At 64.3% G+C, this 113310-nt stretch carries 103 protein-coding genes and 1 tRNA gene (1 of these 104 only partly in view); 53 read left to right on the top strand and 51 right to left on the bottom strand.

All coding sequences use genetic code 11. From position 1 onward, the window contains the following. The 3 genes from KUW00_RS16790 to KUW00_RS16780 form a co-directional block, all read right to left on the bottom strand. A protein-coding gene (locus KUW00_RS16790) for an ABC transporter permease (protein ID WP_108449221.1) crosses the window boundary here: on the bottom strand, nt 1-96 show its beginning. Its footprint begins 738 nt before the window's first position; the window shows 96 of its 834 coding nt (coding positions 1-96); the start codon lies at nt 94-96; its stop codon lies beyond the left edge, outside the window. After that, a complete protein-coding gene (locus tag KUW00_RS16785; protein ID WP_222569658.1) occupies nt 93-962 on the bottom strand; it encodes an alkaline phosphatase family protein in 870 nt (289 codons plus the stop codon). The genes KUW00_RS16790 and KUW00_RS16785 overlap by 4 nt, the downstream gene beginning before the upstream one ends. Nucleotides 963-1094: 132 nt before the next feature. Beyond that, a complete protein-coding gene (locus KUW00_RS16780) occupies nt 1095-2171 on the bottom strand; it encodes an ABC transporter substrate-binding protein (RefSeq protein ID WP_315901182.1) in 1077 nt (358 codons plus the stop codon). 317 nt (nt 2172-2488) lie between these two features. Between KUW00_RS16780 and KUW00_RS16775 the strand changes: the two genes are divergently transcribed. After that, nucleotides 2489-3235, top strand: coding sequence for a UTRA domain-containing protein (locus tag KUW00_RS16775; protein WP_231498696.1), 747 nt, complete (start codon nt 2489-2491; stop codon nt 3233-3235). Between the two features lie 37 nt (nt 3236-3272). Here the strand turns inward: KUW00_RS16775 and KUW00_RS16770 are convergent, their stop codons facing one another. After that, the gene (locus KUW00_RS16770) at nt 3273-4175 is read right to left on the bottom strand and encodes a LysR family transcriptional regulator (protein ID WP_108133476.1); all 903 of its coding nucleotides are present in this window, start codon (nt 4173-4175) and stop codon (nt 3273-3275) included. Between the two features lie 219 nt (nt 4176-4394). Here KUW00_RS16770 and KUW00_RS16765 point away from each other — a divergent pair, with 219 nt between their 5' ends. From KUW00_RS16765 to KUW00_RS16725, 9 genes are all read left to right on the top strand, one after another. Beyond that, nucleotides 4395-5408 carry a D-cysteine desulfhydrase gene (locus KUW00_RS16765; protein WP_222569657.1) on the top strand — a complete coding sequence of 338 codons (1014 nt, stop codon included), beginning with the start codon at nt 4395-4397 and terminating at the stop codon, nt 5406-5408. Between the two features lie 69 nt (nt 5409-5477). Beyond that, nucleotides 5478-6794 (top strand): histidinol dehydrogenase, encoded by a 1317-nt coding sequence (gene hisD, locus KUW00_RS16760; protein WP_222569656.1) that lies wholly within the window; start codon nt 5478-5480, stop codon nt 6792-6794. Between the two features lie 22 nt (nt 6795-6816). After that, nucleotides 6817-8049, top strand: a complete 1233-nt coding sequence (locus KUW00_RS16755) for a DegT/DnrJ/EryC1/StrS family aminotransferase (RefSeq protein WP_222569655.1) — start codon at nt 6817-6819, stop codon at nt 8047-8049. 44 nt (nt 8050-8093) lie between these two features. Continuing rightward, nucleotides 8094-9077, top strand: coding sequence for a TRAP transporter substrate-binding protein (locus KUW00_RS16750; protein WP_052704426.1), 984 nt, complete (start codon nt 8094-8096; stop codon nt 9075-9077). An 86-nt stretch (nt 9078-9163) separates the two neighbouring features. Further along, nucleotides 9164-9721 (top strand): TRAP transporter small permease, encoded by a 558-nt coding sequence (locus KUW00_RS16745; protein WP_108133479.1) that lies wholly within the window; start codon nt 9164-9166, stop codon nt 9719-9721. 3 nt (nt 9722-9724) lie between these two features. Further along, entirely contained in the window at nt 9725-11005 is a 1281-nt protein-coding gene (locus KUW00_RS16740; protein ID WP_045993653.1) for a TRAP transporter large permease, read from the top strand. A 45-nt stretch (nt 11006-11050) separates the two neighbouring features. Further along, a complete protein-coding gene (locus KUW00_RS16735; RefSeq protein WP_213231385.1) occupies nt 11051-11791 on the top strand; it encodes an aspartate/glutamate racemase family protein in 741 nt (246 codons plus the stop codon). Nucleotides 11792-11995: 204 nt separating this feature from the next. Next, nucleotides 11996-13048 carry a YeiH family protein gene (locus KUW00_RS16730; protein ID WP_222569654.1) on the top strand — a complete coding sequence of 351 codons (1053 nt, stop codon included), beginning with the start codon at nt 11996-11998 and terminating at the stop codon, nt 13046-13048. A gap of 59 nt (nt 13049-13107) precedes the next feature. Then, nucleotides 13108-14511: a Na+/H+ antiporter NhaC family protein gene (locus KUW00_RS16725; RefSeq protein ID WP_108133481.1), complete on the top strand. Its 1404-nt coding sequence runs from the start codon at nt 13108-13110 to the stop codon at nt 14509-14511. Nucleotides 14512-14615: 104 nt separating this feature from the next. Here KUW00_RS16725 and KUW00_RS16720 read toward each other — a convergent pair whose 3' ends face one another. From KUW00_RS16720 to speB, 10 genes are all read right to left on the bottom strand, one after another. Then, nucleotides 14616-15173: a DUF805 domain-containing protein gene (locus KUW00_RS16720; protein ID WP_108133482.1), complete on the bottom strand. Its 558-nt coding sequence runs from the start codon at nt 15171-15173 to the stop codon at nt 14616-14618. Between the two features lie 69 nt (nt 15174-15242). Beyond that, entirely contained in the window at nt 15243-15809 is a 567-nt protein-coding gene (locus KUW00_RS16715; protein ID WP_222569653.1) for a DUF805 domain-containing protein, read from the bottom strand. Nucleotides 15810-16229: 420 nt separating this feature from the next. Next, nucleotides 16230-17678 carry an aldehyde dehydrogenase family protein gene (locus KUW00_RS16710; RefSeq protein ID WP_222569652.1) on the bottom strand — a complete coding sequence of 483 codons (1449 nt, stop codon included), beginning with the start codon at nt 17676-17678 and terminating at the stop codon, nt 16230-16232. Nucleotides 17679-17755: 77 nt separating this feature from the next. Next, nucleotides 17756-18499: an MBL fold metallo-hydrolase gene (locus KUW00_RS16705; protein WP_108133485.1), complete on the bottom strand. Its 744-nt coding sequence runs from the start codon at nt 18497-18499 to the stop codon at nt 17756-17758. Beyond that, a complete protein-coding gene (locus KUW00_RS16700; RefSeq protein WP_108133486.1) occupies nt 18496-19272 on the bottom strand; it encodes a carbon-nitrogen hydrolase family protein in 777 nt (258 codons plus the stop codon). The genes KUW00_RS16705 and KUW00_RS16700 overlap by 4 nt, the downstream gene beginning before the upstream one ends. Nucleotides 19273-19275: 3 nt before the next feature. Then, complete coding sequence (locus KUW00_RS16695; RefSeq protein WP_222569651.1) at nt 19276-20601, bottom strand: purine-cytosine permease family protein; 1326 nt, start codon at nt 20599-20601, stop codon at nt 19276-19278. A gap of 139 nt (nt 20602-20740) precedes the next feature. After that, entirely contained in the window at nt 20741-22381 is a 1641-nt protein-coding gene (locus tag KUW00_RS16690; protein ID WP_222517091.1) for a 5-guanidino-2-oxopentanoate decarboxylase, read from the bottom strand. After that, nucleotides 22378-23097, bottom strand: coding sequence for an HD domain-containing protein (locus KUW00_RS16685; RefSeq protein ID WP_222569650.1), 720 nt, complete (start codon nt 23095-23097; stop codon nt 22378-22380). The genes KUW00_RS16690 and KUW00_RS16685 overlap by 4 nt, the downstream gene beginning before the upstream one ends. A 13-nt stretch (nt 23098-23110) precedes the next feature. Then, nucleotides 23111-24496 (bottom strand): YjiH family protein, encoded by a 1386-nt coding sequence (locus tag KUW00_RS16680; RefSeq protein WP_083970496.1) that lies wholly within the window; start codon nt 24494-24496, stop codon nt 23111-23113. 92 nt (nt 24497-24588) lie between these two features. Beyond that, a complete protein-coding gene (gene speB, locus KUW00_RS16675) occupies nt 24589-25539 on the bottom strand; it encodes an agmatinase (protein ID WP_045993646.1) in 951 nt (316 codons plus the stop codon). A 231-nt stretch (nt 25540-25770) separates the two neighbouring features. Between speB and KUW00_RS16670 the strand changes: the two genes are divergently transcribed. Then, a complete protein-coding gene (locus KUW00_RS16670) occupies nt 25771-27273 on the top strand; it encodes a sigma-54 interaction domain-containing protein (RefSeq protein ID WP_222517089.1) in 1503 nt (500 codons plus the stop codon). 30 nt (nt 27274-27303) lie between these two features. On the opposite strand, the gene KUW00_RS16665 is transcribed toward KUW00_RS16670, so the two are convergent. Both KUW00_RS16665 and KUW00_RS16660 read right to left on the bottom strand, forming a co-directional pair. Further along, complete coding sequence (locus KUW00_RS16665; protein ID WP_222517088.1) at nt 27304-27819, bottom strand: DUF805 domain-containing protein; 516 nt, start codon at nt 27817-27819, stop codon at nt 27304-27306. A gap of 160 nt (nt 27820-27979) precedes the next feature. Then, nucleotides 27980-28894 (bottom strand): mechanosensitive ion channel family protein, encoded by a 915-nt coding sequence (locus KUW00_RS16660; RefSeq protein WP_108449236.1) that lies wholly within the window; start codon nt 28892-28894, stop codon nt 27980-27982. A 266-nt stretch (nt 28895-29160) separates the two neighbouring features. Between KUW00_RS16660 and KUW00_RS16655 the strand changes: the two genes are divergently transcribed. The 3 genes from KUW00_RS16655 to KUW00_RS16645 are packed head-to-tail and all read left to right on the top strand — an operon-like array spanning nt 29161 to nt 32561. Beyond that, nucleotides 29161-30549 carry a YfcC family protein gene (locus KUW00_RS16655; protein ID WP_045993637.1) on the top strand — a complete coding sequence of 463 codons (1389 nt, stop codon included), beginning with the start codon at nt 29161-29163 and terminating at the stop codon, nt 30547-30549. An 8-nt stretch (nt 30550-30557) separates the two neighbouring features. Next, entirely contained in the window at nt 30558-31259 is a 702-nt protein-coding gene (locus tag KUW00_RS16650) for a DUF1028 domain-containing protein (protein WP_222569649.1), read from the top strand. A 51-nt stretch (nt 31260-31310) separates the two neighbouring features. Continuing rightward, the gene (locus tag KUW00_RS16645) at nt 31311-32561 is read left to right on the top strand and encodes an allantoate amidohydrolase (protein WP_222517086.1); all 1251 of its coding nucleotides are present in this window, start codon (nt 31311-31313) and stop codon (nt 32559-32561) included. Between the two features lie 180 nt (nt 32562-32741). Here the strand turns inward: KUW00_RS16645 and KUW00_RS16640 are convergent, their stop codons facing one another. Continuing rightward, nucleotides 32742-33491 carry a FadR/GntR family transcriptional regulator gene (locus tag KUW00_RS16640; protein ID WP_108133555.1) on the bottom strand — a complete coding sequence of 250 codons (750 nt, stop codon included), beginning with the start codon at nt 33489-33491 and terminating at the stop codon, nt 32742-32744. A gap of 301 nt (nt 33492-33792) precedes the next feature. Between KUW00_RS16640 and KUW00_RS16635 the strand changes: the two genes are divergently transcribed. Then, entirely contained in the window at nt 33793-36045 is a 2253-nt protein-coding gene (locus tag KUW00_RS16635; protein ID WP_222517085.1) for a putative bifunctional diguanylate cyclase/phosphodiesterase, read from the top strand. Between the two features lie 17 nt (nt 36046-36062). Here the strand turns inward: KUW00_RS16635 and KUW00_RS16630 are convergent, their stop codons facing one another. The 4 genes from KUW00_RS16630 to KUW00_RS16615 form a co-directional block, all read right to left on the bottom strand. Then, a complete protein-coding gene (locus KUW00_RS16630) occupies nt 36063-36806 on the bottom strand; it encodes an SDR family oxidoreductase (RefSeq protein ID WP_045993634.1) in 744 nt (247 codons plus the stop codon). An 82-nt stretch (nt 36807-36888) separates the two neighbouring features. Beyond that, on the bottom strand, nt 36889-37851 hold the full coding sequence (locus KUW00_RS16625) for an SMP-30/gluconolactonase/LRE family protein (RefSeq protein ID WP_222569648.1): 963 nt from the start codon (nt 37849-37851) through the stop codon (nt 36889-36891). 88 nt (nt 37852-37939) lie between these two features. After that, entirely contained in the window at nt 37940-39088 is a 1149-nt protein-coding gene (dgoD, locus tag KUW00_RS16620) for a galactonate dehydratase (RefSeq protein ID WP_045993632.1), read from the bottom strand. Between the two features lie 69 nt (nt 39089-39157). Further along, nucleotides 39158-39973 (bottom strand): FadR/GntR family transcriptional regulator, encoded by an 816-nt coding sequence (locus KUW00_RS16615; RefSeq protein ID WP_222517084.1) that lies wholly within the window; start codon nt 39971-39973, stop codon nt 39158-39160. Nucleotides 39974-40256: 283 nt separating this feature from the next. Between KUW00_RS16615 and KUW00_RS16610 the strand changes: the two genes are divergently transcribed. Next, a complete protein-coding gene (locus KUW00_RS16610) occupies nt 40257-41189 on the top strand; it encodes an Rpn family recombination-promoting nuclease/putative transposase (RefSeq protein ID WP_222569647.1) in 933 nt (310 codons plus the stop codon). 72 nt (nt 41190-41261) lie between these two features. Here KUW00_RS16610 and KUW00_RS16605 read toward each other — a convergent pair whose 3' ends face one another. The 21 genes from KUW00_RS16605 to KUW00_RS16505 form a co-directional block, all read right to left on the bottom strand. Beyond that, nucleotides 41262-42077 (bottom strand): hypothetical protein, encoded by an 816-nt coding sequence (locus tag KUW00_RS16605; RefSeq protein ID WP_222569646.1) that lies wholly within the window; start codon nt 42075-42077, stop codon nt 41262-41264. Next, nucleotides 42058-42498, bottom strand: coding sequence for an excinuclease ATPase subunit (locus tag KUW00_RS16600; protein ID WP_108133500.1), 441 nt, complete (start codon nt 42496-42498; stop codon nt 42058-42060). The genes KUW00_RS16605 and KUW00_RS16600 overlap by 20 nt, the downstream gene beginning before the upstream one ends. Before the next feature lie 53 nt (nt 42499-42551). Further along, a complete protein-coding gene (locus KUW00_RS16595; RefSeq protein ID WP_222569645.1) occupies nt 42552-43811 on the bottom strand; it encodes a beta-ketoacyl-ACP synthase in 1260 nt (419 codons plus the stop codon). Then, nucleotides 43811-44536, bottom strand: a complete 726-nt coding sequence (gene fabG / locus KUW00_RS16590; protein ID WP_222569644.1) for a 3-oxoacyl-ACP reductase FabG — start codon at nt 44534-44536, stop codon at nt 43811-43813. Before fabG ends, KUW00_RS16595 begins: the two co-directional genes overlap by 1 nt. Beyond that, nucleotides 44533-45030: a hypothetical protein gene (locus tag KUW00_RS16585; protein WP_222569643.1), complete on the bottom strand. Its 498-nt coding sequence runs from the start codon at nt 45028-45030 to the stop codon at nt 44533-44535. The genes fabG and KUW00_RS16585 overlap by 4 nt, the downstream gene beginning before the upstream one ends. 32 nt (nt 45031-45062) lie before the next feature. Next, nucleotides 45063-46271 (bottom strand): beta-ketoacyl-ACP synthase, encoded by a 1209-nt coding sequence (locus KUW00_RS16580; protein WP_222569642.1) that lies wholly within the window; start codon nt 46269-46271, stop codon nt 45063-45065. Next, on the bottom strand, nt 46256-46795 hold the full coding sequence (locus KUW00_RS16575; RefSeq protein WP_222569641.1) for a DUF3261 domain-containing protein: 540 nt from the start codon (nt 46793-46795) through the stop codon (nt 46256-46258). The genes KUW00_RS16580 and KUW00_RS16575 overlap by 16 nt, the downstream gene beginning before the upstream one ends. A 146-nt stretch (nt 46796-46941) precedes the next feature. After that, nucleotides 46942-48195 carry an NAD(P)/FAD-dependent oxidoreductase gene (locus KUW00_RS16570; protein WP_222569640.1) on the bottom strand — a complete coding sequence of 418 codons (1254 nt, stop codon included), beginning with the start codon at nt 48193-48195 and terminating at the stop codon, nt 46942-46944. Beyond that, the gene (locus KUW00_RS16565) at nt 48179-50533 is read right to left on the bottom strand and encodes an MMPL family transporter (RefSeq protein ID WP_222569639.1); all 2355 of its coding nucleotides are present in this window, start codon (nt 50531-50533) and stop codon (nt 48179-48181) included. The genes KUW00_RS16570 and KUW00_RS16565 overlap by 17 nt, the downstream gene beginning before the upstream one ends. Next, nucleotides 50530-51168 carry a LolA-related protein gene (locus KUW00_RS16560; RefSeq protein WP_222569638.1) on the bottom strand — a complete coding sequence of 213 codons (639 nt, stop codon included), beginning with the start codon at nt 51166-51168 and terminating at the stop codon, nt 50530-50532. Before KUW00_RS16560 ends, KUW00_RS16565 begins: the two co-directional genes overlap by 4 nt. Beyond that, nucleotides 51165-51605, bottom strand: coding sequence for an acyl-CoA thioesterase (locus KUW00_RS16555; protein WP_045993622.1), 441 nt, complete (start codon nt 51603-51605; stop codon nt 51165-51167). Before KUW00_RS16555 ends, KUW00_RS16560 begins: the two co-directional genes overlap by 4 nt. After that, nucleotides 51595-53148, bottom strand: a complete 1554-nt coding sequence (gene hutH, locus KUW00_RS16550) for a histidine ammonia-lyase (protein WP_222569637.1) — start codon at nt 53146-53148, stop codon at nt 51595-51597. Before hutH ends, KUW00_RS16555 begins: the two co-directional genes overlap by 11 nt. Then, nucleotides 53132-54070 (bottom strand): glycosyl transferase, encoded by a 939-nt coding sequence (locus tag KUW00_RS16545; RefSeq protein WP_222569636.1) that lies wholly within the window; start codon nt 54068-54070, stop codon nt 53132-53134. Before KUW00_RS16545 ends, hutH begins: the two co-directional genes overlap by 17 nt. Then, a complete protein-coding gene (locus tag KUW00_RS16540) occupies nt 54067-54807 on the bottom strand; it encodes a glycosyltransferase family 2 protein (RefSeq protein ID WP_213230414.1) in 741 nt (246 codons plus the stop codon). The genes KUW00_RS16545 and KUW00_RS16540 overlap by 4 nt, the downstream gene beginning before the upstream one ends. Continuing rightward, nucleotides 54800-56572 carry an AMP-binding protein gene (locus KUW00_RS16535; protein ID WP_222569635.1) on the bottom strand — a complete coding sequence of 591 codons (1773 nt, stop codon included), beginning with the start codon at nt 56570-56572 and terminating at the stop codon, nt 54800-54802. The genes KUW00_RS16540 and KUW00_RS16535 overlap by 8 nt, the downstream gene beginning before the upstream one ends. Then, nucleotides 56569-57111, bottom strand: coding sequence for a hypothetical protein (locus KUW00_RS16530; RefSeq protein WP_231498698.1), 543 nt, complete (start codon nt 57109-57111; stop codon nt 56569-56571). Before KUW00_RS16530 ends, KUW00_RS16535 begins: the two co-directional genes overlap by 4 nt. A gap of 8 nt (nt 57112-57119) precedes the next feature. Beyond that, entirely contained in the window at nt 57120-57383 is a 264-nt protein-coding gene (locus KUW00_RS16525) for an acyl carrier protein (RefSeq protein ID WP_197037147.1), read from the bottom strand. After that, a complete protein-coding gene (locus KUW00_RS16520; RefSeq protein ID WP_045993617.1) occupies nt 57373-57642 on the bottom strand; it encodes a phosphopantetheine-binding protein in 270 nt (89 codons plus the stop codon). The genes KUW00_RS16525 and KUW00_RS16520 overlap by 11 nt, the downstream gene beginning before the upstream one ends. Then, nucleotides 57614-58402, bottom strand: coding sequence for a lysophospholipid acyltransferase family protein (locus KUW00_RS16515; protein WP_108133510.1), 789 nt, complete (start codon nt 58400-58402; stop codon nt 57614-57616). The genes KUW00_RS16520 and KUW00_RS16515 overlap by 29 nt, the downstream gene beginning before the upstream one ends. Then, nucleotides 58399-59067, bottom strand: a complete 669-nt coding sequence (locus KUW00_RS16510; RefSeq protein ID WP_045993615.1) for a beta-ketoacyl synthase chain length factor — start codon at nt 59065-59067, stop codon at nt 58399-58401. Before KUW00_RS16510 ends, KUW00_RS16515 begins: the two co-directional genes overlap by 4 nt. 488 nt (nt 59068-59555) lie before the next feature. Continuing rightward, a complete protein-coding gene (locus tag KUW00_RS16505) occupies nt 59556-60203 on the bottom strand; it encodes a flagellar biosynthesis protein (protein WP_124805126.1) in 648 nt (215 codons plus the stop codon). A gap of 393 nt (nt 60204-60596) precedes the next feature. On the opposite strand from KUW00_RS16505, the gene katE reads away from it, so the two are divergent. The 7 genes from katE (at nt 60597) to KUW00_RS16470 (ending at nt 69840) form a co-directional block, all read left to right on the top strand. After that, nucleotides 60597-62747 carry a catalase HPII gene (gene katE / locus KUW00_RS16500; protein WP_213230428.1) on the top strand — a complete coding sequence of 717 codons (2151 nt, stop codon included), beginning with the start codon at nt 60597-60599 and terminating at the stop codon, nt 62745-62747. A 451-nt stretch (nt 62748-63198) separates the two neighbouring features. Then, nucleotides 63199-64362: a Fic family protein gene (locus KUW00_RS16495; RefSeq protein WP_222569634.1), complete on the top strand. Its 1164-nt coding sequence runs from the start codon at nt 63199-63201 to the stop codon at nt 64360-64362. Between the two features lie 553 nt (nt 64363-64915). Next, the gene (locus KUW00_RS16490) at nt 64916-65701 is read left to right on the top strand and encodes an IclR family transcriptional regulator (protein WP_213230432.1); all 786 of its coding nucleotides are present in this window, start codon (nt 64916-64918) and stop codon (nt 65699-65701) included. A gap of 228 nt (nt 65702-65929) precedes the next feature. Continuing rightward, nucleotides 65930-66889: a C-terminal binding protein gene (locus KUW00_RS16485; protein WP_222569633.1), complete on the top strand. Its 960-nt coding sequence runs from the start codon at nt 65930-65932 to the stop codon at nt 66887-66889. 95 nt (nt 66890-66984) lie between these two features. Continuing rightward, complete coding sequence (locus KUW00_RS16480) at nt 66985-67968, top strand: DctP family TRAP transporter solute-binding subunit (protein WP_222569632.1); 984 nt, start codon at nt 66985-66987, stop codon at nt 67966-67968. A 92-nt stretch (nt 67969-68060) separates the two neighbouring features. After that, entirely contained in the window at nt 68061-68555 is a 495-nt protein-coding gene (locus KUW00_RS16475; RefSeq protein ID WP_045993609.1) for a TRAP transporter small permease, read from the top strand. Nucleotide 68556: 1 nt separating this feature from the next. Then, complete coding sequence (locus KUW00_RS16470) at nt 68557-69840, top strand: TRAP transporter large permease (RefSeq protein ID WP_222569631.1); 1284 nt, start codon at nt 68557-68559, stop codon at nt 69838-69840. A gap of 77 nt (nt 69841-69917) precedes the next feature. Here KUW00_RS16470 and KUW00_RS16465 read toward each other — a convergent pair whose 3' ends face one another. Then, complete coding sequence (locus tag KUW00_RS16465; RefSeq protein ID WP_213230446.1) at nt 69918-70544, bottom strand: hypothetical protein; 627 nt, start codon at nt 70542-70544, stop codon at nt 69918-69920. Between the two features lie 553 nt (nt 70545-71097). Here KUW00_RS16465 and KUW00_RS16460 point away from each other — a divergent pair. Then, nucleotides 71098-71550, top strand: coding sequence for a helix-turn-helix domain-containing protein (locus KUW00_RS16460; RefSeq protein ID WP_045993606.1), 453 nt, complete (start codon nt 71098-71100; stop codon nt 71548-71550). Continuing rightward, nucleotides 71550-72113, top strand: coding sequence for a PIN domain-containing protein (locus KUW00_RS16455; protein WP_222569630.1), 564 nt, complete (start codon nt 71550-71552; stop codon nt 72111-72113). The genes KUW00_RS16460 and KUW00_RS16455 overlap by 1 nt, the downstream gene beginning before the upstream one ends. 17 nt (nt 72114-72130) lie before the next feature. Here KUW00_RS16455 and KUW00_RS16450 read toward each other — a convergent pair whose 3' ends face one another. The 3 genes from KUW00_RS16450 to ispB all read right to left on the bottom strand — a co-directional run bounded on the left by KUW00_RS16450 (nt 72131) and on the right by ispB (nt 74700). After that, nucleotides 72131-73309: a hypothetical protein gene (locus tag KUW00_RS16450; protein ID WP_222569629.1), complete on the bottom strand. Its 1179-nt coding sequence runs from the start codon at nt 73307-73309 to the stop codon at nt 72131-72133. Between the two features lie 186 nt (nt 73310-73495). Next, nucleotides 73496-73572 (bottom strand) — tRNA-Pro (locus tag KUW00_RS16445). A gap of 129 nt (nt 73573-73701) precedes the next feature. Next, nucleotides 73702-74700 (bottom strand): octaprenyl diphosphate synthase, encoded by a 999-nt coding sequence (gene ispB, locus KUW00_RS16440; RefSeq protein WP_045994438.1) that lies wholly within the window; start codon nt 74698-74700, stop codon nt 73702-73704. Nucleotides 74701-74987: 287 nt separating this feature from the next. Between ispB and rplU the strand changes: the two genes are divergently transcribed. From rplU to KUW00_RS16355, 17 genes are all read left to right on the top strand, one after another. Then, nucleotides 74988-75299 carry a 50S ribosomal protein L21 gene (rplU, locus tag KUW00_RS16435; RefSeq protein ID WP_045994439.1) on the top strand — a complete coding sequence of 104 codons (312 nt, stop codon included), beginning with the start codon at nt 74988-74990 and terminating at the stop codon, nt 75297-75299. A 62-nt stretch (nt 75300-75361) separates the two neighbouring features. Further along, on the top strand, nt 75362-75619 hold the full coding sequence (gene rpmA / locus KUW00_RS16430) for a 50S ribosomal protein L27 (RefSeq protein ID WP_045994440.1): 258 nt from the start codon (nt 75362-75364) through the stop codon (nt 75617-75619). Nucleotides 75620-75742: 123 nt separating this feature from the next. Then, complete coding sequence (gene cgtA, locus KUW00_RS16425; RefSeq protein WP_108133520.1) at nt 75743-76930, top strand: Obg family GTPase CgtA; 1188 nt, start codon at nt 75743-75745, stop codon at nt 76928-76930. Between the two features lie 59 nt (nt 76931-76989). Continuing rightward, entirely contained in the window at nt 76990-78132 is a 1143-nt protein-coding gene (gene proB, locus KUW00_RS16420) for a glutamate 5-kinase (RefSeq protein WP_108133521.1), read from the top strand. 207 nt (nt 78133-78339) lie between these two features. Continuing rightward, complete coding sequence (locus KUW00_RS16415; protein WP_045994443.1) at nt 78340-79113, top strand: SDR family NAD(P)-dependent oxidoreductase; 774 nt, start codon at nt 78340-78342, stop codon at nt 79111-79113. Between the two features lie 343 nt (nt 79114-79456). Beyond that, nucleotides 79457-79723 carry a 30S ribosomal protein S20 gene (gene rpsT, locus KUW00_RS16410; protein ID WP_045994444.1) on the top strand — a complete coding sequence of 89 codons (267 nt, stop codon included), beginning with the start codon at nt 79457-79459 and terminating at the stop codon, nt 79721-79723. Between the two features lie 345 nt (nt 79724-80068). Next, nucleotides 80069-81592 carry a murein biosynthesis integral membrane protein MurJ gene (murJ, locus tag KUW00_RS16405; protein ID WP_124805193.1) on the top strand — a complete coding sequence of 508 codons (1524 nt, stop codon included), beginning with the start codon at nt 80069-80071 and terminating at the stop codon, nt 81590-81592. Nucleotides 81593-81708: 116 nt separating this feature from the next. Then, a complete protein-coding gene (ribF, locus tag KUW00_RS16400) occupies nt 81709-82761 on the top strand; it encodes a bifunctional riboflavin kinase/FAD synthetase (RefSeq protein WP_108133523.1) in 1053 nt (350 codons plus the stop codon). Nucleotides 82762-82771: 10 nt separating this feature from the next. Then, nucleotides 82772-85618 carry an isoleucine--tRNA ligase gene (gene ileS / locus KUW00_RS16395; RefSeq protein WP_222569628.1) on the top strand — a complete coding sequence of 949 codons (2847 nt, stop codon included), beginning with the start codon at nt 82772-82774 and terminating at the stop codon, nt 85616-85618. Nucleotides 85619-85655: 37 nt separating this feature from the next. After that, nucleotides 85656-86162, top strand: a complete 507-nt coding sequence (lspA, locus tag KUW00_RS16390) for a signal peptidase II (RefSeq protein ID WP_261392236.1) — start codon at nt 85656-85658, stop codon at nt 86160-86162. A 62-nt stretch (nt 86163-86224) separates the two neighbouring features. Further along, nucleotides 86225-86671: an FKBP-type peptidyl-prolyl cis-trans isomerase gene (fkpB, locus tag KUW00_RS16385; RefSeq protein WP_045994447.1), complete on the top strand. Its 447-nt coding sequence runs from the start codon at nt 86225-86227 to the stop codon at nt 86669-86671. A 112-nt stretch (nt 86672-86783) separates the two neighbouring features. Next, entirely contained in the window at nt 86784-87737 is a 954-nt protein-coding gene (gene ispH, locus KUW00_RS16380) for a 4-hydroxy-3-methylbut-2-enyl diphosphate reductase (protein WP_185696479.1), read from the top strand. Between the two features lie 339 nt (nt 87738-88076). Continuing rightward, the gene (locus KUW00_RS16375; RefSeq protein WP_045994449.1) at nt 88077-88451 is read left to right on the top strand and encodes a type IV pilin protein; all 375 of its coding nucleotides are present in this window, start codon (nt 88077-88079) and stop codon (nt 88449-88451) included. Next, nucleotides 88438-88947 (top strand): GspH/FimT family pseudopilin, encoded by a 510-nt coding sequence (locus KUW00_RS16370; protein ID WP_124805118.1) that lies wholly within the window; start codon nt 88438-88440, stop codon nt 88945-88947. Before KUW00_RS16375 ends, KUW00_RS16370 begins: the two co-directional genes overlap by 14 nt. Further along, complete coding sequence (gene pilV / locus KUW00_RS16365) at nt 88944-89363, top strand: type IV pilus modification protein PilV (protein WP_315901180.1); 420 nt, start codon at nt 88944-88946, stop codon at nt 89361-89363. Before KUW00_RS16370 ends, pilV begins: the two co-directional genes overlap by 4 nt. After that, nucleotides 89360-89842, top strand: a complete 483-nt coding sequence (locus tag KUW00_RS16360) for a PilW family protein (RefSeq protein WP_222569626.1) — start codon at nt 89360-89362, stop codon at nt 89840-89842. The genes pilV and KUW00_RS16360 overlap by 4 nt, the downstream gene beginning before the upstream one ends. Next, nucleotides 89839-90861, top strand: a complete 1023-nt coding sequence (locus KUW00_RS16355; protein WP_222569625.1) for a PilX N-terminal domain-containing pilus assembly protein — start codon at nt 89839-89841, stop codon at nt 90859-90861. The genes KUW00_RS16360 and KUW00_RS16355 overlap by 4 nt, the downstream gene beginning before the upstream one ends. On the opposite strand, the gene KUW00_RS16350 is transcribed toward KUW00_RS16355, so the two are convergent. Next, nucleotides 90858-91334: a GspH/FimT family pseudopilin gene (locus tag KUW00_RS16350; RefSeq protein WP_222569624.1), complete on the bottom strand. Its 477-nt coding sequence runs from the start codon at nt 91332-91334 to the stop codon at nt 90858-90860. The genes KUW00_RS16355 and KUW00_RS16350 overlap by 4 nt on opposite strands. A 228-nt stretch (nt 91335-91562) precedes the next feature. On the opposite strand from KUW00_RS16350, the gene thiO reads away from it, so the two are divergent. Continuing rightward, a complete protein-coding gene (gene thiO, locus KUW00_RS16345) occupies nt 91563-92654 on the top strand; it encodes a glycine oxidase ThiO (RefSeq protein WP_222569623.1) in 1092 nt (363 codons plus the stop codon). Nucleotides 92655-92762: 108 nt separating this feature from the next. Here the strand turns inward: thiO and KUW00_RS16340 are convergent, their stop codons facing one another. Next, on the bottom strand, nt 92763-93059 hold the full coding sequence (locus KUW00_RS16340; RefSeq protein ID WP_108133534.1) for a PP0621 family protein: 297 nt from the start codon (nt 93057-93059) through the stop codon (nt 92763-92765). A 98-nt stretch (nt 93060-93157) separates the two neighbouring features. Here KUW00_RS16340 and KUW00_RS16335 point away from each other — a divergent pair, with 98 nt between their 5' ends. The 3 genes from KUW00_RS16335 (at nt 93158) to KUW00_RS16325 (ending at nt 98694) form a co-directional block, all read left to right on the top strand. Then, entirely contained in the window at nt 93158-94789 is a 1632-nt protein-coding gene (locus KUW00_RS16335; RefSeq protein ID WP_222569622.1) for an NAD+ synthase, read from the top strand. Nucleotides 94790-95504: 715 nt separating this feature from the next. After that, a complete protein-coding gene (locus tag KUW00_RS16330; RefSeq protein WP_222569621.1) occupies nt 95505-96830 on the top strand; it encodes an ABC transporter substrate-binding protein in 1326 nt (441 codons plus the stop codon). 97 nt (nt 96831-96927) lie between these two features. Then, on the top strand, nt 96928-98694 hold the full coding sequence (locus tag KUW00_RS16325) for a purine-cytosine permease family protein (protein ID WP_108133538.1): 1767 nt from the start codon (nt 96928-96930) through the stop codon (nt 98692-98694). A 247-nt stretch (nt 98695-98941) separates the two neighbouring features. Here KUW00_RS16325 and KUW00_RS16320 read toward each other — a convergent pair whose 3' ends face one another. Then, nucleotides 98942-99760: an outer membrane protein assembly factor BamD gene (locus tag KUW00_RS16320; protein ID WP_045994250.1), complete on the bottom strand. Its 819-nt coding sequence runs from the start codon at nt 99758-99760 to the stop codon at nt 98942-98944. A gap of 165 nt (nt 99761-99925) precedes the next feature. Between KUW00_RS16320 and rluD the strand changes: the two genes are divergently transcribed. The 3 genes from rluD (at nt 99926) to clpB (ending at nt 104380) form a co-directional block, all read left to right on the top strand. Next, nucleotides 99926-100885, top strand: coding sequence for a 23S rRNA pseudouridine(1911/1915/1917) synthase RluD (gene rluD, locus KUW00_RS16315; RefSeq protein ID WP_108133540.1), 960 nt, complete (start codon nt 99926-99928; stop codon nt 100883-100885). Beyond that, nucleotides 100882-101637, top strand: a complete 756-nt coding sequence (pgeF, locus tag KUW00_RS16310) for a peptidoglycan editing factor PgeF (RefSeq protein ID WP_045994252.1) — start codon at nt 100882-100884, stop codon at nt 101635-101637. The genes rluD and pgeF overlap by 4 nt, the downstream gene beginning before the upstream one ends. A gap of 160 nt (nt 101638-101797) precedes the next feature. Continuing rightward, complete coding sequence (gene clpB, locus KUW00_RS16305; RefSeq protein WP_045994253.1) at nt 101798-104380, top strand: ATP-dependent chaperone ClpB; 2583 nt, start codon at nt 101798-101800, stop codon at nt 104378-104380. Nucleotides 104381-104779: 399 nt separating this feature from the next. Here the strand turns inward: clpB and KUW00_RS16300 are convergent, their stop codons facing one another. Next, nucleotides 104780-106156, bottom strand: a complete 1377-nt coding sequence (locus KUW00_RS16300) for a sugar porter family MFS transporter (protein ID WP_213230475.1) — start codon at nt 106154-106156, stop codon at nt 104780-104782. An 863-nt stretch (nt 106157-107019) separates the two neighbouring features. Between KUW00_RS16300 and KUW00_RS16295 the strand changes: the two genes are divergently transcribed. Both KUW00_RS16295 and ilvN read left to right on the top strand, forming a co-directional pair. Next, the gene (locus KUW00_RS16295) at nt 107020-108744 is read left to right on the top strand and encodes an acetolactate synthase 3 large subunit (RefSeq protein WP_222569620.1); all 1725 of its coding nucleotides are present in this window, start codon (nt 107020-107022) and stop codon (nt 108742-108744) included. Beyond that, nucleotides 108744-109235 (top strand): acetolactate synthase small subunit, encoded by a 492-nt coding sequence (gene ilvN, locus KUW00_RS16290; protein WP_045994256.1) that lies wholly within the window; start codon nt 108744-108746, stop codon nt 109233-109235. The genes KUW00_RS16295 and ilvN overlap by 1 nt, the downstream gene beginning before the upstream one ends. Nucleotides 109236-109309: 74 nt before the next feature. Here ilvN and ilvY read toward each other — a convergent pair whose 3' ends face one another. Next, nucleotides 109310-110197, bottom strand: coding sequence for an HTH-type transcriptional activator IlvY (ilvY, locus tag KUW00_RS16285; protein ID WP_045994257.1), 888 nt, complete (start codon nt 110195-110197; stop codon nt 109310-109312). A gap of 83 nt (nt 110198-110280) precedes the next feature. Here ilvY and ilvC point away from each other — a divergent pair, with 83 nt between their 5' ends. Then, nucleotides 110281-111441, top strand: a complete 1161-nt coding sequence (gene ilvC, locus KUW00_RS16280; protein ID WP_258184008.1) for a ketol-acid reductoisomerase — start codon at nt 110281-110283, stop codon at nt 111439-111441. Between the two features lie 263 nt (nt 111442-111704). Beyond that, a complete protein-coding gene (gene pssA / locus KUW00_RS16275) occupies nt 111705-112526 on the top strand; it encodes a CDP-diacylglycerol--serine O-phosphatidyltransferase (protein WP_045994259.1) in 822 nt (273 codons plus the stop codon). The last annotated feature ends 784 nt before the right edge of the window (nt 112527-113310 follow it).

The raw sequence follows: 113310 nt of genomic DNA, 5'->3' as shown, positions 1-113310 counted from the left end.
ACTGATCGCGACCCAAGCCATCGGCGCCAGTTGGAAGGCGGTGAATATCACGGCGAAAGGCACAAGCCACAGCCAGGCCGGTAATGGCGCCTTCACGATCCGGCCTCCTCGTTGCAGGTGGCGTGCGCGGTGGGCGCGGCGCCGGTGATATTGGACGCAGCCAACAGCTCGGGATGCCAGGGCTTGTCGTGGGAGAGCCCAAGGACGCTTGCCAGGGTGCCGCACAGGTGGGTCTGGCGGATGACCCGTCCGGCGGGGTCGGCAAAGGCGTCGCCGAACAGCCACAGCGGCACCCGGCGTTCTTCTTCCAGCAGGCCCGAGTGGGAGCGATCGGCGTTCATGCCATGGTCGGCGGTGATCATCACCTGGCAGCCGTCGGCCAGCCAGCGTGGCAGGTAGTCGGCCAGGGCGATGTCGGCGTGGCGGGCGGCGTTTCTGTACTGGGGCGAGTCGCCGCCGTGACGATGGCCGGTGTCGTCGATGTTCATGCTGTGTACCAGCAGGAAGTCGGGCGCGTGGCGTTGCCTCAGGGCCTCGGCGTCGCTGAACAGGTGATCATCCGGATAGTGGTCCTGCCAGTAGAAGATGCCGGCCTGGATGGCCGCCGCCGGATCGTCGAGGAAGCGGTCGCGGGTGCGCTCGAAGGGTGCCTTGACGTAGAGCTCACTGACCCAGTGATAGGCCGCCGCTGCGGTGGCAAGGCCCTGGCCGCGGGCCAGGTCGAACAGGCTGGTGCCATGGGAACGGCGCACGATGTCGTTGTGCACTACCCCGGAGTCCACCGGGCGATCGCCGGTCAGCAGGCACTCGTAGAGCGGCCGAGACATGGCCGGCAGCTCGCAGTCGAGGTGGGTGATGTAGCCGCGTCCGGCCTCCACCAGGGCGCTCAAGTGGCCCATGGCGTGATGGCCGACGGCGTGATTGAGGCCGTCCAGCACCACCAGTATGACGGGTCTGGTCATGATGACTCCCGGCCGCGCGGCAATACAGGGCGCGGCGCTGTCGCGAAATGGCGTGGAATGCGCTGAAGACAGGCCTCGTGGGCACTGTCTTCAGCGGTCGATCGTTGTAGCGGGGCTGTCCTCAGCGCTTGATCACTGCTGGTGGATCAGCACCTCGGACTGCCACTGGCGCGGCAGCACCTTGGCGCTCTGTTCCCAGGCGGCAAAGTCCTGGATCGGGCGGGCGCTGGCGTACTGCTCGTTGGGCAGCAGCTTGGCGGCGATATCGTCGGGCAGGGTCAGGTGCTCGGCGCGGATCGGGCGAGCGTAGCCCTCGGCCAGGTTGAACTGGCCTTCATCGGACAGGATGTACTCACGGGCCAGCTTGGCGGCGTTGGGGTGCTGGGCGTGGGTGTTGATGATGGTGGCGTAGCCGGAGGTCACCGAAGCGTCCGAGGGGATTACCACCTCGAAGGCGTCACGGTCGATCTGGTCGCGGTAGTTCAAGGCGTTGAAGTCCCACAGCAGGGCCACTTCCACTTCGCCCTTCTCCAGGTTGGCGATGGACACGTCGGCCAGCGACAGTCGGCCCTGCTCGGCCAGTTCGGCGAACAGCTCGAGGCCCGGGGCCAGATTGGCTTCGTCGCCACCGGCGGCATAGGCGGCGGCGAGTACCGCATTGTTGGCCTGGGAAGCCTGGCCCACGGCGCCCACTGATACCGAGTAGTCACCCTCGCGCAGGTCGGCGAAGGAACTCGGGCGCTGGTCCTCTTCCACCAGGTTCTTGTTGATCATCAGCGCAATGGTGCCGGTGTAGCCGAGCATCCAATGGCCATCTTCGTCCTTGGCCCAGTCGGGGATCTCGTCCCAGGTGGTGGGCTTGTAGGGCTGGGTCACCCCCTGCTGCACCGCGATCGGTCCGAAGGCGAAGCCGACGTCGCCGATATCGGCGGTGGCGTTCTCGCCCTCGGCCTTGAACTTGGCGACTTCCTCGGCGGAGCTCATGTCGGTATCGGTGTGCGCCAGGCCGTAGACGCTTTCCAGGTCGGCCCAGGTGTCCTTCCAGTTGGCCCAGGTGTCGGGCATGCCGACGCTGTCGACGCGGCCTTCCTGCTTGGCGGCCTCGATCAGTGACTCAAGCTCGGCGGTGTTTGCCTGGGCGGCGGTGGACAGCAGGCCAACGCAGGCCAGGGCGGTCAGGGTCGGGTAACGCAGAGAAGTGACGATCACGGGAGGGTCTCCGGGTCAGGGGCGTGAAGTCGACGGAAACCGATGCGCCTTTCTGGTCTAGATCAGTTTCCGCTGACGATCACCCTAAGGAGCTAGCGTGACAGCCTCGTGTCAGTTGCGTGGCAGTCTCGTCTCAGTTCAGATGAGCCAGGTGGAGGAAGAAAAACCCGACTCGTTCGAGCACTGTCATCGCGTTGTCACCGGCTTGCCACTAGACTGCTGAAACTACGTTGAACCTTCTTTGGTCTATACCAGAAAGCTGGACGCCGCCGGAGGCCGCTCGGCGGCGATCCTGGTCAGAGCTTCGAGAGTCCGCCTTGCCTACTGTCCCTGACGACACCTCGCACGACGCCTCACCCTCCCATCGCCTGCGCGAGCGTCTTGCGCCCTTGCTGAGTCTGGCCTCGACACGGGGCGATCGCCGTCTGCCCAGCGAGCGAGACATGATGGCGCGCCTCCAGACCACCCGCATCACCCTGCGCGAGGCACTCAATGAGCTGGAGGCGGAGGGCTGCGTGTATCGCGAGAATCGGCGCGGCTGGTTCGTGTCGCCGCCACGGCTACGCTATGACCTGTTGGCCTGCCTGCCGTTTCACGAGATGGTGCGATCCCAGCAGCGCAGCGCCCGCACCCTGTTGCTCAGTGCCGAGGAAGTGATCGCGCCCGTCACGGTCGCCCGCCGGCTGGGACTCGCCGAAGGCGAGCGCGTCTACCGCATCTGTCGTGCCCGGCTAGTGGACGAACGCCGGGTGCTCTACGTGGAACACCATCTGTTGCCGCGCTGCTTTCCCGCCATTCTGGAGTTCGATCTGGCGCGGGAATCGCTGACCGAGCTCTACCGCCGCGAGTACGGCATCCGGGTCGGGCGGGTCAGCTACGAGCTCGGCACCTGTGTACTTTCCAGCGACGCCGCCAGCGCGCTCAACGCGGTACGCGGCAGCCCCGCCCAGCGCATCACCCGCATCAACCACGACCAGAACGGCCGTGCCATCGACTGTGATGATGAGTACTGGCGCCACGACGCCATCGAGCTGACGCTTTCCGCCGCCCCTCAGGGAGTTTGAGGTGCGAGATCAAGGGGCTTCGAACTGCAGGGGAGTGCTAGACCGCGGGAGGGCGTTCTTCCAGCAGGTGCCACAGGGGGGCTGCCACTGCCGCTTCGTCGCGATGGCGATAGCAGGCCACTTCCAGAGAGGGGCCGCCGAGGATTTCCTGCAAGGAAATCAGCTTGCCGCTCTCGAGGTCTTCCTCGATCAACCCGTGGGGTAGCCAGCCGATGCCGAGACCGGCCAGGGCGAGTTGGCGAATGCCGATGGTGAAGGCGGTCTCGCAGACCAGTTCGATCTCGTAGTGGCGTTGGGCATCGAGCAGGTAAGGCGTCGCCAGGGCCTGGCCAAGAAAGCTGTCCGGATCGTAGCCGATCAAGGGCAGTCGTTGACCTTCCTCGAGTTCGTGCATGAGACCACCGTGATGATCCGATGCGCACACCGGCAACAGCCGTTCAACGCCCAGTGACAGCCGCTCGACGCTGTCGCTGCCGCTGAACAGGGGGGCGCCCTCCAGCTCCGAACACAGCAACAGGTCGGCCTTGCCTTGCTCGAAGTCGTGGATGCACTGGCTGCGGTCGGATGAGGTGATCTGCAGTCCCACCTCAGGCGCGTGATGACGCAGGTGGCGCAACAGGCGCGGCAGGTAGCTGACGGTCAGGGTGTGCTGGGTGGTCAGAATGGCCCTGGGCCCCTGGCGGGCATCGCTTCTGAGACGACTGCGCATGGCGTAAAGGCGTGCCAGCCACTCTCGTAATTGGGGCTCGTACGCCCGCGCGTGGGCGGTCAACTCCAGGCGCGAGGCGCTGCGATCGATCAGCGCCACCCCCAGCCATTCTTCCAGCTGGCGGATACGGCGCGAGAATGCCGGCTGGGTGACGTGGCGCCGTTCGGCCGCCTGGGAAAAGGTGCCCGCTTCGATAAGCTCGAGAAAATCCTCTATCCATTCGATCTTCATTGGTGTTTTGGTCTGCCTTAGTGGGTGGCGGCCGGGGCTAAGCAGTGGCTATGCAAAAATTTAACAGCTGGCGAGCAACTTGGCATTGGTCTCATGTTCCAGGCGAGGCTTAACTTGGAAGCGATCGCTCGAGGGCAGGCCTTCAGGCCTGCTGTGTCTTTCGACGTAGGTCGTCAAGAGAGCACGCCAATGCCAACAATGACTCGCCTGGAGGCCCGTATGCACCTGTCCCGTTTTCCCCGTGTCCGTCTCGGCCATATGCCCACTCCGCTGGAGCCCATGGACAACCTGAGCAAGCTGCTCGGCGGTCCGCGGCTGTGGATCAAACGCGACGACTGCACCGGCCTGTCCACCGGGGGCAACAAGACCCGCAAGCTTGAATTCCTGATGGCCGACGCCCTGGAACAGGGCGCCGACACCATCATCACCCAGGGCGCCACCCAGTCCAACCACGCCCGCCAGACCGTGGCCGCCGCCTGCAAGCTGGGGCTCGAGTGCCACATTCTGCTGGAAGACCGCACCGGCAGCGAGGACCCCAACTACAACTACAACGGCAACGTCTTCCTTGATCAGCTCCACGGCGCCAGCGTCGAGAAGCGCCCGGGCGGTGCCGACATGGCCGCCGAGATGGAAGGCCTGGCCGATCGTCTGAAGAGTGAAGGCAAGAAGCCCTACATCATCCCCGGCGGCGGCTCCAGCGAGATCGGTGCCCTGGGCTACGTCAATGCCGCCCTGGAACTTCTGGCCCAGGCCAACGACATGGGTCTGCGCATCGATCATCTGGTCCACGCCACCGGCAGCGCCGGCACCCAGGCGGGCCTGGTCACCGGCCTCAGCGCCTGCAACGCCGGTATCCCGGTGCTCGGCATCGGCGTTCGCGCGCCGAAGGACAAGCAGGAAGCCAACGTCTTTGCCCTGGCCCAGAAGACCGAAGCCAAGCTCGGCCTGTCCGGCGTCGTCAGCCGCGAACAGGTGGTCGCCAACTGCGACTACGTGGGTGAGGGCTACGGTGTGCCCACCGACAGCATGATCGAGGCGGTCACCCTGCTGGCCCGTCACGAAGGCATCCTTCTGGACCCGGTGTACTCCGGCAAGGGCATGGCAGGGCTGATCGACCTGATCCGCCAGGGCCACTTCAAGCAGGACGAGAACGTCGTCTTCCTGCACACCGGCGGCGCCGTTGCGCTGTTCGGCTATCCCGATACCTTCGGTTTCCCCGACTACAAGGGCTAGGCCCAGGGCGCTTCAGGGCAGGCGCCCGCTGAGTTCGGGCGCCCTCGACGACGTTATTCGGAGACAACAATGACCATTCGTCATCTCAAGAAGGCGGAGGCCGCCGCTGGCGTTGCCGCCGAAGACCAGCGCGTGACGGAAGCGGTGCGTGGCATGCTCGAGGATATTCGTGCCCGCGGCGAGGCGGCCGTGCGCGAATACGCCGAGAAGTTTGACGGCTGGACCGGCGACTTTGTGTTGAGCGACGACAAGCGGCGTCAGTTGATCGACAGCGTGCCCCAGTCGGTCAAGGACGACATCGACTTCGCCCACCGCCAGATCCGCCGTTTTGCCGAGGCCCAGCGTGACAGCCTGACCTCCTTCGAGATCGAGACCGAAGAGGGCGTGCTGCTCGGTCAGCGTGTGCTGCCGGTACACAGCGCCGGCTGCTATGTGCCGGGCGGCCGCTACGCTCACGCCGCCTCGGCGCTGATGAGCGTGGCCACCGCCAAGGCCGCCGGTGTCGAACACGTGGTGGCCTGTTCGCCGCCCCGGGGCGACAGCATCAACCCGGCGGTGGCCTACGCCATGCATGTGGCCGGCGCCGACATGATCCTCGAGATGGGCGGCGTCCACGCCATGGCCAGCATGGCCTTCGGCCTGTTCGGTGGCCGCGAGGCCGACATCCTGGTCGGTCCCGGCAACGCCTACGTGGCCGAAGCCAAGCGCCTGCTGTTCGGTGAAGTGGGTATCGATGTGTTTGCCGGCCCCACCGAGTCGGCGATCATCGCCGACGAGTCCGCCGACCCGATGACCATCGCCGTCGACCTGGTGTCCCAGGCCGAGCACGGCCCGAATTCACCGGTGTGGCTGTTCAGCACAAGCGAAGCGACCGCCCGCGAAGTGATGGAGATTCTGCCGAAAGTCGCTGACGACATGCCTAACGCTGATATCGTTCACGCTGCCTGGCGCGACTTCGGTGAGGTCATCGTGGGCGACAGCCGCGAGGAGATCGTCGCGATCAGCGATCAGTACGCCTGCGAGCACCTGCAGGTGCTGTGCGAGGATCTGGACTGGTGGAAGCAGCATCTGAGCAACTATGGCTCGCTGTTTCTGGGTGAGGGCAGCACCGTCACCCACGGTGACAAGTGCTCCGGTACCAACCATATCCTGCCGACCAAGCGTGCCGGGCGTTACTCCGGTGGACTCAATGTCCACAAGTTCATGAAGGTGCTGACCACCCAGCAGTTGAGCGTCGAGGCCAATCTGACCTTTAGCGCGGTGGGATCCCGGATTTCCCGTACCGAGGGCATGGAAGGCCACGCCCGGGCCTGTGACTGGCGCCTGGCCAAGTACTTCCCAGAGCAGGAATGGGATTTCACTGTTCACCGTCAGGCTCGTTACTGAGTCGCCAGCGGAGGAGCCTGCCATGCGCCGTTTTGCCAAATCCTTCACCCAGCAGGAAGCCATCTCTGACGACGCCATCGCCTCGGCGGTGGCCGTGCTCCAGAGCGGTCGCCTGCATCGCTACAACCTGGCCGAAGGCGAGGCCGGTGAGACCGCCCTGCTGGAGTCCGAGTTCGCCGCGAGCCTGGGTGTCGACTACGCACTGGCCTGCGCCTCCGGCGGTTATGCGTTGCAGCTGGCGCTGCGCGCCTGCGGACTCGAGGCCGGCGACAAGGTGCTGTGCAACGCCTTCACCCTGTCGCCGGTGCCCGGCAGTATCGTCGCGGCAGGGGGCGAGGCGGTACTGGTGGACATCCTGGACGATACCACCGTCGATCCCGGCGACCTGGATCGCGCCGCTCGCGAGAGCGGTGCCGGCTTCTTTGTGCTGTCGCACATGCGCGGCCATATCGGAGACATGGACGCCATCGTCGCGGTGTGCGAGTCCCACGGTATCGTGCTGATCGAAGACTGTGCCCACACCATGGGGGCGGCCTACGATGGCCGACCCAGCGGCACCTTCGGCAAGGCAGGCTGCTTCAGCACCCAGACCTACAAGCACATCAATTCCGGAGAGGGCGGACTTCTGGCCACCGCCGATGCCGAGGTCATGCGGCGTGCGGTGATCCTCTCCGGCTCCTACATGCTGTTCGATCGGCACCTGGCCGCACCCGCGCCAGAAAGCTTCGCTGAGACGCGTCTGATGACACCCAACATGAGTGGCCGCATGGACAATCTGCGGGCGGCCATCCTGCGTCCTCAGCTGGCCGAGATGGAGCACCGCAAGACGCGCTGGAATTCGCTGTATCGGCGCATGGAGCAGCGTCTTGGAGATATCGCCGAGGTGTGCCTGATTGACCGGCCCGCCAGGGAGGACTTCGTCGGCAGCTCCATCCAGTTCCGCCTGCCGGCGCTGGGCGCCGACACCATTGCGCGCTTTGTCGAGGGCTGCGAGGCCCGCGGCATTCCGTTGAAGTGGTATGGCAAACCCTTGCCGGAGGACTACACCAGCCGCTACGACAGCTGGGGTTATCTGGCCGGCACACGTGCACTGCCGATCGCCGACAGAGTACTCGCCACCCTGTGTGACCTGCGCCTGCCGCTGACCTTCGATCAAGCAGACTGCGACGACATCGTCGCGCTGATGAGCGCCGCCATGGATGAGGCGGTGCAGCCCCCCGAGGCAACACCCGACAAGGCGCTCGGCTCTCGCTGAGCCACGTCGGACGACGCAATAACAAGACATCCGGAGTGACAATAATGTTCAAGAAGACTCTACTTACCGCCGCCATTGTCATGGCAGCCACTGCCACCGCCGCAGAGGCCAAGACCTTCAAGGTCGGCATGGGCGATCCCATGGACTCCGACCAGGGGGCCCTGGCCCAGCGCTTCGAGGAGCTGGTCGAATCGCTGTCCGACGGCGAGATGCAGGTCGAGCTGTTCCCCGGCGGCCAGCTCGGTTCTGAGACCGGCATGATCCAGGACACCCGCATCGGCAAGCTGGACTTTGCGCTGGTCGGTGTCGGCAACCTGACGCCCTACGCAGCGCGTCTGGGCGCCTTGACCATGCCCTATGCCCTGCGTAGCCACGCCGATGCGGTCAAGGCCACCACCGGCCCCCTGGCCGATCGGTGGAACACGATCGCCGAGGAAGAGGCCGGTGTGCACATCGTCAGCTGGCTGTACTCCAACTTCCGTCACCTGACCAACTCCCAGCGGCCGGTGACGACCCTCGCCGACGTCGAGGGACTCAAGGTTCGCGTGCCGCAGAACGAGATCATGCTGGCCAGCTACGAGGCCTGGGGCGCCAGCCCCATCAGCATGTCCTGGCCGGAGGTCTTCACCGGCCTGCAGCAGGGCGTGATCGATGGCCAGGACAACCCCTACATCGTCAACAGCACCATGAAGTTTCACGAGGTGCAGGACCACCTCACCGAACTTCACGCCCAGTACTCGCTGCAGCCCATCGTGATGGGGGTGCGCAGCTACGAGCGTCTGTCCGACGAGGAGCGAGCGATCATCGATCGCGCCGGCCTGGAGGCGCAGCTGTACGCGCTGCAGTTCCAGCTGACCAAGGCCTCCGAGGCGCGTGCTGCCATGGAAGCCGAAGGGGTCGAGGTGGCCACCCTGGAAGACGAGGATGAATGGATCCGCATCGCCCAGGAAGAGGTGTGGCCGCAGTTCTACGAGGACATCGGTGGCCAGGAAGCCTTCGAGGAAATGCAGGCGGCGCTCGGTCACTGATCGTTGTCGCCGCGGGCGGCGGTCGCTGACCGCCGCCCGGGTCTTGTTGTCATTGCTGCTGCATTCCCGTCGGGAAGGAGGCCTCCATGCTGGCCAAACTCAACTATATCGAAGACTACGCCTGCCGCTTTCTGCTCGGGCTCTTTGTCATTCTGCTGTTCGTTCAGGTGGTGATGCGCGTCACCCTGGGCATCGGCATGGCCTGGATCGAAGAGCTCGCGCGCTACGCCTTCGTCTGGTTCGTCTTTCTGGGCGCAGCCCACGCAGCCCACTTGAGCGCGCATAACCGCCTGCAGACCCATATCAAGCTGATGCCACGCAAGGTGGCCAATACCCTCTTGTTGCTGGTGGATCTGATCTGGGTCGCCTTCTGTCTGGTGCTGGCCTACAAGAGCCTGGATCTGATCGGGCTGTTGCTGGAATTCCCCTATGACTCGCCGGCCCTGGGCTGGTCGCTGGCCTACGTTTACTTCGTCTTCCCCATCGCCTTTACCTTGATGGCCTTTCGCGTGCTGCAGGTGCAGTACCTGAAGCTGTTCAAGGGCATCGAGCCAGGTGACGTGGACGCCCAGGAAGTGTCCAGGATCACCGAGGAAACGAGCCACTACAGCGACGGCAAGACGTCGTCCAAGGCGGAGGGCTAAGCCATGGCCGCAACCGTACTGTTTTCCATGTTTGCCGGGCTGTTGTTCTTCGGCACCCCTATCGTCGTCTCTCTCGGTGTGGCCTCGATGGCCGTCTATATACTCAACGGCGACGATCTCAGTTCGCTGATCGAGCTGGCCTTTTCGGCCATCAACTCGTTTCCGCTGATGGCCTTGCCGTCGTTCATCCTGGCCGGCGCACTGATGGGGGATGCCGGTATCGCCAGACGCCTGATCCTGATCGCCGAGGAGCTGGCCGGTCCTGCCGCTGGTGGGCTAGGCGCCGCTGCGGTGATGGCCTGCATGTTCTTTGGCGCGATCTCGGGCTCGGGACCTGCCACCACCGCAGCGGTGGGGATGCTGGTGATACCGGCGATGATCGAGCGCGGCTACGGCAGAAGCTACCCGGCGGCGATCACCGCCACCGCTGGTGGTCTCGGGGTGGTCATTCCGCCCAGCATGCCGCTGGTGATCTATGGCGTCACCGCCAACGAGTCGATTTCTGCACTGTTCATGGCCGGCGTCATCCCCGGCGTGATGCTGGGGGCGGGCCTGATGGTGGCCAACTACATCACCGCCAAGCGCAACGGCTACCAGACCGAGGGAACTTCCTACGATCGCAAGCGGGTGGTCGCGGTGCTCAAGGATGGTTTCTGGTCGCTGATGGCGCCGGTGGTGATCCTGGGCGGCATCTATTCGGGCATGTTCACGCCCACCGAGGCGGCCGTGGTCTCGATCTTCTACGCCCTGTTCGTCGGTGTTTTCATCCACAAGGAGTCATCGCTGCGCGGGCTCAACGAGGCCTTTCAGAGCACCACCTGGCTGACCGGGCGTGTGTTGATCATCATGTTCACCGCCACCGCCTTCGGCCGCATCCTGGTCGAGAATCACATTCCGGCGATGATCGCCCAGGGCATCCTGGATATCACCAACAGCCTGTGGCTGGTGTGGATTCTGGTGATCGGCTTTCTCCTGATCGTCGGCATGTTCATCGAGATCCTGGCCACCATCATGATCGTCACGCCGGTGCTGTTGCCGGTGATGGTGGAGCTCGGCGTCGATCCCGTGCACTTCGGCATCGTGCTGGTGGTCAGCCTGGGCATCGGTTTCTCGACGCCGCCGCTGGGCGAGAACATGTTCATCAGCTCGTCGATCGCCAATGTCTCCATTGAGAAGATTTCGGTGCGCGCCTTGCCGCTGGTGGGTTCCATGGTGGTCATTGCCTTGCTGCTGGCCTTCTTCCCGCAGCTCAGCCTGTGGCTGCCCAATCTGCTCGGCTTCTGATACCGGTCATCACTCGTCAGGTCATCACTCGTCAAAGGACCCGCTATGACGCTTTCCACCGATAACTCCGCAACAATCGCCGACCATACGATGGTCGGCGTGCTGGGCGGCATGGGACCGGACGCCACGGTGGCCTTCATGCAGAAGGTCATCGAGGTGACGCCCGGCGAGGACGATATCGACCACGTGCATATGCTGGTCGACAACAATCCCAAGGTGCCATCACGCATCAAGGCGCTGATCGACGGTGACGGCGAGTCACCGGCGCCTGCCATCGCTGCCATGGCCAGACGACTCGAGCAGGCAGGCTGCGATTTTCTGGTCATGCCCTGCAATACCGCCCACTACTACTGGTCGGCCGCCCAGCAGGCGGTGGACATTCCGGTGTGGCATATCGTCGAGCGCACCCTGGACCGGGTCGCCGCCGAGATGCCGGGGGCCAGGGTGGGCATGCTGTGCTCGCCGGCGCTTCGCAAGATTGGTCTTTACGAGGGATTCATCGAGCCAAGGGGGCTGTCGTTGGTCTATCCCGACAACGAGGATCGCGTGCTCGACGTGATCCGAGCGGTCAAGCGTGGTGCCGGGCGCGCGCCCGACACCCGAGCCGCCTTCATCGAAGCCGCCCATGACGTCCAGGCGCGTGGTGCCGACGTGCTGGTCCTGGCCTGTACTGAGCTTTCGGTGATCCGCGATGCGCTCGATGGTCGCGTGCCGATCATCGATACCGTACAGGTGCTGGCCGAAGACGTGGTCGCTGCGGCCACCGGAAAGGCACCGCGCGGTTGAATCGGAGAACCGAATCGAGCACTGAAGCGAGAGCACTGTAACGAGAGCACTGTAACGAGAGCACTGCCCAGAGGTTGAACAGGTCGGCGCCAGGCGCCGCCAGCTTATCGATCTTCCTGTCCCGTTCACCAAAGAGACGCCTTCGTCCGCTGGCCTCATCCGGCAGGACCGGGGTCGCTCGTTTTCACGATCCGGAGTCGTCCCATGACCTCACCCTCTTCTTCCTCCTCGACGGCGACCTCGCGACAGCGGCTAAGCCGTCGACTGGCGTCCCTGAGCCCGATCGGGCGAGGACTGCTGGTGTGCGTGACCATTGCCCTGGCCACCACCTTTATCGCCGATCACTACGGTGGGCCGACCCTGCTCTACGCCTTGCTGTTCGGCATGTCGCTGCACTTCTTGAGCGAGGAGGGACGCTGCCTGCCGGGGATCGAGTTTGCCGCGCGTACCGTGCTGCGCCTTGGCGTGGCGCTGCTGGGCGCGCGCATGACGCTTGAGCAGGTTGGTGACCTGGGGCTGGGGCCGGTGCTGACGGTGCTCGCCGCGGTGGGGCTGGTGATCTGCGCAGGGGGGCTGCTGGCCCGGGCGCTTGGCCTGCACCGTGATCTCGGCCTGCTGACCGGTGGTGCCGTGGCGATCTGCGGGGCCTCGGCGGCGCTGGCGCTGTCGGCGGTGATGCCGAAAAACGACACCAGCGAGCGCAACACCATCCTCACAGTGGTGGGCGTGACCACGCTGTCGACGGTGGCCATGGTGACCTACCCGCTGCTGGTGGGGGTGCTCGACCTTGCCAACACCCAGGCCGGCATCTTTCTGGGGGGGACCATCCACGACGTGGCTCAGGTGGTCGGGGCGGGGTACATCATCTCGGAGGAGACCGGCGACGTCTCGACCCTGGTCAAGCTGGTGCGCGTGGCCATGCTGGTGCCGGTGGTGATGATCTTCAGCTGGCTCTATCGCGCTTCGCGCAACAGCGAGGGAAAGCGCCAGGTGCCGATGCTGCCTGGCTTCCTGGTGGGGTTCGTGGCGCTGGTGCTGATCAACAGCCTGGGGCTGATTCCCGACAGCGTCAACGAAGGACTGTCGACGCTGTCGCGCTGGTGTCTGGTGACCGCCATCGCCGCCCTGGGCATCAAGACCTCTTTTCAGAAGCTCGCGGTGGTCGGCTGGAAGCCGGTCATCCTGATGGTGCTGGAGACCCTGCTGCTGCTGGCCATCGTGCTGGGGGTGGTGGTCTTCGGCGGGCTGGGTAGCTGAGCGGCGATGGAACGCTGTTCTTGCTGATACACCAATAAAACACAATAAGGTCCCTGACAATGACAACACAAACCGCAACACCTTCACTGTCCTTTCGTGGGGGCACCCTGGGTGCCTTGACGCCTCTGATCCTGCTGGTGCTAGGCCTTATCTATCTGTCGGTGTTCGAGCGTGCCGGCACCAAGCCATTCTGGGCCTGCGCCTGGGTGGCCATGGGCGTGGGACTCTTTCTGTGTCGGCAACGCACGGCGTACTGTGACAGCCTGCTCAAGGGGATGGGCAATTCCACCGCGACGGCCATCATCGCACTGTGGCTGCTGGCCGGTGTCTTCGGCAAGTTGATGGCCGCCGGCGGCCTGATCGATGGCTTGATGTGGTTGGGAGCAGCGGTGGGCGCCGAGGGTGCGGCCTTCACCCTGCTGGCCTTTGCCATGGCCATGGTGTTTGCCCTGGGGACCGGCACCAGTACCGGTACCGTCATCGGGCTGTCGCCGGTGCTGTACCCGGCGGGCGTCCTGTTGGGGGCGGATCCGTCCATGCTGGCGGTGGCGATCCTGTCCGGTGCGGCCTTCGGTGACAACCTGTCCCCGGTGTCGGATACCACCATCGTGTCCTCCTATACCCAAGGGGCGGAAATCGCCGACGTGATCCGCACCCGTCTACCGCTGGCGCTGTCGGCTGCGGCGATCTCCATGCTGATCTTCCTGTTGTTCGGTGCCAGCGGCGAGGCCTCGGCGTCAGCCGTGGAGGTGCCTTCCGGTCATGCTTCCGGCCTGGTCATGCTGATTCCGCTCGCGGCGGTGGTGTTCTTTGCGCTGAAGCGCCGACACATCGTCGAAGCCATGTTTATCGGCAATCTGGTGGCCATGCTGTGCGCCCTGGCGATCGGTGCCATTGGCCTGGGTGATCTGTTCTCGTTGCCCGAAGCCAGAGGCGAGAGCACCGGCCTGATCGAAAATGGTATTGCTTCGGTAACCGGCGCCGTGCTGTTTGCGCTGATGGTGCTGGCGCTGACCCAGGTGATTCTCGATACCGGTCTGATGGAAAAACTGCTGGACGGCGCCAGGAAGCGCCTGGTCAAGGACCGGGCCAGCGCCGAGACCAGCATCGTGGCAGTGACGATTGCCGCATCTACTCCGCTGTCGGCCAACGCCCCGGCGCTGCTGCTGGTGGGGCCGGGATTGGTACGAAGCTTGGCTCAGCAGTTCGGCATCTCGCCGGCCAGGGCCGCCAACCTGATGGACTGCGCGGTCTGCACGGTGTTCTTTCTGCTTCCCTGGCACATCGTGGTGGCGGTCTGGCAGGAGGTCATCGCTTCCACCGCGGTGCAGAACGAGGTCGCCGCGCCGTCAGCTTTTGCCTCCTTCCTGACCCCGTACCCCTGGGCCATGCTGGTGGTGCTGGCCGTCTCGATCCTGCTTCGGCGGCGCAAGCAGGGCACCACCGAGGTCGCAGCCGTCTGACCGGCCTCCGCTCACCTGGCAGTAAAAAAACAGCCCCGCCATGCTGGCGGGGCTGTGGCGCTCTTGTGGTTGTCGTTGTTGGTAGTAGCGCAGGGAATGTTTTTTTAGAGCGTTAGAGAGGCCAGCGCTACGCAAGCAACGACCGACAGTCCGGTCAGGAACCAGAACAGGGTCATCTCATTAGAAGTGAGGGGGGAAGGTTCAGCACCGAAGCGGTTGTCACCATCACTCCCCTTGATGAAGGTCACCATGATAAATGGGATGAGGTTTATAAGGGGGATAAAGAAAAGTAGCATGAGCCAGCCTGACTTGTTCAGGTCATTTAGCCTGCGCTTTCCCTGGATTAGCGCAAAGATAGTCAATGGAATTCCAAGCACGAATTGGCTGATGGTAAAGGCGCTGGCGGCTGTCTCTGCAGCGGCCGGTGTTGCCGTCAGACTATAGTAGATAAGTATCCCGTATACGGCATAGACGAACAATACCGGCAAGGTTAAGCGATTAAAGTATCTTACTCTACCGATACGACCATTGGTCGACCATAGTCCAGGGTTTTTATTTGCTGCCTGGCGGTCGTTTGCATCACCTTGCGTGTTGGAGATTTCTGTATCTGAAGGGAAGTTGATTTCATTTGAGTTATCTAACGTAGTGCTTTCGTTTGTCATCTTGCTGCTTCCTTCCTTGGGGTAAGAGTTCCGGCGATCCTTTCGCCGAGTCGGTTAATATCTATGCTTTTAGCAGTCCACTGGGAGGGTATAAAGACCCAGGTGAAACTGTAGTGGTCCATAGCAGATGGCCACTGACGCCACGGCAATGTTAAGAATGAGCAAGCACCAGAAGCGCTTCGTTTCCGATGAAGTCGATGGAGAAGGTGGTGGTCCGAAGGGGTTGCTTCCTGGTGTGCCACGAGAGAAGACCAGGGTGATGACCAGCCATACGTTGATCAGGGGAATCAGTCCAAGAAGCAGTACCCACCCAGAACGCCCCTGATCGTTAAGGCGACGTTTTGCCTGAAGAATGGCGAAAAGGGTGAAGACTGAGTACAGGCCTGCGTAGGCGTAGATCAGGATGGTAAAGGTGCTCTGGGTGAGTGTCGCAGGGTACAGGTAGTCGAGATAAAGTGGGAGAAAGAGCGCGAGGTTATAGATGAGTCCTACTGCGGCAAGTCGGCTACAGTAGCGAATGCGCCCGATACGGCCACGAGTTGACCAGAGTCTGCTGCTTCTACCGGGTACGCTATACAGCGGCAGCGGCAAGGTGACGGAAGATGAGGTGGCTGACGACATGGAGTTGAGTCTCATCTTCTTCTCCTGTTTCCTTCTTTAAATCGGTCTTCGATTCATCAAAGGTGTCAAGGCGTTGTCGGATTTTCCCATGCCTTGATGGATGGTCAGTCGTCATGGCAATGGTTGGCGGTGGCGCATGTTGTCCTTGCATGAGGAACGCATCATTGGTGCCTGCAGCGAAGGCTTCACTGCGACTCTAGAAAGCCATTTCGTCAGGGGATATGGGGGATGTCCTACATCCTTTCTCTTTTTAAGAATTTTCTAATTATTTGACCTCGGGTTGGCCGAACTGGCACGAAATTGCGTCGCTGCGACAAAAAAACACCCCGATGGCCGGGCGCCTTGGCCTGCCATCGGGGTGATGTTGTTGAGATATTGCCGCGGTGATACTGAGTCGTCGCTGAGGCGATGGTCCGGAAACAGGACCGGGAGAGGTTAAGCGGCAGGGCCAATCAGATGCTTTACCTCAAGATAACCGGACAGTCCCCAGGGGCCGAGTTCACGTCCGATGCCGCTGGCGCCGAAGCCGCCCCAGCTGGCCTCGGGCATCACCAGCTGTTCGGAGTTGAACCAGATGCTGCCTGCACGCAGGGCGCGGCCAACACGCCTGGCGCGCTCGGCGTCACCAGAGATCACGGTGGCGGCGAGGCCAAAGGCGCTATCGTTGGCCAGGGCGATGGCCTCGGCTTCGCTCTCTGCGCTGCGCGCACACAGCACCGGGCCGAAGATTTCCTCGCGCCACAGACGGCTTGAGGTGGGCACATCGCGGTACAGGGTCGGGGCGACGAACTCGCCCTGGGCCGGCAGGTCACGATGGCGGCCGTCACGCACCGGCGTCAGACCTTCCTCCTTGGCGATCTCGAGGTAGCGCTCCACGGCTTCGCGCTGACGGGCGCTGGTCATCGGGCCCATGTCGGTGCCCTCGGCCAGCGGGTCACCCAGGGTGAGGCCGTCGATACGGTCGGCCAGCGCCTGGTAGAGCGGTTCGGCCAGCGTCTGATGCACGATCAGTCGCGAGGTGGCGGAGCAGATCTGCCCGGAGTTGAAGTAGATGCCGGCCATCACCCAGTCGGCGGCGGCTTCGACCTCGGCGTCATCGAGCACCAGGATCGGCGATTTGCCGCCGAGCTCCAGTGATACGCCGCGCACGCCGTTGGCGGCGGCCCGCATGACCTTCTCGCCGACCGCATTGCTGCCGGTGAAGGACAATTTATCCACACCCTGATGGGCGGACAGGGGGGCACCGATGCCTTCGCCGTCACCCAGCAAGAGGTTCAGCACACCGGCAGGCAGGCCGATCTCCACGGCGATGTCGGCCAGCGCCACCTCGGGCAGCGGGGTGACCTCGGAGGGCTTGAACACCAGGGTGCAGCCGGCGGCCAGTGCCGGTGCGATCTTCCAGGCGCTGGTGACCAGCGGGAAGTTCCAGGGGGTGATCAGTCCGACCACGCCGGCGGGGTCTTCGAACACCCGCGCCTCGACGCCGTCCATGCCGTGCTCGAGCAGGCGACCCTGACGCTGCTCCAGGGCGCGGGCCTGGCCGGCGTAGTAGCGGTAGCAGGCGATGGCGTCGTCCAGGTCGATGGCGGCCTCGGCCAGGGCCTTGCCGTTGTTGGTGGAGGACAGCCGTTCGAGCTCGCCGCGGCGGGCTTCGAGGGCCGTGGCGAAGGCCTCGAGAAAGTCGCCACGACGCTGCCCGCCCAGCGCCTGCCAGGCGGGCAGGGCGGCACGGGCGCTGGCCACGGCGGCGTCGACGTCGCTGGCATCGCCGGCGGTGATCTCGGCGATCTGGGTCTGGCGGTAGGGATCGGTCACCGCCAGGCGCCGGCGGCTGTGACTATCGACCCAGCGGTTGTCGATAAACTGTTGTGTCAGCTGTTGCACGGAGGGACTCCAGGGGCAAAGACATTGGAAGGAATAAGCGAATGAAATGATCGGCGAGATGAGGGCTCGTTACGCGCTCACGCCTGGTGGCGCTTGAGCCAGTCATCGATCATGGCGTGGCAGTGACGGCCCGAGAAGCTCGGGAAGTGGCCGCCGTGCACCGTGGCGATCGGCAACCTCCGCAGGCGCTCGAGGCTCGCCGCGTAGTCGTCCAGGTCGCTGTGATAGGCGTCCTCGATCAGCTCACCGTCGTAGATGATGTCGCCGCTGATCAGGGTGGCGCTGGCGGCCTCCCACAGGGCGATGCCGCCGGGCGAATGGCCGGGGGTGTGGATCACCTCGAAATGGCGATCGCCAAGCTCGATGACGTCGCCGTCCTCCAGCGTCTCGATACGCGGCGGCGCCGCAATGCGATAGCCGCTGTGGGCGTAGGGCAGCGGTGGCAGGGCGTCGAACATGGCGTCGTCGAGAAAGGCCTCGGCCAGGGTGCGACGGTTGTCGGGGCTTGCCAGGATATCGGCCTCGGCGCGATGAACGTGGCAGCAGTCGAACTCGTGAGCGGCGCCGATATGATCGAAGTGGGTGTGGCTTGCCACCGCCACGATCTCGCGTTCGGCCAGCAGTGCCACGCGCTCGCGCAGTGGCACCGCGCCCAGGCCGAAGTCCACCACCAGATCGCGCTCGCGGCCGCGAACGTGCCAGATATTGCAGCGGTAGAACGGCTTGATGGCCGGTTCGTCGATCAGGGTGATGCCGTCGGCCAGGCGCTGGGTGCGATACCAGCTGGCGGCGTCACCCCGGGGCAGGGTGAAGGTGCTCACGTGTTGCCTCCCGGCAGGGCGCGCAGGTCCTTCAGGTAGTCCTGGTGGCTGCGGCTCTCGTCGATACGCGAGTGTTCGATGTCCACCACCAGCACGCCGGCGTCGTTGCCAAGGCGCCCCAGCACCTCGCCGTCCGGTCCTGCCACCAGGCTGTTGCCACAGTAGTGCAGCTCGCCCTCGATGCCTGCGCGGTTGATGCAGGCGACGAAGCGCTGGTTGTCCAGCGCCCGGGCGCGGATCTGCAACTGCTGGCGTTCGGCGTTGGGCACCATGTTGGCGGTGGGCGAGAGGATCACCTCGGCGCCGGCCTGGGCCAGCGCTCTGGCTATCTCCGGGAACTCGTTGTCGTAGCAGATCATCAGGCCCAGGCGGCCGAGCCGGGTGTCGACCACGCACAGCTCGTCACCGGGGATGAAGTACTGATGTTCACGATCCCATAGCTGGCGCTTGTGGTAGCAGGCCAGGGTGGTGCCGGCGTCGTCGATCAGCACCGCCGAGTTGGTCAGGCGGCCGTCGGCCTGGCGCTGGGCCAGGCCGAACAGCAGGTGCAGGCGATACTGGTGCGCCAACCGGGCGACCTGATCGATCAACTCGCCTTCGTCGGCCAGCTCATCGAGCCGTTCGAACACGTTGTAGCCGGTCAGCGCCAGTTCCGGCAGGGCCAGCAGCTGGGCGCCGGCGGCCACCGCCTGCTGGCACAGGCCATCGAGGGCATCGAGGTTGGCGGCGACATCCGCGTGGACGGGGTCGGTCTGGGCCAGCATCAGGCGCATGGATCAGTCTCCTTGGGTAGCGAGGCTGGAACGGGTGAACAGGGCACAGCCCAGCCAGTAGAGTCCGCCGGTGATGACGAACACCGGCAGCGAGGCACCGATGGACAGCGGTGCCACCAGGGTCCAGTAGGCCGCCAGGGCCGCACCGATCAGGTAGGCGCCGATGGCGATACCGGCGGTGGGCCGACCGAGCTGGTGCGGCGAGCGCAGCAGCTCGGCGCTATAGCCGTCACGGCCGACCAGGTAGTAGTCGACGATCATCACCGAGAAGGCCGGAATGAACAAGGCGCCGATCAGCAACAGGAAGTTCTGGAACTGGTCGAGGATACCGGGGATCAGGGCGCCAAAGACCGTCACCACGCCGATCACCAGCGCCGGCTTCCAGAAGGCCATGCCGGGGGACATGTTCATGCACGACAGGGTGGCGCTGTAGACCGCCATCACGTTGGTGGTCATCACCGAGAAGAAGATCACCAGCGCAGCGGGCAGACCAAAGCCGAAGCCGGACAGCAGCCGGGTCGGGTCGTAGGTCTGTTCCATGCCGCCGAGCACCGACAGGCCGGATACCGCGGCACCCAGCCCCATGGCGATCATCGAGGCGCAGACGTAGCCGCCGTAGGTGCCGAGTACCGCGATGCGTCCGCTCTTGCAGTTGCGGTTGTAGTCGGCGGAGGTGGAAATCCACGAGAAGGCGGTGGCGACGACGATGTCGAAGGCGATGCCCAGGGTGATGCCGTTGCGGGATTCGGCGGGCATCTCGAACAGCGCACCGACCTCGTAGTGGCGGTTGAGCTGGTAGACCACGCCGGCCGCCAGCACCATCATGGCCGCCGCCGCCCAGCGCTCGATGCGCTCGATACCCAGGTGGCCGCGCAGCACGATCAGCACCACGATGGTCTCGCACAGGATCGTCATCAGCGGCAGGTTGGAGTAGCCGGTGGTGGCCTCGATGGCGTAGTCCAGGCTCATGCCGGCCAGCAGCGCCTGGATCCAGCTCCAGGCGATCAGCACCGCCATGTTGACCAGCGAAATGATCTTCGAGCCGGTGGGGCCATAGGCGCGGCGGGTCAGGGCCATCGAGGGCAGGCCGGTGCGCTGGCCCATCAGTCCTACCAGCAGCAGCGGAATGGCGCCGATCAGCGAGCCGATCAGGACCCAGGTCATGGCGACCGGGAAGCGCAGATCGGGCACCAGCAGCATGCCGGTGAGGATGGTGGTGACGACCACGTTGGCGCCGAGCCACAGGGCAAAGGTGGCCATGCCTCCCATGCTCTTGTGCTGGTGTTCATCCAGGGTGTCGTGGCCGATCAGCCGCTTGAGTGAAATCATCTAGGAAACCTTTGTGGTTATGGTTGGTAGGTACCGCAGGGGCGCGAAATTGGGAGCGCAAAACGGAGCAGATAAAAGGGGCGGACAAAAGGAGCAAAAGGGCCGGCGCCGTGGCGCCGGCAAAGGGGTCGTTGCTCGATCAGGCCACCGCGGCGTTCCATGCCGTGGCGTCGATTTCGATCAGCATCGGGCCGTCTTCGGGGCGATGGGCGATTGCTCGGGCGAGGCCGGCGGGGTTGCCGACCCGGGTCGCCGCACAGCCGAAGCCGGCCGCCAGGGTCTGGAAGTCCGGTGCCTGGATGTCCACGCCGAGGCGGGTGACGCCGGCGTTGTCCATGAAGCGGCGGATTTCCTCGTAGCCCTGGTTGTGCCACAGCAGCACGATGACCGGCAGCCTTTCCTCCACCGCACAGGCAAGCTCGGTCAGGGTGAACATCACCCCACCGTCGCCCACCAGCGCCACCACCGGCAGGTCCGGCTGGCCGAGGCTCGCGCCCATGGCCGCGGGCAGGCCGTAGCCGAGAGTGCCGTAGCCGGTGGACGCGTTGAAGAAACGGCGCGGCGCGTCCTGGCTGACCAGATGGTTGGCGGCGTAGGTGGTGGCGCAGGAATCGCCCACCAGGATCGCCCCCGGCAGGCTCTCGCGCAGGGTGTCGAACAGCGGCACATAGGGGCGGAAGGCCGGATCATCGGCCAGCGCCAGGGCGCTCAGCGCATCATGTGTACGCTTGCGGCCATCGCGCGAAAGCTGCTCACCGCCGAGGCGCTGGTCGCAGCCGGTGGCCAGCGCTTCGAGGCTGGAGGCAGCGTCGGCCACCAGTGCCAGGTCGGCATGCTGGTTGCGGGCAAGCTGCTCGGGGTCCAGGTCGATGCGAATCAGTCGACCGTCGAGGGTAAAGCCGTCGTCGAACACCACGTCATAGTCGGTCTCGCCAAGCTCGGTGCCGATGGCCAGCACCACGTCGGCTTCATGGGCAAGCTCCCGCACCGCTGGCAGCGAGGCGTTGGCGCCCAGATCCAGCGGATGGTCGCGGCCGAGCAGGCCCTTGGCGTTGATGGTGGTGACGGTGGGGGCGTCGAGGCTCTCGACCAGACGACGGGCGGCGTCCGGGGCATCGACGCAGCCGCCGCCGAGCAGCACCAGCGGGCGCTTGGCGTCGACCAGCCAGTCGAGCGCCTGCTCGAGTGCGGCGGGGGCCGGTGCGGCCTTGGCCAGCGCCGTGCGGCGCGTGCTGACAGGCTCGCTGACCGGGGCGTCGAACAGGTCGATGGGGATCTCGATATGCACCGGGCCGGGGCGGGCGCCATCGAACACGGCGAAGGCACGGGCCAGCACCTCGCCGAGGCCGTTCGGGTCGAGCAGGGTGTGGCTGAAGCGCGAGACGCCGGCCATCAGCTCGCGTTGGCCGGGGAGTTCGTGCAGCCGGCCCTGGCCGCGTCCCAGGGTGTCGCGGCGGTTGACGCTGGAGATCACCAGCATCGGCACCGAGTCGGCCAGGGCCTGGCCCATGGCGGTGGCGATATTGGTCATGCCGGGGCCGGTGATGATGAAGCACACGCCGGGCTTGCCGGTGGTGCGGGCGTAGCCGTCGGCCATGAAGCCGGCGCCCTGTTCGTGGCGCGGGGTGACGTGGCGGATGCCACTGCCCTGGTGGTCGTGTCCATTGCCGCCTTCGAGGCCACGATAGAGCTCGATGGTGTGGACGCCGGGGATACCGAAGACGGTGTCCACGTCGTAGGTGTCACGCAGCAGACGGATCAGCAGTTCAGCGCAGGTCATGCGGTACTTCCTTGAGACGGATCAGGGGCTTGAGACGAGTCAGGGGCTTGAGACGAGTCAGGGGCTTGAGACGGATCAGAGGCTTGAGACGAGCCAGGGGCTTGAGACGAGCCAGGGGCGAGGGCGGGGTCCGGGGCCACCGAGTAGGGGGCTCTTGCGAAGATCCGCCTGACCATGGGCTCGAAGTGCGCCAGCGGCAGGGTGTCGTAGGCGGGGTCGAAGGACGGGCAGTCCCAGTCACGACAGAAGGCTTCGCAGTCGTCGAACCAGGGATGGCCGCGGAATTGCTCGCGGGCATCCTTGTTGCCGCCGACCTTGTCCCAGTAGTAGTGACCCTGGAAGACGTCGTGATGCTGGACGATCCAGTGGGTCTTCTCGCTGACGAAGGGGCGCAGGATCGAGGCAGCGAAGGCGGCGTGGTCGAAAAGCGCCAGTTCGTCGCCGATGTCGTGGACCAGGGCGGCGACGATCATCTCTTCGTCGGCGCCGGCACGTTCGGCCCGGGTCGCGCTCTGCAGGCAGTGCTCCAGCCGGGTGATCTGGTAGGGCTGGTGGCCCTCGCCCAGCCGGGCGAGGGTGTCCAGTACGCTGTCGGCGAGGCCGGCCAGGTAGTCGGCGTCGTGGGCGGCGATCACTGCCCAGTCTTCTGCCGTGCTTTGGTCGATGCGGGTGAAGGCCGCCTTGCCGACGGCGTGAGCATCGTTTGGGTCTGTCATGTGGTCCTCCCGATCAACCCACCAGCCAGTGGGCCATGACCACGATGATGGGCAGAGTGATGGCGGTGCGCAGCAGGAAGATCACCACCAGTTCCCACAGCTTGAGCGGGATCCGTGACTTCAGCAGCAGGGCGCCGATCTCTGACATGTAGATCAACTGGGTCAGTGACAGACAGGCGATGACGAAGCGGGTCAGTTCGCTCTCGATATCGCTGGCCAGTACCGCCGGCAGGAACATGTCGGCGAAGCCCACCAGGGTCGCCGGCGCGGCGGCCTCGGCCTCGGGCAGACCCATCCACTCGAGCACCGGCACCATCGGCATGGACAGCCAGGTGAACAGCGGAGTGAACTCGGCCAGTACCAGCGCCACGGTACCGATGGCGATGACCAGCGGCAGCAGCCCGAAGAAGATGTCGGCGACGTTGAACAGTGCCAGGCGGGCGAGCTTGAGCGGGCCCGGGGCGGTCTCGGCGCGGGCCACGGCGATGCCCAGGCTGTAGCGCAACAGGCTCTGGTTGCCGGTGTTTTCTTCCTGGATCTGGCAGCCCACCGGCTCGTAGTAGGTGTTGGCCTTGCGTGACAGCGGCGGCAGGCGCGGCACGATGACGGCGGCGACCAGTCCGGCGACCACCACGGTCAGGTAGAACGGCACGAACAGGTGGTTGATGCCGATGAAGCTGGTCACCAGCAGGGCGAAGGCGATCGACACGATCGAGAAGTTGGTGGCGATGGCCGAGGCCTCGCGGGCGTTGTAGAAGCCCTGCTCGTACTGCTGGGTGGTGATCAGTACGCCGACGGTGCCGGAGCCCATCCAGGAGGCGGTGGCGTCGATGGCGCTGCGCCCGGGCAGCCCGAAGATCTTGCGAAAGGGGGTGCGCACCATGGAGCCGATGAACTCCATGAAGCCGAAGTCCACCAGGAAGGGCAGCAGGATGGCGGCGAAGAAGAAGAAGGTCAGCAGCACCGGCGCCAGGTCATTTAGCATTACCCCGCCGGTGAAGGAGGCGGTGACCATCTCCGGGCCGACCTGGAAGTAGGTCATCAGCGCGAAGGCGGCGCCGAGGGCGCGCATCACCACCCACAGCGGAGCGATGTCGAACAGCTCCTTCATCGCGCCCTGGCGGGCCCAGCCTGGTTTGGTCAGCTTGACCACCAGGGTCAGCACGATGGACAGGGTGAGCACGACGGTGGCGATGGCGGGCAGGGCGTCGCCAAGGGTGGCCTTGAGCCAGTCGGCGGCCAGACCCATGCCGATGTTGATGGTGTCACCGACCGAGAAGGGCACCAGGAACAGCAGGATGCCGATCAACGACGGGACGAGGAACTTGATCAGACCATGGGTGCTTAGCTTGCCCCCGTCGGTCGTGATCTTGTCGGCAGAATGCAGGTGGGAGGACATGGGCGATCACTCTTTGCTGTTGTAATGGTCGGCGCCCTGACGCGGGCGCCTCGTTGGCTGTCGCCAGGGCCACTCCCTGGCCCTGTGAGGATTCAGTCGCGGCGCGCGACTCCGGGGAGCACGCACAGCATTTCATAGAGCAGGGTGGCGCCCATCAGGGCGGTGTTGCCGCTGGGGTCGTAGGGCGGGGAGACTTCGACCAGGTCGCCGCCGACGATATTGAGCCCCTGGGCGCCGCGCACGATCTCCAGGCCCTGGGCCGAGGTCAGGCCGCCCATTTCCACCGTGCCGGTGCCGGGCGCCACCGACGGGTCCAGGCCATCGATGTCGAACGAGATGTACACCGGGCCATCGCCCATCTGCTCGCGCACCTCGGCCATCAGCGGCTCGAGCGACTTGTGCCAGCACTGTTCGGCCTGGACCACGCGGAAGCCCTGCTGGCGACACCAGTCGAAGTCCTCGGCGGCGTAGCCGGTGCCTCGCAGGCCGATCTGGACGACCCGGTTGGCGTCCAGCAGCCCTTCTTCCTGGGCACGGCGGAACGGGCAGCCGTGGGCCACCTCTTCGCCGAACATGTGCTCGTTGACGTCGGCGTGGGCGTCGATATGGATCAACCCTACCGGGCCATGCTTCTTGGCGATGGCACGCAGGATCGGCCAGGTCAGGGTGTGGTCACCGCCCAGGGTCAGCGGCACGCAGTCGTGGGACAGGACGTCGTCGTAGAAGCGGCTGATGATGTCCAGGTTCTTCGGCAGGTTGAAGGTGTTGATCGGCACGTCGCCGATGTCCGCCACCTGCAGGCTGTCGAAGGGTGCAGCACGGGTGGCCATGTTGTAGGGGCGCAGCATGCGCGATTCGTCGCGGATCTGGCGCGGCCCCAGTCGGGTGCCCGGGCGGTTGGAGGTGCCGATGTCCATGGGAATGCCGATAAAGGCGGCGTCCAGACCCTCGGCGCTGGTCTGGGTGGGCAGACGCATCATGGTGGCAGGGCCACCGAAGCGCGGCATCTCGTTGCCGCCGAGAGGTTGATTGAAGTCGCTCACAGGGAACTCCTGGCATCGTGGATGGGGACGGTCGCGGCCCTGGGCCTGACGGTTGTTATGGGTGATGCAGACGTCGTGCCATCTTTTAAGCATTTATACTAAAGATGTAATAGAGGTGCAGGGATTCCAAGGGAAGGTCTGCTGTGGTGATAGACGTGATCCAGAAGTGAATCGCGATCCCGACGCATCGTGATACACTTCTGAATCAATGATGCATTTATGGATCGCTGGATGAGCGACGACGACACCAAGATTCTCAAGACCATCATCGACACCGCCCACGACCACTTCTTCATCGTCGCGCCGGATGGTCGTATCCGCGACGTCAGTCCCGGGGCGGCGGCGGTCTACGGCATGTCCTGCGAAGAGCTCTGCGCCACCAGCGTGCAGCGGCTCGAGGCCGATGGCGTGCTGACCCCGTCGGTCAGCCTGGAAGTCATTCGCAGCGGGCGGCCGGCCCAGCTGGTCCAGCGCACCGGCACCGGACGCAGGGTCATCGCCCAGGCCCATCCGGTATTCGAGGGTGAGCGGCTGGTGGCGGTGGTCAGCCGCTCCATGGACTTGACCGATCTGCAGCTGCTGCAGCAGGAGTACGCGCTGTTGCAGCGCCGCTTCAGCGAGCACTTGCGCCGGGGCCATGCGCTGGAGAGCGACAGCGAAGCACTCGAGGCCGAGCTCGATGACCTGGAGGTGAAAAGCCAGCTGATGCGCGAGGTGGCGCTGCTGCTCAAGCGGGTCGCGCCCACCGACGCCACGGTCTTGATGCTGGGCGAGTCCGGGGTGGGCAAGACCGCTTTCGCCCGCCAGCTGCACCGTTGGAGTTCTCGCCGCGATGGCCCCTTTATCGACGTCAACTGCGCCGCCATCCCTGAAAGCCTGTTCGAATCGGAGATGTTCGGCCATGAAAAGGGCGCGTTTTCCGGCGCCGCGCCGGGGGGCCGCAAGGGGCTGATCGAGCAGGCCGAGGGCGGCACCCTGTTTCTCGACGAGATCGGCGAGTTGCCCCTGGCGGTGCAGACCAAGCTGCTCAAGACCATCCAGGACGGCAGTATTACGCGGCTTGGGGACAGGGCCCCGCGACGGGTCGACTTTCGCCTGGTGGTGGCCACCAATCAGGACCTGTCGGCACGGGTCGAGCAGGGCCTGTTTCGCCTGGATCTGTACTACCGGCTGAACGTGATTCCGGTCACCCTGCCGCCCCTGCGCGAGCGCCGCGAGGATATTCCCGGCCTGGTCGAGCGCCAGCTAAAGCGCCTCAATCGGCGTTATGGACGCGACAAGATGCTGGCGCGAGACGTGTGGCAGGCACTGATGGGCTGGGATTGGCCGGGCAATGTGCGTGAGTTGGAAAACACCCTGGAAAGGGCCTGGTTATCCAGTGACGATGTCATCCAGGGCGATCTGCTGGTGCCGCCCACGGGGGCCTCGTTAGGGCCGCTCGGCTCGCAGCAGCGTGAAGCGCAGCAGACGGCGGCGTCTGTCACCGGAGCCTCCGCTGCGCTGGCTGATGGCGCTACTTCACCCGCGACACTATCCGCACCAGGTGCAGCGCGACCCGAGCTGCCGCTTGCCCGGGGCGAGGGCCTGAAGGCCGCCCTGGCCCGGCGCGAGCGTGAGATCCTTGCCGACTGCTGCCGTACCCTTCCCACCACCTACGCCATCGCCGAACAGCTGGGCATCAGCCAGCCAAGCGTGGTGCGCAAGCTCAAGCAGCATGGGTTGCGGATCGGGTGACTGGTGATGAAGGGCCGAGCTCTGCGGCACTTACTGACGGAAGACGTAAAAGAACCCGACCCAGGTGGCCAGGATCAGCAGTGGCTTCAACACCAATACCGCACCGCTGGTGGAGCCCTGTTCGTCGTGCTCGGTGTCGCTGGACTCCCCGGGCTGCATGGCGAGTACCACCGTCAGCAGCAGGTTGGCGCCGGGGACCAGCAGCATCAGGCTCCACAAGCCCGCCTGGCCCAGGTCGTGCAGGCGACGAGTGCCGTGGAGCACCAAAGGCTGAAGGCTGATGACAACCCACCAGATCCCCAGCAGGCCTGCCTTGATCGTCAATGCGTCCTCGAGGGCGGGGGCGGTGATGGTGGTCGCCCACAGGGCGGCATAGTAGAACGATAGCGCCAGGGTAGCGTTGAGACAGAAGTCGAGACGACTCTCGCGCCCCGCCAGGCTGTCGAACCAGTAGCCCGGCAACACTCGCCTGAGCTCGAAGGCCTGGGGCGATGAGTGACCGGGGGCGACAGGGTCGTGAAATCCGGGAGCAGTAGGGCGATGCATCGGTATCTCGTCCTGTAGATCCAGCGTGATGCCGGTGTGCAGTTGAGGGAGACTGGTTCGATAAGCTGCGTCCTTCCGACTTGAATCCTACCCATTTTCTCCCTTGGTCTAGATAGGCGATCACGTAGTTTCTAGTACGAACCGCGTAAATAGTGCTGGTTCATAAGTCTGGTGGGCGACCTGCTTCCGAAGGATGGAAGCGTTCGGCCTCTGCCTGGTCCTTGAACACCAGAGTGCGGTAGGGGAAGGGAATCTCGATATTGGCCTCATCGAGCGCGCGCTTGATGGATGCCACCACCTGATCGCGGGAAGCGCGGATGTCGACGGGGCGGGACCCGGTCCACCAGGCCACCTCGAAGTCGATGGAACTGGCGCCGAAGGCCTTGGCGAAGACCTGCACCGCACGTACGTCGCTGCGCACCGAGTCCACCTCGGCGACCGCGCCCTGGATGATCTCGCGAGCCTGGTCCACGTCCTCGTCGTAGGCGACGCCAACGATGATGGATGTGCGCCGGATATCGCGGTTGGTGCGGACGATGACCGGCTGCTGGAACAGCAGGGCGTTGGGCACCACGATCATCTGGCCGTCGGTGCGGCGGATACGGCTGTCGCGCACCGTGATCTGCTCTACCTGACCTTCCACGTCGTTGGCCTCCAGGGCGATGTGGTCGCCGATCTGGAAGGGTTCTCGCCACAGGATCAAGAGGCCGGCGAGGAAGTTCTCGAACACGTCCTTGAAGGCGAAGCCGATGGCGATGGAACCGAGGCCCAGGGTGGTAAGGGCCTTGCCGGGAGTGACGGTGGGGAAGATCAGGGTGATGGTGATCAGAAGTCCCCCGAGCCAAAGACAGAGCCCCGTCAGCATGGTCAGGACATCGCGCAGATTGCGTCGGAGCTTGGCCTTGTCGGCCACCCGCGCCACCAGGGCGCGGCCGAATCTCGCCACCAGCCAGGTCACCAGGATCAGCAGCAGGCCGGCGGCCAGTCGTGGGCCAGCAGAACCAATGTCTGACAGGTAGGCCTGAACCTCTCCCAGCAGCAGCGACACGAAGGGTAGTTGTTCCAGTTCTTCCATCGCATCCTCCCGGGCCATGTTCAGGCGGCGGGCGCACTATCCTGCGCCCTTGTTGCTGAGCATAGCGGGGCGCCAGGCAAATCGCGCGTCACCTGCCAACGCTGGCAGTCCGGATACCTCGTCGGTTCCGACTTGACCCTCTATTTATCATGATAAATACTTTTGTTCATCTGGAGGTGGCCGCGATACGCTCGCGGCGTCACTCCATCGCCAGGCCTTCTTCGACAAACGATCCAGAACGGTTCTTCCACAACAAGGACAACTCCATGAGTGCCCACGACCAGACGCTGAAAGAGCGCAAGAAGTGGTATCGCACGGTGCCAGACCCGATGGTGCTGATCTTCCTGATCCTGCTCGCCACCTATGCGCTGACCTTCATCATTCCCGCCGGCGAGTTCGAGCGGGTCATGCAGGATGGACGCACCCGCGTGGTGCCGGACTCCTTTCATTATCTGAGCGACGTGGCGGCGATCTCGCCTTTTGACATCTTCGTGGCGATTCCCAAGGGCTTGAACGCGGCCTCGCTGTACCTGTTCATCGTGTTCATCGCCGGCGGGCTGTTCCATATCCTTCAACGCACCGGCGCCCTCGAGAACGCCATCGGGGTGGCGGTCAATCGGGTCGGCGTCGAACGGCGTAACGTCATCATCACCGCCGGCACCTTCATCTACGGCTTCTTCGGTGTGGCCGTCGGCTTCGAGAACAATATTGCGCTGGTGCCCATCGCGGTGCTGATCGCCAGCGCGGTGGGCTGCTCCAGCCTGGTGGGCACCACCATGGCGGTGGGTGGCATCGGCGTGGGCTTTGCACTGTCGCCGATCAATCCCTATACCGTGGGCGTGGCCCAGGGCATCGCCGAGCTACCGACCTTTTCCGGCGCCTGGCTGCGCGCCTTGCTGGTGCTGACCTCATTGGGCCTGTTGTCCTGGTATATCTGTCGCTTCGTCACCCGCATGGACTTCGAGGAGCCCAACGACGCCAAGGCCATGAGCAAGTCGCTGGACGAGTACCACATGAGCAAGCGCGACAAGCTCACGCTGGTGGTGTTCGTCGGTGGCCTCGCCGCCATGCTGGTGGGGGTCTTTACCCAGGGCTGGTACATCAATGAGATCGCCGGCATGTTCCTGCTGATCGCCATCGTGATCGGCATCGTCAACGGCCTGTCGGCCAACGAGATCGTCAAGCAGATGATGGAGGGGGCATCCGGCGTGACGGCGGGCGCCCTGGTCATCGGCCTGGCCGCCTCGATCCAGGTGATCCTCAAGGACGCCCAGATCATCGACACCATCGTCTACGCCCTGAGCGGTCTGATTCAGGATATCCCGGGGGCGCTGTCGGCGATCATGGCCAGCGTCGTCCAGGGGGTGATCAATCTGTTTGTGCCATCCGGCTCTGGCCAGGCGCTGGTGACCATGCCGATCCTGGTGCCGGTGGCCGACCTGGTCGGCATGAGCCGCCAGCTGATGATCACCGCCTTCCAAGTGGGTGACGGCCTGACCAACCTGATCGTGCCGACCTCCGGTGGCACCCTGGCGATGCTGGCGCTGGGCCGGGTGTCCTACGAGAAGTGGCTGAAGGCTATCCTGCCCTTCATGGCGCTGGTCTACCTGCTGTCCTGGGGTGGTCTGGTGATCGGCCATATGGTCGGCTACTAGGTCGCGCCATGACACTGTCGCTGCTGCATGTTCATCCGGCTACCGGCACGGTAGCCGCCCTCACCGCCACCGGAGGTGTGGCGGTGGGCGGCTACGTTCACCATGTGTGGCGTGGCGTCGGCGCCTGCGCGACCCAGGGGCGGGTTACCCACCCCTGGTATCCCGACGGTGTCCGCCGGGCGCTGGAACGGGGGGAGGATGCCCGCGGTGCGCTTGCCCGGCAGGTCGACGCCGACAAGGGTGCCTCGTTGCGCCAGTGCCTGGTGATGGATGCCCGGGGGCGCTCAGCGCTGCATAGCGGTGCCGACAACCTCGCCACCGTCGATTCCTGCTGCTACCCCGGCGTGGCCGCGGCGGGCAACCTGCTGGCCAGCGCCAAGGTGGTCGAGGCCCTGGCCCACGCCTTTGTCGACACCTGTTGTACCAACGCCGACGCCGTGCGCCAGGGCGCAACGCCCGAGTACCGCGACGACTATGAGGCGTACCTGCTCGAGGGACTGATCGACGCCCTGGAGGTCGCCTTGGTAGAGGGAGGCGACGTCAGAGGCACGCGCTCCGCCGCCCTGCGTATCGAGTCGTTTACCCAGGCCCCCCTCGATCTGCGTGTCGATTGGTGTGAGGGCGATATCGCGGGCGAGTTGCGCGCCCTGGCCAGGCGTGTGCGCGCGCCAGCCTTTGCCGACTTTCTGGCGTCCCTGCCGCGTCGCTGACGCCATTCCTTCGTTATTCCGGTGCCTCAAGGCACCCGATCTGGAGATATCATGACCGCTGACCACGAGACCATGACGCTCGGCGCACAACTGCTCGAGCGCCTCGACGAGGCTGCGTGTTTCTCGGAGCCTGGTGCCGGCGTGACCCGGCTGTTCTGCTCGGAGCAACACCGCCAGGTACTCGAACTTATCGCCGATTGGATGCGCCGGGCCGGACTTGAGCCCGAAATGGATGCCTCCGGGAATCTGGTTGGGCGATGCGACAAGGCGCGCGCCGGCGCGCGCACGCTGATCATGGGGTCACACCAGGACACCGTGGTCGAAGGTGGCAAGTATGACGGCATGCTCGGCGTAGCGCTGCCGCTGCTGGCGCTGGAGCGATTGAAGAAGGATGGGATCGAGCTCGACTACGGCGTCGAAGTGGTGGCCTTCGGTGATGAGGAGGGGACCCGTTTTCAGTCGACGCTGATCGGCAGTCGTGCCCTGGCCGGTACCTTCGATCCTGCCAGTCTGGAGGCCAGGGATGCCGATGGCATCAGCGTGGGCGAGGCGCTTCGGGCCTTTGGTGGTGATCCTGAGCAAATTCCGTCATTGGCCCGAGATCCTGACTCGGTGCTGGGCTTCGTCGAGGTCCACATCGAACAGGGGCCGGTGCTGGAACGGCGCGATCACGCTCTCGGCGTGGTGACCTCCTTGACCGGGATCGAGCGTCACCGGCTGACGGTTGCCGGCAAGGCAGGCCACGCCGGCACCACGCCGATGCCGGGCCGTCGCGATGCGCTGGTGGGGGCTGCCGAGATGATCGCCGAGGTCGACCGCATCCTTAACGCCACCGAGGATTTTGTCGGGGTGGTGGGTAAGCTGGAGGTACGCCCCAACGCGGTCAACGTGATTCCTGCCGAGGTGGTGTTCACCCTCGAGCTGCGCTCTCCCCACGCCGAGGTTCGGCGTCGTGGTCGCGAGGACATTCTGGCCGCCTGCCGACAATTGGCACAGGCGCGCGAGTTGTCACTGACGGTGGAGACGACCTATGAGGCCGAGGCGGTGGCCTGCGCGGACTGGCTGATCGAGGCCTTGGGGGATGCCTGCCAACGGTGCGATGAGCCGGCTGATCTGCTGTTCAGCGGCGCCGGTCATGACGGTCTGGCGATGTGCGACCTGACCGGTATCGGCATGTTGTTCGTGCGTTGTACCGATGGCCTGAGTCACCATCCGGACGAAGCCATCACCGCGGCCGACGGTGAGGCGGCCACTCGTGTACTGATGCAATTTCTCAAGGACCTGACCGTGAAGGAGCAATAAGCGTCGCCGAGACTCGCACCTCCGCAACTACTAGGCGCTGTCCGAAAAGTCGACGAGCGAAGGTTAGACAAGGCAAAAATCGGTGAGAAAGCGCAGTTTACGGGGTGTAAATGAGCATTTTGATCCGATTTTTAACGCCGTATTACCGAGCGCAGGCACTTTTCGGACGAGCCCTAGTGGTTAACCTTCGTTGAGAAACCCGCGTCTTACCTGCGCCTCGTTGTCGTGCATCACCGCCTGGGCTTCCAGCAGATGCTCGCGCATCAGGGTGCGGGCGCGTTCTCCGTCGCCGGCCTCGATGGCGTCGAGCAGCCAGGCGTGATACTGGCAGCCGGCGGGACCGATATGATGGTCGCCGGGCTCGTACAGCCGCCGATAGACGGTAAGGTCGGACAGCACCTGGGCGGTGAAGCGGATGATGAAGGACAGCAAGGGGTTGCCGCCGGAAAGCTGCGCCAGTTGTTCATGAAAGTCCAGCGAGTCGATGTGCTGCTGGCGCTCGGCGTCCAGGTCACAGGCGGGCTCGGCGTAGCTCGCAAGCGACTGGCGCAGCCTGGCGATCTCTGAAGCCTCGACCTGCCCCGCCAGCGAGGCTACCAGCTCCGGCTCCAGCGCCAGGCGGATCTGGTAGATGTCGCGGATCGAGATGTCCTTGAAGTACAGATAGTGGCTAAGCAGTGAGATGGCGCGGGATTCGCTCATTTCCCGGATAAACACGCCGCCGCCGGGTCCGGTACGCGTCTCGACCAGCCCCTGGGCTTCCAGCACCCGGGTGCTTTCACGAACGGTGCCCTTGGAGGCGCCGAGGATCTCCATCAACTCCGCCTCACCGGGCAGGCGATCACCCGGTGACAGCTCGCGTTCGACGATCCAGCCCTTGATGGTCTCTGCCAATTGATAGGGTCGTCTGCGAGGTGTCGATCCGGTCATGTTGGTCTCTCGTCGGTGATGAAACCACAGCATATCAGAGCTCATGACGGACTGGCCGCCACCTCGTCGGTCAGGGCTGCCGCGACTGCGCAGGGCTGGACGGCAAAGATTTTGTGAATATTAGTTACATTTAGTAACAGTATGGCTATTCTAGAAGCCAAAGGGTGAAGCCTGTGCCTGAAGTGGCCTAAGCCGGTTAGACCGCAGTGCCCGTGAGGGGGTTACGGGTGACTTTATCTGCCACTCTGTGTGCAGCGTTTGTGTGGTGGTGGCGCCATCGACAATCTGTGGAGGCCTTTCGATGTCCTTTCGTGCTCGGCTACTGCTGGTGATGCTGGTCCTGACCATCGGGATCCAGCTGGTCGTGTCATGGGCGGTACTCAGTGCGCTCAAGACGACCGCCATGGAGCAGGGCGAGAAGGAACTGGGCGTGGCCTCCGGCGTGGCGCAAGCCCTGCTCGATGGCTGGGGCCAGCAATTGCTGCACAGTGTGGATCTGCTGGTGGAAGATCCGCGTTTCCGCGAGGCCATCGACCCGCTCGACAGCGCGGTGCGAGTGGACGTGCTTGGCGAGTACGCGGAGCGCATGGGTGCCAACATGGTGAGCCTGCTCGATGATGAGGGCCGTGTGATGGTGTCGAGCCATCATGATGCCGGGGCCACGGATGCTTTCCCTGACCTCCGGGATCAGGCGAGACGCACCGATGGGACCATCACCCTGTTCATTCATGATGGCGAGGCCTTTCAACTTGTCCTGCATCCGGTGCGGGGGACGACGTCCGTGGGCTGGCTGGTCATGGGGTTTCGCCTGGACGAGGACATGGCAACGGCGCTGTCGGCGCTGATTCGTAGCGACACCCATTTCGAGGTGCAGGTGGGTGAAGGTGAGGACGTTGGCCTTGTGGGGAGCGAGGGTCTGCGCCGAGCCTCGACGCTGTTCGAGGATGCAAAGGGGCGTATCCAGCTCGTGGTGGAACGTTCCTACGAGACTCTGCTGGCCGACTATCAGGCGATAAAGCGCCAGCTGGCCATCATCCTGGCGATCAGCCTGGCGCTGATGCTGGTGGCCGCCAGCTTGATCGCTAGAGGCGTGAGTCTGCCGCTGTTGCGGCTGGTCGGGGCGGCCAAGAGTGTGGGGCGTGGGGAACCTCTGGATCTCGATCGACTTCCCCGCAAGGGAGAATTTGGTCTGCTGTCCTCGACCATGCTGAAGATGCAGAACGACCTGGTGCGCCGGGAAGCCGACATTCGCAAGCGCTCACGCCAGGACCAGTTGACCGGGCTAGGCAATCGCCAATGCGCCAACGAGGATATCGAGGCTGCCATCGCCACCGGGCGTCCCTTTACCCTGCTGCGGCTGACCATCAACCATATGCGCCGGATCAACGACACCTTCGGCCATGACTTCGGTGATCAGGTACTGAGTACGCTGGCCGGACGCCTGGCGGATCTGCCGGCACCCAAGGCAGGGGCTTACCGTCTCAGTGGCGACGAATTCCTGCTGCTGCTGTCAGTGTCTCACCTCGACCCGCTGTGGCTTGAGGATACGCATCGTCGACTGACCCGGGCGATCCGTCTGGATGGGTCGCCGGTGACACTCGATTGCGCCATGGGCGAGGCGCGCTATCCGGAGCATGGCGGCGAGGCCAACCTGCTGCTGCGGCGGGCCGAGATCGCACTGGATCGAGCACGTCAGCTACGCCAGTCCTATCAGTGTTACCTGCACGGCCAGGACGAACGCCATCTGCGCCATCTGTCTCTGGTGCGCGATCTCCAGCACGCCGCCAGCAACGGTGAGTTCTCGCTGCGTTATCAACCCCAGGTGTCGGCCCTGACAGGACGGGCCCTCGGCATGGAGGCACTACTGCGGTGGGATCACCCCAGGCTCGGACGCATCCCTCCGGATGAATTCATTGCCCTGGCCGAACGCTCGGGGCTGATCCACCAGCTGACCCAGTGGGTCATCGACACCGGCTGCCAGCAGCTGGCCAGGTGGAGCGAGGCAGGGCTCAATGTGCGCCTCGGGGTGAATATCTCGGCCATGGACCTGCAGCAGCCAGGGTTGATCAAGCGGGTCGAGCGGGCGCTGGACCGCCATGGCCTGCGCGGCGAGTGTCTGTGCATCGAGCTCACCGAGAGCGCGCTGATGGAATCGCCGGAGATGGGGGCGCGCAAGCTGCAGTCATTGCGCGCCATGGGGGTGGAGCTGGCCATCGATGACTATGGAACGGGCTATTCGTCGCTGGCCCAGCTCAAGCGCATGCCGGTCCAGGAGCTGAAGATCGACAAGTCTTTCGTCATGCAGCTGGTGAAGGGGTCCGAGGACGACGTCATCGTGTCCTCCACGATCGAGCTTGCTCACCATCTGGGGCTCAGCGTGGTCGCCGAGGGGGTGGAAGACCAGACGGTGGCGGACCACCTGGCGGAGCAAGGCTGCCATATGCTGCAGGGCTTCCTGATTTCACGACCAATGACCGCCGAGGCCGCCACCGAGTGGCTGCGCAGTCGCGTCGGGGACGGCATCCGCGACGCCGCCAACGAAGAACTGCGCTGAGCCTTGACGACGCTGCTTCAGGCGAAGCCGCCATTGGCGCGGATGACCTGGCCATTGATCCACTCGGCCTCGGGGCTTAGCAGGAAGGCGATCACCGCGGCGATGTCACGCGGTTGGCCCAGTCGCTCCAGTGGTGGCATATGGGTGAACCTTTCGATCTGTTCCTCGGTCTTGCCCGAGCGGAACAGTTCGGTATCCACCGGTCCCGGCGCTACCGCGTTGACGGTGATCCGCCTGCCGCGCAACTCGCCGGCAAACACTCGGGTCAGCGACTCCACCGCAGCCTTGGTGGCGTTGTAGAGCCCGTAGCCAGGCAGATTCAGCGCCAGCGCGCTGCTCGACAGGTTGACGATTCGGCCGCCATCTTCCAGGCGCGAGGCGGCTTCCCTCAGGGTGTTGAAGGTGCCGCGCGTGTTGGTCTCGAAGTGCGTGTCGTAGTCGTCGTCCGCCGCCTCGGCGATGGGCACCGCCTTGAGCACGCCGGCATTGTTCACCAGCGCATCGACGCGACCGAAGCGCTGCATGGCAGTGTCGAAAAGCTGCGCCACTTCGTCGGTGCGTGAGATGTCTGCCTGAACGGCCAGCGCCGCGCCGCCCTGGGCCAGGATCTCCTCGACCAGGCCGTCGGCGACCTCGCGGTGATGGGCGTAGTTGACGATCACTGCATAGCCATCGTTGGCCAGACGCCGACTGATGTCGGCCCCGATACCGCGTGAGCCACCGGTGATGATGGCGACCTTGGGAGAGTCGGATTCGCTCATGCTTCAGGCCTCTGGGGGTGCGTCGTAAACCTGGGGGCGCCGCCGATGGACAAGCCGAAAGCGGCGGCATGTGAGCAGCGATTCAGCGCAGTGCGATCGGTGGATCATCGAGCCCACGTACGCCGGGAAGCGCTTCGCTCAGGTCGAACAGGAAGGTAGCGCCGTCCTGGCGGCCTTCCTTGTGTTCTCGCTGTCCTTCGGTGGCGGTGGTGATCAGCAGGGTGGTCAGCTCACGCCCGCCGAAGGCCGGGCAGGAGGGCTGGTCGGCGTTGACCCTGACATGACCGACCTCCTCGCCATCCGGCGTCAGCCGGGCAACCCGCCCTGACCCCCATAGCGCCAGCCACATGTAGCCATCGGCATCGATCACTGCGCCGTCCGGGTTTCCCGGGTCGTCGTTGAAGTCCGCCCAGGGTTCGGGCTCGGCCAATTGTTCGGGCCTTGCCGCCACCCCGTCCTGAAGGAAGGCGCCGCCATCCTGGCGCAACGGGAAGCCCTCGGCGTCGAGCGCCCAGCGCATGACCACCCCGGTGGCGGTGTCGGTGAAGTAGCCAAGGCGACCATCCGGTGAAAAGCACAGGGCATTGGGGATGGTGATGTCTTGCTTCAGGCAGAAGATCTCGCCGCGGTACAGGCGATAGAGGCTGCCGGCTGCGGCTTCGGCGGCCTTGCCCATGGTCGAGAACCACAGCCCGCCGTGGCGATCGATGCGCGCATCGTTGCTGCGCGTCACCGGGTTGGCAGCCTCGACCTCGCGCCAGGGTGACACGCCGCCGTGGGCGTGGTCGCGTTCCTTGAGGCCGTGTTCGGTGACCAGCAGATCATCACCGCTGGTCAAGGGGGCGGCGAAGGACACCAGCTCGTCCAGCGCCAGGGACCGATGATCGCCGTCTTCGAGGCGGTAGCGATGGAAGCGGCGCCCGAGGATATCGAGCCAGCGAAACTCGCCACGCCGGGCGTCCCAGCTGGGGCCCTCGCCGAGTTCGCAGGGTGCCTCGACGATGGCGCTAGCCTCGCCAAGGCAGGGGGATGCGGAACGGGACATGACGTCTCCTCGAACTTGGCGGATGGCACCTTGGAGCGCGCATCCACCAGGACTGTTGTCATTGTTCGGCAACGCGATCAGCCGTCGCTCACCACTCGGCGACGGAGCCGTCATCGTGTTGCCATACCGGATTGCGCCAGCGGTGTCCGACCTTGGCGCGTTCCTCGACGAACGCCTCGTTGATCTCGACGCCGAGGCCGGGCCCCTCGGGAATGGCACAGAAGCCGTCCTCGATCGCCAGCGCGTTCTTGTCGACCAGATAGTCGAGCACGTCGTTGTCCTTGTTGTAGTGGATGCCCATGCTCTGTTCCTGGATAAAGGCATTGTGACATACCGCATCCAGCTGCAGCGACGCCGCCAGGGTCAGCGGGCCCAGCGGGCAGTGGGGCGCCAGGGCCACGTCGTAGGCCGAGGCCAGGGTGGCGATCTTCAAGCCTTCACTGATGCCGCCGCAGTGAGACAGGTCCGGCTGGACGATATCGACCATGTTGTCGGCGAGCAGGTCACGGAAGGCGAAACGGGTGTGCAGGCGTTCGCCGGTGGCGATCGGGGTGGCCAGATCCTGGGCGATGGTCTTGAGCACCGGCAGGTGCTCGGGTGCCACCGGCTCCTCGATGAACATCAGGTGATAGGGCTCGAGCTCGCGCATCAGCGTCTTGGCCATGGGCCGATGGACACGGCCGTGGAAGTCCACCGCGATGCCCACGTCGGGACCGACGGCGTCGCGAGCCTCGGCGACGCGGGCGACCGCCTCGTCGATCTTGCGATGGCTGTCGACGATCTGCATCTCCGGCGTACCGTTCATCTTGAAGGCGGTAAATCCCTGATCGGTCAGTGCCTTGGCGCCGGCACCCACGTCGGCGGGACGATCGCCGCCGGTCCAGGCGTACATGCGCATGCGATCACGCACCTTGCCGCCCAGCAGTTGGTGCACCGGGACGCCGAGTTCGCGGCCCTTGAGGTCCCACAGCGCCTGGTCGATGCCGGCGATGGCGGACATCAGAATCGGGCCGCCGCGATAGAAGCCGGCCCGGTACATGACGTTCCACAGGTGCTCGATATTGCGCGGATCCTGGCCGATCAGGTAGTCCGACAGCTCGTGCACTGCGGCTTCCACGGTGGCGGCCCGGCCCTCGATGACCGGCTCGCCCCAGCCGTAGACGCCCTCGTCGGTCTCGATCTTCAGAAAGCACCAGCGTGGCGGAACCTGCCAGGTCTTGAGTCGGGTGATCTTCATGGTCGATGCCTCTTGTGGGGGCCTGCTTGGCCCGATGTCGATGGGGTTGGGTGAAGCGAGCGGACGGGCTTAAAGGTGTCGCGACGCCGGTGTCGTGATGCCACTGGCCGGGAGTGTCTTGTCCAGGTCACGTGCGGTGCGCTCGAGCAGCAGTTCCGTGGCGCGGCGGGCCTGCTCTGGCTGCCTCAGGCGAATCGCCTCGAGTAGCTGGCGGTGGCGCTCCAGGCTGTCGCTGAGTCCACGCGCATGGCCGCCTGCTGCGTCGTCCGTGGGGCCGTCAGAGGAACTCCCGGCATGGCGCTGCGAGCGCTGGATCAGGGCCACGATGGAAGGTCTCAACAGCAGCCCCATCTGGCGCCAGACCAGGTTGTGGCTGGCGCGATAGATGGCGTCGTGAAAGGCCACATCGTGCTCGGCGTGGGCCAGTCGCTGTGAGGCCGCATCGGCGGTCTCCTGCATGCCTTCAAAGGCGCGTTCGATGCGTGCCAGGTCTTCGCCGGAGGCGTTAAGCGCCGCCAGCTCGCCGATATAGGGTTCCGCTGCCAGGCGAAAGGCAAACACCGCCTCGACCAGTTGCGGGTGGGGCGCGTCCAGGCTGGCCATCCAGCCGCTCATCTGCGGATCCAGCAGATGCCAGTCGACGATATCGCGCACCACGGTGCCGCGACCGGCGGTGCGCTCGATCAGACCCGCCGCGCTGAGTTCGCCCAGGGCGTTACGCACCCGATTGCGGCTGGCCTCGAAGTGCTGGCACAGATCCAGCTCCCGAGGAAACAGATCCCCCGGCTGCCAGTGTCCCGACAGAATCGCCCGTGCCAGTACCTCGGCCAGCGCCGCGGCACCGCGACCCTCGGCGGGCCTCGGGAGTGAAGCGAGAGCGTCCATCCAGGCCTCCATAATGTTCGACGTTACTATAGTTAATGTCTGACATTTTAGGCAAGGCAGGAATGCCTCGAATGGGGTAGACCTTGGTGGAAGGCACGGTGCTGAACGCGTGCGCTTGTTAACTCGCCGATTAGTGGCTGCCTGATTCTCGGCAGCCGCCGTCATTCTGCCCCATGCAACTCACATGCTGGCCTTGTCTGTGCTGAAGCTTACGTGTGGGCTCGAGAAGAGTGTGATTAGCCGCCACGCTGCGATGCAGGATGTATTGACGGACCAGCCTGCCATGCGTGATAGACATGATCAGAGCTACAAGCTGCTGTTCAGTGAGCCCAGGGTGATACGTGACCTCTTGACCGGGTTCGTCGAAGGCGAGTGGGTCGAGCGGCTGGACCTGGACAGCCTGGAGAAGGTCAGCGGCAGTTTCGTGACGGATGATCTTCGCGACCGCGAAGGTGACGTGATCTGGCGGGTGCGTTCTGGTGATGATTGGCTGTACCTTTATCTGTTGATCGAGTTTCAGAGCAGCGTCGATCCCTTCATGGCGCTGCGCATCATGACCTACGTGGGTCTGCTGTATCAGGACCTGGTGAAGCAGAGAAAGTTGGCCAGCGAGCGCAGCTTGCCGCCGGTGCTGCCCATCGTCCTCTACAATGGAGAAAGACGCTGGAGTGCAGCGAAGGAGCTGTCCGAACTGATTCATCCCGTGGCGGCACAACTGGCTCGCTACCAGCCCTCGCAGTCCTATCTGCTGCTGGATGAAGGTGCGATCGTCGCCGACGAGCGCTGGCCCGCAGACACCCGCAACCTGGTTGCCGCCATCTTTCGGCTGGAGTATCACCACAGCCAACAGGACGTGATCGACACCATCGGCCAGTTGGTGGAGTGGTTGAAATCACCCGGGCAGGCTCGGCTGCGGCGCCACTTCGCGACATGGATCAAGCGCGTTCTGCTGCCCAATTGGGTGCCGGGCGGGAACGACGACCACGAGCAGTGGCAGGCGCTCAATGACCTTGAGGAGGTACACACCATGCTGTCGGAACGTGCCAAACGATGGCCTGAACAGTGGAAGCAGAAGGGACTCGAGGAAGGGCGCGAGGAAGGGCGCCTGGAAGCCGCGCGTAACCTGCTTGCGCGCACCGCCATGGACGATCGCGAAATCGCAGAGATCTGCGGACTCGAGCTTGAGCAGGTGGCGGAGCTGAGAAGACAAGCATGAGGCAGGACGGCAGCACATGAAGGCCCACATCCTGCTTTCCAGATGGCCCCATCCGGCGCCGATGACGCTCTCTCAATCGAATGTCTGTGGAAGCCCCGTCCAGTCCGGGAACTCCAATCCACCCAAGCACATCTCGATGGTCAGCCCGGGTTCACGGGCGCACAGGCTCAGGGTGAGGCGGTCATTCTGGGCCTGCCAGGCGTAGAGGGGATCGCCCGACTGCTGACTATTCGTATGGCTATTCGAATGGCTGTTCATGTCGGTCAGATCAAGCGCCATCAATGAGCCGATGCGGGTGGCAAGGACGTGGTCCGGGGGCTGGCCTTCGAGACAGCCGAGCTTGTAGCGGGCCTCGTACAGGGTCCAGGCGCGGTAGAAGGCTGCCAGGGCATCCGGCGCCCGCTGGATGGCCCTGCGTACGCTGGCTTCGGGCAGCGTCGCGATCAGGCCATCGAGGCGGCTTCGGTGACGCTGTCGCTGTCGCCGATCGGGACATTCGATATCCAGCCCTACCGGCACTTCGGCGAGCCCGACGACGACCAGGCTGCCGCTGTGGCTGAGGCACGCGGTCCAGGGCGAGGGTAGCCCGGGATGGCGAGGTGGTCCGGCACCGCGAGGGGACCAGCCCGCCACCGGGCAGTCAAAGCCGAGTCCGGCGGCGAGTCGGCTGAGCCGTTCACGGCCCAGGTGCGAGGCAGCCTCGCCGCGAATGCCTGCTTGAACGCGTCGCGGCTGTCGTCCGTTGTCGTGTCCTTGGCGTGCTTGCTGCGACCCAATTCCTTGTTCTCTCCCCCGTGCCGCACCCTGATCGGGCGTGCCGCTGGCCGGCAGTTCGGCGATGGCCAGCAGCAGGCGAGGGAGGCGAGCCTCAGCGCAGGGTGACGACATCGCCCTTCAGCGCGACACCGGCCATCAAGGCGCCGGCGTGGCACTCGTACTCGCTGGTCGAGGCGCGTGCGTTCCTGTCGTAGAAGCTCTCGATGTTGACTACGGCGTTGCCGCCCTGCTGGCGGGCACTATCCTGAAGCGCGATCAGCGCCGACAGCATGACCCAGCGACAGGCCTCTTCGTCGGTCTTGTTGAAGGCGTTGGTCTTGCGGCTGGTGACCACCTCACCGAAGTCCTGGCTGACGTTGCCGCCGGCATCGGCAAACACCAGGCGGATGTTCGGGTCCAGCTTCTCCTGGGCGGCCGGTGTGGCCAGGGCTTCCTGGATCGGCAGGAAGTAGGGGGTGTCCCTGGCTTGTGCGCTGGCGGCTGCGCCAAGGCCTGCGACCAGTAGCGTCAGTGCGAGGATTCCCTTTCTCATGGTGTCGTTTCCTTTCTTTTTGGTGGGAGGCCTGGTGGCCCCTTGGGCTTCAGCTACGGCCAGCGGCGGAAGATCAAGGAGGTGTTGATGCCGCCGAAGGCAAAGTTGTTGCTCATCACATACTCGCAGTCGATGCGTCGGCTCTCGCCGCGCAGGTAGTCGAGCTCGGCGCAGGCCGGGTCGGGATGGTCGAGATTGAGGGTGGGGTGAAACCAGCCCTCGCGCATCATCTCGATGGCGACCCAGGCCTCGAGGGCACCGCAGGCCCCCAGGGTGTGGCCGGTGAAGCTCTTGAAGGCGCTGACCGGCTGGCGCTCGCCGAATACAGCCCGGGTTGCCTGGCTCTCGGCGATGTCGCCACGATCGGTGGCGGTGCCGTGGGCGCTGACGTAGCCGATCTGGGCGGGGCTGACGCCGGCATCGTCGAGGGACTGGCGAATCGCGCGCTCCATCATGGCGGCGTCGGGCTGGGTGACGTGGCGGCCATCGCTGTTGGTGCCGAAGCCGACCAGTTCGGCGTAGATGCGGGCGCCGCGAGCCTGGGCATGCTCCAGGTCCTCGAGGATCAGGCTACCGGCGCCTTCACCGATCACCAGGCCGTCGCGGTCGCGATCGAAGGGCCGTGGTGTCGCCTCGGGGGTGTCGTTGCGGGTGCTGGTGGCGAACAGAGTGTCGAAGACCGCCGCCTCCGAGGCGGACAGTTCCTCGCAGCCGCCGGCGATCATCGCCTTCTGACGGCCGAAGCGGATCGCCTCGTAGGCGTAGCCGATGCCCTGGCTGCCTGAGGTGCAGGCGCTGGAGGTGGTGTGAATCCGTCCCCGTAGGCCGAGAAACACGCCGATATTGACCGGCGCGGTGTGGGCCATCATGCGGATGTAGGAGTTGGCGTTGAGACCGTCGGTGGACTTGTTGATCAGCATGTTGCCGAAGTCGGCCACGGCGTCGGGCTCGCCGGCCGAGGCCCCGTAGGCGATGCCCATCTCGCCGCTGCCCAGCAGGGCGCTGCCGAGCAGCCCGGCATCCTCGAGCGCGAGCTCGCTGGCGCGGGTGGCCATGCGCGCGCCGCGCCCCATGCTGCGCAGGGCCTTGCGATGGTAGTGGGCGGGCAGGCTGAAGTCTTCCACCGGGGCGCCGAGGCGAGTGTTGAGCCCATCGTAGACGTCCCACTCGGGAAGGTGGCGAATTCCACTTTCACCGCGTTGCAGTCGGGTCTTGATCGTGTCCCAGTCGTTGCCGACGGGAGAAAAGCCGGCCATGCCGGTGATCACCACGCGGCGGCCAAGTCCATCGGCTCGATGTCCATTGTGATGCATCAGCAGAGGCCTCCATTGACGGCGATAACCTGGCGGGTGATATAGCCTGCGTCCTCGGAGCACAGGAAGCTGACGGTGGCGGCCACCTCCTCGGCGCGACCGCTGCGGCGCATCGGAATCGCCTTCAGCGCTTCCTCGCTGGCCAGACCCTCGGTCATGTCGGTGTCGATCAGTCCCGGGGCCACCGCGTTGACGGTGATCCGGCGCTTGGCCAGCTCCACCGCCAGGGCCTTCACCGCACCGATCAGGCCGGCCTTGGCGGCGCTGTAGTTGACCTGGCCGCGATTGCCCATGATCCCCGACACCGACGACATGACCACGATGCGGCCTGGCTTGCGGCGTCGCACCATGGGCATGGTGATCGGCTTGACCACGTTGTAGAAACCGTTGAGGCCGGTATCGATGACGCTGTCCCAGTCGTCATCGGTGAGCGCAGGGAAGGCGCCGTCGGCGGTGATGCCGGCGTTGCAGACCACCCCGTGGTAGGCGCCGTGGACCTCCATGTCGGCCTCGAGAGCGGCTCTGGCGGCGTCTCTGTCGGTGACGTCGAAGCAGAGCACGCGGGCGTCACGGCCCAGGGCGCGAACTTCGTCGGCCACCTGTTCGGCGGCGTCACGGCGGCTGCGGCAGTGGACCACGATATCGAAGCCATCGCGGGCGAGCCTCTGGGCGATGGCGCGGCCAATGCCCCGACTGGAACCGGTGACGAGCAGGGTATCGGTCATGGCGCTGAATCCTCGAGCATGGCCGACAGGGTCTCGGCGCTGTCGGGTTGAAAGACGTTGAGGGTGGCGTGGGCCAGGCGCAGCTCCTTTGCGTCGCGCAATTCACCACGAAAGGCGCCGAGTCCATTGTCGGCGCGGTAGTCGAGTTCGACCTTGACCTCGACAGGGGAATCGAAGACGAAATGCTCGACGTCGCAGTGATAGTGCCGTGAGCCCAGCAGAAAGCCGATCCGGGGTTCGCCTCCGGCCTCGCGGGCGGCCCGCCCGGACCAGGCAGCGATGGCCTGGGCCAGCCACTCCAGGCCGACCCAGCCGGGAATGCCGTGGTCATTGGCAAAGGGATCCTGCCGGTCGGGCGTGATACGGGCGATCAGATGTTCCTCACCGATCTCCAGCACGCTGTCGAGCAGGCACATGGCGCCGGAGTGGGGCACCAGGTCGGCAATAGGGGGCAGCGCGTCTGCACTGCCGGAAGAAGAGGCATCAGTGGACATAAGGGGGGCTGTCACGGGAGTCGGGGGTGTCGTCATGGCGCGCGCTCCATCACCAGGGCGATATTGTTCCCACCAAAGGCGAAGGCGTTGGTCAGGGTACGGCGCACCTCGGTGGCTGGCGTCGTATCAGATCCGCACAGCGAAAGCGCGGGCAGTTGCGGGTCTGCTGCGTGCGGATGTGGCGGCCGCCGGTTGTGGTGCATGGCCAGCCAGCAGAAGGCTGCCTCCAGCGCGCCGCAGGCGCCCAGGGTGTGGCCGGTGAGGCTCTTGGTCGAGCCACAGGCCACGCCATCGGGGAAGGCTTGAGCGACCGCCCGGGACTCCATGCTGTCGTTCTGTCGGGTGGCGGTGCCGTGGAGATTCAGATAGTCGATCTGATCCGGGCCGAGGCCGGCCATCTCGAGAGCGGCGCGCATGGCCTCCAGAGCGCCCATGCCGTCGGGGCGAGGGGCGGAGATATGGTGGGCGTCGCTGGTCTCGCCGCAGCCGCTGAGCTGAACGCCGCCGGGTTCGGCGGTGACCAGGAACAGTGCGGCGCCTTCGCCCAGGTTGATGCCGTCGCGATCCTCGGCGAAGGGGCGACAGGGCTCGTCGCTGACCGCCTCGAGGGCGGCAAAGCCGTTCACCGTAAGTCCGCACAGGCTGTCGGCGCCACCGGCGATGACGGCGTCGCACAGCCCCGCCTTGAGCATCCGCCTGGCGCTGGCCAGGGCCTTGGCGCTGGAGGTGCAGGCGGTCGACAGGGTATAGGCGGTGATCAGACGGATATCCGGCCGCTCGGTGGCCAGGCGCCAGGCCAGAAAGTCGGACGCTGCGCCGATCTCGTGGCGGCAGTAGTGGAAGGGCTCCGGCCACTGGCCGCTGGCGGCACGATGGGCCACCGCCGTTTCGGTCTCGCCGATACCGGAGGTGCTGGTGCCCAGCACGACGCCCAGGCGTGCCCCGGGATGGCTGGCAAGGTAGTCATCAAGGGTCGGCCGCAGACGCGCGAAAGCGGCGTCCAGCAGGCGATTGTTGCGCGAACGATGGCGCGCCGGCCAGTCACCGTCGTCGGGCAACGGCGTGGTCACGGTGCCCAGCCACAGCGGCCTGCCGGGGGTGTATTCATCGTTTCGTACCAGACCGTGCTGGCCGTCGAACAGCCGCGCGGCAATGGTCGAGAGGTCATCCCCCAGGGGGCAGACCAGTGCCGGCGCATGCAGTCGGCAGGGTGTCTGCGCAGGTGTCACGTCGAGGGGCATGGTGAATCGGTCACTGCGTTATGGTTGGTGGTGGTCGTGCTGACGCTGCTGTTCGGGCTTTTGTTCTCGCGGGTATCCGGGGAGGGCGCGAGGGTCGCCACGCTGAGCCGGTAGTCAGCCTCGATATCATGAATCACGTGGCAGGTCGGCGTCATCTCGAGTCGCACCGCCAGGCGGCCCTGATGATAGATGCGGCGCTCGTTGTCGCGCTGCTCGAGCGACCAGTCGCTGCCGGCGAAGGCCTCGCGCAGGCGTGCTTCGGGCCACAGGCTGAAACTCAGGCGGCTGGCGAGCCAGTCGGCGCTGAAAGGCGGCTCGAAGGCGGCGCCCGGAGCGAAGCGCGCGCCCTCGTCATCCTGCACCAAGGTCAGCAGTCGCTGGCCCTGAGGGCTTATCAGCGCCAACTGAAGCTGCTGGTGGTCATGACGCAGCACGCCGAGCAGCACGCGGCGCTCGCCCTGGTGCTCGAAGGTCAGCCGCTGGGTCTGGGCGCTGATGGGCGCAAGCGTGTGCAGTGCCGGCATCGGCGCCACGCCTGGACCCAACCCGCAGGCGCCGAGCAGGCAGAGTATCACCAGCGCCGCGAAGGACCTGCCTGGCCCACGCAGCCTGGCCCAGGGGCTCGACCACCCGCCATTTGGCGGGTGGTGCGGGAGCGTAGAGCGCAGCTTCACGGAGCGACGGCCTGGCTGTCCAGTTCGCAACGCTCGGCCAGGCTGGTGAGGCGTCGACGGCTGGCGGCGACAAAGGGGTTGTCGATGTCCCAGGCGTAGCCCGCCAGCACCGAGGCGATCATCTGACGCACCCGGGGCTGTTGATCCGGATGGAAGATGACACGTGGCAGGCGGCCGTCGTACCAGGCATCGACAAACTCGCGGAAGGTGGCGACACCACGGCGCAGCGGTGCTTCAAAGTCCTGCGCCCAGTCCACGGCCTCGCCGTCGAGCTGGTCTGCGACCAGTGGCGCCGCGCGCAGCGCCGAGTCCAGCGCGATGGTGACGCCGGAAGAGAACACCGGATCGAGAAACTCGCCGGCATTGCCGAGGATCGCGAAGCCCGGCCCGTGCAGGCGGGTGATATCGGCGGAGTAACCATCGATGCGCTGGACCTCGCGGGTGGCCTTCGCGTACTTGAGCAGGCGAGCGTAGCGGGGCTCCTGACCCAGCATCGCCCACAGCCGCTGGTCGTCGCTGTCGCCGGCGCTCTCGAGCAGCTCGGGACTGGCGACGACACCGACGGAGGCCCGCCCGTCACGGAAGGGGATCAGCCAGTACCACACGTCGGGGTGGGTCGGGTGGACGCCGATCAGAATCTTGTCGCGGTCATGCTCGGCGCGATCGATACGGTCTTCGACGTGGGTGAACAGCGCGCAGCGAGTGGCCAGGCTGGAGGGGCGGTCCAGCGCTTCCAGGCGTGCCAGCACGCGGCCATAGCCGCTGGCATCGAGGACGAAGCGCGCCTCGATGTCGAAGCACTTCCCGTCATCGTCGACACAGCTCAGTCGCGGCCTGAACGGATCGGCGCGAAAGTCGCTGACGCTGACGCCGAAGTCGACGCGCGCACCCGCCGCCCTGGCACCCTCGATCAGGCGCTGGTCGAAGTCGTCACGGGGCACCTGCCAGGTGGTGCCGGGGCCATCGCTGAACTTGTCACGGAAATCGATGGCCGCGTAGTCGTCGCCCCGGCAAAAGGCGGCGCCGTTTTTCGGCTGGTAGCCACCGGCCTTGGCCGCCTCGAGCAGGCCGCAGCGCTCCAGGTGCACCATGCACTGGGGCAGCAGGCTTTCGCCGATGACGAAGCGCGGAAAGTGGGTGCGCTCCAGCACCCTGACCGAATAGCCCTTGCGCGCAAGCCAGGCGGCGGCCGCCGCGCCCGAGGGGCCGGCACCGATGATGGCGACGTCGGTATCAGGTCGATCTTCCATGGGATGAACTCTCCAGTTCTTGGGTGTCGCTTCCTGCGACACCCCGGTGGGCGGCCACGCCAGCGCGTTCCGTCGCGCCTCGGGCCAGGGGGACCAGGCACCAGGTGGCAACCAGTCCGATCAGGCAGGTCTGACCAAGAAAGTGCAGTGCCGGCGTGGCGCTGAAAGCCAACAGGCCGAACGCCAGCAGGCTGGACGCGCAGGACAGGCTGATCGCCAGCCATGCGCCCGGGTCTTGCGGGTGCTCGGTGCTGAAGATACCGGCGTCGAGGCCGATGCCGAGCACCAGCAAAAGACCCAGCAGGTGAAACAGGGTCAGGCCGGTGTGGCTCAGTGCGTAGAGACCCAGGGTGATGATCACCGCGCCCACCGGCGGCAGCAGCACCCGCCAGGCGTGGCGCCGGTAGCGCAGGCCGAACACCACCACCAGCAGTGCCAGGGCGAGTGCCAGCCAGCGCACCAGCTCCTCGCTGAGCAAGGCGAGCTGCTGCGACAGCGCCGCGACCCGATCGCGGTAGATCACGTCCGGTGACTCGGCGAGCTGCGTCAGCGCCTTCGATGCGGTGGCGTCCACCTCACCGATGGTGATCAGGGCGGCGGGGCGTTCGAGGCCGTCGAGCCAGAGCGCACGGTCGGCTTCGCCGGCGCGGCTCGACAGCCAGGTCTGCGGGGACAGGAAGGGCACCTCGTGCAGAGGATCTTCAAGGCGCGGGATCAGCGTCGAGGGCAAGCCGGCGGCCGTCAGCAGCTCCGGCAGGGCCGCGGCGTAGCGCTCGCGCACCCGTTCGAGGTTGTGCTCCTGGGTCTGCATCGACGGTACCGCCTGGGCCAGGTGGCGATGGGAGGACAGGTGGCCCTCCCGTTCGAGCCGCGAAAGCGGCTCGTCGAGCTGTTCCAGGCGCTTCAGCAGGGCATCCGGGGTCTCGGCGCTGACGATCAGGTAGCGGAAGCTGGCCGGACGCTCGAGCAGCGTCTGCACCCGCTGCTGTTCGGCGATCAGCGCAGCCGGCGACGGATTGAGCTGGCGCAGGTCATGGCTGGTGGTGCTCCGGGTCAGCGCCAGCACGGCAGCCACAACCAGCACCAGCGCCAGGGCGAGATACACCCAGCGCTGGCCGCGGCCGACACGCAGTCGATCGAGCCGCCTGGCGATGGTGGCGGTAGCCGGGTGGTGATAGAGCGGCAGCCGTGGCAGCCACAGACGCACGCTGAGCCAGGCGCCGATCAGGCCGAGCGCGGTGAAGGTGGCCATCTGGCGCAGCCCCGGCAAGGGAGTCGCCAGTTGCACCAGGTAGGCGCACAGGCTCGAGGCCAGGCCCAACGCCAGGCCCGGCCAGAACAAGCGCAGCGAGCGCCCCGGGTTGAGCTGGCGGGTGCATTGCAGGTGCAGCGCGTAGTCCACCGACAGACCGATCAGGCTGGCGCCGAAGGCCAGGGTGATCAGGTTGAGCGAGCCGAAGATCAGCCAGGTCAGCGCGCTGGCGAAGACCAGACCGGTGGCCACCGGCAACAGCAGCGTGGCGATCACCAGCGGGCGGCGGAACACCAGCGCCAGCAACGCCAGAATGCCGAACAGCGAACCCAGACCGATGGTGGCGATCTCGTGACTCGCCTGCCTGGCACCGGCGGCGGCATGGAACACCAGCCCGGCGCGCAGCAGGGTCAGCTCGGGATGCGCCTGGCCGAAGCGCTCCAGCACCGCACTCAGCTCTTGCTGCAGTGCCATGTCGTAGGGGCTGGCCGCCAGGGTTGCGCCGATCAGGCTCCACTCGGTCTTGTCGGTGACCACCCCGGGGCCGCCGGGGTGCCAGCTGACCGGGCCCTGGAAGCGCGCCTCGAGCCAGCCGTCGAGCAGGCCGAAGGGGTCGCGCTCGAGATCGGCGTCGACGCCTGGGGCGAACAGCCGTGACAGGCCGCGCTGGCGCCAGGCCTCGGCGTCTTGGCGGGCCAGCGAATCGGTCAGCAGGCGATAGCGATAGGGGGTCAGGGTCTGATCCGGGCGCGGCGGCGACTGGCTATCCAGGCTTGCGATGATGCCGCTGGCCGTCAGCGCCTGGCGAAGCTCGTTGACCGCCTCCACGGGGGCGGCGTGTGGCGTCGCGTCGCTCGCGACCAGCAACAAGAAGCGGCGCTCGAAGGTGGACGCAAGACTGTCATCGGCGCGGGCGATCAACTCGCCCTGCTGATGTTCGGGCAGCAGGGCGGTGATGCGGGTATCCAGTGGCGCACCGCGCAGCACTTGCACGGCCAGCAGCACGATACAGGCCAGCAGCACCAGTCCCCAGCCGCGACTCGCCAACAGCGCGCCGCGGCCTGAATCAGTGCCCCCGAGACTCATGCGCCGGGGGCTCCGGTCAGGGCGTCACAGGGCAGCGGCGACAACTCGAGGCGCAGACGATCGCCGTCGGTGAAGCTGACCTGAAGGTGCTCGACCTGCTCGGCGCCGTCCAGTTCGATCCCTTGCAGACGCTCGGCGATGGCCCTGTCCAGGGGCGCAAGTTGTGCCTGCCAGTCATCGAGGTTGCCGCCAAGGCGCACGCTGAAATGCCCTTCAAGGCTCGCCCAGTTGCCGTCGAACAGTCCCGTCAGAACGGGTAGCAGGGCCTTGAGCCCCGGTGGCAGTTCGGGGTTGTCGGCGGACAGCACGACCCGATCCTCGATCGGGCTCAGGGTCTGCCACACCAGCCCAGAGGGCTCGCGACGAAAGTAGCCGGCGCTGGGCAGTTCGGTCTGCAGGTCCGCCATCCAGCGGTTCTGCTCGAAACTCACGCAGGCCGGCTGATGCTGCTCCAGTTGCCGGCTCAACTGCGGCAGACTCGGTACCGTGCCGGTGGAGGCAACAGCAGCCGTTGCCAGCATCGGCAGCACCAGCAGGGTGCCCGCCAGGGCGCCCCTCAAGGCTCGGCTTTTCCCGTGAGCCCAGTGAGGCCAGTGAGGCTGGTGTGAACGGTGGTGCGTGGAGCTGTGGTTCATGGTTGCGCCTCCTGCCAGGCGATCAGCCGCTCGATCAGCGCAGGTGGTGAGGCCAGGCGCATCTCGCCATCGTCCAGCCCCACCGCGACCTGGACCGACCAGGCGCGGGTCAGGCGCTTGCGGCTCTCGGCGCAGCGGATGGTGTAGTCGATCTTGAGGCGGTTTTCCCATTCGCTCAGGCGAGCCTCGATGGCCAGGCGCTGGGCGAAACGAGCGGGCGCGGCGTAGCGCAGGCGCAGATCGATGATCGGCCAGGCGAAGCCTGATGCGCGCATCTGCAGGTAGTTGTAGTCGATGGCGTCGAGCAGCCGGCAGCGGGCGATCTCGAGATAGCGCACGTAGTGGCCGTGCCAGGCCACCTCCATCATGTCGACGTCGTGAAAGGGCACCTCGAGCTCCACCTCGGCTCGGGGTAGCGGGCGATCGTCAGGCGTCATAGAGCCTCCAGTGACGGCGGCGTATCAGGCCACAGAGGTGGTTGAGGTCGCTGTCCATGGCGCGGTCCTCGGCCAGGGGGGCGACGTCGCGGCGCACGCTGTCGACGAAGGCCGCCAGGCGCTCGGGAACGGCGCCGGCGTCGTTCAGTCGGCTGCGTAGTTCGACGCCCTGCACCGCGGCGTGCAAGGTCGCGGCGGCGACCTGCTCGACCAGGGTCAGCACGCGCAGGGCGTCGCGCGCGGCGATGGTGCCCATGCTGACCTTGTCCTGGTTGTGACACTCGGTGGAGCGCGAGAACACGCTGGCCGGCATGGTCAGCTTGAGCGCCTCGGCGGTCCAGGCGGAGGCGCCGATCTGTACCGCCTTGTAGCCATGATTGAGCGCGAGGCGCTCGGTACTGGCGCCGCTCAGGTTGCTCGGCAGGCCATGGTTGTAGCGGCTGTCCACCAATAGTGCCAACTGCCGGTCGAGCAGGTCGGCCAGATTGGCGGCGGCCTGCTTCAGACTGTCCATGGCAAAAGCCACGTGGCCACCGTAGAAGTGGCCGCCGTGCATCACCTTGCCGGCCTCGGCATCGATCAAGGGGTTGTCATTGGCGCTGTTGAGTTCATTGGTCAGGAACTGCCGCCACCAGGGCAGGGCGTCTTCGACGACGCCGATTACGTGGGGCGCGCAGCGGGTCGAGTAGCGATCCTGCAGTCTGGGGGAGTTACGCGGGGTACGCGGTGCGTGCAGGTCCTGGCGCAGCCTTGCGGCCACCTGCTGCTGTCCCGGGTGCGGCTTGGCGGCAAACAGTTCGGCATCGAAGTGGTAGGGGTTGCCGTCCAGCGCCTGGACCGACAGCGCGGTGATGCGCGTCGACAGTTGTGCCAGGTAGGCGCAACGGGCGAAGGCCAGGCAGCTCAGCGCGGTCATCACCGCAGTGCCATTCATCAGCGCCAGGCCTTCCTTGGGCTTCAGTCGATAGGGGGCCAGGCCGCGCTCGGCCAGGGCCTCGGCGGCCGGACGGCGGGTACCATTGTCGATGACCTCGCGCTCGCCACACAGCACCGCGGCCAGATAGGACAACGGCGTCAGGTCACCGCTGGCGCCGACCGAGCCTTCCTCGGGAATCACCGGCAGCACGTCTTGCTCGAGCAGCCAGGCCAGCCGCTCGAGCAGCTCGAAGCTGACCCCGGACACGCCCTGGCACAGCGATACCAGACGCACCAGCACCACCGCCCGGGAAGCCTCGATGTCGAGGTCCTGACCCATGCCGCAGCCATGGAAGGTGTACAGCTGGCGGGGCAGGTCGTCGATGTCCTGGTGGGCCACCGGTCGGGTACAGGCGTCGCCGTAGCCGGTGGTGACGCCGTAGACCACGCCGTCTTCTTTAAGCAGGCGCGTGAGAAAGCGCTGGCCGCGCTCGATGCGCGCGCGAAACTCGGGAGCTGGCGACAGCGCGACGCACCGGCGGCGCTGGGCCACATCGAGTACGTCCTCCAGGCTCAGGGCGCCACCATCGAGGATCAAGGGGGCGGTCGGCTCAGCGGGGTGGGTCATGGTCAGTCGTCTCGTCGGCGATCCAGAAAGGAAAGAAGTTGAACCACTGCAACGGGTGGCGCTGGACGCGCCAGGCCAGGTCGGCGCAATGGCGTTGCATGGCCTCGGCGATCCAGGCGCTGCGGCCACGGCGCCCCAGCCGCGAGGTGTCGTCGATCAGGTCGAAGTCGACCACAAAGCCGTCGCCATCACGCACACAGGCAAGCCGGTAGAGTCGACAGCGCAGCAGGCTGGCGAGCAGGAAGGGGCCCTCGGGGAAGGGCGCCGGTGCACCGAGAAACTCGAGCGCACGGGTACGGCCCTGGCGCAAGGGAATGCGATCGGCGGCGATGACCACGAAGCCTCCGGCGCGGATGCGCGCGTCCAGGCGCTGGGCGCTGGACGGTGAAATCTCGCTGACCTCGAGAATCTCGGGGCGGCGGCGGCCGGTGGCGCGCTCCAGCAGTTCGTTGAACTTGCGCGCGTTGCGGGTGTGCATGATCACCGTCAGGTCCAGCGAGGGGTGGCGTTCGCTGAGGGCGTTGACGATGTCCAGATTGCCGTGGTGGGCGACCAGAATCAGGCCCCCCTGGCCGCCGTCCACGGCCTGGGCGAAGTGCTGTACACCTCCGCCGGACAGCCGCGAGGGGGGATACTCGCCGTTCCAGGCGGCCACCTTGTCCATCAGCGAGCGTCCAAAGCACAGAAAGTGACGAAAGCTACGTGCCCGCAGCCGCAGTGGCTGTCGTTCGAGCGCCGGATCGAGCCGTGTCAGGTAGTCCTGGGAGGCGCGCCGGGCGGTGCGGTGGGACAGGTAGTACCACAGGATCACCGGCCACAGCAGTAGTTGGAAGGGCCAGTCGCCGAAGCGTCTCAGCCAGACCATGAACAGCATCCCCGAAAGGGTGCCGCGCTCGCCGATGGAGGCCCAGTGGCGGTTCATGGCTGCCTCCGATGGCGCCACAGCAGACCGGGCAGGCGGGGCCACATGGCCACGAACAGGCGGGCGTGCATGGCGCTGATCTGGGCGTTGTCGCGCCACAGGGCGAAGTGGCTGACTCCTTGCTCGGGGTAGTGCACCCGTACCGGCAGGTTGGTGAGTTCGCCCCCGGCCCAGTACCAGCGCACCAGCACCTCGGTGTCGAAGGTCATGCGATCACCACAGGGGTGCCGACGCAGCAGGCCATTGACGGCAGCCAGGGGGTAGAGGCGTACCCCACACATGGAGTCGCGAATCCGCCGCGACAGGGTGTTGATCCAGACCCACACATGGGTGGCGTAGCGGCCGTACAGCCGGGCCCTGGGCACGCTGTCGTCATAGCGGGCGTAGCCGACCAGCAGACGATGGGGCGTCTGGTGCATGGCATCGATGAAGGCAGGCAGGTCGTCCGGGTGGTGCTGGCCATCGGCGTCGACCTGCAGTGCGTGGCTGTAGCCCAGCCGCTCGGCCTCGAGCAGCCCACTGCGCACCGCCGCGCCCTTGCCACGATTGTGCTGGTGGGTCACCAGCGCGTGGCCGTCGCTGGCCAGACGCTCGAGTTCCCGGCGACAGGACGGTTCACTGCCGTCGTCCACCAGGATCACCGGCAGGCCCAGATCGGCGAGCCGCCCGACCACTCCGGCCACACTGTCGGGGTGGTTGTAGACCGGTACCACGGCGCAGGGGCGGAGCTCAGTCATGGCGTGCCTCCAGCCGGACCCTGCCGCCGGCGTGGCGACCCTTCGGCGAGTCGAACGAGAAAGCGATGCCATCGGTACGACGCTTGAGCGTCAACGTCAGGCGCTGGCCGGGACGCAGGACCTTCTGGAACTTCAGCCGGTCGACACCGCGAAAGGCGCAAAGCGCCGGAAAGCGCTCACGCGCGTGGTGGATGGCCCACTGCACCAGCACCACCCCGGGAACCAGCGCGAAGCCCTCGAAGTGGCCTTCCAGATAGCGCAGACGCTCGGGTACCTCGAGGGTGATGCGCTGCTCGTCGTCGACGTCCACCGCGCCCAGCCAGCGCGGCAGACGATCGTCGTCGAGGTCATCGAAGAAGCGACGCAGGGTAGCGTGATCGTGCTTGCCCTGGGGATTGAGTGGAAGCGACTCGACGAAGCGCCAGTAGCGCGGAATCGCCGACGGCTCGTGTTCGCTGGCGAGGTGCTCGCGCAGGGTCGAGATCAGCCGTCTTCTGGCCTCGTGCTGCTGGGGTAGCGCATCGCCGGCCACGGCCAGCACCACGCCGAGCCTTCCGTCGCGCAAGTCGAGATCCACGCAGCGGGCGTCTTGGACAACCTCGTGCTGGCACAGACGTTGTTCCAGCGCCGTCAGCGAAACACGCTTGCCGCCGATCTTGGCCAGTCGGTCGCGGCGCCCCAGCAGGCGAAAGCCCTCGCCCTGGCGCTCGACCCGGTCGGCCTGGTCCCACCACTGCTCCGGCCGGGCCAGAAAGGGCGAGCGTAACTTCAGAGCGCTGTCATTCAGGTCCAGTTCGACCCCGGGGAACGGGGTCCAGAGATCACCGCTCGACTGCCGACGATGGGCGATGCCGCCTGTCTCGGTGCTGCCGTAGATCTCGATCACCGGGCTATCGAGCAGACGCTCGCAGCGTATGGCGTCGTCCCTGGACAGCGGCGCTCCGGAGCACAGTACCCGGGCAATGCGCTGGTGGTGCAGGGCCAGGTGCTGCGGCAGCCGCGACAGTTGCGCGGGGCTCGCGACCAGGCAGGCGTTCAGCCCGACCGAGGTTGCCTCGCTGACCCGTTGGGCCATCACCTCGGGGAAGCGGCTGTCGTCGCCACAGAAGGGGGCGCCGTGACACAGCGGTGCCAGAATACCGGCGAGCAGGCCGTAGATATGCTGGTGACTGACCTGACAGACCACGGCTGTCTGTGCCAGCGGCCACAGTGCGGCGTGACGCTCGAGCTCTTCGTCGAGTTGGCGAAAGCACTTGGGCTCGAGGCTTGGTTGACCGGTGGAACCCGAGGTGCACAGCACCACCGCCTCTTTTTCCGCTGCCTCGCTGTCAGCCGCCACCACCGTCGCACCGGCAGAGTTCCGATCGGTTTCCCGCTGTGTAGTGGCGAGGGAATCCCGGGCAGACAGATCCTGGGTGTCTTCCGGCGATGGCTCGGCGGGGAGTCGGCCGACGACCAGCGGCATCAGTCGCGCCAGAGTGGCGGGACGATCATCGCCGGGAAGCAGCGCGCTTTGTCCGCTCTCCCAGAGTGCCAGCAAGGCTGCAGTAAAAGTGATCGGGTCTGGGTCGAGCAGCAGCCAGCGACCGTGCGGGCGAGGGGCGAGCCAGGCGAGCCAGGCGTCGATTCGCCGGCCAAGATCCCGGGAATGACACCAGCGGGAGGGCAGGTGCCGAGCGTCCGGCCAGGCCTGGCGCCAGGGGCGATCTGCCAGACACAGATAGCCGTCACGGGTTGTCGGGGCGCCGATGATGGGGCGTGTCATGAGGAGGAGCTCCGCAACCGGCGACGGCACAGCCATTCGCCGGTAAACATCAGGGCGATCAGGCCATAGCTGATAACGCCGTTGTACAGGGTCCAGACGTCCAGGTCCGCAAAGGCCGCCGTCCAGGCAGCGATACCGCCATTGATCAGGAAGAACAGGCACCAGGCCTGGGTGACGCGCCTGGTATAGCGCACCCCGGCGGGGGGCAGGTCGGGCTCCTTGAGACGCGCCAGGCGTTCGATCACCGGCATGCCTCGCCACAGGCTGGCGGCGAAGGACGCCAGCAGTACCGCATTGACGGCCACCGGGTAGCCACGCATGCCAAGCTCGGCATCGACGGCAAGCCCCACCGCCAGCAGCGCCAGAGCGGCAAGGATCGCCAGGCCGCGTGCCTGGGGCAGGCGCCAGGCGATCAGCCCGCAGCCAATCAGCAGCAGTGGCCAGGGCCCCAGGGTGCCCTGCAGCCACCACACCGACAGCGGCCAGCTCAACGACAACGCGGTGGCAAGCACCACGGCGGTAGTGGACAGCGTGCGCAAGACCGGGCTCAGTCGCGCATCAGCTGATCGACGGCGTTGACCACATCATCGATGCTGCGCACCGACTTGAAGGCCTCGGGATCGATGCGCCGACCGGTGAACTGCTTGAGTTCGACCACCAGATCGACGGCGTCGATGCTGTCGATGTCGAGGTCTTCGTAAAGACGGGCCTCCGGGGTTACCTCGGCAGGAGAGACTTCGAACAGCTCGACCAGGGTACGTTGCACGTGGCTGAGAATCTGTTCACGGCTGATGGCGGCTTCAGTTGACACGGCGTTCCTCCACCAGTGCTTGCAGCGCCGCCAGGCTGGCGAAGTGGCGGCGAGTATCCTCGGCCTCGGCGTCAAGGGTGACGCCGTAGCGCTTCTGCAGCGCCAGCCCCAGTTCGAGGGCATCGATGGAGTCTAGCCCGAGGCCCTCGCCGAACAGCGGCGCATGGTCGTCGATGTCCTCGGGGGTGACATCCTCGAGTTCGAGGGTGTCGATGATCATGTGCTTCAAATCAAGCGACAGCGGTACGCTTTGGTTCATGGTGGAGGCGCTCCAGTTCCCTGTTGAAGTAGTGGCTCAGTTCCCGCGTCAGTTGTCGGGCTTGCTGGCTGGTCGGTTGGTTTGACGCCGGCTCTGGCGGCAGGTCGTCGAGTATGTGCAGGTCCATCTGAACCTTGCGCCGGGGGATGTGATACCAGGGCTCACCCTTGGTCAGGGTGGTGGGCGAGCATTTGATCAGCACCGGGGTGATGGCGCTGCCGGTGCGCAGGGCGATGTTCGCTCCACCACGGCGGAACTTTATCGGGCGACCGGGCGTGGTGCGCGTGCCCTCGGGAAACAGGATCAACGAATTGCCCCGGGCAAGGCTGTCCCGCGCGGCCTCGAGCAGTGCCTGGGGATCGCGGTTGGTGATATAGCCGGCGACACCGATCGGCCCGCGGGTGAAGGGGTTGGTGGCGAGCCGGCCCTTGACGATGCAGTCGGCGTTGGGGGTATAGGCCAGCAGGAACACCACATCGATCAACGACGGATGGTTGGCCAGAATCAAACGGCCGCCACGGGCGAGTCGCCCACGACCTTCCAGGCGATAGTCGAGTACCCCGAGGCCCTTCATCAGCGCAATGAAGGCGCGAAAGACCCGCTGGATCAGACGCCTGGCCAGGCGTTGGCGACGCACCGGGTCGCGCATCCCCAGGTGCAGCAGTGGTGCCACCACCAGGCCGATGATCAAGCCGCCAATGCCGAAGGCAGTGAAGGACAGAAAGGTGCCGATGCCGCGCCGCCACTGGTCCAGCGTCATGCTTCCTCCAGGCGCCAGCCCGGGGCGGCGGCGAGACGTGGACTGCAGCCACCAAGCCAGTCGATGACGTCGAGCGGCGTCGGTGCCGCCCCTGGCGTGGCGTCCTCGGCTACCAGCGCCCGGCCCTGGGTCAGTGACAGTCGCAGGCCCACCGCGCAGGCGTGCCCCGGGTGCGGCGTGCAGTCGATATAGTCGCCGGGAAGCGTCCCTTCGCTGAACACAATGACCACCGCTTCATGGCCCTCGGCCAGGTAGCCACGGGCTTCCCACAGCAAGGCGTTGAACTCGTTGCCGCTGGCGCCGAGCGCCTGTAGAGGGCGGTAGTGATGGTTGGCGATGGCGTGGACGCCCAGGGTGGCGTTGTGCACTGACATCGAAAAGCGAGTAGGCGAGAGCGGTTCCTGATTCGCCAGAGCCTTCAGCATCGACAGAGTAAAGTTGGCGTCGCCGTGGCGGGATGCGTGGATCAAGGGACAACGCGCCTCGGGATCGAGCCCTGCAAGAATATCGCAGGTGGCCCGACCGGCATTGTCCAGTCGGCGCCGGAGCATGGCCGGTAGCGAGACTCCCGGCTTGTCTGAGGGCAGTAGTCGGGCATCCTTCGTCGCGTTTTCTTCGCGGAGAGGATCCCAACCAAGCCATTCACTTAGGCGTAGTTGTTCCATGCTTAAAATCCGCCTGAGCGAAAAGGTAAATTTTACCGCTAAATCTGCACCTATCCAAGCACGTTAATTATCAGTATTACGTCGAAAAAGGGGTGTTTGGTCGCGTTTTTTTCTGATTGGTGCACATGTCGATAGGCGCGCGGTGTAAGCAAGGTTGGGCTCGATAAGGCCTTTCAAGGAAAGTTGCTCCGGAAAGTACCGAGATCAGACACCAAAGCCACATCAAACAGGGCATCAAGATGCGACATATGTGGGACGACATGGTGGCGTGTTTCATTGCTGTCCAGATCACAGCGGTTGCATGTGGTGTAGGAGGCCTCGGTGGAAGTCCGTCGGCGCTATTCAGGGTGCGAGCTGCTGCAAAGACACAACCTGACTTTCTTGTCGAACCAGAATGGGCCGCCGAGGCGGCCCGTTTCTGTCCGTGTACGTCAATGCCGAGCGAGTGGCCCGGCATCGGCGCAGCGAGGCTGACGACTCGTGCCTGATCAGGGCGTCGCCTTCTGGGCGATGGCCTGGCGATAGCTTTCAAGCGTCAGCTGATTGCTGGTCGCCCAATCGCTGTCGACCACCATCTGCATGCGATCCTTCAAGTGGGCGTGGATCGGTTCCAGCTGTCGTGCGTCGGAAAAGGTGAACTCGGTCTCGATATCGGTGTTCAGGGCGATAGCCCAGAAGCCCGGCTTGACCCAGGTCCAGAAGCGGGTCACACCGATATCCACGGTGGTCACGTCGTCGCTGGCGTCGGCGCTGTTGACCACATTCCAGCCTGCGTCCTCGAAGCCTTCGCTGGCGTAGACGCGCACCAGCTCCGTGATGGTCTTGTCTTCCGGCAGCAGCACGTCCCCGAGCGCCTTGCCGTAGCCATTGCGCTTGCGCCCGATGGCCCGGGACTTGAGCTCGTCGGTCGCCGCTTCGGCGCCCTCGAAGCCCAGTGATGGAATGTCGGCGGAGCGGGGGGCTTCCTCGAAGTGCCGCTGATCAGTGACGTTGCGTATGTACAGGCTGGGACCTGTGTGTGCCTGGCTGACTGTCCCGGTATTGGGTGTCTGTACGTCCACGGTGCTACGACTGGTGGCGCATCCCTGCAGAAGGGCGGCCGCCACAATGATGGCGGCCAGCATGATCCTTTTCATATGTCGTTCCCTGATGTCTTGATGATGAGCAATATCGTTGTCGGCAGCAGAGCGATCAGTGCCGAAGCGAAAAAATATCAGTATTGGTTGAACAAGTGCAGCTGGCACGCGCCGAGGTTGTGTCGTAAGACAATGTAATGCAGGTGTGAGAATGTAAATGTCTAACTTTTGTTAATTTTATGTATAGGGTTTAATTTACTGATATAGAAGAATTATTCTGATGTTTCGCATGTGGGGTGCCGAGATGGAGGTTTGAGAGTTGCAGATCTCTTGCCTATAAGGGAATGGCTTGTTTGGCGGTGTGACTGGTAGTTGGCGCCGACCGGACCGATGACGGCCCACGCCTGGTGGCGTGGAAGGCTCATTTCCCGAGCAAACAACGGAGTGTTTGTCATGGCGAAGAATCCGTACACCCAACCGAATCGAGACGAGGCTCATGACACTGAGCGTCGTACCGACGCCAACAGCAAGTCCGACAATCTCGAGACCTACCGCAGTGATGCGACCGGGCATGACCTGCGTACCAACCAGGGCACCCGGATCGCGGACAACCACAATTCGCTGAAGGCCGGCGAGCGCGGCCCGACGCTGATGGAAGACTTCATCTTCCGCGAGAAGATGAATCACTTCGATCACGAGCGCATTCCCGAGCGTATCGTCCATGCCCGCGGTGCGGCGGCCCACGGCTACTTTCAGCCCTATGAGGCGGCGGCAAGGTACTCCAAGGCGGGACTGTTTCAGGATACCGGCAAGAAGACGCCGGTATTCGTGCGCTTTTCCACCGTGCAGGGCGGGCGCGGGTCCAATGACACCGTGCGCGACGTGCGCGGCTTTGCCACCAAGTTCTACACCGACGAGGGTAACTGGGACCTGGTGGGCAACAACATGCCGGTGTTCTTCATTCAGGACGCGATGAAGTTTCCCGACTTCGTGCACGCGGTGAAGCCCGAGCCCCACAACGAGATTCCCCAGGGGCAGTCGGCCCACGACACCTTCTGGGACTTCGTCTCGCTGATGCCCGAGAGCGCCCATATGGTGCTGTGGACCATGTCCGACCGGGCCTTCCCGCGGCACTACCGCTATATGGAAGGCTTCGGCGTCCACACCTTCCGGCTGATCGATCGACAAGGCAAGGCCCGCTTCGTCAAATTCCACTGGAAGCCGCTGGCGGGCACCCACTCGCTGATCTGGGACGAGGCCCAGAAGCTGTGGGGTCGTGATCCAGACTTCAACCGCCGCGAGATGTGGGGCGACATCGAGAATGGCGATGCCCTGGAATGGGAGCTCGGCATTCAGGTGGTCGAGGAAGAAGACGAGCATGCCTTCGACTTCGATATCCTCGATCCGACCAAGCTGATTCCCGAGGAGCAGGTGCCGGTGACTCCCATCGGCAAGATGGTGCTGGATCGCAACCCGGACAACTACTTTGCCGAGACCGAGCAGGTCGCCTTCAACCCCGGCAATGTGGTGCCCGGCATCGACTTCAGCAACGATCCGCTGCTTCAGGGGCGCCTGTTCTCTTATCTGGATACCCAGATGCTGCGTCTGGGTGGCCCGAACTTCCACGAGATCCCGATCAACCAGCCGGTGTGCCCGTTCCACAATCACCAGCGCGACGCTCCGCACCGACAGACCATCAACAAGGGTCAGGTTTCCTACGAACCCAACTCGATCGAGGATGGCTGGCCCCGGGAGACCCCGCCGGCGGAAGAAAACGGCGGTTTCGAGAGCTATCAGGAGCGCATCGATGCCCACAAGGTCAGGGCGCGCAGCGAGTCCTTCGGCGACCACTACTCCCAGGCCAGGTTGTTCTGGCATAGCCAGAGTGACGTCGAGAAAGAGCACATCATCGCCGCTTACGCCTTCGAGTTGTCCAAGGTCGAGCGTCCGTGGATCCGTGAGCGGGTGATCAAGGAGATCCTGCCCAATATCGACATGGAGCTCGCGCGACGGGTGGGCGAGGTGCATGGTGTCAAGCCGCCGGAGCATCCGCCGGCACCCTCGGAAGAGTTGGGCACCACGTCGCTGGACGCCTCCTCGGCGCTTAGTTTGATGCATCGCGGTCAGCCGGATATTCGCTATCGCAAGGTGGCGATCCTGGCCGCCGACGGGGTCGACGGTGACCAGGTGGAAGCGCTGCAGAAGCGCCTGGAAGCCGAGGGGGCCCAGGGGCTCATCATCGCGCCGTCGATGGCGCCGGTGGCGACCGTTCAAGGCGGCACCCTGACCCCGGATGCCATGCTCAACGGACTGCCGTCGGTGACTCTGGACGCCGTGGCGGTGGCCCCTGGCGATGACAGTGTCAAGGCGCTGGCGGGTTCCGGCCTGGGGCTTTACTACGTGCAGGAGGCCTACAAGCACCTCAAGCCGATCGCTGCACTCGGCGACGGTGCCAATGTGCTGCAGGCGGCTGGCATCGAGGTGCCGGAAGACGGCGTGTTCTCGGCGCAGACCGTGGACGATCTCTACGCCGATTTCCAGGAGGCGATTCGTGGCCACCGGGTCTGGTCGCGCGACGCCAAGGCCAACGACATGCCGGCCTGAGATCCGGCGATGGCAGACCCCTTTGAACAGGCGGTCAGCACAACAGCCCCCGAGGAGACTCGGGGGCTTTTTTTGGGTTCATCGCACTTTGCCGGGAAATGCGGCACGGATCTTCAGGAAGAAGTACGCCGTGTCGCGGTATCCATAGGCCATCCGCCGATCGGACCTGATCCACGGCTTGCTGTTGGGGCTATTGGCCGGTCTTACCCATGCCCTGTATTCGTGGACGGCACGCCGCCTCATGCAGCGGGGCATCGCTCCCCAGGCCGCCATGAGGGCCACCTTTGACCACCTTTGGATTGGGTGGCCTGATCTGAAGCCTGTCCTCATGGTCGCCGAGGCCTTATGACTCCCAGACTTGCCAGCTGAGCCGAAACCAATCATTATTCGGCTCACAATGCGAGTCGAATATCGTTGTCATTCGGCTCCTCCGCCTTCTTGGAGGCCTGGCATGACCGATCACGCCTCGACATGGATCTGGCAGCATCCTGACTGGCCGAACTTCACCTGGCACGCGGCCGAGATTCAGCCGCGGGTCCAGGCATGCTGGAGGGATCTCGGCATCTTGCTGGGACGCTCGTGGGCTCTGACATCCGCGGATGACCAGGACGCTGAGGCAAGAGCCGCCCTGGATACGCTACTGCAGAGCATCGTTACCTCTTCGGCCATCGAGGGAGAGCGTCTGAACGTGGCGTCAGTTCGCTCTTCCTTGGCCCGACGCCTTGGTGTGGAGGAGCCGGAGGGGGCTACCTCACCACGTGCTGAAGGCCTGGCGGAGTTGATGCTGGATGCCACCTTCAAGCCTGACACGCCGCTGGACACCACCAGGCTGTTTCAGTGGCATCGGTGGTTGTTCCCTGATGCTGACGCGGGGCTTACGACGTTAAGGCCCGGGCAGTGGCGCGGAGTGGAGCCCATGCAGGTGGTCTCGGGTCGCCTCGATCGACCCAAGGTGCATTTCGAAGCGCCGCCGCGTGAGGGGTTGGAACATGAGGTTGATCAGTTCCTCGCTTGGTTCGCGTCCAGCCGTCATGACCCCGAGTTGGATCCCCTGGTTCGAGCGGGCCTGGCACACTTCTGGTTTGTAACACTGCATCCATTTGAAGACGGCAATGGTCGGATTGCCCGGGCCATCGCCGATCGCGCCTTGGCGCAGGCGGATCAGCAGAGTATCCGCCTGTATGCCATGTCGGCTGCCATCCTGGAGCGCCGTGCTGACTATTATCGGCGCCTGGAAGCGAACCAGTGTGGCACGCCTGACCTGACGGCCTGGCTTGTCTGGTTCCTGGAGACCCTGGATGCCACCTTGCTGGATGTCCTGGGGAAGGTCGATCGGACGTTGGCCAAGGCCCGTTTCTGGCAGCACTTCAGGGCGGCCGGCCTGTTGCCTGAGCAGGTGAAGGTGTTGAACCGCCTGCTGGATGGCGGTGAGAGAGGCTTCGAACACGGCATCAGTGCGTCGCAGTACCAGAAAGTCGCCAAGGTCAGTAAGGCAACTGCCACCCGTCATCTCGCAGGGCTGGTCGAGAAGGGTTGCTTGGTGAAGCTTCCAGGAGGTGGCCGCAGCACGCGCTACCAGGTACCGGAACGGTTTCATCAGGACAGCGGGGAGTAGGTGTCCGCCGTGATGACACGAGGAGAAGGAGCGCCGAGCCATACTGCTGAGCCCCGCCGTTGCGGGGAACGGTAGGACGGGGTGCCGCCCTCTCGACCTCGGTAAGGCACGTTGTCGACAGCTGGCTTGGTCTTTCCGCAATAGCGATAGTAACTCGTTGAGGCCGCCACATTTTTTTCTTCGGCTCCGCTCAAGCGCACCACTGGTGACCCTGAGTTCAAGCACCAGCCGGTGTAAGCGTCACCTGGATGAAAGTTGCAGGAGTAAAGACGGTTCCCTCAAGCTAAATAAATTGCCTGAAGTGCGCATCATTGCCCGATCTGATATCGACCTTGGTTGAGTCATCAGGAGATGTCTTGCAGGAGATGTCGGCGATGACGTACTGATCGGTGAGACGTTGTTTTTTCTGCCACCGCCACTTTCACGAAGTTGGCGGTTTTTTGTTGCTGTTTCCGTTAGTTACTTATTCAAGTGACTCACTATGTGGTGGATCGGTTGACTATTTGACCGTGTATGGGGCCTTGCCTTGAATGGGATGAATCAAGGAGGCGCCATGGATGAACTGATTCCCCCCAAAGACCGCTCCGGCACCCAGACCCTGAGTCGAGGGCTCGAAGTGCTGCAGTGCGTCGGGCGTGGTATTTCCACGATCAAGGCGCTGTCCCAGGCGATGCAGCTCCCCCGCAGTACGGTGGCCCGCTCCCTGTCCTGCCTGGTCAGAGACGGCTACCTGCACAAGGTGCCCTACAAGGGCTACTACCTCGGGGCGAAGTTGATCGAGCTGGGCGAACGGGCGGCGGAGCAGCAGCCCTTGGTCGATATTGCCAGGCCGTACCTGGAGGCGCTGGCCGAACAGACGCGGGATACCGTGCACTTCGGGGTGCTCGACGGTGGTGATGTGCTCTACCTGTGCAAGTTGCCGGGCAAGCGGACTCTTGAGATGCGCTCGCGCACCGGAGGGCGCATGCCGGCGCTGGCCACTGCCCTGGGCAAGGCAATGCTGGCATCGAAGGATCCCTCCAGCTGGCCCGCCTACTATGCCGCCGTGCAGCGGGTAGCCAGGCCTCGCGAGGATGCTCCTGCACTCAAGTCATTCGCGGAGGTCCGTCGCGATCTGAAGGAAGCCGACGTGCGCGGCTGGAGCTTCGACTGGGAAGAAAACGAGTACGGCATCCGCTGTGTCTCGGCACCGGTCAAGAATCATGTCGATGACGCCGTGGCCGCCGTCAGTGTCACCAGTGTCATCAGCTTTATGCCGAGAGACCGCATGGCAGCCCTGGGCCCCCAGGTCAAACGCACCGCCGACACCATCTCGCGGGCCCTTCGTGGTGAAAGTTAGCAAGCAGCATCGCGTCCAGGCGCGGTCGCGCGTGGCGCTCTGTACTTGGCAGCCACCACCCACACCGGAGCGTGAGATGGACGTATTGGTCGATACCGGCCCCTGCAGCGCCGGGGATGACATGAAAGGACCACTGATGATGCTGGCATCAGCTGTCTCTGACGATGTCAGAGAGGCCGTTCCGCCTGTGGACAGTGGTTGTCTGGGATCTTGAAAAGGACACCTGCCATGAACATTGTCTTCTCCGATCTGGATCACGCCGACCATGACGTCGAGCAGGACATCCTGGCTTCCGCCGGATTCGACGCACCGATGCTGGCCTGTCGCAGCGAGCAGGATCTGGTCGATCAGCTTACTGACGTGGACATCGCGCTCAACCAGTACGCCCCCTTCACCCGTCGGGTGCTCGAGGCACTGCCACGACTCAAGCTGATCGTGCGCTACGGTGTCGGCGTCAATAACGTGGACCTCGAGGCGGCCACCGCCGCCGGGGTGCAGGTATGCAACGTACCCGACTACGGCATGAACGAGGTCTCCGACCATGCCCTGGCGCTGACGCTGGCGCTCACGCGCAAGCTGGTGCCGATGAACCTTGCCTGTCACCAGGGTCGCTGGGACTACGGCGAGGCCATTCCATTGCGGCGGCAGTCGACTCAGACGGTGGGTCTGATCGGCCTGGGGCGGATCGGTCGACTGTACGCTCGGAAAGTCGACGCCCTCGGTTTCCGCGTCATCGGCTACGACGCCTTCTACCGCCCCAGTGCCGAGGATGGCACCGACTATATCGAAGCCGTCGAACTCGATTCGCTCTACGGCCGGGCCGATGTGGTGGCGGTGTTCTGCCCGCTGACGGAGGACACCCGTCACCTGATCGACGCAGGGGCACTGGCCGCGATGAAGCCCGGGGTCTTTCTGGTCAACACCTCACGGGGCGGGATCATCGACGAGGTGGCACTGGCCGAGGCGCTCGCCTCCGGTCACGTTGCCGGGGCAGGACTCGACACCACCGAACGGGAGCCGCTGGAACCCGAGAGCCCGTTGTGGGCCCAGCCAAGCTGTCTGATCACACCGCACATGGCCTGGTATTCCGAGGACGCGGCTGCCGAGCTCAAGCGCAAGGTGGCCGAGGAGGCGGTGCGTTTTGCCAGAGGGGAGGCGGTGTACTGGGCCGTCAATCGGCTCGCGTGACGAACCCTCGAGAAGCGGATGCAGGATCGCTGTGACGACGGGCGCCTTGGTGCCCGTGCTCTTCAATGCCAACAACGCCAATAAAGGAAGACCTCATGCCAAGACTCTCCAGAATGAAGCTGTCCCTGATCGCCGCGGCACTGGCGATGACCCCGGCGCTGTCTCAGGCCGAAACGCTGCGCATGTCCAGCGTGACCTCGACCTCGGCCAAGGACGCCAGTGTCGAGTTCAAGCGCCTGGTTGAAGAGCGGACCGACGGCGAGCTCGAGATCACGCTGTTCCCGGATAACCAGCTAGGCGATGACAGGGTGGTGGTGGAAAGCACCATCTTCGGTGATATCGACATCGGTATCTCCTCGACCAGTCCGATGGCCACGCTGTTTGCGGACCTGTACGTGTTCGATGCTCCCTTCCTGTTCCTGTCGACGGAGGGCACCTACAGCGCCCTGGACGGCGAGGTCGGCGACAAGCTCCTCGAGTCGCTGGAAAGCAAGGGCCTCAAGGGGTTGGCGTTCTGGGAGAACGGCTTTCGCAACTTCACCGACAGCGGCAAGGTGGTGGCCGAGCCGGCTGATCTGGACGGCATGAAGGTGCGGACCATGGAGAATGAGGTCCATCTGGCGGCCTGGCGCGCCTACGGAGCGAATCCGACACCGATGGCCTTCACCGAGCTGTTTACCGCGCTGCAGCAGGGGACGGTGGACGCCCAGGAAAACCCGTTGGGCATCATCGACGGCAATCGCTTCCAGGAAGTGCAGGACCATGTGTCGCTGACCCAGCACGTCTATACGCCCTACCTGGTGTTCATGAACCTCGACAGGTACAGCGCCCTCGACGACTCCCTGCGTGAGGCACTCGACGCCACCATCGATGAGATGACGACGTACCAGCGCGAGCGCTCCCAGCAGCTGGAAGGCGAGATCCTCGACAAGTTTGCCGATCAGGGGGTGACGGTGACCGAGATTACCCCGGAGCAGAAGGAGCTGTGGCGTGATGCCGCCGTCGAGGCCGACATCTATTCGCTGGTCAAATCGAAGATGGAGCATCCCGAGTACCTCGATGAGCTGTTGAAGCCATGACCCGATGAGGCCAGAAGGCGCCCGCTGCACGCGGGCGCTTCGCTGTAGCCTTGCCGACTTCTGTCATCACCCCGCTGCCAGGGAGAGAGCGGATGAAACTTGTGAGATGGCTCGATGAGTACGCGGAGATCTCGATCTGCGTGGCGCTGATGTCCGCGATGACGCTATTGCTCGCGGTGCAGGTGTTCATGCGATACATCATGGGCGCGTCGCTGTCCTGGTCCGAGGAGCTCGCGCGCTACTTCTTTATCTGGTTGATTTATCTTGGGATCAGCTACGGCGCCCGGGAAATGCGGCATATCAAGATCGACGCGGCGCTCAAGCTGTTCCCACGCTCGGCGCGTCACTGGGTGGTCATCCTGGGGGACCTGCTGTTTCTGGCCTTCGCGCTTTATGTGGTCTGGACCAGCTGGGCGGTCATAGAGCGCCAGCTGATGCTCGGCCAGGCCTCCCCGGCCATCGGTGTTCCCATGTGGGTGGTCTACGCGGCGCCTTTCGTCGGCTTTGCGCTGACCACCCTGCGCCAGGTGCAGAGCATTCGCTGGCGGCTTGCGCATCCCGACGCCGTACACGACAAGGAGGTGTGAGATGACCGCGACGGTATTGTTCTTGAGCCTGGTGGTATTGTTGATCCTGAACGTCCCTGTGGGCATCGCCATCGGTCTGTCCTGTGTGGTGACCATCCTGTCCTTCGGCACCCTGTCCGAGCTCTATGTGGCCCAGACCCTGGTATCGGCCACCGATAGCTTTCCGATCATGGCCATACCGCTATTTATTCTGGCCGGCGACCTGATGGGGGCCGGCGGCGTGTCGCGGCGGATTCTCGGGGTGGCCTCGGCCTTCTTTGGTCGCTTCACCGGGGGGCTTGCCATCGTCACCGTGGTGGTGTGCATGTTCTTTGCCGCGGTATCGGGCTCGGGCCCGGCCACGGTTGCAGCGGTGGGGTCCATGGTGGTGCCGACCATGCTCGAGGCCGGCTATTCGAAGTCCTTCGTGCTGGCGCTGGTGGCGGCGGCCGGCAGTATCGGCGTGATCATTCCGCCTTCGATCCCGATGGTGCTCTACGGGGTCTCCACCGGCACCTCGATCTCCAACATGTTCCTTGGCGGTGTCCTGCCGGGGCTGTTGATTGGTCTGGTGCTGATCACCTACGCCTACTTCTATTCCCGCAAGATGGGCTGGAAGGGCGATGATACCCCCTTCGATGGGCGCAAGACGCTGTGCCTGGTGTGGGAGGCCAAGTGGGCGCTGCTCAATCCGGTGATTATCCTGGGGGGCATCTACGCGGGCATCTTCACTCCCACCGAGGCGGCGGCGGTGGCGGCGGTGTACGCCTTTGTCTGTGGGGTGTTCATCCATCGCGAGCTGTCGCCCCGGGATATCTTCAAGACCATCGCTGGGTCCTGCGCCACCACCGGCACGGTGATGGTGATCCTGGGCTGCGCCTCGACCTTCGCCCGCATCCTGACCATCGAGCAGATCCCGGTGGCGATCGCCGACTTCATGCTGCAGTTCTCGTCGAGTCCTGCGGTGTTGCTGCTGGTCATCCTGGTAATGCTGCTGCTGGTGGGCTGCGTCATGGATACCACCCCGGCGATTCTGGTGCTGTCACCGATTCTCTATCCGGTGGCGACCTCCATGGGCATCGATCCAGTGCACTTCGGCATCGTCATGGTGGTCAGCCTGGCCATCGGCTTCATCACGCCGCCGCTGGAAATCAATCTGTTCGTGGCCTCGCGCATCGGCAATGCCTCGCTTGGCACCGTGATCAAGGGCATCGTGCCCTTCGTGATCGTGATGATCCTGACCTTGCTGGTGATCGCCTACGTACCGCAGCTGTCGCTGGTATTGCTGTCGGTGTTCAACGGCTAGTCGCCGCTGGCGGGAGATGAAGGAGCAGCCTTGCCCTGGGGCATCTTCAGGCCCAGGGCAAGGTGCTGTCTGGAGCCTCAGCGGTCCAGATAGTTGCGATAGATACGCGCCATGCGCTTGCGGTCGCGGTAGCCCCTGAGTTGTTGCGTTTCCAGGTGGTGGGGACGCGCCTGTCCGTTGTCGTCGAACACAAAGGAGCGGCTGGCCCCCATGATGCCGGGGGCGGAGCTGTAGATGTACAGCACCAGCAACTCGAGCACGTAGTCGCTGTCTTCACCCTCACACAGGGTGTTGTCTTCGTCCTCGATGTCGGCGGCGCGTGCCCGGCGCACCAGACTATCGATTTCGCCGGCATCCAGGTGGGCGTTGGATGGCAGCGGACCCTGCAGCGTCCCCCTGGAGATGGAGGTGGGGGTGTCGCCGTTTTCGTCGGTATCCACCTCCGATACGGTGCAGCGGCGTATTCCGCACTTCTCGTGCAGCCACACCTGGACGGTCTCGATATGGATGCCCTCGGCGCTCATGTTGCTGATCAGGCAGCGGCCCTGGGTGGACAAGCCCATCACCTGATTGATGACCACCTTGGGGCGCCGCTGGCGACGGAAGCCGGCGTAGAGCAACTGAGCGTAGAAGATCCAGACCGCCAAAGTGCCGAGGCTGGTCATGAATTGCAGAAAGGTACCGTGGCTGGAGATCCATTCCATGGGAGAGGTCCTTGTCGGTTAGGGGAGGGCGAGATCGAATCCGCTAACTCTGCATTGTGTGGCGTGGGCTCGATTGTGCAATAACGAGTGTTAAGTAGGAGTGTATCAGTGACGGCTGAGTTTTACGGCGGGGCGGGTGCCGAGACTCAGGTTTCGATGCCGGTGGTGAACAGCACCAGGCCTGGGTTCGCGTGATCCCCGGCCGGTGTTCCAACCCTCAAGCCCCGCGGCGGACAGCCCATTCAGCAGCAGTCAGATGGAGAGCTTGTTGGCCTTCAGCACCTTGCTTGCCGGTAGCCGGAACATCCCGCGAGCCGGACAGGTACTTCCGGCCCTGGCCCACCAGTTGGTCGATGAAAGGCTTCTGTACGTCCATGTGTTCGGGCCCTGCCATGGTGTTCACTCTTGCTAATTTCCTGGCTGGCACACAGTGCCGCATAGGCAGTCACGTTGTTTCGAATATTGCGAGTTTTGTTTATTTCGAATAACCTGGCAAGCAACGATAGAACACAAGGCGGCAGCCAGCGCTAGCGGGCTGCGTGGAGGCCCAGTCATGAACAGCGCCAGCCAAGATAGCGTGCCCGGCAACTTCGAGCTCACCCGCCTGGCCAGGGCCAGCGCCACCGAGCTCAGTCAGCTGCTTCGCGAGCGGCCCAAGAACGACCGGGCGCATATCAAGCTGGATGGGGCCGACCTGGTGCTCCCCCGCCAAGCGCTGGTGCTGCTGCGTGACCTGCTGACCGAGATGGCCCAGGGCAATGCCGTGACCATCCTTCCCACCCATGCCGAGGTGACGACCCAGGAAGCCGCCAACATGCTCAATGTCTCGCGGCCCCACCTGGTCAAGCTGGTGGAAGAGGGCGCGATTCCCTTTACCCGGGTGGGCACCCATCGCCGAATTCGCCTGCAGGACCTGTTGGCTTACAAGCGCCAGCAGGAGGAGACCTCCGAGGCCGCTCTGCAGGAGTTGGCCGACCAGGCTCAGGAGCTGGACATGGGCTACTGATGCGTTTCGTAGTCGTCTACGACGCCTGCGTGCTCTATCCCGCGCCTCTGCGGGACCTATTGATGCGCTTGGCCTCTTCGGGGCTGTTCGCCGCACGCTGGACAGAACAGATCCATGACGAGTGGACGCGCAACCTGCTCAAGAAGCGTCCCGAACTGGCGGAGGCGTTGCCGCGAACCGTCGCACTCATGAATCAAGCGGTGCCGGATTCCCTGGTCACCGGGCATGAGCCGTTGATCCCGGCACTTGAGCTCCCCGACCCTGACGACCGTCACGTGCTGGCTGCGGCCATTTGCGCTGGAGCCCAGTTCATCGTCACCTTCAATCTGAGGGATTTTTCCGCCGATACCCTGGCCGGTTTCGGGATCGAGGCCGTCCATCCCGACACCTTTCTGGAGCAGCAGTTCGAGTCGAATGAGGGGCTAATGGTCAGGACCGCGCGCCGTCACCGCGCCAGCCTGCGCAAGCCGCCGAAAAGTGCCGAGGAGTACCTCGGCACCTTGGCAGCCTGTGGCCTGATCGTGACAGCGGAGCGTCTGCGAGAATTTATCGACGTCCTTTAACGGCTTGTACAACGACCTCAGTTGGCTATCGCCTTCAGCCGCGGGCGAAGGGCGTTGACGAAGTGGTTGAGCTGTTGCTCCAGCCAGGCACGGCATTCGTCGTCGTTGGTGAAATCGCCAAGTTGTGCGTAGCAGGCGAAGCCGGGCCGCTCAGGGTCACCCTGAAGGCGTTCCTGGGTGCCGCCTGGCAGTTCGGAGAGGATCTGCTCGCGCTCTTCGTTCAGCGAATCGAGTATTCCCGGAAGCTCTGACTTCTTTCCGGCGAGGAACACGCCGCAGATGCCTTCTCCCATGGAGCGATAGGCGGTGAGCCAGAGGCTCGTGTGGGGTAGTGGAACTCGGACGTGATTGCGTGGGCGATAGACCGGAGGCGCCTGCTCGGGATCATCAAAGCTGATGCGGGTGAGAGGCTCCCACCAGATGCGCTCGTCGGTCACCGCAATGGACTCGCCGCTCTCCGCTCCACTTTCGTCGGTAATGTCGCGCAGCGAGTCACTATCACTTGACCGAACATGGATGAAGGTGCGCTCGATGGTCTCCGTCTTGGCGACGACACGAGGCTGTATCGCCAAGCCCTGGTCGCCGAACTCGTAAAGCGCAACCTCGACGAGCCCGAAGCTGAAGCCCAGAGCAGCGTTGCGGGTGATCAGCTCGGCCATGCCGGTGATACCTTCGCGGATGCCGTCACCGGCGATCAGTAGCAGGAAGCGTCCCTCGCGCAGGGCGCGGGCGGTGGCGTCGATGAAGGCGGCTTCGTCCAGGTCAGGCTTGAGCTTTCGGGCGGCCTCGAAGGGTGCATTGCCCTTGAGGCCGGTCGCCGCCGCGACCCGGCGTTGCAGGTCGGCGTAGCTCCACTGGGACACGGCCCGGGCATAGTCGAGGATCTGGGCGATCACCTTGCGCCGCGCCTCCGGGTTGCGCCATAGCTTGCACTCCACCAGCGTCAGTCGCCCGGAAGGGCTGATAAAGACGGCGTCCACCGGGCCTGCCTCGGTCGACAGCTCGGTACACAGCGGCACCAGCGGGGCGAAGGAGGGGTCCACCTCCTCGATCGGCAACAGGTCGGGGTGGCCAGCGAGAAGGTCACGCAGCCAGGCCTCGTTGCGACCATCGGTGAAGCCCAATGCTGCCCGCCGAGCCGTGGTGAAGGTGCCGTTCTCGCCCTGTGTGAAGAGGATGTTTCCGTAAGTCGGCATAGACCGGTCCGTTGTCGTTATCTGCTGGTCATCGCTTCGGCCCTGGTCTCAAGCAGAGTGTCCAGAGGGGGTTCGACTCATGGGATGAATCGGTTGGAAGGTATTACTTTATTTGCTATCAAAAATCTCGACAACGAAAAACGGCCACCGCTCTGATGAGCTAAGTGGCCGTCTTTACTAAATTCTTGGTCGGAGTAGCAGGATTCGAACCTACGACCTCTGCCTCCCGAAGGCAGCGCTCTACCAAGCTGAGCTATACTCCGATGTTTGAGGTGTGTCCCTCAACGGATGCGTAGTATACGGATCCGTGTGGATGATGCAACCCTCGCGAGCCCGAGTCAGCCACTTTTTTCCAGCTTCCCCGTCACTTGAGGGCACTTGCCCGGTGATTTTCAGGTCTTGCGTTCCACCGCCAGGCGGGCCAGTTCGGCCATGCTGTCGCGGTAGGGCGAGGGCGGCAGATGGTCGAGTTCGGCCAGGGCCTTGGCGGCCATCTCTTCGGCCTTCTGGCGGGTGTAGTCCAGTGCGCCGGTGGACTTGACGATGGCCAGCACCTCGTCGAGGTGGTCGAGTCCGCCCTTGCGGATGGCGCGACGCACCAGGCGGGTCTGGTCGGGGGTGCCGGCGGCCATGGCCTGGATCAGCGGCAGGGTGGGCTTGCCTTCGGCCAGGTCGTCGCCGACGTTCTTGCCCATGGCCTTGGCGTCGCCCTCGTAGTCGAGCAGGTCGTCGACCAGCTGGAACGCCAGACCCAGGTAGCGTCCGTACAGCGCCAGCGCCTGTTCCTGGCGTTCGTCGGCGCCGGCCAGGATGGCGCCGCTGTGGGAGGCGGCCTCGAACAGCATCGCGGTCTTGCCGAGGATGGTGTCGAAGTAGGCGGCCTCGTCGGTGTCGGGATTGCCCACATTGGTCAGCTGCTGAACCTCGCCCTCGGCGATGGTGCAGGTGGCGGCGGACAGCACCTCCATGATGCGCATGGAGCCGACCTCGACCATCATCTGAAACGAGCGCGAATACAGAAAGTCGCCGACCAGCACCGAGGGCGCGTTGCCCCAGGCGTCATTGGCGGTGGCCTTGCCGCGACGCATGTGCGACTCGTCGACCACGTCGTCATGCAACAGCGTCGAGGTGTGCATGAACTCGATCAGCGTCGCCAGGGTGATATGACGATCGCCCTGATACTCCAGCGCGCGTGCCGCCAGCAGCACCAGCAGAGGGCGCAGACGCTTGCCGCCGCTTTCGATGATGTACTGGCCGATGGTCTCCACCAGCGGGATGCGCGAGGCGAGCTGGTCGAGGATGGTCTGGTTGACGGCGGCGAAGTCGTCGGCGACCACCGCGTGAATCGGCGAAGGAGCTGCTGATGGTGACGGGGTGGCGTTGACTGACATGAAGGCGGCTTCGACTGGAGGTGAGGGAGGCCGTGGGCCTTGGGTTGCCGGTCATGCTATGGGCCGCCCATGGGGGCGTCAAGACGATTAGCGCCCGGCGGCGGCCTCACGCGGGGTTTTTTCCGGTCTCGCCACTTGACGCTGGTTGTCGGGTTGTGCCCACGCGAGGGTGTCGCTATAATACGCGGCCCACTCATCCATGCTCCCTGTCAGATGGCTGCCAAAAGGGGCGCCACTCGAAGCAGGTCGATCAAGAGCCAACCCCGATGAGTTTCTGGAGAAACAGCATGTACGCAGTGATCAAGAGCGGTGGCAAGCAGTACCGCGTTCAGGAAGGCCAGACTCTCAAGCTCGAGAAACTGGAAATCCCCACCGGCGATACCGTCGAGTTCGACGAGGTTCTGCTGGTCGGCAACGATGACGACGTCACCGTTGGTGCCCCGCTGGTCGAGGGTGCCAAGGTCAGCGCCGAAATCGTCGCCCACGGCCGTGGCGAGAAGGTGACTATCATCAAGTTCCGTCGCCGCAAGCACAGCATGAAGCGTCAGGGCCACCGTCAGTGGTTCACCGAAGTTAAAATCACCGGAATTTCTGCCTAAATACGCCTCGCCCTCGGGCGAATGCGTAGCGGACTATTCCCTCAACGAGCGAGGACTTTGCAATGGCTCATAAGAAGGCAGCCGGCTCCACACGTAACGGTCGCGACAGTGAAAGCAAACGCCTTGGCGTCAAGCTGTTCGGCGGCCAGGCCGTGACCCCGGGTAACATCATCGTGCGTCAGCGTGGCACCCGTTTCCACGCCGGCACCGGTGTTGGCATCGGCAAGGACCACACCCTGTTCGCTCTGGACGAAGGCGTGGTCAAGTTCGAGACCAAGGGTCCGAAGAACCGTAAGTTCGTCAGCGTCGTCTCTGCCTGAGACCGCCCGAACGCCATGGGCCGCCGGCGAGCGTGACTCGCTTGCCGACAGGTCCCGGAAGGCCCCGCCAAGCGCGGGGCCTTCTTGTATCATGGTGGAAAGCATCCGCCAGGAGAGTGATAGATGCAGTTCGTCGACGAAGCCTCGATCATCGTGGAGGCAGGCAACGGAGGTAACGGTTGCCTGAGCTTCCGGCGCGAGAAGTACGTGCCCAAGGGCGGCCCGGATGGCGGCGATGGCGGCCATGGTGGCAGCGTCTACCTGATCGGTGACGATGCCCTCAATACGCTGATCGATTTCAAGTATCAGCGCTTCTACAAGGCGCAGAACGGCCAGCCCGGCCAGGGTCGCCAGATGAGCGGCCGCGCCGGCGAGGATCTCCACGTCAAGGTGCCCGTGGGTACCACGGTGATCGACGAGGATACCCTCGAGGTGATCGCCGACGTGACCGAGATCGGCCAGGTGGTGCAGGTGGCCCAGGGCGGTCGCCGTGGGCTCGGCAACATTCACTTCAAGTCCTCCACCAATCGGGCACCACGGCGTACCACGCCGGGCACCGAAGGTGAGCGGCGCAACCTGCGCCTGGAGATGAAGGTGATGGCCGATGTCGGTCTGCTGGGGCTGCCCAACGCCGGCAAGTCGACGCTGATCCGCTCGGTGTCGGCGGCCAAGCCCAAGGTGGCCAACTACCCCTTCACCACCCTGGTGCCGAACCTGGGGGTGGTGAAGCTCGGCATGCACGAGCATTTCGTCATGGCCGACGTGCCGGGGTTGATCGAGGGTGCCTCCGACGGTGCCGGCCTGGGGCTGCGCTTTCTCAAGCACCTGACGCGCACCCGCCTGCTGTTCCACGTAGTGGATGTGGCACCGTTCGATGAGTCCGATCCGGTGGAAGCCGCCGAGGCGATCATCCATGAGCTGGGCGAGTTCTCGCCGACCCTGGCCGAGCGCCCGCGCTGGCTGGTGCTCAACAAGCTCGACCTGCTGCCCGAGGACGAGCGCGAGGCTGCCGCCGACGAGATCGTGCGTCGACTCGGCTGGGAAGGCCCGGTCTTTCGTATCTCGGCGATCTCCAACGTCGGCACCGAGGCACTGGTGCAGGCGGCCCATCGCTGGCTGACCGAGCAGCGCACCCTCGAGAACGAGGATGAAGAGGCCATGGAGCGCGAGCAGGAGATGCGCCGGCGCATGGAAGATGAGGCGGTGGCCAGGACAGAGGCGCGCCTGGGTCGTCGTCGCAAGCGTGACGAAGACGACGATGACGATCTCGATGACGACGACTACGACGTCGAGGTCGAATACGTTCAATAGCGGTCGTCAGGGGAGTCGACAGCCTCCCCGTTCGGCCAGAGCAGCGGGGCGAGAAAAGGATGCACAGCGGAGAGCGGGTCCCGGGGCGTGACGCCCTGTCCAGCGCGCGGCGGGTGGTGGTGAAGATTGGCAGCGCCCTGTTGACCAACGACGGGCGTGGCCTCGATGACCCCGCCATCGGTGGCTGGGTGGATCAGATCGCCGCCCTGGCGAGTCGCGGCATCGAGGTGGTGCTGGTGTCTTCCGGGGCCGTGGCGGCAGGCATGGTGCGTCTCGGCTGGCGGGCTCGCCCGTCATCGGTGCGAGAGCTCCAGGCCGCTGCGGCGGTGGGGCAGAACGTGCTGACCGAAACCTACGAGAATCACTTCGGTCGTCACGGCCTTGTGACCGCGCAGATTTTGCTGACCCACGACGATCTATCCAATCGCAAGCGTTACCTCAACGCGCGCTCGGCGCTGAGCACGCTGGTGGACCTCAAGGTGGTGCCGGTGATCAACGAAAACGACACCGTGGTCACCGACGAGATCCGCTTTGGCGACAACGATACCCTTGGCGCCCTGGTGGCCAACCTGCTCGAGGCCGATGCGCTGGTCATCCTGACCGATCAGGAGGGCTTGTTCGACGCCGACCCGCGCCACGACCCCAGCGCCCGGCTGATCGAGGAGGGGCGCGCCGACGATGCTCGTCTGGCGGCGGTGGCCGGCGGCGGCGGCGCCCTGGGGCGCGGTGGCATGACCACCAAGGTGCGCGCGGCGCGCCTGGCCGCGCGCAGCGGGGCGGTCACGGTGATCGCCAGCGGTCGCCAGCCCCGGGTACTGGAGCGGCTGGCCGACGGCGAGCGGCTGGGCACCCTGTTGACGCCGGACCGGGCCCCCATCGCTGCGCGCAAGCGCTGGCTGGCCGGCCAGCTGCAGGTGCGCGGCACCCTGACCCTGGACGCCGGCGCGGTACGGGTGCTGCGCGGCAGTGGCTCGTCGCTGTTGCCGGTGGGAGTCAAGGCCTCCTCGGGTGACTTCGCGCGCGGCGATATGGTGCTGTGCGTCGACGAGCAGGGTGAGCGGATCGCCAAGGGGCTGGTCAATTACAACGCCGAGGACGCGCGCAAGATTCTCGGCCAGCCCAGCGGGCGCATCTGTGAGTTACTCGGCTATATGGAAGCGCCGGAGCTGATTCACCGCGACAATCTTGTGGTGCTGGCTTGACCCAGGGCGGTAGCGCGCCTCTTGTTGCTGCTGGCGCCTCTCTTTAGGGATATGGTTCCCGTCTTTTCTCCGTGCTCTTATGCGCCGCCGACAGCAGCCGCTGTCGGCGGCGCATGCGCGACATCTGTCCTGTTGCGTGAGCCTTGAAGCTGAAGCGTGCCCTGGTGCGTGGTCTCAGCGGTCTTTGGAGAAGAGGGAGCGTTGTCGATGAAGTCTATTCTGGTAACGGGTGCTGGTTCCGGCGTCGGCTTTGAGGTCGTCAAGCTGTTTTTGGAGAAGGGCTTCAAGGTCGGTGGCCTGGATATCAACGTCAAGGCGCTGAACGAGCTGCAGGCGCAAGGGCAGGCGAACCTGTTTGCCTACAAGTGCGATGTCTCCTGTCGTGCTGGTGTGCATGACGCCATCGAGCAGTTCGCCACCGTCTGCGGTGGAGTGATCGATGTCGTCCACTCCAATGCCGGGATTCAGGCGAGTGGCCTGTTCAAGGACGTCGAGCTCGAAAAGTACGAGATGATGAACCTGATCAATGCCATGGGCACGATCTACATCATCAAGGAGGCGCTGCCCTACGTGATGGCGTCCGAGGCAGGCGCCATCCTGCTGACGTCGTCGGCGTCGGCGATCACCGGGCTGCCGATGTTCAGCGTGTACGGTGCGACCAAGTCGTTCGTGACGTCGCTGGGCGAGTCGCTGAGTATCGAGCTGGAGTCCGATGGCATCTATGTAGGGATCATCGAACCCGGCCTGATCAATACACCGATGAACTCGAACAATCCTGACTCCATGGTGTGCACGGAGCAGCAGATCACGCTGGGCCCGAAGGAAGTGGCGGAGGCCGCCTACCAGGCGATCAGCACTCGCCGTCAGCTCTACTGGCACGTGGGCGAAGAGGCTCATGATCTGGCGGAGGCGATCCAGGGGCTGCGGCTGCAGGAGCGTCAGCGCTTCGTCAAGCAGATGATCCAGTCGAAGCTGAAGTGATTGAGCGGTGATGGCGGCGGCGACGTCTGCGGTGACCTGAGGCGCCCGTGGCGTCGTGACAAGTGGCGCGATGGCCGGTGCGGTGGCCGCCGCTGGCCGGGCACAGGGTCGGTGGAGTGAGCCAGGCGCGCCAGGCCGTAAAAGGCTGGCGCGCAGTACCTTGACATGATAGGATGCGCCATCCTCTCAGACACGGCCCGTAACGATTGCCTCGCGACAGTGCTTGCGATGGCGGTCGGCCAGATGGCCAGGCCGACGGGGATTTTTTTATTTCCCTGTTGGATCAATACGTTATCAAGTCATCGTGCGACGGTGACGACAACTTTCTCCAAGGAGACAGTCAGTGGCTAACAGCAAGCAAGCCCGTAAGCGCGCCCGTCAGGCAGAATCTCGTCGTGTCCTGAAGGCAGGCCAGCGCAGCATGGTCCGCACTTACGTCAAGCGCGTGATCAAGGCGATCAACAGCGGTGACCACGCTCAGGCAATGGACGCCTTCAAGGCGGCGCAGCCGGTCATCGACCGCATCGCCGACAAGGACACCCTGTCCAAGAAGAAGGCCGCTCGCATCAAGAGCCGTCTGAACAAGCGCATCAAGGCGCTGGCTGCGTAAGCCGGTCCCGCGCTTTCGGCGTGACGCGGATGCGTCCGTGTCGCGCACGCGAAAAACCGGCTACGGCCGGTTTTTTTGTGCCTGCCAATTGATGACCCGCGGCGCCCCGGTGCCCCTTCGTCGCCCTTCTCCGGGCGATGGCGAGCCACAGGGCGGGGACTGTCAGCGTGGCAAGAAGGCCGGACAAACGAGCCGGGAATTGAGCAGGGAACCCGCAAGCAAGGAATCAGTGACGTGACCGACGAGCGTCGACAGCAGGCCTCGGATGAGGACATTGATCAGGCCCTGGAGCAGGGAGCAGGCACCTCGGTGGGGGGCGCCAAGGCGCCCGTGCGTCGGGGCCTGATGCGCTCGGGGCTGGTGGTCAGCAGCATGACCATGCTGTCCCGGGTGCTGGGGCTGGTGCGCGACGTGGTGATCGCCACCCTGCTGGGTGCAGGACAGGGCGCTGACGCCTTCTTCGTGGCCTTCAAGATCCCCAACTTCATGCGTCGGCTGTTCGCCGAGGGCGCCTTCAATCAGGCCTTCGTGCCGGTGCTGTCGGAGTACTCGACCACCCGCACCCGCGAAGAGATACGCGAACTGCTCAATGCGGTGTGCGGTAGCCTGGCGGCGGTGCTGGCGCTGATCACCGCCCTGGCTATCGTCGCCGCGCCCTGGTTGACCTGGGTGTTTGCTCCGGGCTTTGCGCGGGATCCCGACAAGCTCGCGCTGACCACCGACATGCTTCGGCTGACGTTCCCGTATCTGCTGTTGATCTCGCTGACCGCCTTCGCCGGCAGCGTGCTCAATACCTGGAATCGCTTCGCGGTACCGGCCTTCACCCCGGTGCTGCTGAACCTGTCGCTGATCGGTGCGGCGCTGGTGCTGACGCCGATGATGAGCGAGCCGGCCATGGCGCTGGCCTGGGGCGTGCTGATCGCCGGTGCCGCGCAGCTGCTGTTTCAGGTGCCCTTTCTGGTACGACTCGGGCTGATGCCGCGGCCCTGGCCCAACTTCGCCCACGAGGGTGTGCGGCGCATCCTTCGACTGATGGCGCCGGCGTTGTTCGGGGTCTCGGTGTCGCAGATCAATCTGCTGCTGGACACCATCCTGGCCTCGCTGCTGGCGGCGGGCAGCGTGTCCTGGCTCTACTATTCCGACCGCCTGGTGGAGCTGCCGCTGGGGGTGTTCGGCGTGGCCATCGGCACGGTGATCCTGCCGGCGCTGTCGCGGCGCCACGCCGAGGCCTCCACTGAGCACTTCAGCCAGATGCTGGACTGGGCGCTGCGAGCGGTGCTGCTGCTGGGGCTGCCAGCGGCGCTGGCGCTGGCGCTGCTGGCCGAGCCGCTGTTGATCACGCTGTTCCACTACGGCGCCATGACCGACAACGATATCGTGATGGCGGCGATGAGCCTGCGTGCCTATGCCCTCGGCCTGGTCGCCTTCATGCTGATCAAGGTGCTGGCGCCGGGTTTCTTTGCCCGCCAGGACACCAAGACGCCGGTCAAGGTCGGTATCATCGCGATGGTCGCCAATATGGTGTTCAACCTGATCCTGATCTGGCCACTGGCCCACGCCGGGCTGGCGCTGGCCACCGCGCTGTCGGCCTTCCTCAATGCCGGGATGCTGGCCTGGCTGCTGCGCCGGCAGGGCGTGCTGCGCTTCCAGCCTGGCTGGGGGCGCTTTGCCGTGCAGCTCGGAGGCGGCTGTGTGGCCATGGGCCTGGTGCTTGTGTTGCTGGCGCCGGAGTGGCACCAGTGGCTCGGCTGGGGGCTCATGCCTCGTGTGCTGTGGATGGCGGCGCTGGTGGCGGCCGGTGGGCTTGCGTACTTCGCCTGGCTGGGGCTGACAGGAGTCAGAGTCCGCCAGTTCCGGCTCAAGGGTTAGGGCTGGGGTTTGTCAGAAAGCTGTCTGCCCACCCAGACGCCTTCAGACGGTGGGAAGACGCGGCGCCCCGCACTTCGCTATAATTGACTCCCTTTAGGTTCGGTGTGACCCGACTCATGGAAGTAATTCGAGGCCTGCACAATCTGCGCGAGGAGCACCGTGGCACGGTGGCGACCATCGGCAACTTCGATGGGGTGCACCTGGGCCATCGGGCGATCCTTGAGCAGTGCCACGCCGAGGCGGCGCGCAGCGGACTGCCGGTGACCGTGGTGGTGTTCGAACCCCAGCCGCGCGAGTACTTTGCCGGCGACCAGGCGCCACCGCGCCTGACGCGGTTGCGCGACAAGGTCGGCCTGCTCAAGGAGTGCGGCGTCGATCGGGTGCTGTGTCTGCCGTTCAATGAATCGCTGCGCCAGCTGACGGCGGCAGAATTCATCGAACGGGTGCTGCTGGAAGGGCTCGGCGTACGCCATCTGGTGGTGGGCGACGACTTCCGCTTCGGTTGCGATCGTCGCGGTGATTTTGCCCTGCTGACCGAAGCCGGCCGCAGCAGCGGCTTCAGCGTCGAACACACCCTGACCTTTCGCATCGACGATGATCGAGTGTCGAGCACACGGGTGCGCACCCTGCTGGCCTGTGGCAACTTCGAGGCGGCGGCGCGCCTGCTGGGCCGGCCTTACCGCGTCAGCGGCCGGGTGGTGCGTGACCAGCAGCGCGGGCGCACCATCGGCGTGCCCACCGCCAACCTGCCGCTGCTGCCGGGTCCGCTGGTGCTGCGCGGTGTCTATGCGGCGACGGTGGAGATCCACGACGGCAGCGATGGCGAGGCGTCCCAGCGTCATCCCGCGGTGGTCAATATCGGCTGGCGGCCCACGGTAGGGTCGCCGCGTCCGGTGCTGGAGGCGCATCTGCTGGACATGCAGGCAGACCTGTATGGCAAACGCCTGACGGTGGTGCCCTGCGCCAAGCTGCGCGGTGAAGAGACCTTCGCGGACTTCGCCGCGCTGAAGACCCAGATATATGCCGACATCGACCGGGCGCGAGCAGTGTTTGCCCGGGACCCTGACGGCCCACGACCCTATCCTCTGGCATCGGCGCCACGTGCGCGCGAGGCCGCAACCCAGGATTCCCCGGCGGGGCAGGCCCCCGCCGATCATGACGACGGCTGACCCCAGGACTATGAGCGACTACAAGCACACTCTGAATCTGCCAGAAACCGAATTCCCCATGCGCGGCATGCTCCCCAAGCGCGAGCCGGCGCGGGTCGAGCAGTGGCAGAAGCTGGACATTTACCAGCGCTTGCGCGAAGCACGCCAGGGCCAGGAGGTCTTCGTGCTGCACGATGGCCCTCCCTACGCCAACGGCAGCATTCACATCGGTCACGCCGTCAACAAGATCCTCAAGGATATCATCGTCAAGTCGAAGAACCTGGCGGGCTTCGACGCACCCTACGTGCCGGGCTGGGACTGCCACGGGCTGCCCATCGAGCACAAGGTGGAGACCACCCATGGCAAGCACCTGGAGCCTGAAAAGGCCCGGGCGCTGTGTCGCGAGTACGCCGACGAGCAGGTCAAGGGCCAGCTTCAGGACTTCGTGCGTCTGGGCGTGGTCGGCGACTGGGACAATCCCTACCGCTCCATGGAGTACGCCAACGAGGGCGGCGAGATCCGCGCCCTGGCCGACATGGTCAAGGGCGGCTACGTGTTCAAGGGGCTCAAGCCGGTCAACTGGTGCTTCGACTGTGGTTCGGCCCTGGCCGAGGCCGAGGTCGAGTACGCCGACAAGAAGTCCGACGCCATCGATGTGGCCTTCACCTGCGCAGACGACGCCAAGCTGGCCGCCGCCTTCGGGCTGGACAGCCTGCCCAAGCCGGCGGCGGTGGTCATCTGGACCACCACCCCCTGGACCATCCCGGCCAACCAGGCGCTGAATGTCCATCCGGAGTTCAACTACGCCCTGGTCGACACCGGCGAGCGGCTGTTGCTGTTGGCCGAGGAACTGGTCGAGAGCTGCCTCGAGCGCTTCGGCCTGAGCGGTGAGGTCATCGCCACGGCGCGTGGCGAACGGCTGGAGCTGATCGAGTTCCATCATCCGCTGTATGAGCGTACCGCGCCGATGTATCTCGCCGACTACGTGACCAGCGACGAGGGCAGCACCGGCATCGTCCACTCGGCGCCGGTTCATGGCGTCGATGACTTTGACTCCTGCCGTCGCTACGGCATGGACTTCAGCGACTTCATCAGCGTGGTCAAGGGCGACGGCGTCTACGTCGACGACCTGCCGCTGTTCGGTGGCATGCTGATCTGGAAGGCCAATCCCAAGATCGTCGAAGCACTGTCCGAGGCCGGCGCGCTGATGGCTCACAAGACCATCACCCACAGCTACATGCACTGCTGGCGCCACAAGACCCCGGTGATCTACCGGGCCACCGCCCAGTGGTTCGTCGGCATGGACATCCCTGGCCATGACGGTCGCACCCTGCGCGAAAGTGCGCTCGAAGGGATCGAGGCAACCGAGTTCACCCCGGGCTGGGGCAAGGCGCGGCTGCACAGCATGATCGCCAACCGCCCGGACTGGTGCATCTCGCGTCAGCGCAACTGGGGCGTGCCGATCCCGTTCTTCCTGCACAAGGAAAGCGGCGAGCTGCACCCGCAGACCGTGGAGCTGACCGAGAAGGTCGCCGACCTGGTCGATCGCGGCGGCATCGACGCCTGGTTCCGCCTGGACCCGGCCGAGCTTCTGGGCGAAGAGGCCAGTCAGTACGACAAGGTCACCGATACCCTGGACGTGTGGTTCGACTCCGGCACCACCCACCGCCACGTGCTGCGCGGCTCGCACCCCCACGGCCATCAGAGCGGCCCGCGTGCCGATCTGTACCTGGAGGGCTCGGACCAGCACCGCGGCTGGTTCCACTCGTCGCTGCTTACCGGCTGCGCCATCGACGGTCACCCGCCGTACCGGGGCCTGTTGACCCATGGCTTCACCGTCGACGCCCAGGGCCGCAAGATGTCCAAGTCCATGGGCAACGTGGTGGCCCCGCAGGAGGTAATGGACAAGCTCGGCGCCGATATACTGCGTCTGTGGGTGGCCTCCACCGACTATTCCGGCGAGATGGCGGTGTCCGACGAGATCCTCAAGCGCACCGCCGACGTCTATCGGCGTATCCGCAACACCGCGCGCTTCCTGCTGGCGAACCTCAACGGCTTCGACCCCGAGCGTGACGCCCTGGCCTTCGACGACATGCTGGCGCTGGACCAGTGGGTGGTGGACCGTGCCGCGCAGCTTCAGGCACGCATCGAGACGGCCTACGACGAGTACCGCTTCCTCGACGTCTACCAGCAGGTGCACGGCTTCTGCGCGCGGGAACTGGGTGGCTTCTACCTGGACGTGATCAAGGATCGCCAGTACACCACCCAGTCCGACTCCCAGGCCCGTCGCAGTGCCCAGACCGCCCTCTATCACGTGGTCCAGGCGCTGGTGCGCTGGGTCGCGCCGATCCTGTCGTTCACCGCCGAGGAGATCTTCGAGAACATCCCCGGCGAGAAGGGCCTGGCCGAAGGCCGCAGCGTGCTGCTGGAGACCTACTACACTGGCCTGTCCACCCTCAGCGACGACGCCAGCATGGGCCGTGACTTCTGGGAGCGGGTGCTGACGGTCAAGCAGGCGGTCAACAAGTGCCTGGAAGACGCCCGCAACGCCAAGACCATCAAGGGCAGCCTGGCCGCCGAGGTGACCCTGCACGTCAGCGACGAGCTTGACGAACTGCTCTCGCGCCTGGGCGACGAGCTGCGCTTCGTGATGCTGACCAGCGAGGTCCACCTGGCGCCGCTCGACCAAGGAGTCGATGCCGCCGAGACCGACGTCGAAGGGCTCAAGGTGGCGGTGCGCGCCAGCGACAACGCCAAGTGCGAGCGCTGCTGGCACCATCGCCCCGAGGTGGGCTCACTGCCCGAGCACCCGGACCTGTGTTCGCGCTGCGTCAGCAACCTGCCGGACGGTCCTGGCGAGGTGCGTCACTATGCCTGACGCCACGGATTCCACGACCAAGGAGGGTGACGGGCACATGAGTTCACAGGTGGAACCGATGCGCCAGCCGCTGCGCTGGTGGTGGCTGGCGCTGGCCTGGGTCGTGCTCGATCTGGGCACCAAGGCACTGATGAGCCAGACGCTGACCTACGCCACGCCGGTGGAGGTGCTGCCGTTCTTCAATCTGACGCTTCTGCACAATACCGGGGCGGCCTTCAGTTTCCTGGCCGATCACCCCGGTTGGCAGCGCTGGCTGTTCGCCGCCATCGCGGTGGCGGCCACCGTCGGCCTGACGATCTGGATGCATCGCCTGCGGCGTGACGAAAAGCTGCTGGGGGCGTGTCTCGCGCTGATCATCGGCGGCGCCCTGGGCAACCTCTATGACCGCCTGGTGCACGGCTACGTGGTGGACTTTCTGTCCTTTCACGCGGCGGGCTGGTACTACCCGGCGTTCAACGTGGCGGATATCGGCATCACCCTGGGCGCCATCGGCCTGATCTGGGAGTCGATCTTCGGCGAGCGCCGCCGCGCCCGGCGCGGCTAATTATCTGTTGCCGGCAGCGACGTATCGGTCCCTGCCGGTCCGTCACTCTTTCGGAGATCCCAATGAGCGACTACCGTATCGACGAGGGCATGGAAGTCACCCTTCACTTCACCCTTAAGCTGGAAGATGGCACCGTGGTGGACTCCACCCGGGACAAGGCCCCAGCGACCTTTCAACTGGGCGATGGCAACCTGCCGCCCGGGTTCGAGCAGCCGTTGAAGGGCATGACCGACGGCGACAGCGGCAGCTTCGAGGTCAGTCCCGAGCACGCCTTCGGTCAGCACAACCCGCAGAACATCCAGCGCATGAAGCGTGAGGTGTTCAATGGCGACGAGCCGGAGGTCGGCACCGTGATGTCCTTTGCCGACGCCAACGGCGACGAGTTGCCCGGGGTGGTCACCGAGATCGACGGCGACATGGTGGAGGTGGACTTCAATCATCCGCTGGCCGGGCGCACCCTGACCTTTGAGGTCGAGGTGCTGGGCGTCAAGCCCGCCACCACCCACTAGGCGATTCACGTCCCCGGTGTGCCGGTAAGGCGCAGTACGTGACAACCACGCAATGACCACGCGAATCATCCGCTCAACCAGGTGCCAAGACGGCACCGAGGCAAGGCAAACCATGCAAATCAAGCTGGCCAACCCGCGCGGCTTCTGCGCCGGCGTCGACCGGGCCATCGACATCGTCAACAGCGCGCTGGACGTGTTCGGGCCGCCCATTTACGTGCGTCACGAGGTGGTCCACAACCGCTTTGTGGTGGATAGCCTGCGCGAGCGTGGGGCGATCTTCGTCGAGGAACTCCACGAGGTTCCCGATGACGTCATCGTGATCTTCTCTGCCCACGGGGTGTCCCGGGCGGTGCAGGAGGAGGCCGAGCGGCGCGGGCTCAAGGTCTTCGACGCCACCTGCCCGCTGGTGACCAAGGTGCATATGGAAGTGCTGCGCTACGCTCGCCGTGGCCAGGAGTGCATCCTGATCGGCCATGAAGGGCATCCCGAGGTCGAAGGCACCATGGGGCGTTACGACACCTCCCACGGTGGCCAGATCTACCTGGTCGAGGACGAAAAGGACGTGGCCCGTCTGGAGGTCAAGGACCCCAGTCGGCTGGCCTTTGTCACCCAGACGACCTTGTCCATGGACGATACCGCTCGGGTGATCGATGCCCTGCGCGCCACCTTCCCCGACATCCAGGGGCCGCGCAAGGACGATATCTGCTACGCCACCCAGAACCGCCAGGACGCGGTGCGCGAACTGGCGGCGGGCTCCGATCTGGTGCTGGTGGTGGGAAGCCCCAACAGCTCCAACTCCAATCGCCTGCGCGAGCTGTCCGAGCGAGTGGGCACCCCGGCCTACCTGATCGACAGTGCCGAGCAGATCGATCCGGCTTGGCTTGCGAATATCGGTGCAGTCGGCGTGACCGCCGGGGCCAGCGCCCCGGAGGTACTGGTCAAGGGGGTCATCGACCGCCTGACCGAGCTGGGCGCCGAGGCCCCCGAGGAACTGGCCGGCCGAGAGGAAACCATCACCTTCTCGATGCCGCGTGAACTGCGCGAGCGGGTCATCGTCAGCGACTGATGCCACCAGAGGATTGCCGTGAAGGCATTCCACCGTTCGTTTTTCCAGTGCAGCATCTCGACGCCGCCCCCAAGGGCGGCGTCCTTGTTTTCAGGCGTAGGAGAAAGCCTCAAGTCTGTGCTTAAGCGTGGTGTCGCGACACAACCTTGATCCAGCGCCTGCCGCCCATGGCGGACGTGCGACATACTCGAAGGGAAAACGAGCCGGAGAAGCCCGATGCAGGGAATACGAAAAACGCGAGGCTCAATTTACGCAGAGACGCGCTGGGATGACCATGGTTTCAGTGAGCTGGACCAGAAAGTCAGTGCCGCTTCGACACGGGCTTCGTCACCAGGCTCGATGGAACGTCAGGGCGGTTTCACCCTGATCGAACTGTTGCTGTGCATCGCCATCATCGGTCTGCTGGCGTCGGTGGCCTACCCCATGTACACCGAGCATCTACGCGAGACCCGTGTCGCCGATGGCCGCGCTCTACTGATGACGACCGCCTCGTCGCTGGAACGCTGCTACAGCCGTGACCAGGCCTATGATATCGATGCCTGTGACGGGCTTGAGCGACCGTCGGAGTCCGGTTTCTACCAACTGTCGGTGGAACGCCACCCAGGGCGCTATTTTCTCGAGGCCAGGGCCCTCGACGCCCAGTCGGTGAAGGAAGGCTGCGATAGCCTGACCATGGACCAGACCGGCGAACGGGCACCAGATGACTGCTGGTAACCGCCAGCGCGGGGTCACCCTGCTGGAGCTGGTCGTCTGCGTCGCGGTGATCGGTCTGATGGCTGCGGTGGCGGTGCCAAGTCTGCACCATTGGCTGGCCGGCGAGCGTCTGGTGGCGGATACCAATCGCCTGGTCGGCGCACTGACCCTGGCACGCACCACCGCCTTGACCCGACGCCAGGAGGTCCGGGTGCTGGTGGTCGACTGCGCGGGACGCTGGCGGCTCGAGGTGCTGGCGGGAGACGCGGACGCCGGCGGCTGCCAGTCCACTCCAACCGCGCATGGTGATGTACTGATGGTCGATGAAGCAGCGCACACTGACGGTACCCGGGTATCGCCCGGTGGGGTCAGCTTCGATCTGATGGGGCGCCTGGATGACTGCAGCTACGGTAGCCCTTGCCGTTGGCAGCTTCGCGGGACAGGAGGCGAGGGTCGCTGGGTCTCGGTGGAGCCAAGCGGCGTGGTACGTTCCGGCGATGAGGAAGATGCCGCGTGAGAAGCCTGCGATCCCAGGCCGGGTTTTCCCTGCTCGAGGCACTGGTGGCGCTGGTGCTGCTGTCGGTGGGACTTTTAGGGGTGGCGGGGATGCAGTTGCGCAGCTTGCAAAGCGCCCATTCCAGTATCCAGAGATCGCTGGCGGACCTGGCCGCCCAGGATGCACGGGAACTGCTGTGGGCAAGCCTGGTGGCCAATGGCGGGTACTGTCCTGAAGGTGTGCCCGAGAGCCTTTCCCGAGAGCACTGGCGCGAGCACTGGGCCGATTTCCTTCCCGGTCTCATTCCCCTGAATGAGGCGGTGATCGCTCGGGACGACTGCGCCTTCGAATTGCGTATCGGCTGGAAGGACGAGCGCTTCACCGAACCCAGCCTGTTTCAGTATTGGGTCAAGCTGCCCGCTCGGAAAGCACCATGAGCCCGCACCGCGTCCTTTCCCCGTGCAAGTCATTGCGTCGCCAGCGCGGCGTGTCGCTGGTCGAGCTGATGGTGGCCATGGTCGTCGGCAGCCTGGTGATCCTGGCTGCGGGCTCGCTGTTTCAGGAGGTCAACGCCAATGCGCGCGAGGTGCTGCGCCTGGCCGATCGCCAGGCGGTCCTGAGCTACGCCCTCGATACCATCACCGCGGCGGTGCGCCGGGGCGACGCCTCCCCCGGCGATTACGTGCTGCGCCCGGCGCCAGATGGCGAGTCCTGTACGCTGCACGAGGTCGACAGCGGCGAGCCTCTGGTCGATGGCCTGGCCTACGATGGTTCCTGCGAGGACGATCAGGTGCTGGAAGTTCTGGGTGGGGGACTCTATCGCATCACCCTGAACCTGCCCCACGCAAGGACACCGATCCGGCTGCACGCGGTGGATCGTCTCCAGGCCGTGTCCGCGGCGGAGAATGCCGAATGAAGGCGCCAGCGAGGCAGCGAGGCGCGGCACTATTGGTGGTGCTGTCGCTGGTAGCAATCGCCTCGGTGGTGGCCATGGCCGGGGTCAAGTCGGCGCTGGTGGATGAGCGCCTGGCCGGCAATATGCGCGCCATGGCCCAGGCCCAGATGGCGGCGGATTGGGGTGGGGCCGAGAGGCTAAGTGAAACGCCTGAATCGAGCGGGCTACTGGAGTGTGCCGAGATTCAAGACCGAGCGGAACAGGGCGGCGTATCCGCTGATTGGTCGGACGTACACACACTGACCAATAGCGACACAGTGGGCTATCGACATATCGACTGTATAGAACAGGATGTTGTCGTGCAGCTGATCATGGGGCAGGTCAGCGATGGTGAGCAGGTATTGGCAAGGCACTTTCTGATGGTGGGGCGAGAGAAGGAAAGCTCTGGATTGGAATTGCCCGATCTCATCCCTGACGATTGCATGGTCTATGCGGGGGGGCCTGTGGTGGCACATCCTGAGCTGGATCAGCCCGCCAACTGCCAACTAAACGGACTTGCCCACCCCGGTAACGACTACGGTCCAGACAGCTATATCGATGAGGTCGCCAAAGACTTCGAGGATGCCGACTTTGGGCCGGATGGCTGTGCGAGTCACCAAGGGATCGTCTATTGCGACGCTAGAACTCACGGGTTTGATGGCAGTCTGAATCTAGCGGATTACCCTGATGCGGATCAGATCGTGATCGTGGTGGATCCTGCCGATCCGAGCCAGAGCGTGACAATCGAAGCCCCAGCTGGGAGCTATGACACCTCGATCGTTGTTTCTGGAGCGCCAACGCTCGCTCCTCACGGACAGGTGGAACTCAATGGAGACATCTGGAGTACCGGGTCTATGGCGATAAGCGGGGGCGGGGGGCTCACGATCAATGGCAGACTAGTTGCCGAAGGTCCCGTCACGATAAATGGCAAGGTCGAAATCAGCCCCGATGAAGGTGGAGAAGGTGACGGCGGCGTAATCTGGATCGATCGTGATGACTAAGGCGGAAACGAGGGTCCAGCACACCGACCCTTTTCACTTCTGATCCTTCCAAAATTGCTGAGTACCAGCCTAGCGCCCGTGTTTTCTCGCGCGCAGATATCGAAAGTCCCGTTATGTCCACTGGCGCGTCCATTGGCCAGAAAACGCACCGGCTTTGCATCCTCGCGAAAGCCGATGCTTGAGAGCCGGCTTGGCGCAAAGACATGAAGTGTCGCTCCCTCCCAGCTCGGCGCTCCCGCCTTGATCAACAGCTTCCCCCTCCAGTCCTCGCCGCAGTGAATGCCGTCGTCGCTCGGGCAAAGGGTGACGGGTCTTGCCCGGGTGATGGCCGTGCCCCGGGCCAGCATCAGGGCGCCTTCTAGTCGCGAAAGCTCGCTGGCGATATCCTGTCGGGCGGCCATTGCCCGGTAGCCCGGCAGGGCCACGCTGGTCAGAAGGCCTACAATAGCCACCACCAGCAACAGCTCCAGCAAGGTAGTTCCGGACTGGCGGAAAGCGATTCGATGAGGTTCGGGATGGCAAGACTTGGGGCGGTAAGGTTCGGGGTGGTGAGGTGTGTGCCAGTAAGCTCGGGACATACAGACATAACGGGGGCGTCGGGCGTCGTCCATGGCGAACACTTCCTTGTGGTTGTTGTTGTTTGAATTCAGGGTTCCTTGAGCCTAGCTCGGAGAAGGGAGAGCAGACGTTGGAGAAGCGCTTTGAGTGATTTCCTGGTGATTGGCGGCGGCGTCATAGGGCTGATGACGACACTGCAACTGGCCGATGCCGGTCACAGTGTGACGGTGGTAGAGCGAGGCGGCTGCGGTAGCGAGGCCTCCTGGGCCGGGGGCGGGATCGTCTCGCCGCTTTATCCCTGGCGCTACAGCTCGCCGGTATCGCGCCTGGCGAGCTGGTCGGAGGGGGCCTACCCCGAACTGGCCCTGCGCCTGCTGGAGGAGACCGGGGTCGACCCGGAGTATCGTCAGAAAGGGCTTCTCTACCTGAGGGTGGATGACGAAACGCGCGCACTCGAGTGGGCGCGGGAGGTTGGCAAGCCGCTGTCGCGGGTAGGCGCTGAAGTGATCCGCCGAAAGGAACCCAACGCCTGCCGCGATATCGACGAGGCGCTGTGGATGCCGACCCTGGGCAGCATTCGTAACCCCCGTCTGATGCGCGCGCTGAGGTCCCGACTGGAAGACATGACGTCGGTGACGTTGCGCGAGCAATGCACGGTCACCGGGTTCGAGCGGCAAGGGGAGCGGGTGGCGGTGGTGAACACCGACCAGGGCAACCTCAGTGCCGATCAAGTGGTTATCTGTGCCGGCGCCTGGTCGGCGGGGCTTGCCGACATGGCCGGGCTCGATCTGCCGGTACGCCCGGTCAAGGGTCAGATGATTCTGTTCAAGGCACCACCCGGACTGGTCGAGCGGGTGGTGCTGATGGATGGACGCTACGTGATTCCTCGCGGCGACGGGCGGGTCCTGGCCGGCTCCACCCTGGAAGACGCCGGGTTCGACAAGGGCACCGACGACGACGCCCGTAGCTCACTATGGCGTAGCGCTACCGCCATCATTCCGGCATTGGCCGACTGCGAGATCGAGCACCACTGGGCCGGGCTGAGGCCAGGATCACCGGACGGGGTGCCTTATATCGGCCAGGCCCCCGGCTGGGACAACCTGCACGTCAACGCCGGGCACTACCGCAATGGGCTGGTGCTGGCGCCGGCCTCGACGCGACTGTTGGTGGATCAACTGCTGGGAAGAGAGCCGATCATTGATCCCGCGCCCTATCGGTTGCAAGGACGTGTGTAAGAGCGCCCAAGCTGACCGGGAGTGAGGCGATCGAAGCAGGGGCAGGGTGAGGTAGCAATGGGCAGCGAGACGTCGGACAACTGGGCGTCGGCGTGACTGTCGGGGCGTCTAACGCCCCTGGGTATCATCGCCGTTATCGCCGTCAGCATCGTCGCCTTGGCGGCTTTCGGTGATGAACTTGTCACGATGGTCACCGCAGCAGAACCACTCGCCCTTTTCGCGCAGGGCGTCCTGCTCGGGCAGGTGTACCTTGCACCAGGTGCAGCGCACCATTTTTCCTCCCTCGTGGGAGGTGGGGCCTTGATCCTGCTGCTCAAACTTCCACTCGCGGTACATGCGATAAAGCTTGAGCCCGGCAAAGAACACCACGGCGAAGATCAGAAGGCGGATTATCAAGAGGTTCATCCTTACTCCACACGGATTGGAGGCGGCCTTTGCCTGTTGGCGGCCCTTGCGGGACAATGGGGGCTGATCCCCCCGATTCTCGAGAGATTTCTCCGCTCATGCAAGACCTGACTCTGGTGATGGCGCAGCTCGACCCCTTGGTCGGCGACATCCCCGGCAACGCCGACCGGGCCATCGAGACCGTACGCGAGGCTTTCCTCGAGCACGGTGCCGACGTGGTTGTTCTGCCGGAACTGTTCTTGACCGGGTATCCGCCCGAGGACCTGTTGCTGAGGCCGTCGATGGAGACCCGCCTGCGCGAGGCGCGTACCCGCATGGCGGAAAAGATGGTCCGCGACGTCATGGTCATCGTGGGCTATCCCGGCCGTCGCGAGGGCGCGCTGCACAACATGGCCGGCGTGCTCTACAACGGCCAGTGGCTGGATGAGTATGCCAAGCAGGCCCTGCCCAATTATCAGGTATTCGATGAGCAGCGCTACTTCCAGCCCGGAGACACGCCGCTGGTCGTGGAACACAAGGGCGCCAGGCTCGGCATTCTGATCTGCGAGGATATCTGGCAGGAAGCGCCGGTCCGCCAGGCTCGCGACGCCGGTGCCGATATCCTGGTCACCCTCAATGCCTCGCCCTACCACCAGAACAAGCCGGCCGAGCGGCTCGAGCTTCTCGAGCAGCGTGCCAGTGACGTCGGCCTGCCGCTGGTCTATGTCAATCAGATCGGCGGTCAGGATGAGCTGGTGTTCGACGGTGGCTCCTGCTGTGTCGATGTCGAAGGCAAGCTGGCGGTGCAGGCGCCGCACTGGGATATCTGGCTGAGCCCGGTGCACTTCGTCGAGGAGCAGGGCAAGTGGACCCCGCGCCAGGGCGAGGTGGATCTGGACGTGGCGCCGGAGGAAGACCTCTACAGCGCTCTGGTTACCGGTCTGCGTGACTACGTCAACAAGAGTGGGTTCAAGGGCGTGGTGCTGGGGCTGTCTGGCGGCATCGATTCGGCCCTGTCGCTGGCCATCGCGGTGGATGCACTCGGTCCCCAGCGGGTCCATGCGGTGATGATGCCGTATCACTACACCGCCGACATTTCCAAGGAAGACGCCGCCGAGCAGGCCCGTCTGCTTGGGGTCAGCTATGAAGTGATGCCGATCGCGCCCATGGTTGAAGCCTTCATGGAGACCCTGGCCGAGAGCTTCGAGGGTACCGAGCGCGATACCACCGAGGAGAATCTCCAGTCGCGCTGTCGCGGTGTGCTGCTGATGGCGCTGTCCAACAAGAAGGGCCTGATGGTCCTGACCACCGGCAACAAGAGCGAGATGGCGGTGGGCTACGCCACCCTCTACGGTGACATGGTCGGTGGTTACAACGCCATCAAGGACGTCTACAAGACCTGGGTGTATCGCCTGGCGCGCTGGCGCAACACCGAGAACCTGGTGATCCCGGAGCGTGTCATCGAGCGTCCGCCCTCGGCGGAACTGGCGCCGGACCAGCAGGACAGCGACTCGCTGCCGGACTATGACACCCTGGACGCCATTCTGGTGCGCTACATCGAAGGCGACATGAGCGCCGAGGCGATCATCGAGGCTGGCTTCAGCGCCGAGGACGTCTACAAGGTGGTCAAGCTGGTGGACCGCTGCGAGTACAAGCGCCGCCAGGCACCGGTAGGCGTGCGCGTGACCCAGCGCGGCTTCGGCCGTGACCGTCGTTATCCTATCGTCAATGGATGGCAACCGGGCCTCTGACGAGACCTGCTTCTTTCCTCTTGTCGGTACGCCACCCGTCGGGCCAGATCGGCTCGGCGGGTGGCGATGTTATGCCCACCCTTCGCTGTTTGTGACGTCACTTCCCGTCGTTGGTCATGATTTCCCGGGCCGGGATTTCTGTTGCGCTCGCTAGGGCTTGTCTGAAAAGTGCCTGCGCTCGGTAATACGGCGTTAAAAATCGGATCAAAATGCTCATTTACACCCCGTAAACTGCGCTTTCTCACCGATTTTTGCCTTGTCTAACCTTCGCTCGTCGACTTTTCGGACAGCGCCTAAAGCCCCGCGACCATTAGATGGTATTTGCTTTGATGCGTACGCCGTTTTTACACGGTGATCGACGTCACTTTGTATATTCGTCGGAAGAGATGATTTAAGCCTTCATGACTGAAGCGCCAATAGGCATCGTAAAGGTAATGAAGAAGAGTGCGGTGCGAGGTGTAGGCGATATCGCAGTTCTTGCTGAACTAGTATGGTTGTTTTCAGGGGGATAGGCGCAGATTTATTCCTTGCCATTGTTTTTCATGGGTTTTTTGAAATCATATATGCCTAATTAAATTAATTTGTAATAGTGGTTTCTGGGTGTGTTTAGACCAATGTCCCGGTAAATAAAGCGCGACATTTCAATGTTGGGGCGACTCGATGGTGCTAAGGTTTTTTAGAATAGGAACCTATAACGCCGGCAGAGGGAGCGCGAATGATGACGTCCTTTCGAGTTAAAACCGCTTGTGCGCTGGTGATAGGGTGTGGGGCGGTGTTTGCCCAGCATGGCGTGGCTGCCGAGTTGACCATTGCCACGGTGGATAACCGGGACATGCTGCGGATGCGAGAGCTGAGCGAGGACTTTGTCGCGGAGAATTCCGATATTCAGCTCAATTGGGTGACGTTGGACGAGAGTACGCTGCGCCAGCAGGTCACCACCGATATCGCCACCTCCGGGGGGCGCTTCGACATCGTTACCATCGGCACCTACGAAGCCCCCATCTGGGCGGAGCGTGGCTGGCTTGTACCCATCGCCGACATGCCTGGCGACTACCAGCCCGAGGATCTGCTGCCCACCGTGCGCCAGGCGCTGTCCTATCAGGATGTTCTCTACGCGGCTCCCTTCTATGCGGAGTCCGCCTTCACCATGTACCGCACGGACCTGTTCGAGGATGCGGGCCTGAGCATGCCCAGGGCGCCGAGCTGGGACTTTCTGGCACAGGCGGCAGAAAAGCTCTCGGACTCCGATGAACACTACGGCATCTGCCTGCGGGGCAAGCCGGGGTGGGGCGAGAACATGGCCCTGTTGACCGCCATGGCCAACGCCTTCGGAGGTCGCTGGTTCGATGAAGAGTGGCAGCCACAGCTCGAGGGAGGTGGCTGGCGCGATGCGCTGGATCTCTATCTGAGCTTGTTGGGAGAGTACGGCCCGCCGAATCCGGAAGACAACGGCTACAACGAGAATCTCGCGCTGTTTCAACAGGGCAAGTGCGGCATCTGGGTGGATGCCACCGTGGCCGCATCCGCGGTGACCGATCCCGAGGCCTCCGAGGTCGCCGATCGCGTGGGGTTCGCCCTTGCGCCTGACCACGGACTGGACAAGCGCAGCAATTGGCTGTGGGCCTGGGCGCTCGCAATTCCCACCAGTTCCGAGCAGAGCGAGGCGGCCAAGCGCTTTGTCGCCTGGGCCACCTCCAGGGGCTATCAGGAACTGGTGGCCGAGCGAGAGGGCTGGTCCCAGGTGCCGCCGGGGACCCGTGCTTCGCTTTACGACAATCCAAGTTACCGCGAGGCAGCGCCCTACAGTGAGCTGGTGCTGGAATCGTTGAGAAGCGCCAATCCGGATGACCCGACGGTACAAGCGGTGCCCTATCGAGGCGTTCAGTACGTGGCGATCCCCGCTTTTCAGGGTATCGGTACGGCGGTGGGTAACCGCTTCGCCAAGGCGTTGGCCGGAGACATCTCCGCCGAGGAAGCCATCGAAGATGCTCAGTGGGTCACCGAGAAGGTGACCGAGCAGGCACGCTTTGCTCAGCAGTAGTGGCGATCGGCTCCTCGAAGGAAGCCGGCGGAACGGGTGAGCCCGCAGGTGCGACGTTCACCCGCAAGCGAGATGAGTGACACACAAGGAGGCGCCCATGGCGACATCCGGATTTGACCCGCAGCAATCTCTAGACAGCGTCGACGATGAACAGCTGCCGGTTCCGCCCCACAAGCAGCACGGTGCCAAGCACTTTCTCGGACTGTATGCCGCAGAACACGTGGCCGCGACCGAGTTCGTGATCGGTGCCACCTTCGTCGGCCTCGGTGCCGGCATCTGGGACATTCTGATCGGTCTGGTCATCGGCAACACCCTGGCGATACTGAGTTTTACCCTGATCACCGCACCGATCGCCGTCGGCACCCGGCTCAGTCTTTTCGCCTACCTGGAACGCATCGCCGGCAACGTCATGGCGAAGCTCTACAACGGCGCCAATGTGGTGATCTTTGCTGCCATCTCGGCGGCCATGATCACGGTCTCTGCTACCGCGGTGCGGGTGCTTTTCGATGTGCCACCTCAGGTGGCGCCCTATCCCACCGACATGGCCTTCGTCATCATCGCCTTTGCCGTAGGGGCCATCGTGGTGCTGGTCGCGGCCTTTGGCTTCAACGCCCTGAGCGAGTTCGCCAGCATCTGTGCACCCTGGCTGATGGTGATGTTCACCGCCGGCGGCATGGTATTGATACCGGCGCTGTCGGAGTCGGTGACCGGTTTTACCACCTTGACGAGTTTTTCGGATTTCGTCGCCATCGCCAGTGCCAGCGTATTTACCGGCATCAACGCCGATGGCGAACCGGGGATCGGGCTGTGGGAGGTCATCGGCTTCGCCTGGGCCGCCAATACCTTCGCCCACTTCGGACTGATCGACATGGCGCTTCTGCGCTATGCCCGCAAGAAGCGCTACGCCCTGGCCACCAGTACCGGCATGATGTTCGGCCACTACGTTGCCTGGATCTCGGCGGGCCTGATGGGGGCGGCCACCGCCGCCACCATGAAGCTCAGTATCCTGGTGGTCGACCCCGGCGATGTGGCGTTCTACGCGTTGGGAATGTCCGGCTTCGTGATCGTGATCGTGGCCGGCTGGACCACGGCGAATTCCAACCTGTACCGCGCCGGTCTGGCCGCCCAGGCGCTGATGCCCGAGGTCAAGCGCTGGAAGGTGACCATGCTGGTGGGGCTCGGGGTGATGGGAGCGAGCTGTTTCCCCTTCGTCTACCGTAGCATGTTGCCGCTGCTGACTTACGCCGGCCTGATCCTGGTGCCGGTGGGCGGCATCGCCTTTGCCGAGTACCAGCTGTTCCCGCGGCTCGGCATGACCCGCTACTGGGCCAACTTCAAGGGTCTTGCCGACAACCGTCCGGCGATCGCCAGCTGGGGTATCTCGCTGATCTTCGGTTTTGGGCTCAATGTCCTCGACGTGATGCCGTTCTACTACCTGTTCCTGCCGACCTGGTTCGTGTCGATCCTGGTCTACGTGGTGCTGGCGCGAAGGGCCGGTGCCTGTGAGGCCTATCCAGAGAAGGAAAAGGCCCAGCAGGAGTTCAACGAGCGGGTGGTCGAACATCACCGGCGCAAGGCGGCGGAAAAGTACCGCGAGGGCGTGGAGGACAAGACACTGCTTTCCAAGGGCATCAAGGTGATGTGGGGGATCGTTGGACTGGGTGTGCCAGCGGTGCTGGCCTGGCGGGTGATGTTTGAAAGCCCCGACCTGTATCAGTACTACGTCAATCGTGAACTGTTCTACGACATTACCATCTGGTGCACGGTTATCTACTTCGTCTTCGCCTACTGGGGCCTGCAGCGCTCCAAGCAGTTCAAGCGTCGGGAGCCCGAGGGCACACCGTCCCAGGCATCGACAGGTTGAGTAGAAGCAGAAAATAGCCGGAGCCTGGCCTGCGGTGGACGCCAAGGGCAGCCACAGGCCAGCGACGGCGGAATGACGGTGGATCGCTGCCCTGGGCGTCAAGATGGGAGCTGAACGAAGAGAAAGGAAACGAAGCGCAGAGCGAATGACAGCAAGCGCTGCAACAAGAAGGGGCCGCCCATGGGCGGCCCCTTCTCCTTTCATTGGCCTGCCGGTCACCTCACGGCGCCGCCTGCCTTGTGGTCGTTCAGGCGCTCAGTGGGGCGCCGTCGACGTACTTGGGTTCGAAGCGACGACCGTTGAGGCGCTCGTTGTCCGGGTCGTTCTCGATCAGCACCTGCAGCGTCTCGCTGGCGCGGTCACGCAGGCCCATGCCGAGGTAGCCTTCGACCATCACCGCCAGGGCGTCGCGGGTAGCCTCGGCCTGGGGGTAGTTCTCCAACACCCAGCGACCCCGCTGCACGGCGGCCATGTAGGCCTTCTTGCGCAGGTAGAAGTCGGCCACATGCAGCTCTTGCTGGGCCAGCAGGTTGCGCAGGTAGATGATGCGCTGTTGCGCGTCCGGGGCGTACGGACTGTCCGGATAGCGGGTGATCAGGTCGGTAAAGTCGGTGTAGGCGTCTCGGGTAGCGCCGAGGTCCCGCTCCGAGATATCGATGACCTTGAGCGACTCCAGGCTGAAACGACCGGCCTGCCAGGCGGCCAGCCCGCGCATGTAGTAGGCGTAGTCGACCTGCGCATGGTTGGGGTGCAGGCGAATGAAGCGGCTGGCGGCGGCCCGGGCGGCTTCCCAGTCATCCATCTCGTAGTAGGTATAGATGAGTTCGAGCTGGGCCTGTTCGGCGTAGTCGCCGAAGGGGAAGCGGGTGTCGATGGCTTCCAGGCGGTTCATGGCCGTGGTGAAGCTGCCGTTCTCCAGGGCCTGGCGACCTTCCTGGTAGAGCTGGCGTTCGGTGGCGCCGTCGTAGCGCTCTTCCTCGACGTCGTTGCTGGCGCAGCCGCCGAGTACCGCGCCCATCAACACCAGGGCGCCCAGGCGAGCGGCGGAAGTAGTGAAAACGCGCATCTTGGTCCTCGTGTCAAACAACCCGGGTCGGCCGTGGTAGAATCGGCCGCGATCCGCCCACTATAAAGCACCTTGCCTGGAAACGCAGTCTTCCTGCTGCGGGCCACGTGTTTTGTGCGCGAGTTGCCATCAATCTTCGATCCCCACAGAGAAGTGTTCCGAACCATGTCACAGACCCTCGACGTCCACAGTCGCATTCCCCTCGACATGGCAGGCTATCGCCTGGACCAGGCCGCAGCGGAATTGTTTGCCGACTATTCCCGGGAGCGGTTGAAGGGTTGGATCAAGGACGGTTCCCTGACCCTGGATGGTGCTGCGGCCAAGCCCAAGGACAAGGTCCACGGTGGTGAAAGGCTGGTGCTCAAGGCCCTCATCGAGGATGACACTCGCTTCGAGGCGCAGGATATTCCGCTTGAGGTGGTGTTCGAGGACGACCAGGTACTGGTGGTCAACAAGCCGCCGGGGCTGGTGGTTCACCCCGCTGCGGGCAACCCCGACGGGACCCTGCTCAATGCCTTGCTGCACCACTTTCCCGACGCCGCCACCTTGCCTCGTGCCGGTATCGTGCATCGCCTCGACAAGGACACCAGCGGGCTGATGGTGGTGGCCAAGTCCCTGGCCGCCCACGCTGACCTGGTGGCGCAGCTGCAGGCGCGTAGCGTGTCGCGGGAGTATGACGCCATCGTGGTGGGCAAGATGACCTCCGGCGGCACCGTGGATGCGCCGATCGGCCGACATCCCAAGGACCGCAAGCGCCAGGCGGTTACCGCCTCGGGCAAGCCGGCGGTGACCCACTATCGGGTGGTGGAACGCTTTCGTGCCCATACCCACGTTCGCTGCAAGCTGGAGACCGGCCGTACTCACCAGATTCGCGTGCACATGGCGCACCGGCGCTTTCCATTGATCGGCGACCCGGTTTACGGTGGGCGACTCAAGCTGCCGCCCGGAGCGGAGCAGACGCTCAAGGAGATCCTGCGCGAGTTTCCGCGCCAGGCGCTGCACGCGCGTCGACTGGCCTTCGTCCACCCGAGTCGCGGTGAGGAGGTCAGCTTCCAGGCGCCGCTGCCGGATGACCTGCTGATGCTGCTGGACTTCCTGCGTGACGATGCGGAGACCATGCAATGATCGATGCCCTCGACCTGCGCCCCAGCGTGATCGTGCCCGACTGGCCTGCTCCGGCCAATGTCGGTGCCTTCGTCACCACCCGCGAGACCGGCCCCAGCCAGGGGCCCTACGCCGCCTTCAACCCGGCCAGTCACGTCGGCGACAAGCCGGAACATGTGGAGCTTTGTCGGCGCCAGTTGAGCAAGGAACTGGGCGATGAGCGTCCGCTGCTGTGGCTCGATCAGGTCCACGGTGCCAGCGTCCAGCATGGCTTCAGTGACACCATACCCAAGGCCGATGCCTCGGTGGCGACCACCCGTGACTACGCCTGCGTGATACTGACGGCGGACTGTCTGCCGGTGTTCTTCTGTGATCGTGGCGGAGAGCGCGTGGCGCTGGCCCACGCTGGCTGGCGCAGCCTGGCCGGTGGCGTGCTGGAGGCTACCGTGGCCTCCCTGGGCACTGCGCCTGGGGAACTGATGGCCTGGTTGGGGCCGGCGATCTCCAACGCTCAGTTCGAGGTTGGCCCCGAGGTGCGTGAGGCCTTCTGCGGCGTGCACCCCGAGGCAGCCAGCGCCTTTGAACCGAGTCCCTATCGCCTGGGGCACTATATGGCGGACCTTTACAAGCTGGCGCGTCTGCGGCTTGAACGTCTTGGCGTCTCCCACGTCAGCGGCGGGCACTTCTGCACCGCCTGTGAATCACGCTTCTATTCCCATCGTCGTGACGACGGCGTCACCGGGCGCATGGCCAGCGTGATCTGGCTGCGATAGAACGGACCGACGTCGTACTTTTCCCGAGACTCCCCTCTAGACGTGAAACTGCTTCACTAGACTTGAAACGTCCCTAAAGCACCGCCATATCTCTGTCAAGTCACATTGACAGGGTCAAGCGGTGCGTCCGAACGCATCGCCATCCCGAAAGGAGATATCGATGCGTTTTGACAAGTTTACCGCCAAGCTGCAGCAGGCTATCGCCGACGCCCAGTCCCTCGCCGTGGGGCGTGGGCACAATCAGATGGAACCTGCGCACCTGCTGCTGGCGCTGCTCGACAACCGCGACACCGGCGTCAAGGCGCTGGTACAGAAGGCGGGGGGCGACGCCGGTCGGCTGCGTGACGCCCTGGCGGGCCAGATCGACGATCTGCCCCAGGTCGCCCAGTTCGACGGCGAAGTGCAGCCGTCCCGGGATCTGATCAAGCTGTTCAACCTCACCGATGCCGAGGCCCAGAAGCGTGGCGATCAATACATCGCCAGTGAACTGGTACTGCTGGCGGCAATCGCCATGAAGCATGCCGTGGCCAAGGCGCTGACCCAGGCTGGCCTTGCGCGCAAGTCGCTGGAGGGCGCCATCGATAGCGTGCGCGGTGGCCAGAAGGTGGATGACGCCAACGCCGAGGACAGCCGCGAGGCGCTGGAGAAGTACACCCTGGATCTGACCCAGCGGGCCGCCGACGGCAAGCTGGATCCGGTGATCGGGCGTGACGACGAGATCCGTCGCACCATCCAGGTGCTGCAGCGGCGCACCAAGAACAACCCGGTGCTGATCGGCGAGCCCGGCGTCGGCAAGACCGCCATCGTCGAGGGGCTGGCCAGCCGCATCATCAACGGCGAGGTGCCCGAGGGGCTCAAGGACAAGCGCGTGCTGTCGCTGGACATGGGCTCGCTGCTGGCTGGCGCCAAGTTTCGCGGTGAATTCGAGGAGCGCCTGAAGGCGGTGCTCAACGAGCTGTCCCAGGAAGAAGGGCGGGTCATCCTGTTCATCGACGAATTGCACACCATGGTCGGTGCGGGCAAGGCCGAGGGCGCCATGGACGCCGGCAACATGCTCAAGCCGGCGCTGGCCCGGGGTGAGCTGCACTGTGTCGGTGCCACCACCCTGGACGAGTACCGCAAGTACATCGAGAAGGATGCGGCGCTGGAGCGGCGTTTCCAGAAGGTGCAGGTGGACGAGCCCAGCGAGGAAGACACGGTGGCGATCCTGCGTGGCCTCAAGGAGCGCTACGAGGTGCACCACGGCGTCGACATTACCGACGGCGCGATCATCGCGGCGGCCAAGCTGTCGACGCGCTACATCACCGATCGTCAGCTGCCGGACAAGGCCATCGACCTGATCGACGAGGCGTCGTCGCGCATTCGCATGGAGCTCGACTCCAAGCCGGAGGAAATGGACCGTCTGGATCGTCGCCTGATCCAGTTGAAGATGGAGCGCGAGCACCTCAAGAAGGAAACCGACGAGGCCTCACGCAAGCGCCTCGATACCCTTGAGGAACAGATCGGCGAGCTCGAGCGCGAGTACGCCGACCTGGACGAGATCTGGAAGGCCGAGAAGGCCAGCATCCAGGGCGCGGCCCAGTTCAAGGACGAACTAGACCGGGCGCGGGTCGACCTGGAGCAGGCTCGCCGCCAGGGTGACCTCGGGCGGATGTCGGAACTGCAGTACGGGGTGATTCCGGAGCTCGAGAAGAAGATTGCCGAGAGCGGCGATGCCGAGGCGGACACCCGTCACCACAAGCTTTTGCGCTCCAACGTCACCGAGGAGGAAATCGCCGAGGTGGTGTCACGCTGGACTGGCATTCCGGTGGCCAAGATGCTCGAGGGTGAGCGCGACAAGCTCCTGCGTATGGAGGAGGCCCTGCACGAGCGGGTCATCGGTCAGGACGAGGCGGTCACCGCCGTGGCCAACGCGGTGCGGCGCTCCCGCGCGGGCTTGGCCGACCCCAACCGGCCCAACGGCTCCTTCCTGTTTCTCGGCCCGACCGGGGTGGGCAAGACCGAACTGTGCAAGTCCCTGGCCAACTTCCTGTTCGACACCGAGGAAGCCATGGTGCGCATCGACATGTCCGAGTTCATGGAGAAGCACTCGGTGGCGCGGTTGATCGGCGCGCCTCCCGGCTATGTCGGCTATGAAGAAGGCGGCTACCTGACCGAAGCGGTGCGCCGCAAACCCTATTCGGTGCTGCTGCTCGACGAGGTGGAGAAGGCCCACCCGGACGTCTTCAACATCCTGTTGCAGGTGCTGGAGGATGGTCGCCTGACCGACGGCCAGGGGCGCACGGTGGATTTCCGCAACACCGTCATCGTGATGACCTCCAACCTGGCGTCCGACATCATCCAGCAGTTCGGTGGTGACGACGCCGACTACGACAGCATGCGCCAGACGGTGATGGAGGTGGTCGGAAGCCACTTCCGGCCTGAGTTGATCAACCGCATCGATGAAGTGGTGGTGTTCCACGCCCTCGGCCAGGATCAGATCCAGGCGATCGCCGGCATCCAGCTTGAACGTCTGCGCACGCGGTTGGCAGAACACGATCTCGGGCTCACGGTCTCCGACGAGGCGTTGGCACTGTTGGCGGTGGTCGGCTTCGACCCCGTCTATGGCGCTCGTCCGCTCAAGCGCGCCCTGCAGAGCCGGATCGAGAACCCGCTGGCACAGGACCTGCTGGCCGGCAAGTTCAGCGCTGGCGACGTGATCCGCGTGGTCGCCGACGATGGTCAGTTACGTTTCGACCGCTGACCACGGGTCGATCACGCAAGAAGGCCCCTTCATCAAGGAGGGGCCTGATGCCTTCGGCTGGCATTCGTGCATGATGGGTAATTCGAATACCCATTCTCAAGCAAATGGTTAATCGGTCGCTATACTGAAGGTCAGGTTGCGTCCTGTGACCCCCTTGCCCGCCCGGTTCCCCACCCGGCGGGCTTTTTCGTGGCGTTCCTCAAGGCTTGGGTTCTGCCCGAAAGGGCAACGAGCGCGGGCTTATTCTTGCCAAGCCCTAGGGCTTGTCTGAAAAGTGCCTGCGCTCGGTAATACGGCGTTAAAAATCGGATCAAAATGCTCATTTACACCCCGTAAACTGCGCTTTCTCACCGATTTTTGCCTTGTCTAACCTTCGCTCGTCGACTTTTCGGACAGCGCCTAGCGCGTCGCCCGGGCGCCGGACAGGTGCACGCGTCGCAGGCGTACGTTGTCGCCCACCAGGTGCTTTTGCAGTTCCTCGAGACTGACGTTCTTGGTCTCTGGCATCAGGAATATCACGAACACCAGTTGCAGCAGCATCATTACCGCGAAGAAGGCGAACACCGGCCCGCCGCTGAAGGTGCCCAGCACCCAGGGCATGACCAGGGTGATCAGCGCAGCGAAGACCCAGTGGATCGAGGCACCGAAGGATTGGCCGCGGGCACGCACGTGGTTGGGGAAGACCTCGGAGATGAACACCCAGATGACCGCACCCTGACTGATGGCATGGGCAGCGATGAACAGTCCCAGCAGCAGCGGGACTTCGAGTCCGCCCAGGGCGTCGGCGAAGAAGGCGCGAGAGATCAGCACCAGCGACAGCAGATAGCCGGCCGAGCCGATGAACAGCAGGGTGCGGCGGCCGAAGCGGTCGATCAGCGACATCCCGATCATGGTGAAGACCAGGTTGACCAGACCGATGCCGGCGGTGGACAGAAGCGCTGCCTGGCTACCGAGTTCGGCGGCTTCGAGCACCCGGGGGGCATAGTAGATGATGAAGTTGATGCCCGAGAGCTGGTTGAAGAAGGCGATCAGGAAGGCCAGCAGAATCGGCAGACGATAGCGACGCGAGAAGAAGGGGGCCTTGGCGGACGCTTCGTCGGTTTCGGCGGCGCGAATGGCGTTGATCTCGGCGTCGACATCGGCGTCAGGGTTGATCTGGCGAAGTACCTGGCCGGCTTCCTCGATAGCGTTCTTCTTGAGGATGAGCCAGCGCGGACTGCGCGGGACACGCGTGATCATCAGGGTGTAGATCAGTGCAGGGATGGCCTCGATACCCAGCATCCAGCGCCAGGCGTCGTCGCTCATCAGGCTGCCGATCACATAGTTGGAGACGAATGCCATGAGGATGCCGAAGACGATATTGAACTGGTACATGGCGACCAGAAAGCCGCGATGGCGCGGCGGGGCGATCTCGGAGATATAGGTGGGGGCCGCCACCGACGAGATGCCGACGCCGATGCCGCCGATCAGGCGGAAGAAGGCGAACAGCCAGGGGTCGGACACCACCGCCGAGCCCACCGCGGAGACCAGGTACAGCACACCGATCATCAGCAGGGTGGCGCGCCTTCCCAGCGCATCGGTGGGCCAGTTGCCGAAGATGGCACCGATCACGGTGCCCCAAAGGGCCATGGACATGATCAGCAGGCCATGCTGCAGGTCGCTGAGACCCCACAGCGCCTGGATGGGCTTGTCGGCCCCGGAGATGACCGCGGTGTCGAAGCCGAACAGGAATCCTGCCAGCGCCACGGTGATGGACCATTGCACGATGCGAGACATGTAGTGCTACCTCCTGTGAAAGGGGGGCGTTGTTGTGGTTGTCTAGGGCTTGTCTGAAAAGTGCCTGCGCTCGGTAATACGGCGTTAAAAATCGGATCAACATGCTCCTTTACACCCCGTAAACTGCGCTTTCTCACCGATTTTTGCCTTGTCTAACCTTCGCTCGTCGACTTTTCGGACAGCGCCTAGAGAAATCCTTGGATGAATCGATTCTCTCTTGAGGCGTCAGCGATCCAGATGGCAAGTGTCAGCGACCCGATTTGAAAGCGTCGGCGAGTCGTTCGCTGATCGTCAGCGGTGCCGATCAGACCCGGGGCGGGGCAGAGAGAAACTATCCTGCCGTCATGCTCCGGCTGTCGTGGCGACTTTCCGCCGCACCCTCTCCATCGGTGTCTGGTAAAGTAAGTGAATCGTGTCACCTGGCGTCATTACAGCAGCGTCATGGCCAGATTTCGAGAAAACGGCGTTAGACATTGGTCTTGCTGCACCCGCGAAAAGAGGCCTTTCAGAGTGCTCTGACCGAGCGCGATGGGAACGGCGGTTGACAGTCACAGAGCGCTATTGGAATCTTGAGGGTTCCTGACTGCGGGCGCGGCACGATGGGTGACCCCCAACGCCGCGTGAAGGGTAGGCCAATGGGCCTCTACCCGCCGAAGGACTACCAGGTTCGGGTTAACCGCCCCGCCTGGCCAACGCCCCGACGCGGTGACCCGCCGTGATGAGAGTGCAGGCCCCAACCGGGCCGACGGACGCCAGGGTTTGGCATCAGGTGCCGGTGCGCCGGCAGCAGCATACCGCTGCACTCGACTTCGTACCCACGACAGGTGCGAATCGCACTCGAGACCTCCAGGGGAGATACATCTGTGGAATTGCTTTCAGGCGCGGACATGATCGCCCGCTTCCTCCAGGATGAGGGCGTGGAATACATCTACGGCTATCCGGGCGGCGCCGCACTACACATCTACGATGCCTTGTTCCGTCAGGACAAGGTCAAGCACATCCTGGTTCGCCACGAGCAGGCCGCGACCCACGCCGCCGACGGCTATGCCCGGGCGTCCGGCAAGCCCGGGGTGGTACTGGTCACCTCGGGTCCGGGGGCCACCAATGCGGTGACCGGCATCGCCACTGCCTATATGGACTCGATCCCGATGGTCGTGCTCTGTGGTCAGGTGATGAGCCATCTGATCGGTGACGATGCCTTCCAGGAGACCGATATCGTCGGTGTCACCCGGCCAATCGTGAAGCACAGTTTCTCGATCAAGCACCCGAGCGAGATTCCCGAGGTGCTCAAGAAGGCCTTCTATCTCGCCGCCACCGGGCGTCCCGGTCCGGTGCTGGTGGATATACCCAAGGACATGACGGCGCCCACCGAGCGCTACGAGTACGTCTATCCGAAGAAGGTCAAGATCCGCTCGTACAACCCGGTCAGTCGCGGCCATACCGGACAGATCAAGAAGGCCGTCGAGCTGATGCTCAAGGCCCGTCGTCCGGTGTTCTACACCGGTGGTGGCGTGGTCCAGGGGCGTGCTTGCGAGGGTCTGACCGATCTGGTCAAGCAGCTCGGCTTTCCGATCACCACCACCTTGATGGGCATCGGGGCTTATCCCCAGAGCGACGATCAGTGCCTGGGCTGGCTCGGCATGCACGGCTCCTATGAGTCCAACATGGCGATGCATCACGCCGACCTGGTGATCGCCATCGGCGCGCGTTTCGACGATCGTGTGACCAACAATACCTCGAAGTTCTGCCCCACGGCCAAGATCATCCACGTGGATATCGACCCCAGCTCGGTGTCCAAGACGGTGCGCGCAGTCGTACCCATCGTTGGACCTGCGGCCAGCGTGATCAACGAAATGATCAGCCTGGTGCAGGGCCATGAGATCGCCAATCCCGACGCGCTCAAGGACTGGTGGAAGACCATCGACGAGTGGCGCGACGAGCGCAAGGGCAAGCTCTACGAGCCGTCCAGGCCCGGCGAGGTGCTCAAGCCGCAGGAGGTGATCGAGGCCATCTGCCGGGTGACTCGTGGCGAGGCGTACGTCACCACCGACGTGGGTCAGCACCAGATGTTCGCTGCCCAGTACTACAAGTTCGACAAGCCTAATCGGCTGATCACCTCCGGTGGACTCGGCACCATGGGCTTCGGTTTTCCCGCGGCCATGGGCGTCAAGCAGAACTTCCCCGATGAGGAGGTGGTCTGCGTGACCGGCGAAGGCAGCTTCCAGATGATGATGCAGGAACTCTCCACCTGTAAGCAGTTCGGTGGTGGGGTCAAGATCATCAATCTCAACAACGGCTCGCTGGGCATGGTGCGCCAGTGGCAGGACCTCAACTACAAGTCCCGCCATGCTCACTCCTACATGGAGTCGCTGCCGGACTTCCAGATGCTGATCGAGGCCTACGGTTTCACCGCGCTCAGGGTCGAGAAGAAAGAGGATCTGGAAGAGGCGCTGGCGCGTACCTTCGCCGACACCCATGAGCTGGTGTTCCTCGACGTCGCGGTGGACCCGCACGAGCACGTCTATCCGATGCAGGTGCCTCTGGGCTCCATGCGTGACATGCTGCTTTCCAAGACGGAGCGGACCTGATGCGACATATCATCTCGATTCTGATGGAAAACGAACCGGGTGCGCTGTCGCGGGTCGTGGGGCTGTTCTCCCAGCGCAACTTCAACATCGAAACCCTCAACGTGGCGCCCACCGATGACCCGACCCTGTCGCGTCTGACCGTGACCACCGTCGGGGACGACCGGGTGATCGAGCAGATCACCAAGCACCTCAACAAGCTGATCGACGTGGTCAAGCTGGTGGATCTCACCGAAGGCAACCATATCGAGCGTGAGTTGATGCTGGTGAAGGTCAAGGCGCTGGGCGCTGCCCGCGATGAGGTCAAGCGCACGGTAGACATCTTCCGTGCCCAGATCGTCGACGTCACCCCGAGTCTGTACACCGTGCAGATCACTGGCGATGCCGAGAAGCTCGACGCCTTCCTGCAGGCGATGGGCCCCGTGGGCATTCTCGAAGTAGCGCGCACCGGCGTCTCGGGTATCGCCCGTGGTGACAAGGTGCTGAGCCTCTAGCAAACCGCTGGCCCTGGTGGGCAGCCGGTGAACCTGTTACGCCGCCTCTCGGGGCGGCGTTTTCGTGCCCGGCCTCAACGCTCCACGACTTCCTGCCACAGGGCGTCGATCAACGGGCTCTTCAGACGCCGCTCCAGCACACAGAGGCCCACGTCGTAGTGCGGCAGTTCCGGCTTGACCGGGAGTATTCTCACGCGTTCGGCCAGCGGGCTCGCCTCCAGCACGATGCGTGGCACCACACCGATGCCGAAGCCGAGTCCGACCATACTGACGATGGCTTCGTGGCCGGCTACCTGGGCGTAGATGGTCGGGGTCACGCCCAGCGCCTTGAACCAGGTGTCGGCCAGTTCCCGCGATAGCCCAGCCTCCGACAGGATCATTGGCACCCCTTGCCACTGTGTCTGGCTCGGGCTCATCGGCTGCTGTGGCACCCACGGTCGTTGCTCTTGTGGGGCGATGAACACCAGTGCCGAACGGGTCAGCGACTTGAAGGCGAGACCATCGGGCAGGCGGCGCGGGCGTGAGGTAATGGCCATGTCTTCGTCGCCGGCCAGCACTCGCTGGATGGCTCGGGCTGGGTCGCCGGTGTGCAGCTTGAGCTCGATGGCGGGATAGCGCTGGCGGAAGTCGGCCAGCAGGCTGTAGAGAAAGCTGTAGCTCGCGGTCACCGAGCAGTAGATGCTGATTTCACCACTGAGGCGCTTGGCCTCGCTCTGCAACGACAGGCGGACCTGTTCCCACTCTTCCAGGGCTTCCTTGGCATAGCGCTGGAAGCGCTTTCCCTGGGGGGTCAGCACCACGTGGCGATTGTCACGGTTGAACAGCACCACGCCGAGCTGTTGTTCCAGTTGGCGAATGGAGCGGCTCAGGGTCGATGGGCTCACGTGGCAGGCCTCGCTGGCACGGCCGAAGTGCAGTGAATCGGCCAGCATCAGAAAGTGCTTCAGGGGGCGGAAGTCCATGGGGAGTCCTGACCTGTAATTGCATATTTTGGCACGTAGTATTGCAAATATAGCGTTTTACGCAACACGGGCGCTGGCGTAAGGTGGGATGCATCGACGGAGGGCGAGCCCCCTCGTCTGCCCAGCGCCGCACAAGACGGCGCGGGTGGCCATCAACGCTGAACGCAACACGACACAGACAAGATCTCTTCTATCGCCGAGCAGGCACTCGTTTTCAGGAGCACCAGATGCGCGTTTATTACGACAAGGACTGCGATCTTCAGCTGATCCAGAACAAGCAGGTCACCATCGTCGGTTACGGCTCCCAGGGCCACGCCCACGCCAACAACCTGAAGGAATCCGGCGTCAGCGTCACCGTCGCGCTTCGCCCGGGTTCTTCTTCCGCCGCCAAGGCGGAGGCCGCCGGCCTGAAGGTGGCCTCTGTGGCCGAGGCTTGCCAGTCCGCCGACGTCGTCATGGTGCTGGCGCCGGACGAGAACCAGAAGGCCATCTACGAGCAGGAAATCGAGCCGAACCTCAAGGAAGGCGCTACCCTGGCCTTCGCCCACGGCTTCAATATCCACTACAACCAGATCGAGCCGCGCAAGGATCTGGACGTGGTGATGATCGCCCCCAAGGCGCCGGGCCACACTGTGCGCTCAGAATTCGCCCGTGGCGGCGGTATTCCTGACCTGATCGCCATCCACCAGGATGCCACCGGCCAGGCCAAGGAGCTCTGCCTGTCCTACGCCGCCGCCATCGGTGGTGGCCGCAGCGGCATTATCGAGACCACCTTCAAGGACGAGACCGAAACCGACCTGTTCGGTGAGCAGGCTGTCCTGTGTGGTGGCGCTGTCGAACTGGTCAAGGCCGGCTTCGAGACCCTGACAGAAGCGGGCTACGCCCCCGAAATGGCCTACTTCGAGTGTCTCCACGAGCTCAAGCTGATCGTTGACCTGATGTACGAAGGCGGCATCGCCAACATGAACTACTCCATCTCCAACAATGCGGAGTATGGCGAGTACGTGACCGGCCCTGAGGTCATCAACGACGAGTCGCGTGCCGCCATGCGCAACGCCCTCAAGCGTATCCAGACCGGCGAGTACGCCAAGATGTTCATCAACGAGGGCAACAGCAACTACCCCTCGATGACCGCACGTCGTCGCCTGAACGCCGAGCACGAGATCGAGCAGGTCGGTGAGAAGCTCCGTGGCATGATGCCCTGGATCGCCGCCAACCAGCTGGTCGACAAATCCAAGAACTGATGGGTTCCTGGTAGCCCACCGTCGGACTTGCCCGCCGATGGGGGCAGAAACGGGGGAGGAGCACACTCAGTGCTCCTCCCCCGTTGCGTCATGGGTGAACGACTGAGTGGTCATGGTGCTGCCGCATGAATGCTGCGCTGTGCCTTGCGTTTAACCCGCAGGTGCCCGAGGCTGGAGGTAGAGGACGGCTGCCGCGAGGTTGGCGGTAACGGCCGGTCGGTCGTGTAGAATGATCCCATACTCGAAGCCAATGGATGACAGAGATGAGCGAAGACGCAGGCAAGCGTGAGCAGGAACCACGAGAGCCCCAGGATGAAGATCTGGCCAGCGCCTTCATGCGGGAATCCGAAGTCGTGGAAGAAGCGGTCGAGGACGGCAAGAAGGTGCGACGGCGGGGGATCTACCTGCTGCCGAACCTGTTCACCACCTCGGCGCTGTTTTCGGGCTTCTTCGCCGTTGTCGCCGCCCTCAATGGCGATTTCACCGCCGCCTCGGTGGCCATCTTCATCGCCATGGTGCTCGATGGCCTCGACGGCCGGGTGGCCAGGCTGACCAATACACAAAGCGAGTTTGGCGCCGAATATGACAGCCTTGCTGACATGATCTCCTTTGGCATGGCGCCGGGGCTTGTCGCCTTTACCTGGATCCTGCAGGACATCGGCAAGACCGGATGGGTGGTGGCGTTCCTGTACGTGGCCTGTGCGGCGCTTCGCCTGGCGCGGTTCAACGTGCAGATCGGCAGCGTCGACAAGAAGTGGTTCATCGGCTTGCCCAGCCCGTCGGCGGCGGCGCTGGTGGCGGCCAGTGTGTGGACGTTCCACAGCTTCGACGCCACCGCTCTTGGCTTCAAGCTGTTGATGCTGCTGGTGGTAGGGGCGGCTGGCATTTTGATGGTCAGCAACATTCGCTACTACAGCTTCAAGGATGTCGATCTCAAGGGGCCGGTGCCCTTTGTGGCCCTGCTGGCCATCGTGCTGGGATTTGTCGTGATCTCGATCGAGCCGTCGGTCATGCTGTTGCTGCTGTTCGGTACCTATGTGGCGTCCGGTCCGACGATGGCGCTGATGCGCAAGCTCAAGACCTAGCCCAGGATCATCTTGCGGTAACAATAGAGGCCGATGTGAGCAGCAAGCCCAACGCTTCGTTATACTGACGACCGACAGGAACGCCCGCCTAGCGCGGGCGTTCCTGTTCTTGTATGAGTGCCGAAAGCGCCTTCTGGGGCAGTCTGTGCATTCATCCACAGGGGGTTCCATAGAGCGGTGTGGACAAGATGGTGCCGCTGTTGGATCGACACTGCTCGATGATCTGGCATTTTTTTACGAAAAGCGCTTGCCAAGGCCGGAGGTGATGCGTAAAGTACGCATCCGCTGCCGGCGACGAGCAAACGTCACAGGCGGTTAAGGGTGGTAAAGTGATTGTTTTGAAAAGGCTTTTTCAAGTCTTCGAAAAATTCTCCACTTGACGGGCAACGAGAAATCGGTAAAATGCTCGCCACTCGATCGGAGTCGCCAGGACGGCATCGCAGGATGCGCGTCAGGCTCGCTTCGCTTTCTCTTGGGTCCTGCAGGCATCGCTTGTACGGCGAAAAAAAGAAAGCCTTGACGAAATGCTTCGATTCTGTAGAATACGCCTTCCTCGCAGGGCGCTGCGCCAACAGGCGCTGCAAAGCGAGACGCTCTTCCGGCCGGGTGCCGCAAGAGCAGCTCTTTAAGCTCTCTATAGAGTCCAGAGCACGCTCTTTAATAATTTGATCAGGTAATTCATGTGGGCGCTTGCCGATGAGTCAGTGACACTGTCACTGAAATATCAAGGCAAGCGACTCGTCAAACGAGACGTTTGAACCTTGAGCCAAGTTTGGTCCGCTTA

The organism is Halomonas sp. DP5N14-9 (assembly GCF_019802175.1).
GTDB lineage: Bacteria > Pseudomonadota > Gammaproteobacteria > Pseudomonadales > Halomonadaceae > Halomonas > Halomonas litopenaei.
The sequence above is the reverse complement of the archived record's forward strand: the minus strand, read 5'-3'. Positions and strand labels throughout refer to the sequence as shown.

Excerpts from the sequence above, each read along its gene's own strand:
- hisD (WP_222569656.1), top strand. The coding sequence starts at position 5,478 with ATGACCATTCGTCATCTCAAGAAGGCGGAGGCCGCCGCTGGCGTTGCC.
- KUW00_RS16655 (WP_045993637.1), top strand. The coding sequence starts at position 29,161 with ATGAGTGCCCACGACCAGACGCTGAAAGAGCGCAAGAAGTGGTATCGC.
- fabG (WP_222569644.1), bottom strand. The coding sequence starts at position 44,536 with ATGACCGATACCCTGCTCGTCACCGGTTCCAGTCGGGGCATTGGCCGC.
- KUW00_RS16535 (WP_222569635.1), bottom strand. The coding sequence starts at position 56,572 with ATGACACGCCCCATCATCGGCGCCCCGACAACCCGTGACGGCTATCTG.
- proB (WP_108133521.1), top strand. The coding sequence starts at position 76,990 with ATGCACAGCGGAGAGCGGGTCCCGGGGCGTGACGCCCTGTCCAGCGCG.
- KUW00_RS16415 (WP_045994443.1), top strand. The coding sequence starts at position 78,340 with ATGAAGTCTATTCTGGTAACGGGTGCTGGTTCCGGCGTCGGCTTTGAG.
- KUW00_RS16715 (WP_222569653.1), bottom strand. The coding sequence starts at position 15,809 with ATGAGACTCAACTCCATGTCGTCAGCCACCTCATCTTCCGTCACCTTG.
- KUW00_RS16470 (WP_222569631.1), top strand. The coding sequence starts at position 68,557 with ATGACCGCGACGGTATTGTTCTTGAGCCTGGTGGTATTGTTGATCCTG.
- KUW00_RS16510 (WP_045993615.1), bottom strand. The coding sequence starts at position 59,067 with ATGGAACAACTACGCCTAAGTGAATGGCTTGGTTGGGATCCTCTCCGC.
- KUW00_RS16520 (WP_045993617.1), bottom strand. The coding sequence starts at position 57,642 with ATGAACCAAAGCGTACCGCTGTCGCTTGATTTGAAGCACATGATCATC.
- KUW00_RS16370 (WP_124805118.1), top strand. The coding sequence starts at position 88,438 with ATGACTGCTGGTAACCGCCAGCGCGGGGTCACCCTGCTGGAGCTGGTC.
- ilvN (WP_045994256.1), top strand. The coding sequence starts at position 108,744 with ATGCGACATATCATCTCGATTCTGATGGAAAACGAACCGGGTGCGCTG.
- katE (WP_213230428.1), top strand. The coding sequence starts at position 60,597 with ATGGCGAAGAATCCGTACACCCAACCGAATCGAGACGAGGCTCATGAC.
- KUW00_RS16765 (WP_222569657.1), top strand. The coding sequence starts at position 4,395 with ATGCACCTGTCCCGTTTTCCCCGTGTCCGTCTCGGCCATATGCCCACT.
- KUW00_RS16730 (WP_222569654.1), top strand. The coding sequence starts at position 11,996 with ATGACCTCACCCTCTTCTTCCTCCTCGACGGCGACCTCGCGACAGCGG.
- KUW00_RS16700 (WP_108133486.1), bottom strand. The coding sequence starts at position 19,272 with ATGCGCCTGATGCTGGCCCAGACCGACCCCGTCCACGCGGATGTCGCC.
- KUW00_RS16600 (WP_108133500.1), bottom strand. The coding sequence starts at position 42,498 with ATGAGAAAGGGAATCCTCGCACTGACGCTACTGGTCGCAGGCCTTGGC.
- KUW00_RS16670 (WP_222517089.1), top strand. The coding sequence starts at position 25,771 with ATGAGCGACGACGACACCAAGATTCTCAAGACCATCATCGACACCGCC.
- KUW00_RS16575 (WP_222569641.1), bottom strand. The coding sequence starts at position 46,795 with ATGCCGGCACTGCACACGCTTGCGCCCATCAGCGCCCAGACCCAGCGG.
- rpmA (WP_045994440.1), top strand. The coding sequence starts at position 75,362 with ATGGCTCATAAGAAGGCAGCCGGCTCCACACGTAACGGTCGCGACAGT.
- KUW00_RS16640 (WP_108133555.1), bottom strand. The coding sequence starts at position 33,491 with ATGACCGGATCGACACCTCGCAGACGACCCTATCAATTGGCAGAGACC.
- KUW00_RS16360 (WP_222569626.1), top strand. The coding sequence starts at position 89,360 with ATGAGCCCGCACCGCGTCCTTTCCCCGTGCAAGTCATTGCGTCGCCAG.
- ispB (WP_045994438.1), bottom strand. The coding sequence starts at position 74,700 with ATGTCAGTCAACGCCACCCCGTCACCATCAGCAGCTCCTTCGCCGATT.
- KUW00_RS16340 (WP_108133534.1), bottom strand. The coding sequence starts at position 93,059 with ATGAACCTCTTGATAATCCGCCTTCTGATCTTCGCCGTGGTGTTCTTT.
- ribF (WP_108133523.1), top strand. The coding sequence starts at position 81,709 with ATGGAAGTAATTCGAGGCCTGCACAATCTGCGCGAGGAGCACCGTGGC.
- pgeF (WP_045994252.1), top strand. The coding sequence starts at position 100,882 with ATGATCGATGCCCTCGACCTGCGCCCCAGCGTGATCGTGCCCGACTGG.
- KUW00_RS16300 (WP_213230475.1), bottom strand. The coding sequence starts at position 106,156 with ATGTCTCGCATCGTGCAATGGTCCATCACCGTGGCGCTGGCAGGATTC.
- rluD (WP_108133540.1), top strand. The coding sequence starts at position 99,926 with ATGTCACAGACCCTCGACGTCCACAGTCGCATTCCCCTCGACATGGCA.
- dgoD (WP_045993632.1), bottom strand. The coding sequence starts at position 39,088 with ATGAAGATCACCCGACTCAAGACCTGGCAGGTTCCGCCACGCTGGTGC.
- KUW00_RS16725 (WP_108133481.1), top strand. The coding sequence starts at position 13,108 with ATGACAACACAAACCGCAACACCTTCACTGTCCTTTCGTGGGGGCACC.
- KUW00_RS16455 (WP_222569630.1), top strand. The coding sequence starts at position 71,550 with ATGCGTTTCGTAGTCGTCTACGACGCCTGCGTGCTCTATCCCGCGCCT.
- KUW00_RS16720 (WP_108133482.1), bottom strand. The coding sequence starts at position 15,173 with ATGACAAACGAAAGCACTACGTTAGATAACTCAAATGAAATCAACTTC.
- fkpB (WP_045994447.1), top strand. The coding sequence starts at position 86,225 with ATGAGCGACTACCGTATCGACGAGGGCATGGAAGTCACCCTTCACTTC.
- KUW00_RS16695 (WP_222569651.1), bottom strand. The coding sequence starts at position 20,601 with ATGATTTCACTCAAGCGGCTGATCGGCCACGACACCCTGGATGAACAC.
- KUW00_RS16635 (WP_222517085.1), top strand. The coding sequence starts at position 33,793 with ATGTCCTTTCGTGCTCGGCTACTGCTGGTGATGCTGGTCCTGACCATC.
- KUW00_RS16735 (WP_213231385.1), top strand. The coding sequence starts at position 11,051 with ATGACGCTTTCCACCGATAACTCCGCAACAATCGCCGACCATACGATG.
- KUW00_RS16325 (WP_108133538.1), top strand. The coding sequence starts at position 96,928 with ATGGCGACATCCGGATTTGACCCGCAGCAATCTCTAGACAGCGTCGAC.
- KUW00_RS16375 (WP_045994449.1), top strand. The coding sequence starts at position 88,077 with ATGGAACGTCAGGGCGGTTTCACCCTGATCGAACTGTTGCTGTGCATC.
- KUW00_RS16690 (WP_222517091.1), bottom strand. The coding sequence starts at position 22,381 with ATGACCTGCGCTGAACTGCTGATCCGTCTGCTGCGTGACACCTACGAC.
- rplU (WP_045994439.1), top strand. The coding sequence starts at position 74,988 with ATGTACGCAGTGATCAAGAGCGGTGGCAAGCAGTACCGCGTTCAGGAA.
- KUW00_RS16330 (WP_222569621.1), top strand. The coding sequence starts at position 95,505 with ATGATGACGTCCTTTCGAGTTAAAACCGCTTGTGCGCTGGTGATAGGG.
- KUW00_RS16665 (WP_222517088.1), bottom strand. The coding sequence starts at position 27,819 with ATGCATCGCCCTACTGCTCCCGGATTTCACGACCCTGTCGCCCCCGGT.
- ileS (WP_222569628.1), top strand. The coding sequence starts at position 82,772 with ATGAGCGACTACAAGCACACTCTGAATCTGCCAGAAACCGAATTCCCC.
- KUW00_RS16485 (WP_222569633.1), top strand. The coding sequence starts at position 65,930 with ATGAACATTGTCTTCTCCGATCTGGATCACGCCGACCATGACGTCGAG.
- KUW00_RS16495 (WP_222569634.1), top strand. The coding sequence starts at position 63,199 with ATGACCGATCACGCCTCGACATGGATCTGGCAGCATCCTGACTGGCCG.
- KUW00_RS16490 (WP_213230432.1), top strand. The coding sequence starts at position 64,916 with ATGGATGAACTGATTCCCCCCAAAGACCGCTCCGGCACCCAGACCCTG.
- KUW00_RS16570 (WP_222569640.1), bottom strand. The coding sequence starts at position 48,195 with ATGGAAGATCGACCTGATACCGACGTCGCCATCATCGGTGCCGGCCCC.
- KUW00_RS16465 (WP_213230446.1), bottom strand. The coding sequence starts at position 70,544 with ATGGAATGGATCTCCAGCCACGGTACCTTTCTGCAATTCATGACCAGC.
- KUW00_RS16355 (WP_222569625.1), top strand. The coding sequence starts at position 89,839 with ATGAAGGCGCCAGCGAGGCAGCGAGGCGCGGCACTATTGGTGGTGCTG.
- KUW00_RS16785 (WP_222569658.1), bottom strand. The coding sequence starts at position 962 with ATGACCAGACCCGTCATACTGGTGGTGCTGGACGGCCTCAATCACGCC.
- KUW00_RS16605 (WP_222569646.1), bottom strand. The coding sequence starts at position 42,077 with ATGTCGTCACCCTGCGCTGAGGCTCGCCTCCCTCGCCTGCTGCTGGCC.
- KUW00_RS16515 (WP_108133510.1), bottom strand. The coding sequence starts at position 58,402 with ATGACGCTGGACCAGTGGCGGCGCGGCATCGGCACCTTTCTGTCCTTC.
- clpB (WP_045994253.1), top strand. The coding sequence starts at position 101,798 with ATGCGTTTTGACAAGTTTACCGCCAAGCTGCAGCAGGCTATCGCCGAC.
- KUW00_RS16460 (WP_045993606.1), top strand. The coding sequence starts at position 71,098 with ATGAACAGCGCCAGCCAAGATAGCGTGCCCGGCAACTTCGAGCTCACC.
- KUW00_RS16625 (WP_222569648.1), bottom strand. The coding sequence starts at position 37,851 with ATGTCCCGTTCCGCATCCCCCTGCCTTGGCGAGGCTAGCGCCATCGTC.
- cgtA (WP_108133520.1), top strand. The coding sequence starts at position 75,743 with ATGCAGTTCGTCGACGAAGCCTCGATCATCGTGGAGGCAGGCAACGGA.
- KUW00_RS16595 (WP_222569645.1), bottom strand. The coding sequence starts at position 43,811 with ATGCATCACAATGGACATCGAGCCGATGGACTTGGCCGCCGCGTGGTG.
- KUW00_RS16685 (WP_222569650.1), bottom strand. The coding sequence starts at position 23,097 with ATGACAGACCCAAACGATGCTCACGCCGTCGGCAAGGCGGCCTTCACC.
- KUW00_RS16630 (WP_045993634.1), bottom strand. The coding sequence starts at position 36,806 with ATGAGCGAATCCGACTCTCCCAAGGTCGCCATCATCACCGGTGGCTCA.
- KUW00_RS16580 (WP_222569642.1), bottom strand. The coding sequence starts at position 46,271 with ATGCCCCTCGACGTGACACCTGCGCAGACACCCTGCCGACTGCATGCG.
- KUW00_RS16540 (WP_213230414.1), bottom strand. The coding sequence starts at position 54,807 with ATGACTGAGCTCCGCCCCTGCGCCGTGGTACCGGTCTACAACCACCCC.
- KUW00_RS16740 (WP_045993653.1), top strand. The coding sequence starts at position 9,725 with ATGGCCGCAACCGTACTGTTTTCCATGTTTGCCGGGCTGTTGTTCTTC.
- KUW00_RS16755 (WP_222569655.1), top strand. The coding sequence starts at position 6,817 with ATGCGCCGTTTTGCCAAATCCTTCACCCAGCAGGAAGCCATCTCTGAC.
- KUW00_RS16680 (WP_083970496.1), bottom strand. The coding sequence starts at position 24,496 with ATGTCCTCCCACCTGCATTCTGCCGACAAGATCACGACCGACGGGGGC.
- ispH (WP_185696479.1), top strand. The coding sequence starts at position 86,784 with ATGCAAATCAAGCTGGCCAACCCGCGCGGCTTCTGCGCCGGCGTCGAC.
- KUW00_RS16555 (WP_045993622.1), bottom strand. The coding sequence starts at position 51,605 with ATGACGCCTGACGATCGCCCGCTACCCCGAGCCGAGGTGGAGCTCGAG.
- pssA (WP_045994259.1), top strand. The coding sequence starts at position 111,705 with ATGAGCGAAGACGCAGGCAAGCGTGAGCAGGAACCACGAGAGCCCCAG.
- KUW00_RS16645 (WP_222517086.1), top strand. The coding sequence starts at position 31,311 with ATGACCGCTGACCACGAGACCATGACGCTCGGCGCACAACTGCTCGAG.
- KUW00_RS16560 (WP_222569638.1), bottom strand. The coding sequence starts at position 51,168 with ATGAACCACAGCTCCACGCACCACCGTTCACACCAGCCTCACTGGCCT.
- KUW00_RS16480 (WP_222569632.1), top strand. The coding sequence starts at position 66,985 with ATGCCAAGACTCTCCAGAATGAAGCTGTCCCTGATCGCCGCGGCACTG.
- KUW00_RS16335 (WP_222569622.1), top strand. The coding sequence starts at position 93,158 with ATGCAAGACCTGACTCTGGTGATGGCGCAGCTCGACCCCTTGGTCGGC.
- KUW00_RS16660 (WP_108449236.1), bottom strand. The coding sequence starts at position 28,894 with ATGGAAGAACTGGAACAACTACCCTTCGTGTCGCTGCTGCTGGGAGAG.
- hutH (WP_222569637.1), bottom strand. The coding sequence starts at position 53,148 with ATGACCCACCCCGCTGAGCCGACCGCCCCCTTGATCCTCGATGGTGGC.
- KUW00_RS16770 (WP_108133476.1), bottom strand. The coding sequence starts at position 4,175 with ATGAAGATCGAATGGATAGAGGATTTTCTCGAGCTTATCGAAGCGGGC.
- KUW00_RS16745 (WP_108133479.1), top strand. The coding sequence starts at position 9,164 with ATGCTGGCCAAACTCAACTATATCGAAGACTACGCCTGCCGCTTTCTG.
- KUW00_RS16320 (WP_045994250.1), bottom strand. The coding sequence starts at position 99,760 with ATGCGCGTTTTCACTACTTCCGCCGCTCGCCTGGGCGCCCTGGTGTTG.
- KUW00_RS16610 (WP_222569647.1), top strand. The coding sequence starts at position 40,257 with ATGCGTGATAGACATGATCAGAGCTACAAGCTGCTGTTCAGTGAGCCC.
- murJ (WP_124805193.1), top strand. The coding sequence starts at position 80,069 with ATGCGCTCGGGGCTGGTGGTCAGCAGCATGACCATGCTGTCCCGGGTG.
- KUW00_RS16545 (WP_222569636.1), bottom strand. The coding sequence starts at position 54,070 with ATGAACCGCCACTGGGCCTCCATCGGCGAGCGCGGCACCCTTTCGGGG.
- KUW00_RS16650 (WP_222569649.1), top strand. The coding sequence starts at position 30,558 with ATGACACTGTCGCTGCTGCATGTTCATCCGGCTACCGGCACGGTAGCC.
- KUW00_RS16505 (WP_124805126.1), bottom strand. The coding sequence starts at position 60,203 with ATGAAAAGGATCATGCTGGCCGCCATCATTGTGGCGGCCGCCCTTCTG.
- lspA (WP_261392236.1), top strand. The coding sequence starts at position 85,656 with ATGAGTTCACAGGTGGAACCGATGCGCCAGCCGCTGCGCTGGTGGTGG.
- KUW00_RS16750 (WP_052704426.1), top strand. The coding sequence starts at position 8,094 with ATGTTCAAGAAGACTCTACTTACCGCCGCCATTGTCATGGCAGCCACT.
- KUW00_RS16585 (WP_222569643.1), bottom strand. The coding sequence starts at position 45,030 with ATGTCCACTGATGCCTCTTCTTCCGGCAGTGCAGACGCGCTGCCCCCT.
- KUW00_RS16615 (WP_222517084.1), bottom strand. The coding sequence starts at position 39,973 with ATGGACGCTCTCGCTTCACTCCCGAGGCCCGCCGAGGGTCGCGGTGCC.
- ilvY (WP_045994257.1), bottom strand. The coding sequence starts at position 110,197 with ATGGACTTCCGCCCCCTGAAGCACTTTCTGATGCTGGCCGATTCACTG.
- KUW00_RS16565 (WP_222569639.1), bottom strand. The coding sequence starts at position 50,533 with ATGAGTCTCGGGGGCACTGATTCAGGCCGCGGCGCGCTGTTGGCGAGT.
- KUW00_RS16450 (WP_222569629.1), bottom strand. The coding sequence starts at position 73,309 with ATGCCGACTTACGGAAACATCCTCTTCACACAGGGCGAGAACGGCACC.
- KUW00_RS16475 (WP_045993609.1), top strand. The coding sequence starts at position 68,061 with ATGAAACTTGTGAGATGGCTCGATGAGTACGCGGAGATCTCGATCTGC.